The 115343-nt window shown below is 28.1% G+C and carries 115 protein-coding genes, 2 tRNA genes, 1 rRNA gene and 1 other RNA gene (1 of these 119 only partly in view); 29 read left to right on the forward strand and 90 right to left on the reverse strand.

Going from position 1 to position 115343, the window contains the following annotated elements; all coding sequences use genetic code 11:
• The 3 genes from ACTTBE_RS03820 to ACTTBE_RS03830 form a co-directional block, all read right to left on the reverse strand.
• Positions 1 to 806, reverse strand: the 5' portion of a protein-coding gene (locus ACTTBE_RS03820; protein ID WP_075506246.1) for a branched-chain amino acid ABC transporter permease. The gene continues 88 nt to the left of window position 1, outside the view; the window shows 806 of its 894 coding nt (coding positions 1-806); it begins with the start codon at positions 804 to 806; the stop codon falls past the left edge of the window.
• Positions 807 to 869: 63 nt separating this feature from the next.
• Positions 870 to 2108, reverse strand: coding sequence for an amino acid ABC transporter substrate-binding protein (locus ACTTBE_RS03825; protein WP_075506247.1), 1239 nt, complete (start codon positions 2106 to 2108; stop codon positions 870 to 872).
• A gap of 88 nt (positions 2109 to 2196) precedes the next feature.
• Entirely contained in the window at positions 2197 to 2811 is a 615-nt protein-coding gene (locus tag ACTTBE_RS03830) for a LysE family translocator (RefSeq protein ID WP_075506248.1), read from the reverse strand.
• A gap of 122 nt (positions 2812 to 2933) precedes the next feature.
• On the opposite strand from ACTTBE_RS03830, the gene ACTTBE_RS03835 reads away from it, so the two are divergent.
• Complete coding sequence (locus tag ACTTBE_RS03835; protein WP_440651783.1) at positions 2934 to 3230, forward strand: TIGR03643 family protein; 297 nt, start codon at positions 2934 to 2936, stop codon at positions 3228 to 3230.
• A gap of 3 nt (positions 3231 to 3233) precedes the next feature.
• Entirely contained in the window at positions 3234 to 3491 is a 258-nt protein-coding gene (gene grxC / locus ACTTBE_RS03840) for a glutaredoxin 3 (protein WP_075506250.1), read from the forward strand.
• Positions 3492 to 3499: 8 nt separating this feature from the next.
• Here grxC and msrB read toward each other — a convergent pair whose 3' ends face one another.
• The 23 genes from msrB to hflK all read right to left on the reverse strand — a co-directional run bounded on the left by msrB (position 3500) and on the right by hflK (position 28225).
• Entirely contained in the window at positions 3500 to 3874 is a 375-nt protein-coding gene (msrB, locus tag ACTTBE_RS03845; protein WP_440651785.1) for a peptide-methionine (R)-S-oxide reductase MsrB, read from the reverse strand.
• Positions 3875 to 4768 carry a histone deacetylase family protein gene (locus ACTTBE_RS03850; protein ID WP_440677194.1) on the reverse strand — a complete coding sequence of 298 codons (894 nt, stop codon included), beginning with the start codon at positions 4766 to 4768 and terminating at the stop codon, positions 3875 to 3877.
• Between the two features lie 2 nt (positions 4769 to 4770).
• Positions 4771 to 5721, reverse strand: a complete 951-nt coding sequence (locus ACTTBE_RS03855) for a D-2-hydroxyacid dehydrogenase family protein (RefSeq protein WP_440618103.1) — start codon at positions 5719 to 5721, stop codon at positions 4771 to 4773.
• Entirely contained in the window at positions 5714 to 6583 is an 870-nt protein-coding gene (locus ACTTBE_RS03860; protein ID WP_440647431.1) for a DMT family transporter, read from the reverse strand. Before ACTTBE_RS03860 ends, ACTTBE_RS03855 begins: the two co-directional genes overlap by 8 nt.
• 27 nt (positions 6584 to 6610) lie before the next feature.
• A complete protein-coding gene (locus tag ACTTBE_RS03865; protein WP_440677195.1) occupies positions 6611 to 7852 on the reverse strand; it encodes an NAD(P)/FAD-dependent oxidoreductase in 1242 nt (413 codons plus the stop codon).
• Positions 7853 to 7920: 68 nt separating this feature from the next.
• Positions 7921 to 9045 carry a rod shape-determining protein RodA gene (gene rodA, locus ACTTBE_RS03870; protein WP_440677196.1) on the reverse strand — a complete coding sequence of 375 codons (1125 nt, stop codon included), beginning with the start codon at positions 9043 to 9045 and terminating at the stop codon, positions 7921 to 7923.
• A complete protein-coding gene (gene mrdA, locus ACTTBE_RS03875) occupies positions 9045 to 10949 on the reverse strand; it encodes a penicillin-binding protein 2 (RefSeq protein ID WP_440677197.1) in 1905 nt (634 codons plus the stop codon). Before mrdA ends, rodA begins: the two co-directional genes overlap by 1 nt.
• Entirely contained in the window at positions 10942 to 11460 is a 519-nt protein-coding gene (gene mreD / locus ACTTBE_RS03880; protein WP_440677198.1) for a rod shape-determining protein MreD, read from the reverse strand. Before mreD ends, mrdA begins: the two co-directional genes overlap by 8 nt.
• Positions 11460 to 12305, reverse strand: coding sequence for a rod shape-determining protein MreC (mreC, locus tag ACTTBE_RS03885; protein WP_440677199.1), 846 nt, complete (start codon positions 12303 to 12305; stop codon positions 11460 to 11462). Before mreC ends, mreD begins: the two co-directional genes overlap by 1 nt.
• Before the next feature lie 3 nt (positions 12306 to 12308).
• Entirely contained in the window at positions 12309 to 13343 is a 1035-nt protein-coding gene (locus tag ACTTBE_RS03890; RefSeq protein ID WP_262590321.1) for a rod shape-determining protein, read from the reverse strand.
• Positions 13343 to 14914, reverse strand: a complete 1572-nt coding sequence (locus ACTTBE_RS03895) for a 2-isopropylmalate synthase (protein WP_440677200.1) — start codon at positions 14912 to 14914, stop codon at positions 13343 to 13345. The genes ACTTBE_RS03890 and ACTTBE_RS03895 overlap by 1 nt, the downstream gene beginning before the upstream one ends.
• A gap of 103 nt (positions 14915 to 15017) precedes the next feature.
• Positions 15018 to 16697: a dipeptide ABC transporter ATP-binding protein gene (locus ACTTBE_RS03900; RefSeq protein WP_440677201.1), complete on the reverse strand. Its 1680-nt coding sequence runs from the start codon at positions 16695 to 16697 to the stop codon at positions 15018 to 15020.
• Complete coding sequence (locus ACTTBE_RS03905; protein ID WP_440677202.1) at positions 16694 to 17626, reverse strand: ABC transporter permease; 933 nt, start codon at positions 17624 to 17626, stop codon at positions 16694 to 16696. The genes ACTTBE_RS03900 and ACTTBE_RS03905 overlap by 4 nt, the downstream gene beginning before the upstream one ends.
• Positions 17619 to 18602: an ABC transporter permease gene (locus ACTTBE_RS03910; protein ID WP_440677203.1), complete on the reverse strand. Its 984-nt coding sequence runs from the start codon at positions 18600 to 18602 to the stop codon at positions 17619 to 17621. Before ACTTBE_RS03910 ends, ACTTBE_RS03905 begins: the two co-directional genes overlap by 8 nt.
• Positions 18603 to 18664: 62 nt before the next feature.
• Positions 18665 to 20230 (reverse strand): ABC transporter substrate-binding protein, encoded by a 1566-nt coding sequence (locus ACTTBE_RS03915; RefSeq protein WP_440677204.1) that lies wholly within the window; start codon positions 20228 to 20230, stop codon positions 18665 to 18667.
• An 81-nt stretch (positions 20231 to 20311) separates the two neighbouring features.
• Entirely contained in the window at positions 20312 to 21334 is a 1023-nt protein-coding gene (gene ilvC / locus ACTTBE_RS03920) for a ketol-acid reductoisomerase (RefSeq protein ID WP_075506263.1), read from the reverse strand.
• 17 nt (positions 21335 to 21351) lie between these two features.
• The gene (gene ilvN, locus ACTTBE_RS03925) at positions 21352 to 21900 is read right to left on the reverse strand and encodes an acetolactate synthase small subunit (protein WP_440677205.1); all 549 of its coding nucleotides are present in this window, start codon (positions 21898 to 21900) and stop codon (positions 21352 to 21354) included.
• 5 nt (positions 21901 to 21905) lie between these two features.
• Entirely contained in the window at positions 21906 to 23672 is a 1767-nt protein-coding gene (locus ACTTBE_RS03930) for an acetolactate synthase 3 large subunit (protein ID WP_440677206.1), read from the reverse strand.
• 52 nt (positions 23673 to 23724) lie between these two features.
• Complete coding sequence (miaA, locus tag ACTTBE_RS03935) at positions 23725 to 24633, reverse strand: tRNA (adenosine(37)-N6)-dimethylallyltransferase MiaA (RefSeq protein WP_440677207.1); 909 nt, start codon at positions 24631 to 24633, stop codon at positions 23725 to 23727.
• A 2-nt stretch (positions 24634 to 24635) separates the two neighbouring features.
• Positions 24636 to 26051 (reverse strand): Do family serine endopeptidase, encoded by a 1416-nt coding sequence (locus ACTTBE_RS03940; protein ID WP_440677208.1) that lies wholly within the window; start codon positions 26049 to 26051, stop codon positions 24636 to 24638.
• A 1-nt stretch (position 26052) separates the two neighbouring features.
• On the reverse strand, positions 26053 to 26238 hold the full coding sequence (locus ACTTBE_RS03945; protein WP_440677209.1) for a DUF2065 domain-containing protein: 186 nt from the start codon (positions 26236 to 26238) through the stop codon (positions 26053 to 26055).
• A 7-nt stretch (positions 26239 to 26245) separates the two neighbouring features.
• On the reverse strand, positions 26246 to 27118 hold the full coding sequence (gene hflC / locus ACTTBE_RS03950) for a protease modulator HflC (RefSeq protein WP_440614019.1): 873 nt from the start codon (positions 27116 to 27118) through the stop codon (positions 26246 to 26248).
• Positions 27119 to 28225 carry an FtsH protease activity modulator HflK gene (gene hflK, locus ACTTBE_RS03955; RefSeq protein ID WP_262590309.1) on the reverse strand — a complete coding sequence of 369 codons (1107 nt, stop codon included), beginning with the start codon at positions 28223 to 28225 and terminating at the stop codon, positions 27119 to 27121.
• On the opposite strand from hflK, the gene ACTTBE_RS03960 reads away from it, so the two are divergent.
• Positions 28226 to 29101: an Mrp/NBP35 family ATP-binding protein gene (locus tag ACTTBE_RS03960; protein WP_440677210.1), complete on the forward strand. Its 876-nt coding sequence runs from the start codon at positions 28226 to 28228 to the stop codon at positions 29099 to 29101.
• Here the strand turns inward: ACTTBE_RS03960 and thyX are convergent.
• The gene (gene thyX, locus ACTTBE_RS03965) at positions 29082 to 30029 is read right to left on the reverse strand and encodes an FAD-dependent thymidylate synthase (RefSeq protein ID WP_440677211.1); all 948 of its coding nucleotides are present in this window, start codon (positions 30027 to 30029) and stop codon (positions 29082 to 29084) included. The two genes, ACTTBE_RS03960 and thyX, sit on opposite strands and share 20 nt — an antisense overlap.
• Before the next feature lie 4 nt (positions 30030 to 30033).
• Here thyX and ssrA point away from each other — a divergent pair.
• Together ssrA and ACTTBE_RS03975 are read left to right on the forward strand one after the other, a co-directional pair.
• Positions 30034 to 30331: a transfer-messenger RNA gene (gene ssrA, locus ACTTBE_RS03970) on the forward strand.
• Between the two features lie 38 nt (positions 30332 to 30369).
• The gene (locus ACTTBE_RS03975) at positions 30370 to 31782 is read left to right on the forward strand and encodes a PQQ-dependent sugar dehydrogenase (protein ID WP_440677212.1); all 1413 of its coding nucleotides are present in this window, start codon (positions 30370 to 30372) and stop codon (positions 31780 to 31782) included.
• A 23-nt stretch (positions 31783 to 31805) separates the two neighbouring features.
• Here ACTTBE_RS03975 and ppdK read toward each other — a convergent pair whose 3' ends face one another.
• From ppdK to ACTTBE_RS03995, 4 genes are read right to left on the reverse strand one after another with little or no spacing between them, the layout of a single operon-like run.
• The gene (gene ppdK / locus ACTTBE_RS03980) at positions 31806 to 34469 is read right to left on the reverse strand and encodes a pyruvate, phosphate dikinase (protein ID WP_440677213.1); all 2664 of its coding nucleotides are present in this window, start codon (positions 34467 to 34469) and stop codon (positions 31806 to 31808) included.
• Positions 34469 to 36535, reverse strand: coding sequence for a glycine--tRNA ligase subunit beta (gene glyS, locus ACTTBE_RS03985; RefSeq protein WP_440677214.1), 2067 nt, complete (start codon positions 36533 to 36535; stop codon positions 34469 to 34471). Before glyS ends, ppdK begins: the two co-directional genes overlap by 1 nt.
• A complete protein-coding gene (locus ACTTBE_RS03990) occupies positions 36535 to 37431 on the reverse strand; it encodes a glycine--tRNA ligase subunit alpha (RefSeq protein WP_440677215.1) in 897 nt (298 codons plus the stop codon). Before ACTTBE_RS03990 ends, glyS begins: the two co-directional genes overlap by 1 nt.
• Entirely contained in the window at positions 37397 to 38200 is an 804-nt protein-coding gene (locus tag ACTTBE_RS03995; RefSeq protein WP_075506275.1) for a S49 family peptidase, read from the reverse strand. The genes ACTTBE_RS03990 and ACTTBE_RS03995 overlap by 35 nt, the downstream gene beginning before the upstream one ends.
• A gap of 114 nt (positions 38201 to 38314) precedes the next feature.
• Here ACTTBE_RS03995 and ACTTBE_RS04000 point away from each other — a divergent pair, with 114 nt between their 5' ends.
• Positions 38315 to 39328 carry a polyprenyl synthetase family protein gene (locus ACTTBE_RS04000; protein WP_440677216.1) on the forward strand — a complete coding sequence of 338 codons (1014 nt, stop codon included), beginning with the start codon at positions 38315 to 38317 and terminating at the stop codon, positions 39326 to 39328.
• Here ACTTBE_RS04000 and pdxH read toward each other — a convergent pair.
• A complete protein-coding gene (gene pdxH, locus ACTTBE_RS04005; protein WP_440677217.1) occupies positions 39325 to 39951 on the reverse strand; it encodes a pyridoxamine 5'-phosphate oxidase in 627 nt (208 codons plus the stop codon). The two genes, ACTTBE_RS04000 and pdxH, sit on opposite strands and share 4 nt — an antisense overlap.
• Positions 39952 to 39984: 33 nt before the next feature.
• Between pdxH and aroC the strand changes: the two genes are divergently transcribed.
• Entirely contained in the window at positions 39985 to 41067 is a 1083-nt protein-coding gene (aroC, locus tag ACTTBE_RS04010; protein WP_440677218.1) for a chorismate synthase, read from the forward strand.
• Positions 41068 to 41071: 4 nt separating this feature from the next.
• Here aroC and dxs read toward each other — a convergent pair whose 3' ends face one another.
• The 3 genes from dxs to ACTTBE_RS04025 are packed head-to-tail and all read right to left on the reverse strand — an operon-like array spanning position 41072 to position 44090.
• Positions 41072 to 42988, reverse strand: coding sequence for a 1-deoxy-D-xylulose-5-phosphate synthase (dxs, locus tag ACTTBE_RS04015; RefSeq protein ID WP_440677220.1), 1917 nt, complete (start codon positions 42986 to 42988; stop codon positions 41072 to 41074).
• Positions 42985 to 43857, reverse strand: coding sequence for a polyprenyl synthetase family protein (locus ACTTBE_RS04020; protein WP_440677221.1), 873 nt, complete (start codon positions 43855 to 43857; stop codon positions 42985 to 42987). Before ACTTBE_RS04020 ends, dxs begins: the two co-directional genes overlap by 4 nt.
• On the reverse strand, positions 43854 to 44090 hold the full coding sequence (locus ACTTBE_RS04025; protein WP_262590296.1) for an exonuclease VII small subunit: 237 nt from the start codon (positions 44088 to 44090) through the stop codon (positions 43854 to 43856). The genes ACTTBE_RS04020 and ACTTBE_RS04025 overlap by 4 nt, the downstream gene beginning before the upstream one ends.
• A gap of 20 nt (positions 44091 to 44110) precedes the next feature.
• Here ACTTBE_RS04025 and ACTTBE_RS04030 point away from each other — a divergent pair, with 20 nt between their 5' ends.
• Genes ACTTBE_RS04030 through ACTTBE_RS04040 form a run of 3 tightly spaced genes read left to right on the forward strand, consistent with a single transcriptional unit; the run spans position 44111 to position 46559 of the window.
• Positions 44111 to 45046 (forward strand): L-threonylcarbamoyladenylate synthase, encoded by a 936-nt coding sequence (locus ACTTBE_RS04030; protein WP_440677222.1) that lies wholly within the window; start codon positions 44111 to 44113, stop codon positions 45044 to 45046.
• Positions 45043 to 45771: an ABC transporter ATP-binding protein gene (locus ACTTBE_RS04035; RefSeq protein ID WP_440677223.1), complete on the forward strand. Its 729-nt coding sequence runs from the start codon at positions 45043 to 45045 to the stop codon at positions 45769 to 45771. Before ACTTBE_RS04030 ends, ACTTBE_RS04035 begins: the two co-directional genes overlap by 4 nt.
• Positions 45768 to 46559 carry an ABC transporter permease gene (locus ACTTBE_RS04040; RefSeq protein WP_440677224.1) on the forward strand — a complete coding sequence of 264 codons (792 nt, stop codon included), beginning with the start codon at positions 45768 to 45770 and terminating at the stop codon, positions 46557 to 46559. Before ACTTBE_RS04035 ends, ACTTBE_RS04040 begins: the two co-directional genes overlap by 4 nt.
• A gap of 1 nt (position 46560) precedes the next feature.
• On the opposite strand, the gene ACTTBE_RS04045 is transcribed toward ACTTBE_RS04040, so the two are convergent.
• Positions 46561 to 46637, reverse strand: a tRNA-Arg gene (locus ACTTBE_RS04045).
• Positions 46638 to 46660: 23 nt separating this feature from the next.
• Here ACTTBE_RS04045 and ACTTBE_RS04050 point away from each other — a divergent pair.
• Positions 46661 to 47641, forward strand: coding sequence for an RluA family pseudouridine synthase (locus tag ACTTBE_RS04050; protein WP_440647385.1), 981 nt, complete (start codon positions 46661 to 46663; stop codon positions 47639 to 47641).
• A gap of 53 nt (positions 47642 to 47694) precedes the next feature.
• Entirely contained in the window at positions 47695 to 48576 is an 882-nt protein-coding gene (gene rpoH, locus ACTTBE_RS04055; protein WP_262590531.1) for an RNA polymerase sigma factor RpoH, read from the forward strand.
• Here the strand turns inward: rpoH and ACTTBE_RS04060 are convergent.
• The 18 genes from ACTTBE_RS04060 to ACTTBE_RS04145 form a co-directional block, all read right to left on the reverse strand.
• A complete protein-coding gene (locus ACTTBE_RS04060; protein WP_440677225.1) occupies positions 48573 to 49865 on the reverse strand; it encodes an adenylosuccinate synthase in 1293 nt (430 codons plus the stop codon). The genes rpoH and ACTTBE_RS04060 overlap by 4 nt on opposite strands.
• Entirely contained in the window at positions 49865 to 50677 is an 813-nt protein-coding gene (thiD, locus tag ACTTBE_RS04065) for a bifunctional hydroxymethylpyrimidine kinase/phosphomethylpyrimidine kinase (protein ID WP_440677226.1), read from the reverse strand. The genes ACTTBE_RS04060 and thiD overlap by 1 nt, the downstream gene beginning before the upstream one ends.
• 1 nt (position 50678) lies before the next feature.
• Positions 50679 to 52010, reverse strand: a complete 1332-nt coding sequence (gene glmM / locus ACTTBE_RS04070) for a phosphoglucosamine mutase (RefSeq protein ID WP_440677227.1) — start codon at positions 52008 to 52010, stop codon at positions 50679 to 50681.
• On the reverse strand, positions 52010 to 53062 hold the full coding sequence (gene folP / locus ACTTBE_RS04075) for a dihydropteroate synthase (protein ID WP_440677228.1): 1053 nt from the start codon (positions 53060 to 53062) through the stop codon (positions 52010 to 52012). The genes glmM and folP overlap by 1 nt, the downstream gene beginning before the upstream one ends.
• Before the next feature lie 6 nt (positions 53063 to 53068).
• Complete coding sequence (gene ftsH / locus ACTTBE_RS04080; RefSeq protein ID WP_262590286.1) at positions 53069 to 54976, reverse strand: ATP-dependent zinc metalloprotease FtsH; 1908 nt, start codon at positions 54974 to 54976, stop codon at positions 53069 to 53071.
• A gap of 63 nt (positions 54977 to 55039) precedes the next feature.
• Positions 55040 to 56062, reverse strand: coding sequence for a tRNA lysidine(34) synthetase TilS (gene tilS / locus ACTTBE_RS04085; protein ID WP_440677229.1), 1023 nt, complete (start codon positions 56060 to 56062; stop codon positions 55040 to 55042).
• Complete coding sequence (ybgF, locus tag ACTTBE_RS04090; protein WP_440677230.1) at positions 56022 to 57026, reverse strand: tol-pal system protein YbgF; 1005 nt, start codon at positions 57024 to 57026, stop codon at positions 56022 to 56024. Before ybgF ends, tilS begins: the two co-directional genes overlap by 41 nt.
• 78 nt (positions 57027 to 57104) lie before the next feature.
• A complete protein-coding gene (gene pal, locus ACTTBE_RS04095; RefSeq protein ID WP_440677342.1) occupies positions 57105 to 57644 on the reverse strand; it encodes a peptidoglycan-associated lipoprotein Pal in 540 nt (179 codons plus the stop codon).
• A gap of 106 nt (positions 57645 to 57750) precedes the next feature.
• Entirely contained in the window at positions 57751 to 59091 is a 1341-nt protein-coding gene (gene tolB / locus ACTTBE_RS04100) for a Tol-Pal system beta propeller repeat protein TolB (protein ID WP_075506060.1), read from the reverse strand.
• Positions 59092 to 59103: 12 nt separating this feature from the next.
• Complete coding sequence (locus ACTTBE_RS04105; RefSeq protein ID WP_075506059.1) at positions 59104 to 59967, reverse strand: energy transducer TonB; 864 nt, start codon at positions 59965 to 59967, stop codon at positions 59104 to 59106.
• Between the two features lie 5 nt (positions 59968 to 59972).
• The gene (gene tolR, locus ACTTBE_RS04110; protein WP_440634226.1) at positions 59973 to 60389 is read right to left on the reverse strand and encodes a protein TolR; all 417 of its coding nucleotides are present in this window, start codon (positions 60387 to 60389) and stop codon (positions 59973 to 59975) included.
• Positions 60390 to 61064, reverse strand: a complete 675-nt coding sequence (gene tolQ, locus ACTTBE_RS04115; protein WP_440677231.1) for a protein TolQ — start codon at positions 61062 to 61064, stop codon at positions 60390 to 60392.
• Positions 61065 to 61117: 53 nt separating this feature from the next.
• The gene (locus ACTTBE_RS04120) at positions 61118 to 61609 is read right to left on the reverse strand and encodes a crossover junction endodeoxyribonuclease (protein ID WP_440677232.1); all 492 of its coding nucleotides are present in this window, start codon (positions 61607 to 61609) and stop codon (positions 61118 to 61120) included.
• Positions 61609 to 62334 carry a YebC/PmpR family DNA-binding transcriptional regulator gene (locus ACTTBE_RS04125; RefSeq protein WP_440677233.1) on the reverse strand — a complete coding sequence of 242 codons (726 nt, stop codon included), beginning with the start codon at positions 62332 to 62334 and terminating at the stop codon, positions 61609 to 61611. Before ACTTBE_RS04125 ends, ACTTBE_RS04120 begins: the two co-directional genes overlap by 1 nt.
• A gap of 2 nt (positions 62335 to 62336) precedes the next feature.
• Positions 62337 to 63146 carry a TIGR00282 family metallophosphoesterase gene (locus ACTTBE_RS04130; RefSeq protein ID WP_440677234.1) on the reverse strand — a complete coding sequence of 270 codons (810 nt, stop codon included), beginning with the start codon at positions 63144 to 63146 and terminating at the stop codon, positions 62337 to 62339.
• Positions 63143 to 63688, reverse strand: coding sequence for a 5-formyltetrahydrofolate cyclo-ligase (locus ACTTBE_RS04135; protein WP_440677235.1), 546 nt, complete (start codon positions 63686 to 63688; stop codon positions 63143 to 63145). Before ACTTBE_RS04135 ends, ACTTBE_RS04130 begins: the two co-directional genes overlap by 4 nt.
• A 4-nt stretch (positions 63689 to 63692) precedes the next feature.
• Entirely contained in the window at positions 63693 to 64139 is a 447-nt protein-coding gene (locus tag ACTTBE_RS04140) for a cell division protein ZapA (RefSeq protein WP_440613988.1), read from the reverse strand.
• Positions 64127 to 64450 carry a 5-formyltetrahydrofolate cyclo-ligase gene (locus ACTTBE_RS04145; protein WP_440677236.1) on the reverse strand — a complete coding sequence of 108 codons (324 nt, stop codon included), beginning with the start codon at positions 64448 to 64450 and terminating at the stop codon, positions 64127 to 64129. Before ACTTBE_RS04145 ends, ACTTBE_RS04140 begins: the two co-directional genes overlap by 13 nt.
• A 53-nt stretch (positions 64451 to 64503) precedes the next feature.
• On the opposite strand from ACTTBE_RS04145, the gene tkt reads away from it, so the two are divergent.
• The 12 genes from tkt (at position 64504) to ACTTBE_RS04205 (ending at position 73992) form a co-directional block, all read left to right on the forward strand.
• Positions 64504 to 66462, forward strand: coding sequence for a transketolase (gene tkt / locus ACTTBE_RS04150; RefSeq protein ID WP_440677237.1), 1959 nt, complete (start codon positions 64504 to 64506; stop codon positions 66460 to 66462).
• 2 nt (positions 66463 to 66464) lie between these two features.
• Positions 66465 to 67472, forward strand: coding sequence for a type I glyceraldehyde-3-phosphate dehydrogenase (gap, locus tag ACTTBE_RS04155; RefSeq protein ID WP_440677239.1), 1008 nt, complete (start codon positions 66465 to 66467; stop codon positions 67470 to 67472).
• On the forward strand, positions 67472 to 68647 hold the full coding sequence (locus ACTTBE_RS04160) for a phosphoglycerate kinase (protein ID WP_440677241.1): 1176 nt from the start codon (positions 67472 to 67474) through the stop codon (positions 68645 to 68647). Before gap ends, ACTTBE_RS04160 begins: the two co-directional genes overlap by 1 nt.
• 1 nt (position 68648) lies before the next feature.
• Positions 68649 to 69659 carry a class I fructose-bisphosphate aldolase gene (locus tag ACTTBE_RS04165; RefSeq protein WP_440677243.1) on the forward strand — a complete coding sequence of 337 codons (1011 nt, stop codon included), beginning with the start codon at positions 68649 to 68651 and terminating at the stop codon, positions 69657 to 69659.
• On the forward strand, positions 69646 to 70260 hold the full coding sequence (thiE, locus tag ACTTBE_RS04170) for a thiamine phosphate synthase (RefSeq protein WP_440677244.1): 615 nt from the start codon (positions 69646 to 69648) through the stop codon (positions 70258 to 70260). Before ACTTBE_RS04165 ends, thiE begins: the two co-directional genes overlap by 14 nt.
• Positions 70257 to 70817, forward strand: a complete 561-nt coding sequence (efp, locus tag ACTTBE_RS04175; protein ID WP_440677245.1) for an elongation factor P — start codon at positions 70257 to 70259, stop codon at positions 70815 to 70817. Before thiE ends, efp begins: the two co-directional genes overlap by 4 nt.
• 1 nt (position 70818) lies before the next feature.
• Positions 70819 to 71559 carry an inositol monophosphatase family protein gene (locus ACTTBE_RS04180; protein ID WP_440677247.1) on the forward strand — a complete coding sequence of 247 codons (741 nt, stop codon included), beginning with the start codon at positions 70819 to 70821 and terminating at the stop codon, positions 71557 to 71559.
• A gap of 159 nt (positions 71560 to 71718) precedes the next feature.
• Entirely contained in the window at positions 71719 to 72714 is a 996-nt protein-coding gene (locus ACTTBE_RS04185) for a hypothetical protein (RefSeq protein WP_440677249.1), read from the forward strand.
• A gap of 146 nt (positions 72715 to 72860) precedes the next feature.
• Positions 72861 to 73088, forward strand: coding sequence for a 50S ribosomal protein L31 (rpmE, locus tag ACTTBE_RS04190; RefSeq protein ID WP_440677251.1), 228 nt, complete (start codon positions 72861 to 72863; stop codon positions 73086 to 73088).
• Positions 73089 to 73658, forward strand: a complete 570-nt coding sequence (locus tag ACTTBE_RS04195; RefSeq protein WP_440677252.1) for a cell cycle transcriptional regulator TrcR — start codon at positions 73089 to 73091, stop codon at positions 73656 to 73658.
• Positions 73659 to 73714: 56 nt separating this feature from the next.
• A complete protein-coding gene (gene rpsU, locus ACTTBE_RS04200) occupies positions 73715 to 73909 on the forward strand; it encodes a 30S ribosomal protein S21 (RefSeq protein ID WP_075484443.1) in 195 nt (64 codons plus the stop codon).
• 6 nt (positions 73910 to 73915) lie between these two features.
• Positions 73916 to 73992, forward strand: a tRNA-Met gene (locus ACTTBE_RS04205).
• A 30-nt stretch (positions 73993 to 74022) separates the two neighbouring features.
• Here ACTTBE_RS04205 and ACTTBE_RS04210 read toward each other — a convergent pair.
• The 10 genes from ACTTBE_RS04210 to ACTTBE_RS04255 all read right to left on the reverse strand — a co-directional run bounded on the left by ACTTBE_RS04210 (position 74023) and on the right by ACTTBE_RS04255 (position 81218).
• Positions 74023 to 75207 (reverse strand): hypothetical protein, encoded by a 1185-nt coding sequence (locus ACTTBE_RS04210; RefSeq protein WP_440677253.1) that lies wholly within the window; start codon positions 75205 to 75207, stop codon positions 74023 to 74025.
• 16 nt (positions 75208 to 75223) lie between these two features.
• Entirely contained in the window at positions 75224 to 75949 is a 726-nt protein-coding gene (locus ACTTBE_RS04215) for a glycosyltransferase family 2 protein (protein ID WP_440677255.1), read from the reverse strand.
• A 44-nt stretch (positions 75950 to 75993) separates the two neighbouring features.
• Positions 75994 to 76692 (reverse strand): transaldolase family protein, encoded by a 699-nt coding sequence (locus ACTTBE_RS04220; protein ID WP_440677256.1) that lies wholly within the window; start codon positions 76690 to 76692, stop codon positions 75994 to 75996.
• 5 nt (positions 76693 to 76697) lie between these two features.
• Positions 76698 to 78092: an NAD(P)(+) transhydrogenase (Re/Si-specific) subunit beta gene (locus ACTTBE_RS04225; protein ID WP_440677258.1), complete on the reverse strand. Its 1395-nt coding sequence runs from the start codon at positions 78090 to 78092 to the stop codon at positions 76698 to 76700.
• 3 nt (positions 78093 to 78095) lie between these two features.
• Positions 78096 to 78404, reverse strand: a complete 309-nt coding sequence (locus tag ACTTBE_RS04230) for a proton-translocating transhydrogenase family protein (RefSeq protein WP_262590263.1) — start codon at positions 78402 to 78404, stop codon at positions 78096 to 78098.
• Between the two features lie 4 nt (positions 78405 to 78408).
• The gene (locus tag ACTTBE_RS04235) at positions 78409 to 79497 is read right to left on the reverse strand and encodes an NAD(P) transhydrogenase subunit alpha (protein WP_440677259.1); all 1089 of its coding nucleotides are present in this window, start codon (positions 79495 to 79497) and stop codon (positions 78409 to 78411) included.
• 18 nt (positions 79498 to 79515) lie between these two features.
• Complete coding sequence (locus tag ACTTBE_RS04240; protein WP_440677260.1) at positions 79516 to 79626, reverse strand: aa3-type cytochrome c oxidase subunit IV; 111 nt, start codon at positions 79624 to 79626, stop codon at positions 79516 to 79518.
• A 5-nt stretch (positions 79627 to 79631) separates the two neighbouring features.
• The gene (gene ykgO, locus ACTTBE_RS04245; protein ID WP_008545413.1) at positions 79632 to 79757 is read right to left on the reverse strand and encodes a type B 50S ribosomal protein L36; all 126 of its coding nucleotides are present in this window, start codon (positions 79755 to 79757) and stop codon (positions 79632 to 79634) included.
• Between the two features lie 15 nt (positions 79758 to 79772).
• Positions 79773 to 79887: ribosomal RNA gene (gene rrf / locus ACTTBE_RS04250) — 5S ribosomal RNA — on the reverse strand.
• A gap of 65 nt (positions 79888 to 79952) precedes the next feature.
• A complete protein-coding gene (locus ACTTBE_RS04255) occupies positions 79953 to 81218 on the reverse strand; it encodes an O-antigen ligase family protein (protein ID WP_440677262.1) in 1266 nt (421 codons plus the stop codon).
• 154 nt (positions 81219 to 81372) lie between these two features.
• Here ACTTBE_RS04255 and ACTTBE_RS04260 point away from each other — a divergent pair, with 154 nt between their 5' ends.
• Positions 81373 to 82398: a glycosyltransferase family 4 protein gene (locus ACTTBE_RS04260; protein ID WP_440677263.1), complete on the forward strand. Its 1026-nt coding sequence runs from the start codon at positions 81373 to 81375 to the stop codon at positions 82396 to 82398.
• A gap of 13 nt (positions 82399 to 82411) precedes the next feature.
• On the opposite strand, the gene ACTTBE_RS04265 is transcribed toward ACTTBE_RS04260, so the two are convergent.
• Genes ACTTBE_RS04265 through ACTTBE_RS04295 form a run of 7 tightly spaced genes read right to left on the reverse strand, consistent with a single transcriptional unit; the run spans position 82412 to position 90723 of the window.
• Positions 82412 to 83905, reverse strand: coding sequence for a polysaccharide biosynthesis protein (locus tag ACTTBE_RS04265; RefSeq protein WP_440677265.1), 1494 nt, complete (start codon positions 83903 to 83905; stop codon positions 82412 to 82414).
• Between the two features lie 2 nt (positions 83906 to 83907).
• Positions 83908 to 85032 (reverse strand): glycosyltransferase, encoded by a 1125-nt coding sequence (locus ACTTBE_RS04270; RefSeq protein ID WP_440677266.1) that lies wholly within the window; start codon positions 85030 to 85032, stop codon positions 83908 to 83910.
• Positions 85025 to 85978, reverse strand: coding sequence for an NAD-dependent epimerase/dehydratase family protein (locus tag ACTTBE_RS04275; protein WP_440677268.1), 954 nt, complete (start codon positions 85976 to 85978; stop codon positions 85025 to 85027). The genes ACTTBE_RS04270 and ACTTBE_RS04275 overlap by 8 nt, the downstream gene beginning before the upstream one ends.
• Positions 85979 to 85989: 11 nt before the next feature.
• Complete coding sequence (gene tviB, locus ACTTBE_RS04280; RefSeq protein ID WP_440677269.1) at positions 85990 to 87270, reverse strand: Vi polysaccharide biosynthesis UDP-N-acetylglucosamine C-6 dehydrogenase TviB; 1281 nt, start codon at positions 87268 to 87270, stop codon at positions 85990 to 85992.
• Positions 87260 to 88276 carry an NAD-dependent epimerase gene (locus ACTTBE_RS04285; RefSeq protein WP_440677270.1) on the reverse strand — a complete coding sequence of 339 codons (1017 nt, stop codon included), beginning with the start codon at positions 88274 to 88276 and terminating at the stop codon, positions 87260 to 87262. Before ACTTBE_RS04285 ends, tviB begins: the two co-directional genes overlap by 11 nt.
• A 13-nt stretch (positions 88277 to 88289) precedes the next feature.
• Entirely contained in the window at positions 88290 to 89423 is a 1134-nt protein-coding gene (locus ACTTBE_RS04290; protein WP_440677272.1) for a glycosyltransferase, read from the reverse strand.
• 40 nt (positions 89424 to 89463) lie between these two features.
• A complete protein-coding gene (locus ACTTBE_RS04295; RefSeq protein ID WP_440677273.1) occupies positions 89464 to 90723 on the reverse strand; it encodes a hypothetical protein in 1260 nt (419 codons plus the stop codon).
• 202 nt (positions 90724 to 90925) lie between these two features.
• Here ACTTBE_RS04295 and ACTTBE_RS04300 point away from each other — a divergent pair, with 202 nt between their 5' ends.
• From ACTTBE_RS04300 to ACTTBE_RS04315, 4 genes are all read left to right on the forward strand, one after another.
• Positions 90926 to 92155, forward strand: a complete 1230-nt coding sequence (locus tag ACTTBE_RS04300; protein WP_440677274.1) for a hypothetical protein — start codon at positions 90926 to 90928, stop codon at positions 92153 to 92155.
• Positions 92156 to 92236: 81 nt separating this feature from the next.
• Complete coding sequence (locus ACTTBE_RS04305; RefSeq protein ID WP_440677275.1) at positions 92237 to 93127, forward strand: glycosyltransferase family 2 protein; 891 nt, start codon at positions 92237 to 92239, stop codon at positions 93125 to 93127.
• Between the two features lie 500 nt (positions 93128 to 93627).
• Positions 93628 to 94377 carry a class I SAM-dependent methyltransferase gene (locus ACTTBE_RS04310; protein WP_440677276.1) on the forward strand — a complete coding sequence of 250 codons (750 nt, stop codon included), beginning with the start codon at positions 93628 to 93630 and terminating at the stop codon, positions 94375 to 94377.
• A 39-nt stretch (positions 94378 to 94416) separates the two neighbouring features.
• Positions 94417 to 94893, forward strand: coding sequence for an acyltransferase (locus tag ACTTBE_RS04315; RefSeq protein WP_440677278.1), 477 nt, complete (start codon positions 94417 to 94419; stop codon positions 94891 to 94893).
• 8 nt (positions 94894 to 94901) lie between these two features.
• Here ACTTBE_RS04315 and ACTTBE_RS04320 read toward each other — a convergent pair whose 3' ends face one another.
• The 19 genes from ACTTBE_RS04320 to ACTTBE_RS04410 all read right to left on the reverse strand — a co-directional run bounded on the left by ACTTBE_RS04320 (position 94902) and on the right by ACTTBE_RS04410 (position 115299).
• Positions 94902 to 96014, reverse strand: a complete 1113-nt coding sequence (locus tag ACTTBE_RS04320; protein WP_440677279.1) for a glycosyltransferase — start codon at positions 96012 to 96014, stop codon at positions 94902 to 94904.
• A 72-nt stretch (positions 96015 to 96086) separates the two neighbouring features.
• A complete protein-coding gene (asnB, locus tag ACTTBE_RS04325) occupies positions 96087 to 98039 on the reverse strand; it encodes an asparagine synthase (glutamine-hydrolyzing) (RefSeq protein ID WP_440677281.1) in 1953 nt (650 codons plus the stop codon).
• 116 nt (positions 98040 to 98155) lie between these two features.
• A complete protein-coding gene (locus ACTTBE_RS04330; RefSeq protein WP_440677282.1) occupies positions 98156 to 98962 on the reverse strand; it encodes a hypothetical protein in 807 nt (268 codons plus the stop codon).
• Positions 98963 to 98987: 25 nt separating this feature from the next.
• A complete protein-coding gene (locus ACTTBE_RS04335; protein WP_440677284.1) occupies positions 98988 to 99887 on the reverse strand; it encodes a glycosyltransferase family 2 protein in 900 nt (299 codons plus the stop codon).
• Positions 99888 to 99944: 57 nt separating this feature from the next.
• Entirely contained in the window at positions 99945 to 100838 is an 894-nt protein-coding gene (locus tag ACTTBE_RS04340; protein ID WP_440677285.1) for an SDR family oxidoreductase, read from the reverse strand.
• Complete coding sequence (locus tag ACTTBE_RS04345) at positions 100838 to 101536, reverse strand: sugar phosphate nucleotidyltransferase (RefSeq protein ID WP_440677286.1); 699 nt, start codon at positions 101534 to 101536, stop codon at positions 100838 to 100840. The genes ACTTBE_RS04340 and ACTTBE_RS04345 overlap by 1 nt, the downstream gene beginning before the upstream one ends.
• Positions 101537 to 101977 carry a WxcM-like domain-containing protein gene (locus ACTTBE_RS04350; protein WP_440677288.1) on the reverse strand — a complete coding sequence of 147 codons (441 nt, stop codon included), beginning with the start codon at positions 101975 to 101977 and terminating at the stop codon, positions 101537 to 101539.
• Between the two features lie 13 nt (positions 101978 to 101990).
• Positions 101991 to 103145, reverse strand: a complete 1155-nt coding sequence (locus ACTTBE_RS04355; RefSeq protein ID WP_440677289.1) for a DegT/DnrJ/EryC1/StrS family aminotransferase — start codon at positions 103143 to 103145, stop codon at positions 101991 to 101993.
• A gap of 11 nt (positions 103146 to 103156) precedes the next feature.
• The gene (locus tag ACTTBE_RS04360) at positions 103157 to 104290 is read right to left on the reverse strand and encodes a radical SAM protein (RefSeq protein WP_440677291.1); all 1134 of its coding nucleotides are present in this window, start codon (positions 104288 to 104290) and stop codon (positions 103157 to 103159) included.
• A 6-nt stretch (positions 104291 to 104296) separates the two neighbouring features.
• Positions 104297 to 105202 carry a Gfo/Idh/MocA family oxidoreductase gene (locus ACTTBE_RS04365; protein WP_440677293.1) on the reverse strand — a complete coding sequence of 302 codons (906 nt, stop codon included), beginning with the start codon at positions 105200 to 105202 and terminating at the stop codon, positions 104297 to 104299.
• A 33-nt stretch (positions 105203 to 105235) separates the two neighbouring features.
• A complete protein-coding gene (locus ACTTBE_RS04370) occupies positions 105236 to 106504 on the reverse strand; it encodes a methyltransferase domain-containing protein (protein WP_440677295.1) in 1269 nt (422 codons plus the stop codon).
• Entirely contained in the window at positions 106494 to 107567 is a 1074-nt protein-coding gene (rfbG, locus tag ACTTBE_RS04375) for a CDP-glucose 4,6-dehydratase (protein WP_440677296.1), read from the reverse strand. The genes ACTTBE_RS04370 and rfbG overlap by 11 nt, the downstream gene beginning before the upstream one ends.
• Positions 107557 to 108324: a nucleotidyltransferase family protein gene (locus ACTTBE_RS04380; RefSeq protein ID WP_440677298.1), complete on the reverse strand. Its 768-nt coding sequence runs from the start codon at positions 108322 to 108324 to the stop codon at positions 107557 to 107559. Before ACTTBE_RS04380 ends, rfbG begins: the two co-directional genes overlap by 11 nt.
• A gap of 513 nt (positions 108325 to 108837) precedes the next feature.
• Entirely contained in the window at positions 108838 to 109584 is a 747-nt protein-coding gene (locus tag ACTTBE_RS04385) for a methyltransferase domain-containing protein (protein WP_440677299.1), read from the reverse strand.
• Between the two features lie 16 nt (positions 109585 to 109600).
• Positions 109601 to 110626, reverse strand: coding sequence for a glycosyltransferase family 2 protein (locus tag ACTTBE_RS04390; protein ID WP_440677301.1), 1026 nt, complete (start codon positions 110624 to 110626; stop codon positions 109601 to 109603).
• A 20-nt stretch (positions 110627 to 110646) separates the two neighbouring features.
• Positions 110647 to 112365 (reverse strand): hypothetical protein, encoded by a 1719-nt coding sequence (locus tag ACTTBE_RS04395; protein WP_440677303.1) that lies wholly within the window; start codon positions 112363 to 112365, stop codon positions 110647 to 110649.
• On the reverse strand, positions 112365 to 113114 hold the full coding sequence (locus ACTTBE_RS04400) for an NTP transferase domain-containing protein (RefSeq protein WP_440677305.1): 750 nt from the start codon (positions 113112 to 113114) through the stop codon (positions 112365 to 112367). The genes ACTTBE_RS04395 and ACTTBE_RS04400 overlap by 1 nt, the downstream gene beginning before the upstream one ends.
• Positions 113104 to 113721, reverse strand: a complete 618-nt coding sequence (locus ACTTBE_RS04405; RefSeq protein WP_440677306.1) for a gamma-glutamyl-gamma-aminobutyrate hydrolase family protein — start codon at positions 113719 to 113721, stop codon at positions 113104 to 113106. Before ACTTBE_RS04405 ends, ACTTBE_RS04400 begins: the two co-directional genes overlap by 11 nt.
• A gap of 3 nt (positions 113722 to 113724) precedes the next feature.
• A complete protein-coding gene (locus ACTTBE_RS04410) occupies positions 113725 to 115299 on the reverse strand; it encodes a hypothetical protein (protein ID WP_440677307.1) in 1575 nt (524 codons plus the stop codon).
• Positions 115300 to 115343 lie beyond the last annotated feature (44 nt).

Below are 115343 nucleotides of genomic sequence, written 5' to 3' on the forward strand. Positions count from 1 at the left end.
AATTCTGTTCCTAAAATATAATCTGCAAATTCCTCAAAAACTCCTAATCCCATACCTGACATTGCAACACCTGGTAAATTTCCTAAACCAGCAACAATTACAATCATAAAAGATCTAATCGTATAAGGTAATCCCATATAAGGGTGAATAGTGAATGTTATAGAGATTAAAGCTCCAGCTACACCACATAAAGCAGCATTAATTCCAAAAGTTGCTGCATATACTTTTTCAGTATCTACACCTAAAATTTTTGCAGCACGTGCATTTTGAGCAGTTGCTCTAATTGCTCGTCCAAGCTTAGATTTTTTCATATAAATCACTAAGCAAACTGCAAATAAAATACTGATAAATGCTGAAAATATTTTTGAATTAGGAAGAACAACATTATTATCAAACAACATTGTTGTACCATAATGCGAATTTGCAAGCACAACATCTGCACCAAATGCAAAGTTCATTAATTGCATGAATAAAATACTTATTCCAAATGTAGCTAAAATTGAGATAAATAAATCTCTATCGACTACTTTATTTATAACCAGTTTATAAATCGCAATACCTACGAAATACATTATAATTGGAGCAACAATTACTCCCCATGCTGGATGAATACCATAAAGATACATAAAGTACGCAATGTATCCTCCTAAAATAACAAGATCTCCTTGAGCAATATTAATTATATTCATAACACCCCATTGAAGTGCCATTCCATAAGCAATTAATGCGAACAATACTCCTAAAAGAATACCATCCAAGCAAGCTTGAACAGTTATCATTGGGTATTGAAATACAAGAAAATCCATAAAATCTTTTTTGGTTTATATAAAAAAAAGCCCCCTATTACCAGGGGGCTCAATTTTTAATTATTATCTTTCAGACCACTTAGGCATTGGGTGAATTAACTTAGCAGAAGCCCATTTTAATGGAGCAACAACTTTGTTTTCACACTTACCAGCATCATCACACATTACTTGGAAAAGTACCATTGGCTTATCAACGTTCTGACCGCCAGGTGCAAATTTAATATTTCCATAGAATGTTTGCATGTTAGTAGCTGCAAGAGCATCTCTTACTTTCTTTTGATCAAAAGAATTAGCTCTTTCAAATGCATCTTTAAACACCAATAACGCAGCTGAAGACTCAGCAGATTGGTATGGTGGATCATATCCAAACTCTTTCTCAAAGTCTGCAGCATAGGTCATTCCATCTTTAAAGAAATCATCTTTATAAGTCAGAGATTTATGCCATTGAGAAGCACATAGTGCATACTGAGAATTAGCACCATGTTGTTTTGATAATTTCGCTGCATCACAGTGAGTCATAGCCAACATTGGAACATCAACCTTCATTTCAGCAATTTGTCTTACTGCAGTCAATGCACCTTTGGTATGACCTGATACAACTAAAACATCTGGTTTCATTTGTTTAACTTTAACCAAAGTTGCAGCCATATCATTTAACTCTTTAGGCAGTTTGTCATCGATGATGATTTCAGATCCAGTTCTTTCTGCGGCATCTAAAATACCTAATCTAACATCCTGTGAAAAAGCATCTTGTTCAAATGCTTGAGCAATTCTTACTGGTTTTCCACCATTTAGCTCAACTGCTGTTTCAATTGCTACATCAAGATATAAGTTTGCCGGAGCTAATACTGCAAATAGATATTTGTAACCTTTGGTAAACAAAGATCTGGAAGCACCATTCGCCTCTACCATTGGAACACCATATTTTTCAGTTACAGGTGCAATAGCTTTTGTAAGACCTGAACTGTATGGGCCAAGCATAAACTCAACACCATCTTGTGAAATTAATCTTTCTGCAAGCTGTGCAGCTCTCTTAGGGTTTGATTCATCATCGTAATAGATAATGTCAAACTTATAAGTTTTTCCACCAACTTTTACACCACCCATGCTATTAATTCTGTCAACGGCCATGTTATAACCATTTTGAGTATGAACACCATTTGATGAGTACTTACCAGTTAAGGAAATTGCAGCACCTAAAATAATTTTGTCACCAACTACTTTTGCAAAAGATGCAACAGAAGTTGAAAATAAAATTACTAATGCAGAAACAAAACTTAAAATTATTTTATTTAACTTCATTTTATTTCCCCTTTAATTAATTAATTAATGACTAATTAAATAAACAATTTTCAAACAATGCAAGTAGGAATAAAGACTTAGTATGAGTTTAATACTGTTGTGTAATAACAATAATTCCAGCAATAATGACTAAAACACTCGCTGAAATTGTATTAATAGTTTTCGGATTTGCAGTAATCCATTTAATCAATTTTTGTGCAAGTATTGCATAACCAATCAGAGATAAAAAATCTAACACAATGTAAGTTGTAATTAAAATTATAAATTGACTTAAAAGATTAGAACTAAAATCAATAAATTGTGGAAATATAAAAGGAAAAAACATCCAAGCTTTAGGACTGGTTCCTGCAACTAAAAATCCATCTCTAAAAAAAGATAAATTACTTTTTGTGACTTCTTCCTTATCTTTTAAATTTTTTGGACGAGACTTATAAATATCATAAGCAAGATATAAAATGTAAAGAACTCCAATCCATTTAAAAATATTAAGAATTAATGAATTTTCTGAAAAAAAAGAACCTATTACAAAAATTACCAAAGTAGCTTGAATTAAATTTGCAGTAACATCTCCAAGCGCTGACCAAACACATTTCCCTACACCATAATTCATTGAGTAAGAAATTATAACTATTCTAGGAGTGCCGGGAGTAATGAATAAAAAAATGATAATCTGTAAATAAAGTATGAATTCTAAAGGAAGCATATTTTTAGAGAAGATAGTCCTTAAAAACCGGGAGCTAAAGATGGCTAAGAAGGACTATCTAAATCATAATATCAGAGGGTAAAAAAAATGCATTAAATTTTTTTTTCAAATATAAAGGATTTATGAAAAAAAAAGGCTACACCCCAGTAACTAAAGTTAAAAATCCTGAACCCAGCATTGATGACCCGGACTGGATAATTTGGGCAGCTTGGGCAGACCGGATTACTTTTGAAGAAATTGAGAAAAAAACAGGTAAGCGAGAGTCTGATGTAATTAAAATTATGAGAAGATCTCTAAAACCTTCTTCTTTCAGATTATGGAGAAAAAGAGTAAATCAAAAAAGCATTAAGCATAGGAAAAAATTTGAATATTCTAGAAAAGAAATCACTAGTAAAATTAAAAAAGGTGACTATCTATAAGTCATGAAAAAAATTACTATGTATACTGGCCCCCTATGTAACTATTGCGAGGCTGCAAAAAGATTATTAACAAGAAACAATGCTCCATATAATGAAATTGATATTTCAAAAGTTGAAGGTGCAATGGATGAAATGATTAAAAAAGCAAATGGAAAAAGAACAATTCCACAAATTTTTTTTGATGAGCAGCATATAGGTGGTTATGACGAAGTAAGAGCTCTAGAAAAAGAAAATAAACTTCAAGACTTGCTAAAAAATTAAAATTATTTTTAAACTTTCGGTTTAAAAACTAAACAGACACCATTGTTACAATATCTTTTTCCAGTTGGTTCTGGACCATCATCGAATATATGTCCATGGTGACCACCACATTTTTTACAATGATATTCTGTTCTGCCATAACCTAAATGATAATCTGTTTTTGTTTCAAAAACATCTGGTAAAGATTCATAAAAAGATGGCCAACCAGATCCACTTTCATATTTAGTATTTGAGTCAAATAACTTCTCACCACAATTTGCACAATGAAAACTTCCTTCTCTTTTTTCATGATTAAGTTCACTTGATCCAGCAAGTTCTGTGCCTTCCTCAAACAAAATTAATTTTTGTTCTGCTGTCAGGTTTGGATTAATTTTTTTTGTCATCTAAATATATTTAGCACAAGTTTGATGCAACAAAGAGTGCAATTCTACTAATTTTTCAAAATCTTTATTGTATCCTCCTCCTAAAACTCCACAAAAAGGTATTCTTTTTGAATAAAAATTTTCTATTACTAGCTCATCTCTCAATTTTACACCTTGATCGGAAATTTTTAATTTACCTAATCGATCATTAAAATGAATATCTACTCCTGCAATATAAAAAACAAAATCAAAATTTTCTTGATTTAACTCTGTTAAATAGTGCTTTAAAGTTTTGATGTAAGTATCATCCTCTGTGTTGTCTTCTAGCTCTACATCTAAATCACTAATAGATTTTTTTGCAGGATAATTAGTTTTTGAATGCATGCTAAATGTAAAAACATTTCTATTTTCTTTAAAAATATCTGAATTTCCATTTCCTTGATGAACATCAAGATCTACAATTAAAATTTTATTTGCAAGTCCCCTGTTAAGTAAATAATGAGCTGCAACTGCTACATCATTAAATACACAGTAACCGGCACCACCATTGTAATTAGCGTGGTGGCTCCCTCCAGCCGTATTACAAGAAATTCCATAATTTATAGCAAGTTTTGATGCCAACACAGTCCCCCCTGTTGCAACCAAAGATCTCTTAACAACACTGTCTACCAAAGGAAAACCTATTTTTTTAACACCATCTTTGTCTAAAGTTTTATTTGTGATGTCTCTTATATATTTTTCAGAATGAGCAAATTTTAATGTTTCAAATGAGCATGGATAAGGTTTATGAAACTTTTTGACTACATTTTTTTTAATTAAATAATTTGCAAGTTCACTAAATTTATTTATTGGAAATTTATGATCATCTCCAATTTTTGCAAAATAATCTTCGTGATTTACAACTGGTAACTCCATGGTTACTCTAAAACTCTGATTGGCTTTCCATTAACACAAGCCTCTAATCCCTCGATCATTTGATTGTAAAAAATACTGTAATTTTCTGCTGTTACATATCCTATATGCGGAGTTAACAAAGCGTTAGGTAAAAATCTTAATTTATTATTTTCAGGCAGAGGTTCTTTTTCATAAACATCGATTCCAGCTCCAGCAATTACATTAGTTGATAATGCTATAATCAAATCATCTTCATTAACTATTGGACCTCTTGAGGTATTAATTAAAAAAGCTGTCTTCTTCATATTGTCTAACTCTTTTAATGTTATGCAATCTTTGTATCTCTCTCCACCTTGCACATGAATGGATAAAACATCTGAGTTCTTAATTAAATCATCTTTGCTACATGGCAAGACATCGAGCTCTTTGCATTTATCTAAACTTAAATTTTCACTCCAAGCCATAACTTGCATTCCAAAAGCTTTTCCAATTTTTGCAACTTCACTCCCTACTCTTCCCAATCCTATTAATCCTAATATTTTTCCTTTTAGCTCAACACCAATAGTAGTTTGCCAGTATCCTTGATACATATTATCAAACTCTTCTTTAAAATTTCTAGCTAAGCCAAGAATTAATGCCCAAGTTAATTCTGGTGTTGGATTGATATTAATATCTGTTCCACAAACTATAATTTTTCTTTTTTTAGCAGCCTCAAGGTCTATAGATCTATTTCTTAATCCACTTGTGATAACAAATTTTAAATCACTTAAATTATCAATAAGATTTTTTGTAATTGGAGTTCTTTCCCTCATTATCAAAAGAGCCTCAAAATCAGCTAATTGTTCAATAGCGTCCGCTTCGTCTACAAAAGGTTCACTGAAAATTTTAAATTCATATTTTCCAGATAATTTTTCTAAATCAACAAATTGTTGAGCAACATTTTGGTAATCATCTAATATAGCTACTTTAAGCATTTTTAATTTTTTTGTTTGATAAAAATAGACCTAATATAATTAAAATAGACCCAATTAAATGAAAAAATAAAAATTTTTCATTAAAAAGTATAATTGCAAAAATTGTGCTGAATAATGGAATTAATGATAAAAAAATTCCTGCCCGATTAGCTCCAATTATGGCAACGGCACCTGCCCAACAATAGTAAGAGCCAATACTTGGAAACAAAGCAATATAAAATAAAATATAAAAAAAGTTACTATTTATCTCTACAACTTTATCTTGAATTATATCTATAAAAAATAGAGGTAAAAGAAATATTAGGCCAAAGGTGCATATGATTTGCACAAGGGCAAGTAGAGAAACATCAAAATTTCTTTTTCTTAAATATGCTGAATAAACTCCCCATGCAATTATCGCACCTATCATAAATAAATCTCCTTTATTAAAATTTAAAGAAAGCAAAATATTAAGATCTAATCTTGTGATAATAGCTAAAATACCTAATACAGAAATAAACAGGCCTGATAATTGAAAAATATTTGTTTTTTCAATTTTTAACAAAAAACAAACTAAAATTATTGTGACTGGTATTGCAGTATTAAATAGAGATGCATTGATTACTTGGGTATGATTTAAAGCATTATAAGTAAATGAAGTAAATATACAAACACTGGTAAAGCCAAGGATAAAAAATAAAGATAAATTTTCTTTAATTTTATACTTTAATTTAAATATCTCCTGATAGGTAAAGGGAAATAAAATTATCCACACAAGACACCATCTTAAAAATGAAAGAGTATTTGGTGGTATGTTTTGCAAGTATGCAAACTTCGCAATTGTAAAATTGCCTGCCCAAAATAATGTTGCACAAACCAACATTAAATATGCTTTGGCGTTCTGACCCACTTAGCTAAATCTTAACGAACTATAAGGTTTTAAATCTAAGTTTGTATTTTCGTTCGCAATCATTCCTGAAACAATCTTTCCAGAAATTGGGCCTAAAGTCCATCCTAAATGATGATGTCCAAAACAATAATAAACATTTTTATAATTTTTTGATGGCCCCATGACAGGTAAAAAGTCTGGTAAAGTTGGTCTAAATCCTAACCACTCATCCTCATGCTCGGGTAAATCACCAAGCATATATTTTGCATTATTAATTAAATTTTTAACTCTAGATTTTGACAAAGGATTTTCCAATCCACCAAATTCAACTGTACCAACTACTCTTAATCCTTGTTCCATTGGTGTAATACCAAAACCACGGTTTGAAAATATTACTGGTCGGCTTAATAAATGATCACAGTTTTTAAAATGAACATGATATCCTCTTTCAGTATCTAGAGGAATTTGTTCATCTAAATTATCAGTCAATTTTTTAGAAAAAGCGCCACAAGCAATTACTGCTTTATCAAAAACATAACTTTGTGTATCAGTTTTAAAAATAGGTTTTTCATCATCAAATTGTATATCTTTAATATTTACTTTGTTAAACTTTCCACCTTTTTGTAAAAATAGATCAAATAATTTTAAAAGGATTCTTTTTGGATTTCGAGCATGTCTTGCATAAGGATAGTAAACTCCAGCATGATAGAAAGGTTTAATATGGGGTTCTAAATCATGAATTTCAGCTTTATTAACTAGTTGCTGCTTTACTCCCAATTCATCTCTAACTCTAATTTCTAATTCCCTACTTTTTAAATCTTGATCATTCCAGATATAAAGTATTCCTTTGTTTTCCACTAATCCTTCAAGATCTATTTCTTCAAATAATTCATCATACGCCGGTAGAGCTAAATCTAAAATTTGATGCATATTTTTTGCTGTATGCATCATCTTAGTTTTTGTGGTGTTCATGATAAATTTTATGAACCATGGAATCATTTTTGGAACATAATTCCATTTTAAAGCTAGAGGACCTGTTGAACTTAATAACATAGCCGGTACATCCGCTAAGACATCAGTTCTATTTAAAGAAAGTGAAGCATAAGGCGAAAAATGTCCTGCATTTCCATACGATGCTGCTTGGCTTCCAGGATTATCTCTATCAAATATTGTTACATTAAATCCCTTTTTTTGAAGGAACAATGCATTTGAAACACCTTGGATACCTGCACCAACTATTCCAACCTTAATGTTCTTATTCATAAGGACTTTATACAATTAAAAAATTAAAGTTTCATAGTGACAAATTATGCTTAATTAAATTAAATATTTTAAGCAATCATCTGTTTGTGATTTATCTTGGCGCTAAGAACAATACCAAATCCGATCATAGTTGCTAACATAGAGGAACCTCCGTAGGACATTATCGGTAACGGAGAACCAACAATTGGCAATAAACCTAAGACCATTGAAAGATTTACAACAATGTAAATGAATATTGCAAAAGCAAATCCAAAACAGAATAACCTTGAAAAATTACTTCTTGAGATAGCACCTATTCTCAAAATTCTGATAATAATAATTGAATACAAAATTAATAATCCTACTGATCCTATAAATCCAAACTCTTCAGAAAATAAAGTGAATATAAAATCAGTATGTTTTTCAGGTAAAAAATCCAAATAACTTTGCGTGCCTTTTAAAAAACCTTTCCCCTCTAAGCCACCAGAACCTATTGCTATTTTTGACTGAATTATTTGATAACCAGCGCCCAATGGATCTCTATCAGGGTCTAAAAAAGTCAATATTCTCAATTTTTGATAAGGCTTTAAGAAAGAAATTACAAAAGGTAGTGATATTAAAAAAACTATAAAAGAATAAATAAAATATTTTATCTTAACGCCTCCCAGCCATAAAACAATTAGTCCACTTGATGCAATGAGAATCGAAGTTCCTAAATCTGGTTGTGAGAGCACCATAATAATTGGTATTAAAATTATAGTAATAACTGTCATGATACTTGTAACTGAGTTTACATTTTCAATTTTAACCCTGTGATAATATTTTGCTAAGCAAAGTATAATTGCTATTTTCATTAACTCGGATGGCTGTAAATTAAATAAATATAAATCCATCCATCTTCTTGAGCCTGATGATTTTATTCCAAAAAAAGAAACATAAATTAGTAGAAGAATTACAGCTATATAAAACAAGTATGATAAGTTGTGCCACCATCTAATATTAAAAAACGCAATTAAAATCATTAAAGGGAAAAAAACTACTATTTTACTAAAATGACTTTTTGTATGAAATAGAATTTCTCCTCCATCTGTTGAGTACATCACAAATAAACTTAATATTGAAAGTAAAAATATACTTACCAGTAAAATATAATCTAACTCTTTAACCTTTTGCCAGAAAGTAAGTTCGTTATTTAATCTATCGTGTTGAAACATCAAATTTCTATTTCCTCAAAATTTTTTTGTTTATTTCTTAGATCGTTTCTATCAATTATTAATTTGAACAATTCTTTTGCAATTGGTGCTGCAGTTTTACTTCCTGAGCCACCATGCTCAACTATAATACTTAATGCGTATCTTGGATTAATATACGGACCATAAGCAACGAATAATGCGTGATCTCGATCTTTATAAGGGATTTGCTCAATTTTAAGATCAAGTTCTCTTTCTCGCATACTAATTCTCTTAACCTGCGCAGTTCCAGTTTTACCAGCAAATTGATATTTTGGATCGTCTATTCTAGATTTGTATGATGTGCCGTATAATTCATTAGTTGAACTAAACATGGCCTCTTGAACAATTTTTATATTTTTAGGATTCTCAAATAATTTTTTTTCTTCAGAAAATAAAGGCCCTTCTTCAAATTTATTTTTAGCTTCTTCGAAAGAAACAGCATTATTATCAACTATTATTCTTGGTTTTATAGAGTAGCCTCCATTAGCAATCTGAGCTGTCATAAGACATAATTGAAGTGGAGTTGTTTGAGTGTAACCTTGACCTATTCCAGTTATTAATGTTTCACCAAGAACCCAACCTTTTCCAAGATTATTTTTTTTCCATTTAGTGTTTGGAAATAAACCTGATTTTTCAAAATCAAAATAATCTCCTAACACTTTTTTACCAAGGCCAAACTTTTCAGCTGTAACATTTAATCGATCTACTCCTAGTAATCTTGCAACTTCATAAAAATAGGTGTCACATGATTGTTTCATTGCATTTTTTAAACTTACAAATCCATGACCTTTTTCTTTCCAACAGTGAAAGGTCTGTCCATAGAGCTCCATCTTACCAGTGCATTTAACTTTAAAACTTGGACTAACAATTTTATTTTCTAAAGCAGATAAAGCTACAATTGGTTTTATTGTAGATCCTGGAGAATAAAGTCCTGCAAGTGTCTTATTTACTAGTGGTTTTAATGGATTATTTCTAATTAATGACCAATCATCATTAGTTATTCCAAATAAAAATTTGTTTGGGTCGTAAGATGGAGAAGAGTACATTGCTATGATATCACCAGTATAAATATCCATTACACTTATAGATCCAGCACGATCATTTAAAAGTCTTCCACAAGCTTTCTGAACCTCCGTATCAACAGTTAATCTTACTCTTAAACCTTGTTTGCCTTTTTGATGTTCAAGTTGATTAATTCTTTTCCCATAAGCATTTACTTCATACCTTTGGATAGCATTTGTACCAATTAAGTAATTTTCTAAAGTTTTTTCTAGACCTAATTTTCCAATTTTCATACCTGGAACAAATCTTTCTTGAACAGTTTCATTAGCTAAAATCTCTTCTTCATTAGGTTGACTGACATATCCTAGAATATGAGTATAAGTTTCGCTAAAAGGGTAATTTCTTGAAATGGTCATAACTGGTTTAACACCAACTAAGTCATATAAATAATTATTTATTTTTAAAAAATCACTCCAAGATAAATTTTCAGAAACAATAATACTTTCCCAAGGTTTTAATTTATTTTTTGATTTTACAATTTTTTCTATTTTTTTGTCACTCAGGTTAAGTAGAGTTTTTAATCGAGTTAACAAATAATTGAAGTTTTCAACTTGTTCAGGAATTATATGAAGTTGATATACTTTTAAATTTCCGGCTATAACATTGCCAAAATAATCCACTATATCACCTCTTATTGGTGGCAACTTCCACTCTCTAATTCTATTTTTATCTGAAAGAGTAAGATATTTTTTATTTTCGTTAACTTGCAAAGAAAAAAGTCTAGCTATAATTCCTGTAAAAATAATTACTTTTGCAGCACCTATAATAAACATCCGTCTATTAATTACATCTGTTTTTCTAATACCTGAGTTACCGCTAATCATTCTGTTTATTTGAAATTTTGCTATTTAAAATGTTAAATAAAATAAAAAATAATGGGTAAAATAGAAAAGTAAAACCAGAGTTTATTAAATACTCCATATAATCTACCTGATATAAAAATACTAAGTCTAAAATTATTACTTGAATTGAATTGATAAGCAGAACAGCAATAACAAATGAAAGCCAATCATTTATAAATTTTGGACTTAGTGTAATTTGTCTAATATATGAGGTAATGGCACAGATTAGTAAGTAACAAAAACTGCTTATTCCAATTGGAATACCAATTACTACGTCGTTAATAATTCCTGCTAAGAAAATTGAGAAATATCCTAAGTAATCTGGATTTCTTAAAGTCCAAAAAAAGATTAAAATGAAAATAAAGTTGAATGAAAAATAATCTAACTTTAAATAATTAAAGTCAAATTCATTAAACACTGAAAAAAACAAAAGAATAATCGGCAAATATGAGAGGAATGATCTAAAAAATGTACTTTTATTCAATGAAGGCATTATTGACCCTCCCCTATTTTAAATTCTACAATCTTTACAAAACTTAATTGTCCAAAATCAGAAAAAAAACTTAGTTGCTCTGAACTATTTGTTATTTTACCAACGGGAATACCTGGTTTAAAAATACCAGCAAGACCAGAGGTGTATACAACAGCCTCATTGTCGATCTGATTTTCTTTGTACTCATCTTTGGTATATTCAATTATTCCATGATCCTTACCAGTTCCAGAGGCTACAGCTTGTAGAAATGGGGGCTGAATTACTACTGGTATTTTGCTATTTAAATCTGACAGAAGTAGAGCTCTTGAATTTGAATAATTTACCTCAATAATCTGACCGACTAAATAATTTCGATCCATTACTGCCATTCCTATTTTTACATTGTCTTTGGTTCCTCTATTCAAGACTATTGATTTTAAATATGGACTTTCTCTATCAATTAAAACTCTTGCAAATATATCTTCTGAATTTATGCTTTCATCAATCAACTCTCTAAGTCTTTTATTTTCAGCAGTTAAAATAGTATTTAATACTTTAATCTCATCTGTATTCTCTATTTTAATTAATTGGTTTTGATGATTTTTATAAAAATCAATGTGTGATTTAATTTTAAATATTACCTCTTCAATTTTATTTTCTGGTACAGATACAACATAAGAAGATCTATATATTACTTCGTTTATTCCTAATTTAATAAGTTGAATTGGTTTAAAATTAAAATTACTTAAAATTATTATAATAATAGATAAAATAATTAAGCTTATAAGCGAAAACTTTTGTTGATCTTTCTTTTTTAAAAAAACTGATCTTAAGGCAATTACAAAGTCGTCTCTGCCTTTTACCATCTTTTAATATTCAGATAACATAGTAGAAAAAGTTTCTTCCTGATCCAAAGCTTTACCAGTTCCAACTGCAACACAAGACAATGGGTCATCAGCAACATGTACTGGTAAACCTGTTTCTTTTGAGAATCTTTTATCAATATTTTTTAATAAAGCTCCACCACCAGTTAAAGTAAGACCCATATCTACTAAGTCTGCAGATAATTCGGGAGGAGTATTTTCTAAAGCATCTTTTATTGCACTAACCATTTCTTTCAATATATCATTTAGTGCCTCAGCAGTATCTTCCTCGGTAATATTTACTTCTTTAGGAGTACCTGATCTTAAATCTCTACCTTTTACTGGGTAAGTGTTAGTTCCTGTTGGAACAGCTGTACCCATTTCCTTTTTAATTTTTTCAGCAGTAGTATCTCCGATAAGCAAGTTGTATTCTTTTCTCATATAATTAACTATTGCTGTATCCATCGCATCACCCGCAACCCTCAAAGATTTAGAATAAACCAATCCACCTAGTGACATAACTGCTATCTCACTAGTACCACCACCTATGTCAACAATCATTGACCCGGTGGCTTCTGAAATTGGAAGTCCAGCTCCAATAGCTGCAGCAATTGGTTCTTCAATTAATTGAACTCTTCTTGCTCCCGCAGCTAGTGCGCTGTCTTGAATTGCTTTTCTTTCAACTGGTGTTGAACCAGTTGGTACACAAATTAAAATTCTAGGATTGGCAAAAGTACTTCCTTTATGAACTTTTTTTATAAAGTGTTTGATCATCTCTTCTGTAACTATAAAATCTGCTATAACACCATCTCTTAAAGGTCTGATAGCACTAATATTCCCAGGCGTTCTTCCAAGCATTGTTTTGGCTTCATCACCAACAGCTAAAACATTTTTCTTTCCACCTTGATCAACAATTGCAACAACAGATGGCTCATTAAGAACAACACCTTTTCCTTTTAATACCACTAGTGTATTTGCTGTTCCAAGATCAATTGCCATATCTTGGCTCCAAACCTTTTTAACGCTATCGAATAATCCCATTATATTCCCCTTACCTTTTGACTTTCTTGCTCCATTGGAGCTGTTTTATCTCGTTTAATTATCATTTTATTTAATGCATTTATGTATGCATTTGCAGAAGCAACTAAAGTATCAGTATCTGCTGCTTGACCCACAGTTGTTTTTCCGTTCTCCTCAATTTTCACACTTACGGTTGCTTGAGCATCAGTACCTTCGGTTACAGCATGCACTTGATAAAGCTGTAAATTTACATCATGAGGATAAAGAGTTTTTATACATTTAAATATTGCGTCAACTGGTCCATCCCCAGTTTCTGTAGCTTGTTTTACATCTCCATATACATCTAAAGTCATTTCTGCTTTTTGAGGTTCTCCTGTACCAGCAAACACTTTTAATGATTTTAAGTTAATTGCGCTAACTTTATTATCAACAATTAAACTATCATCGACTAATGCAATAATATCTTCATCATAAACATGTTTTTTCTTATCTGCTAAAACCTTAAACTTTGCAAATGCATTCCCTACTACATCGTCTGTTAAATCTGGATAACCCAAACTGTTTAATTTATCTTTAAAAGCATGACGACCAGAATGTTTACCCATTACTAATGAGGTTTGTTTAACTCCAACACTCTCTGGAGTCATAATTTCATAAGTCTGTCTATTTTTTAACATTCCATCTTGATGAATGCCTGCCTCATGTGCAAATGCATTTTTTCCGACAATTGCTTTATTATATTGGACTGGAAATCCAGTTGCATTTGAAACTATCTTTGATGCTTTGCTTAATAAAGTTGTGTTAATTCCAGTTTCGTAAGGCATCAAGTCTGGTCTTGTCTTAATTGCCATAACAACTTCTTCTAATGCAGCATTTCCTGCTCTCTCACCTAAACCATTTATAGTACATTCAATTTGTCTTGCTCCTGCTTGAACACCAGCTAAAGAATTAGCTACTGCTAAACCTAAATCATTGTGGCAATGTGTAGATAAAATTGCTTTATCAATGTTAGGGACTTTGTTTAAAAGTGTTTCAATGATTGTTGTGAATTCAGATGGTATCGTATAACCCACAGTATCAGGGATATTAATTGTTGTTGCTCCATTTTTAATTGCAAGTTCAACTGTTTTACACATATAATCCATATCTGTTCTTGTCCCATCTTCACATGACCACTCAACATCATCAGTAAATTTTCTTGCATAAGAAACGTGTTTACCAATTGACTCATAAACATCTTCAGGTGACATATTTAATTTATGCTTCATATGTAAAGGACTTGTAGAAATAAAAGTATGTATTCTAAATCTAGAAGCATGTTTTAGTGCTTCGTAAGCTCTATCAATATCTTTTACTGAATGTCTAGATAATCCTGCTGGAATAGAATTTTTTAAAATCTTACTAACTTCAGACACAGCCTCAAAATCTCCTGGCGATGCTATAGGAAAACCCGCTTCGATAATATCAATTCCCAGTTCATCAAATACTCGAGCAATCTGAATTTTTTCTTCCAAACTCATTGATGCGCCAGGTGATTGCTCACCATCACGCATAGTTGTATCAAATATAAATACTCTATCCTTATCGCTCATAATAAAAATTTTTGGAAAATCTATAATACAATCTATAAGAGAGATTGCAAAATAATTAGTATAAATAGCTAAATTTTTTAGTCCATTTTAGGTGATACAAATATTAATTATAAATAGACTCAATTTTAGGCATCAAGTGCAAAAGTTCCTTTGTGTATTCATGGCTAGGGTTCAAAAATAAATCCTCAGTATTTGAAACTTCACATAACTTGCCATCTTTTAGAACTCCAATTCTATCACACATTTGTCTTACAACCGGTAAGTCATGGCTAATAAATAAAATAGTTAAATTTAATTGCTCTTGAAGATCTTTTAACAAATTTAATATTTGTGCTTGAATACTAACGTCTAGTGCAGATGTGGGTTCATCACAAACTAAGAGCCTTGGCTGAGTTGCTAAAGCTCTTGCAATCGAAATTCTTTGTCTTTGACCACCAGAAAATTCATGTGGATATCTATCTGCTGATTTTTGAGACATTTCAACAGAGTCTAATAAATCATAGACATAATTATTTAGATCAGAATTAGATATCGAAGGATTGTGAAGTGTAATAGGCTCAGCAACAATATCTTTTACTTTCAATCTACCATTTAGTGATGAGTAAGGATCTTGAAAAATCATTTGTATTTGTTTTCTAAATTTCATTAGTTCTGACCTGTTTTTTATCTTTGTGATACAGGTGTTATCAAAAAATATATCACCTGATGAAGGTTTAAATAAATTTACAATCATTTTTGCAATAGTTGATTTTCCACTACCACTTTCACCTACCAATCCAAATGACTCACCTTCTTTTATTTCAAACGAAACATTATTTACAGCCAACACAGAATTTTTAGAATTTTCTGTAAAAAAATTATCATCAAAACTTTTATTAAGATTTTTAACTTGAACTAAATCTTGGTTGGTAATTTCTTTTTTTGTCCATCTATTCAAAATTTTGATATTATTTTCTTTTTTTTTTTTGTTTTTTTCTACTATTACAAATCTTGAAATTTTCTTGTTGGTAGGTGGAACCGAACTTACAAGACTTTTGGTATAACTTTGTTGGGGAGTTGTTAATATTTTTTTTGTTTCACCAATTTCGACTAAATTTCCACTTTTCATCACAGCTACACGATTGGCAGTCTCAGCAATAACACCCATATCATGAGTAATTAAAATCACAGCTAAGTTTCTTTCTTTTGTGAGTTTTTTAATTAAATCTAAAATCTGTGATTGAATAGAAACATCTAAAGCAGTAGTAGGTTCATCAGCTATTAATAATTCTGGTTCACAGCACAAGGCTAAAGAAATAACCACTCTTTGTCTCATTCCTCCCGAAAACTGATGAGGATAGTCATTAAATCTTTTTTCAGCATCCTTAATTCCAACTTCTTTTAATAAATTTATAGATTTATTTTTTGCTTCTTCTTTGTTTAAATTTAGATGAGTTTGTATAGTTTCAATTAATTGTTCACCAACTGTTAATATTGGATTTAAAGATGTTTGTGGGTCTTGAAATATTAATCCAATTTTATTACCTCGATATTTAATTACACTCACTGAGTTTTCATGAATATTTAAGTCTCCCAAAATTACTGAGCCACTTGAGACTTTTCCTGGCTCATCAATTAAATTAATTATGGCGTTTCCAACAGTGCTTTTTCCAGAACCAGACTCTCCAACTAATCCTAAAATTTCACCTTTATTTACCTCAATATTAACGTTTTTGGCTGCGTAAACAGTCTCTTTACGCATTTTATAATCAACACTCAAATTATTTATTTTTAAAAAACTCATTTTTTTAATTTTGGATTTAAAGTGTCCCTCATCCAGTCTCCTAATAAATTAATTGAAAAAGCTAAAATCACTAAAAAAATTGCAGGGAAAAACGTAATCCACCACTCTCCTGAAAATAAAAAATCATTACCTAATCTTATTAAAGTTCCAAGAGAAGGAGTGGTTGGAGGAACCCCAACACCTAAAAAACTTAGTGTTGATTCAGCTAGGATTGCAAGAGCTAAACCAATTGTGCCGATGACCAAAACAGGTCTCATGATATTTGGTAGAATATGTTTAAACATAATTACTAAGTTTGAAACACCAATTATTGTTGAGGCAGATACATAGTCTTTATTTTTTTCTACCAAAGTTGCTGCTCTTGATACTCTTGCAAACTGTGGCCATTCGGAAATCCCAATAGCAAAAATCAAAACATAGATCGCCATTTCATCGTGCATTTCTCTTGAAATTAATCCTCTTGCTATTCCATCAACCAAGAGTGCCATCAATATACTTGGTACAGTCAACTGAACATCTGTTAGTCTCATTACTACCATTTCATATTTGCCGCCAAAATATCCAGCTGTTAATCCTAAACCAACCCCAAGAACTAGACTAAATATAATTGCAGCAAAACCAACAATAAGAGATATTCTACATCCGTATAATATAGTAGATAACATATCTCTTCCTTGACCATCTGTTCCTAGAATAAATTGTGCTAAACCATCTTCTGTCCAAGATGGAGGTGTAAACGCATCCATCAAAGATAAAGATGATGGATCAAAAGGTGTATATGGTGTTAAAAATTCAATAAAAAAAGAACAGAAAAAAATTATGAATAAAATTGCTGAAGATATAATTGCCGTCGGAGATTTTATGAAGCTATGATATATATCACTGTCTTTAATTCTTTCCCATCTCGATAAATTTAAATTATTATCCACTTGCGGCATCTCCTTTAACTCTAATCCTTGGATCAATAAAATAATACAGAATATCAACTATAAAATTTATCATCACAAAAACAAATGCAATGAAAACTAAATAAGCTGACATAATTGGTATATCTACAAACTGAACAGCTTGGATAAATAAAAAACCCATACCAGGCCATTGAAAAACAGTTTCTGTTATAATTGAAAATGCAATTAAGGTTCCGATGTTAATTCCAGCAATAGTTATTACAGGTATCAAGCCATTTTTTAATGCATGTTTGTATTTAATACTTTTCTCACTAATTCCACGTGCTCGAGCGAATTTTATATAATCAGTTTGTAAAATTTCCATCATCTCAGCTCTTACTAATCTGATAATGTAAGTCATTTGAAAAAGGCTTAACGTGACTGAAGGAAGAATTATTGCTTTAAGACCTGAAACTGTCAAAAAACCTGTTGTCCAAAATCCTAAATCAACCACTTCTCCTCTTCCAAATGAAGGTAACACTCCTAAAATTACAGCAAATAAGTATATAAATAATATTCCTATTACAAATGTGGGGAGTGACACTCCAAGTAAAGATACAGCCAAGATAAAGTCACTCAAGAAACCTTTCCTGTGAATACCCGTATAAACTCCTAAAAGAGTTCCTGTCACTAATGCTATTAAAGCCGAAATTACTACAAGTTCAATTGTAGCAGGCAATCTTTCAGTGATTAGTTCAGATACTGGTCTTCTTAATTGATAAGATATACCAAATTCACCCTTAGATGCATTGACCACAAACCTAGAGAATTGAACATGGATTGGATCCATTAATCCCAGAGTTTCCCTTAATTCAGCTCTTTCTTCATCAGAAGTTTCTTCACCAACCATGTTGTTTATTGGGTCTCCAACAAAATTAAAAAGAGAAAAAGAAACAAAGGCAACTACTAGCATCACCAATGCTGATTGTAATAGTCTTTTAAAGAAATATTGTATCAATTTAAGAAGATTTAAAATTTACAAGCCCTTTAAATATATAAAGGGCTTGTAATGATTTTTAATTATTTTAAACCGTAAACTGCAGTTTTAAATAATGGCTCATTGTTAGGTCTTATAGGAACACTAACATTATTTTTAGAAGCCCAAGAAATTACTTGGTGGTGTAAAGGTAAATAAGAAATATCATCTTTTACAATTTTCCAAGCTTTTGCAATTGCAGCATTTCTTTTTTCTAAATCTACTTCACCTTCCATTACTCTAATTGCAGCATCTACTTCAGCATTACTAAAGTTAACTCTATTCCAACTAGCACCAGTTTCATATAAATAATGAAAAACGTAGTGACTATCTAAAGTTGGAACACCCCAACCTAGCATGTAGAAATCACCTTGATTATCTTTTAGCTCCTTGAAGTGTTTACTTTTTGTTTGAGCAAATAAATTAACTTTAACACCTACTTTACCCAACATTCCAACAACTGCTGTACAAATAGCTTCATCATTTACATACCTGTCGTTAGGACATCTTAACTCAACTTCAAATCCATTAGGATATCCAGCTTCAGCTAATAATTTTTTAGAAGCCTCTGGATCATACGGTAATCTCTTATCAAGTTCAGCTGTATAACCATTTACACCTGGGAAAGTTATTATACCCGCAGGTTCACTTAAACCTCTCATAACTTTCTTCTTAATGGCTTCAATATCAATTGCTTGATAAAGTGCTTGTCTAACTTCTTTTTTCTTGAAAGGATTATCACCTGTATTTCCTGTTCTTAACTTATCTGCAGCTTGATCCATTCCTAAGAAAATTGTTCTCATTTGAGCAGTGCTTTCAACTTTAGTATTTGGAGAAAAACCAATTCTTGCCAAATCTTGCACTGGTGCATCTGTAACTATATCAATTTCACCTGATAATAACGCTGCTACTCTTGTTGCTGCATTTTTAATAGGTAGTAATTCAATTGAAGAAAGTCCTTTATCTTTCATCTCACCCCACCAGTATTTATTTTTCTTAAATACTGTTCTGGTATTAGGTTCTCTTTTAGTTATTCTAAAAGGTCCGGTTCCCATAGCGTTTACAGCTGAAAATGTTTCTTGTCCAGCATCCCAGTTTTGAGGTGATGTTGCAAAATTTTTCTCAGACCAAGCTTTGGACATTATAAAAATGTTTGACAATTGATTTAAAAGGATTGGATTCGGTTTACTTGTTGTTATTTTAACAGCATAGTCTCCAACTGCTTCTACATTGGAAACTGTAGAAATATATTCTTTAAAATCAGATGTTCTTTGTTTTGCTCTTAAGATACTAAAAACAACATCTTGAGATGTCATTCCTGAACCATCAGAAAATCTAGCGTCTTCTCTTAAAGTAAATATCCAAGTGTTTGGATCAGTTGTTTTCCATTTCGTAGCTAAAGCAGGTCCTATTTTCATATCCAAACCTCTTTCAACAAGTGCTTCATAAACTTGTCTAGATACTTGTGTGGTTGGACCCTCATTTTGTGCATGTGGATCTAGTGTTAAACTGTCTCCTTGCATAGACCATTTAATTGTTTGAGCCGATGCAGAAGAAAATCCAAATACTAAAACCAAAGACAATATTTTGATTATATTTTTAATATTCATTTTAACCCTCATGTTTTAAATTTATTTAAAAAGTATAAGTTAAATAATTAGATTATAGTAGTGATAATTTAGCAAAGAAATTTAGCTTTTATCACTATCAACTAATTTTTTCTTACTAATCCAAGGCATCATAGCTCTAAGCTCTGCACCAACCTTTTCAACAGAATGCTCAGCTAATTTTGCTCTAGTTGCTAAGAAGTTTTTTTGACCAGTTTTGCACTCATCCATCCACTCTTTTGTAAATTTACCTGATTGGATATCTGCCAAAACTTCTTTCATTCTTTTCTTTGTCTCTTCCTTATTGATAATTCTTGGACCAGATTGATACTCACCATATTCAGCAGTATTTGAAATTGAATAATTCATGTTTGCAATTCCACCTTCATAAATCAAATCAACAATTAATTTAACTTCATGAACTGTTTCGAAATATGCCATCTCTGGTTCATATCCAGCTTCTACTAAAGTTTCATATCCATTTTTAATTAGTTCAACTAAACCACCACATAAAACAGTTTGTTCACCAAATAAATCTGTTTCAACTTCATCTTTGAAAGTGGTTTCGATAATACCTGATCTTCCTCCACCTACTGCTGATGCGTAGGAAAGAGCTAAATCTCTTGCCTTACCAGATCCATCTTGATGAACTGCAAACAAACATGGAACTCCACCACCTTTTTCATATTCACTTCTTACTAAATGACCAGGTCCTTTTGGGGCAACCATAAATACATCTAAATCTTTTCTTGCTTTGATTAAATCATAATGAACATTTAAACCATGTGCAAAAGCTATACTTGTTCCTTCTCTTACTCTTTGTTCTATGTGATTTTTATAAATTTCTGCTTGTAGTTCGTCTGGAGTTAATATCATTACAACATCTGCCCAAGCAGCTGCATCAGATAAATTCATCACTTTTAAACCTTTTGATTCAGCTTTAGCAACACTTGATGAACCTTCTCTTAACGCAACAACAATTTCTTTAACTCCACTATCCTTTAGATTAAGTGCATGAGCGTGACCTTGGCTCCCATAACCAAAAATTGCAATTTTTTTGTTTTTAATTAAATCTACATCTGCATCTTTTTCATAAAACATTTTCATAATTTATCTCCTATTAATTAGTTAAAAATTTTTGCACCTCTTGTCATTGCAACGGCCCCTGTTCTTGAAGTGCTTATAAGTCCCAAGGGTTTTAATTTTTTACTCATTTTATCAATCTCTCTTCTAAGTGCTGTTATTTGAATAACTGCTGATGATTTTGTTTCATCCAATACTACTGGGTTAAATTTTTTACAAGCATTTAAACATTTTTCAATTTTATTTTTTTTACCTACAATTTTAAATAGTGCCATCTCTTTAAAAATCACGTCTTTATCGTCTCTTTTAAATTCAGCAACTTTGTGTACAGGTACTAATTTGGTTAATTGTAGTCTAATCTGGTCAATTACTTGTGGAGTTCCAGTTGTTACAATTGTTATTCTTGAAATGTTTTTGATAGCATCAACCTCAGCTACCGCCAAAGACTCAATATTATAACCTCTTCCAGAAAACAGACCAACCACTCTTGCAAGAACTCCCGCTTCATTATCTACCCAAACAACAAAAATATAAGTATCTGATTTTTGTTTTATAGATGGAGAGCTATAAGCTGACTTTGATTTTGGCATTTTGATTAAACTAAGGCTTTGCCTTTTCCTTTAATTTTATTCTCTTCTTGATCGTTTGGTCCAAGTATCATTTGATTATGAGGTTTACCTGAAGGTATCATTGGAAAACAGTTTTCATTTGGATCCACATGACAATCAAAAATAACAGGGCCATTGTGGTCGACCATTTCTTGAATTTTTTCATCAAGCTCTGATGGATCATCAGCTTTAATTCCTTTGCAACCATAAGCATCGGCCATTTTCATAAAATCCGGTAATGCTTCTGAATAACTCTCAGAATAATTCTTTTCATGAAGCAGCTCTTGCCATTGTCTTACCATTCCCATGTACTGGTTGTTCAAAATAAATATTTTTATTGGTAAGTTATATTGAACAGCTGTAGACATCTCTTGCATTGTCATTAAAACTGATGCTTCTCCCGCAATATCAATAACTAATTTTTCTGGATGAGCTACTTGAACTCCAACAGCTGCAGGTAATCCATAACCCATAGTTCCTAATCCTCCTGAAGTCATCCATCTATTTGGTTTATTAAATTTATAATGTTGTGCAGCCCACATTTGATGCTGACCCACTTCTGTTGTTACATAAGTATCTTTATTTTTTGTTAGTTCATAAAGTCTTTGAACAGCATGCTGAGGTTTTATGCTATCTTCACTATTAATAAAATTTAAAGAATTTTTATTTCTCCATTTTTGAATTTGTTCCCACCATTTTGCAATATTAGGTTTATTTGATTTACCATTACCATTTTTCTTTTTAACAATTGTTTTATTTACTTTATCAATTACTTTCGTTACATCACCTACAATTGCAAGATCTACTTTAATAATTTTATTAATTGATGATGGATCAATATCAATATGAACTTTTTTTGAATTAGGAGAGAACTCGTCAATTTTTCCAGTTATACGATCATCAAATCTTGCACCAATATTAATTAATAAATCACAGTCATGCATTGCGTTATTTGCTTCATATGTTCCATGCATTCCTAGCATTCCTAAAAACTGATTATCATCTCCAGGATAAGCACCTAGACCTTGCAAAGTTGAAGTAATTGGAAATCCTGTTATTTCAACAAATTTTCTAAGAGCTTCACTTGCTTTTGGTCCTGAATTAATTACACCTCCACCACTATAAATTATTGGCTTCTTTGCTTTATTAATTAAATTGATTAATTGGTCAATTTCATCAGCTGAAAACTTATTGGGAGATTTGCCATTTAAACTTTTTTCTTTTTTTGGTTTTTTATATTTTGCTTTTGCAAATTGAATATCTTTTGGAATATCAATTAATACTGGGCCAGGTCTTCCAGTTGTTGCAACTTTGAATGCTTCATGCATAACATCTGAAAGATCATTAATATCTTTTACCAACCAGTTATGCTTTGTACATGGTCTTGTTATTCCTGTTGTATCACATTCTTGAAATGCATCTGTACCAATCAGGTGTGTTGGCACTTGACCCGAAATACAGACCATTGGAACTGAGTCCATGTATGCATCAGTTAAAGCAGTAACTACATTGGTTGCACCAGGACCTGATGTAACTAAAACAACACCAGGTTTTCCAGATGACCTAGCATAACCTTCTGCTGCATGACCTGCACCTTGCTCATGTCTTACAAGAATATGTTTAATTGATGGATGATTTTTTAATTCATCATATATTGGCAACACAGCGCCACCAGGGTAACCAAAAATATGATTTACCTTTTGGTCCTCAAGACACTTAAATACGATTTCTGCTCCAGTTAATAATTTTGGCATTTCGCAATCTAGCTGAAGTTGTGCTGATTGGTCAAGGTTAAGTATGGAAAATTTAAATTTTTTTTAAAAATTTATTTATCTCAGATGGATTCAGTTTAACCCAGTCACTCATGTGTCCTCGAGCCCATGTGCTTTGTCTTTTGGCGTATTGTCTAGTTTTTATTGATATTTTTTCTTTGATTTCATCAATTTTTTTTTCTTTTGTTAAATATTCCTGAATTTCATTTATTCCAATTGCTTTACATGCAGTCATGTGCTTATTAATTTTTTGCTTTTGAAATCTTTTAACCTCACTCACGGCACCCATTCTAATCATTTTACTAGTTCTTTGATGAATTCTTTTAACTAGCTCTTCACGAGGGTAATCGATGTAAATTTTTAAAAAATCTTCTTCTAAATAATTTGATTTAGTATTTTTAAACCACTCGTGAAGAGATTTCTTTGTAAACTTTTTAACTTCAAATGCTCTTATTGATCTCTGGGTATCAGTTGGATTAATTTTATTTTTTGATAGAGGGTCTAGTTTTAATAATTGCTTATAAAATTTATTTTGACCAATTTTTTTATTTAAATTTCTAATTTGATTTCTAAACTTTATTGGAATATTTGGAATTTGAACCAAACCATCAGTTAATGCTTTAAAATAAAGTCCAGTTCCTCCAACAAGAATTGGAATTTTTTTTCTTTTCTTAACTTCAATTATTTTTTTATTTACAATTTTAAGCCAATCACCAGTAGAAAAACTTTTCTTTGCATCTTGGAAGCCATATAGATGATGTCTTACTGATTGATAATTTTTTGGGTTAGGTCTTGCAGATAAAATTTTGAGTTGCTTATAAACTTGCATACTGTCTGCATTAACAATTTCTCCTCTAATTTTTTTTGCAAGTTTAATTGCAAAACTTGATTTTCCAGATGCTGTAGGTCCTGAAATTAAAATTATCTTGGATTTTAAATCCATTACTAATCTAATTTAACACCAATATATCTTCGTTGATTTTGATTGTTATAAATTGCAATTAAAATAGTTTTTTGATTTGAGTTTATTGCTTTTTGAGTGACGTCTCTTAAATCTTCTGCTGATTTAATTTTTTTCTTTTGAGCTTCAATAATAACACTATTGATCTCAATTGAATTAACTAAAGGACTATTATTAGCTATATTAGTAATTACTAATCCTGTAGTTTGGTTTGGTAATTTACGGTTTTTTATATCTTCTTTAGTTAAAGGTCTTACTGATATTCTTAAACTCTCAATAATTTCATCTAAATTATTTTCATCTTTTTTTGGATTTTCACTTACTTTAAAATCATCAGAGGTTTCTAATCTTCCTAACAAAACCTTTTTAGTTATTTCTTTTTTATTTCTCCAAATTTTTACATCTACATTTTTTCCAACTTCTGTTCTTGCAACAATTGTTGGCAACTCTTTCATTTGTTTAATTTCAACTCCATTAAACTCCAAAATAATATCTCCAGCCTGAATTCCTGCTTTTTCAGAGGGACTATTTTCAGCAACGCTTGCAACTAAAGCACCTCTTGGTTTATCTAGGTCTTCAACTTCAGCAATTTCTTTTGTTACATCTTGAATTCTTACACCTAGCCAACCTCTTTTTGTTTCGCCAAACTCTATAAGTTGTTTAATTACTTGTTGAGCGCTGTTTGATGGAATTGAAAATCCTATACCAATAGAACCATTTCTTCCTAAGATGGCTGTATTAATTCCAATCACATTTCCTTCCATATCGAATAAAGGTCCGCCTGAATTTCCTGAATTTATTGATGCATCTGTTTGAATAAAATCTTCATATCTTGATAATCCAATTGATCTATTTCTTGCTGAAATAATTCCAGCAGTTACTGTTCCTCCAAGACCAAATGGATTTCCAATTGCTAAAACCCAATCACCAATTCTAGCTTTATCTGAGTCTCCAAAGCCGACTGGTTTAAATTTATCTTCTGTATCTAATTGTAATACAGCAATATCCATTAAAGGATCAGCACCAAGCACTTTCGCTTTATATTCTTGGTCTCCGTTAACTCTAACAATAATATCATCAGCATCCTGAATTACGTGATTATTTGTAACCACCACTCCCTTCTCATCAATAATAAATCCAGAACCCAAAGCTGCCGATTTTCTCTCTTGAGGAGTTCCAAATTCTTTAAACATATCTTCAAATGGAGATCCTGGGGGGAATTGAAATGGAAAAGAGTTATTATTTGTAACCACAGTAGTTGATGTAGAAATATTTACCACAGAAGGCATTAATTTTTCTGCAAGATCTGCAAATGATGCTGGAACAGGCCTAGAGTTTGATTGTAATGAAAAACTTAGAGAAAATATAATTGTTAAAATAATAAATTTTATTTTTTTCATATTAACTTTTAATAGAATAAATAATCACAAAACCTATAATTGCAAAAATAAGTCCACCTGATCTTAATTGACTATCTTTAACAAGTTCAAGTTTTTTTAGCATACTTTTCATTTTTGCTGGAAATAAGGCATATAAAATTCCCTCTATAAATAAAAAAAGACCAAAAGCTATGACTAGCTCATTCATCTAAAAACTACTGTTTAATATCAGGATTTATATTTCCAAAAAATTTGAAAAATTCACTATCAGGAGACAAGATCATTGATGTTTCTCCTGCATTAAATGCCTTACCGTAAGCTTGCATAGATCTATAAAAAGCAAAAAATTCAGGATCTTTTCCAAAAGCTTCAGCGAAAATTTTGTTTCTTTCTCCGTCACCTTCTCCCTTCATAATTTCTGATTGTTTTTGAGCATCAGCTAATATTACAGTTACTTCTTTATCAGCAGTCGAAGTAATTGTTACTGCCATCTCAGCACCTTTTGCTCTAAATTCCTTTGCTTCTCTTTCCCTCTCAGTCTGCATTCTTCTGTAAATTGCATCACTGTTTGCTGTAGGAAGATCAGCTCTTTTTATTCTTACATCCACAATATTTATTCCAAAATTTTGCGCTTCGTTATTAACTCCATCTTTAATCAAAGACATTTGTTTTGATCTATCTTGTGATAACAAAGTTTGTAATTCTTCTTGACCCAAAACATTTCTAATTCTTGAGTTTATAATCGTAGATAATCTTGATCTTGCAACTCTTTCGTCTCCTACAGAAATATAAAATTTCAAAGGATCAACTATTTGAAATCTCGCAAAAGCATCAACGATTAATCTTTTTTGGTCAGATGCAATTACTTCCTCTGGCGGGGTATCTAAATTTAAAATCCTTTTATCTAAATAAACAACGTTTTGAATAAATGGAATTTTAAAGTTTAAGCCTGGTTTCATTATGATTCTTTTTGGATCACCAAACTGAAGAATTATCGCTTGATTAACTTCTTTGACTATAATTACTGATAGGAACGCTACAACACCAATTAAAACTAATATTCCAGCTACTATTTTTCCAGCTTTCATTTAATTTGTCTCTTTCTTTTTAAGCTCTGGTAATGGTAGATATGGCACAACACCTGAACCAGACTCTTTATCAATTATAATTTTATTTATATCTGCTAGAACAGTCTCCATTGTCTCTAGAAACATTCTTTCTTGAGTCACTTGTTTTGCTTTAGCATACTCATTGTAAATTGCTAAAAATCTACTAGCTTCACCTTCGGCTTTAGCAACAACTTCTTTTTTATAAGCTTCCGCAGCTTGTAAAATTTTCTGTGCTTCCCCTCTTGCTCTTGGGATCACATCGTTTGCATAAGCTTCAGCTTCGTTTTTAGATCTTTCCATATCTGCTCTTGCAGCTTGAACATCTCTAAATGCATCAATTACTTGATCAGGTGGATCGGCTTTTTGCGTTTGTACCTGAGTAATTTGTACTCCACTTTCATAATCATCTAAAATGCTTTGAATAATTTCTTGAGTTTCAATCTCAATACTTGATCTACCTTCTGTTAATATTGGTTGAATATCACTTTTAGCAATAACTTCTCTCATTGCTGTTTCTGCGGCTGCTTTAACCGTTCCTACAGGATCTTGAATTTTAAACAAAAAATTTCCAGCATCTTTGATAACCCAAAATACCGAAAAATCGATATTTACAATGTTTTCATCACCAGTAAGCATTAAACTTTCTTGAGGAACATCTGCAACCCCTCCTCCTGTAGAAAAACCACTATCTCTTTCAGACCTAAATCCAATATCTATTCTATTTACTTTTGTTACTTTTGGAGTTTGAACAGTCTCAACTGGAAAAGGAATATGATAGTTCAATCCAGGTTGAGTAGTTTTAACAAATTTTCCAAATCTAAGAACAACCCCTTGTTCATCAGGTAATACTCTATAGAGCCCACTTGCAAGCCACACAAAAGCTAAGACTAATAAAATTAATCCAATAGACTTTCCACCTGAAGATTTTCCACCAGGTAAAAACTTTCTTATTTTATCTTGAAACTCTCTTATGATTTCATCTACGTTTGGTGGTGTTGGTCCTCTTCCTGAACCATTGCCTCCGCTACCACCTCCTGGGGGTGTTCCCCATGGACTTCCGCCTCTGCCTCTGAAATCATCTGACATATGCCAAAGTATATAGTGTCTTTATCGCAAAAAACAAGTAAGGATAGTTTGATGTCAGATAAAAATACAGAACTAAGTGACGCAATGAAAAAGAAGGTGGAGCCTAGAGTTTTTACAAAAAATCCAATTTTAGGAACTAAGTTTACTATTGCAATTTCGAGTGCAAAAGGTGGTGTAGGTAAATCTACATTTGCAACGAATCTTGCTTTGGCTTTAAAAAAAGTTGGATGCAAAGTTGGATTGTTAGACGCTGATATTTATGGCCCTTCAATACCAAAAATGTTTGATATTAATGAAAAGCCAAAAAGTGATGGTCAAAAATTAGACCCCATAACAAAATATGACATTCAATGTATGTCAATTGGATTTTTAGCAGATCAGCAAACTCCGATGATTTGGCGTGGTCCAATGGTGACGAGTGCAATTAAAACTTTTACTCAGAAGGTTAATTGGAAAGATTTAGATTTTATAATTGTTGATATGCCTCCAGGAACTGGTGACACTCAATTAACTTTTTCACAAGAAATTAAAATGGATGGTGCAATCATAGTATCAACTCCACAAGAAGTTGCTCTTTTGGATGTAAAAAGAGGGATTAAAATGTTTGATAAGCTTGGAGTTAAAATTTTAGGTTTAGTTGACAATATGAGTTTTTTTGTAGGTGACGACGGAAAAAAATACAAGATATTTGGAGAAGGTGGAGTTAAAAAAACTGCTGAAGAGTTTCAAAAAGATTTTCTAGGAGAAATACCAATCAATCCAGAAGTTGGAAATTCTGGTGATCAAGGAAAGCCAATAGTCGAGTCGAACCCAGACCATGAGATTTCAAAAATATATTTGGATTTTGCTGAAAAGATTAAATCAACTTATCTTTAAGATCAAAAGCAGCCATTAATTCATTCCATTCTCTTTTAGATAGTCCTGAACTTTCAACATCTACATTTTCACCTTTAATGAGTTTTTGAATTATAACTTTTCCCTTAGCAGAAACCTCTGTTCCTCCTACTCTGTAATCCATAAACGCATCATAAGTAATTGGTACCCATTTTTTAACTGTATCTAACATTATATCTGCATAAACTCTAATTTCATACTGAGCGTGACTGTCAGCTCTCAACCTTAAAAAGTTCATCAAATTTAATAAATCAGTTTTCCAATACCACTGGGTATAAGTATTCAATGTTAAGTTCATTCTGGCAAGCTCTCTCGCTAATCCTTTCTTATTATCATCAATTGTTGAACCATCATATCTTTCATTAAGCATTGTTTCATAATTCTCATAAGTTCTCTCTGCATCACTTTTTAAAAGTTCTAAAACTTCTTCTGCTTGTCTTCCCTCAAGGACATCTCCTCTTCCTTGTCGGTTACTAGTCGATTGCGCTGCTAAATTTTCTTTAGATGGTAAATAAAATTCTTTATCTAGAATTGAATATCTTGCAGAATATTCATTTACATTGGCAGTTCTATGTCTAATCCACTGCCTTGCAATAAATATTGGAAGCTTAATATGATATTTAATTTCACACATTTCAAATGGCGTACTATGCCAATGTCTCATTAAATATTTTATTAAACCTTTATCCGTTGAAACTTGTTTTGTACCTTTTCCATAAGATACTCTTGCTGACTGAACTATAGAGGTGTCGTCACCCATATAATCTACAACCCTAACAAAACCATGATCTAGTGCTGGCAAAGCTTCGTAAAGTATTTTTTCAAGCTCTGGAGCAGTAACTCTTTTAGTTTGATTGCTTTGGGATTGTTGGTTTTTTATTTCTTCTGATTGTTCTTTTGTTAATTTCATGATTGTTATTGAATCTGTTGTAATTACTTTTATATTATTACTGTTGGATTTCCAACTACGACGATAAACGAATTTCGTAATAACCATTGCGGACGTGGGGGCAGTACCCACCACCTCCACCATTACAACTTACGGGGGTGAACTAGAATCGACGGGTGACTAAAGGCTATTCTTTCGTTCGGGATTGTTCCACCGTAACGGGCTAATTTATAATTGCTAACGAAAGTTACGCACTTGCTGCATAATTAACTTAGTTAATTAAGCACGGGGTCCGGGGCACCTGGCAACAGAACGCCCCTATTTAATTTTATTCATTTATGTAATAAACAAAATAACCCAAATGATAAAATTAATTAAAAAAAAATTTACTTATATCTTAATAGTCATATTAACAATCCTGCTCGTAACAGGTTACTTTGTAAATAAAGAGAATTCTTTTTCAAAAAAAAATGAAATTGCGAACTTTGCTAAGCAGTTAAATATTAGGAATGAGCAAATTGTAAAAATACAAAAAAATTTATTTAAGGATGGAAAAAATATTAATAATTTGATTAATGAAAAACAAATTACTTTTAACAAAATATTTGAGAATAAAAAATTATATGAAGTTATTGGTGATCATTTTTCAAAAGATTATAAAAATAATAAAAACTTAAACCAATATCTGGTCTCAAAATATAAAACTAATGAAATGTTGTTTACTGGAAATATTGGAGCAACTGCTACTGGTTACCTAGATTTTTTTAACAAGGATCAAAACTTGCTTATGACAACATATGATGGAATTTTTGCATACTCGGATATAAAAAATATTAAAAATTTTAAAAAGATTAAATCTAACTTAAGAGATTTCATAAATTATGATAAATTTCATTTTCATCTTCAATATGGAATTAAAGATATATTTGTAAATAAAAATATAGTTTATTTGTCTTATATTGATGAAGATGCAAAAGATTGTTTTGATCTTAAAATTATTTCTGCAGATATTAACGTTGATTTTTTGAACTTTGAAAATTTTTTCAAAACATCTGATTGTGTTAAAGTAAATAATGGTCATGGTTTTTGGCCACACCAAGGCGCAGGCGGTAGAATTTTTCTTGTAGATGAAGATCATATTTTATTCACTACAGGTGATTTTAGAAATAGACCTTTGGCTCAAGATCTTCAAAGTGATTTTGGTAAAATAATTAAAATAAATCTTAAATCAAAAAAGGGTAAAATTGTTTCAATAGGACATAGAAATCCCCAAGGTTTATTCTATAGCAAAAAATTTGATTTTATCTTATCAACGGAGCATGGTCCCAAAGGAGGTGATGAAATAAATTTAAATCATAAACCACTTGATCAAATAAAAAATTTTGGTTGGCCAATAGCATCTTATGGAGATCATTATCACAAAAATTATTCTGAAAAGATAATCGAGGAAGCTCCTTTAAATAAAAATCACAAAAAATTTGGATTTATAGAACCATTAAAATATTTTAACCCTTCTATTGGTATAAGTGAAGTTAAATCAATTAATGATGAAGATAATATTTTTTTTATAGGGGCTATGGGTAATGAAATAAAAGATATGGATTTAGGTTTACATTTAATTGAACTAGATAAAAACTATAAGAAAATTATTAAACATGTATATGTTCCAATAAATGAGAGGATTAGGGACATAATTGTATCTAAACAAAAAGATATTGTAATATTGTTTCTTGAAACCTCTTCGTCCCTATTAATTTTTAAAAAACAATCCTAATCAAGCTTTATAATTTTTTAATCTTATGATTTTTTCATAATTTCAGCTTGAGCTGCTGCTAACCTTGCTACTGGAACTCTATAAGGAGAACAAGAAACGTAATTCAAACCTGCTTTCGAACAAAATAAAATACTTTTAGGATCACCACCGTGTTCGCCACAAATTCCAAGTTTTATATTTTTGTTTTGTCTCTTTCCATTTTCAACAGCTATTTTTATTAAATCTCCAACTCCATCATCTATCGAAATAAAGGGATCAATTGAAAAAATTTTATTATCTAAATAATCATTTAAAAATTTTCCACTATCATCTCTGCTTATTCCAAATGTAGTTTGAGTTAAATCATTAGTTCCAAAACTAAAAAATTCAGCATGTTTAGCAATATCTTTAGCCTTTATAGCTGCTCTGGGAAGTTCAATCATCGTACCCACCATAAACTCAATTTTTAATTTGTGCTCCTTTTGGACTTCACTTGCAATTCTTATTACTAAATCTTTCATTATTTTTATTTCTGCCTCAGTGGACACCAAAGGAATCATAATTTCTGGAAAAGCAGATTTAATTTTTTCTTTTTTGAGCTCAGCTAAAGCTTCAAATATTGCTCTACATTGCATTTCATATATTTCAGGGAAAGATATTCCAAGCCTACATCCCCTATGACCTAACATAGGATTTTGTTCATGCAATTCATCAATTCTAGATTCTACTTCTTTTGCTGAAAGATTGACAATATTTGCAACTTCATTAATCTCTTTATCTGTTCGAGGCAAAAACTCATGAAGAGGTGGATCTAACAATCTTACTGTAACGGGCAATCCACTCATAATTTTAAATATTTCAATAAAATCCTTTTTTTGATGAGGTAAAAGTTTTTTTAATGCAATTGATCTATCTTCTTTAGTTTTCGATAAAATCATTTCTCTTACTGATAAAATTCTTTCTTCATCAAAAAACATATGTTCAGTTCTGCAAAGACCAATTCCTTCAGCTCCAAAATCTTTTGCAGTTTTAGTATCCTCAGGTGTTTCAGAATTTGTTCTAATATTTAATTTTCTAAAACTATCTGCCCAAGTCATTATTTTGGAAAAATCTCCAGATATCTCTGGTTTAACTGTTTCCACACTACCAGATATAATTCTACCAGTTGACCCATCTATTGTAATAACGTCACCTTCTTTAATTTCCATTGAGGATGTTTTAAATGTCTTCATCTCATAATTAATATCAATTTCACTTGAGCCAGATACGCATGGTCTTCCCATGCCCCTAGCAACTACAGCAGCATGACTTGTCATTCCTCCCCTAGCAGTCAAAATTCCTTTTGCTGCATGCATTCCTTGTATATCTTCAGGTGACGTTTCTACTCTTACTAAGATTGTGTCTTGCATCATAGAAGTTAATCTTTCAGCCTCTTCTGAGGTAAATACAACCTTTCCACTTGCCGCTCCTGGAGAAGCAGGCAAACCATTAGCTATTACATTGATTGTACTCTTTTCATCAAGTGTAGGATGCAAAAGTGTGTCTAAAGAATTTGGATCAATTCTTAATACTGCTTCTTTTTTTGATATTAATTTTTCCTTAACCATATCAACTGCAATTTTTACTGCAGATTTCGCAGTTCTTTTTCCTGATCTAGTTTGAAGCATCCACAGTTTATTATTCTCAACCGTAAATTCTACATCTTGCATATCTTTGTAATGCTTTTCCAATTTTTTTAAAATTTTTTTTAATTCTTTGAAAACTTTTGGCAAAGATTCCTCCATTGAAGGTTCTTCAATTTTAGCATTTTTTCTTGCCTTCTTGGTTATATATTGTGGTGTTCTTGTACCAGCAACAACGTCCTCACCTTGTGCATTAATTAAGTACTCACCATATATTTCATTTGATCCATCTGATGGATTTCTTGTAAATACAACTCCAGTAGCACAATCATCACCCATATTACCAAAAACCATTGATTGAACGTTGACTGCTGTCCCCCATTCTGCTGGTATTTGATTTAATTTTCTATAGACTTTTGCTCTATTACTTTCCCATGATAAAAATACAGCACTAATTGCTCCAAATAATTGTTGAAATACATCTTGAGGAAATTCTTTTTTCGTTTTTTCTTTTACTGTTCTTTTAAAATCTTCAATTAAACCATCCCAATCATTTTCATCTAAGTCAGTGTCTAACAAAACACCTTTTGTTAGTTTATAATTTTCAATTAATTCTTCAAAATGATAACTCTCTACACCCATCACAACGTTTCCATACATTTGAATAAATCTTCTGTAACTGTCTTTGGCAAATCGCCCATTGGAGGTTTTCAAAGCTAACGCCTTTACTGTTTTATCATTTAAACCTAAATTGAGAATTGTATCCATCATTCCTGGCATAGATATTCTAGCACCCGATCTAACAGATAATAACAAAGGATTTTTTAGGTCTCCAAATTTTTTAGAAACATCTTTTTCAATAATTTTTAATTCTTTTTTAATTTGAGAAATTAAATTGTTATTTAATTTTTTCTTATCTTTATAAAAAATCTCACAGACTTTAGTGGATATTGTAAAACCAGGAGGAACTGGCAACCCCATCCTTCCCATTTCAGAAAGGTTAGCACCTTTTCCACCTAAAAAATTTTTTGGATTTTTAATACTTTTAGATTGTTTCGAATTAAAGTTTAATATGAGTTTCGTCATTAGTTAGACTCGATTAAAGAAAAATTAACATAATTGTCGAATGTTTTACACATCATTTGAATTAGTTCTAGCCTATTTTTCTTAATTACCAAATCATCCTCATTTACAATTACATTATCAAAAAAATCAAATACCTCTCTTTTAATACTTGCTAAATTTCCCAATGTTTGAACAAAATTTTCATCATTATTAAGACTTGAAAAATATTTCCTCAATTCATTAATTTTTTTAAATAGATTTTTTTCAAGTTCAGTTTTAAAAATACCAGGGTCAGTTGTATTAGATAATTCAATTTTATCTTTTTTTAATTCACTTTCTAGAATATTTGATGCTCTTTTATAGCTTAAAATAATATCTATTCCGTTTTGTTTATTTATTATTTTATTTAAATTTTTTGCTTTATTAAAAATAATTACAGATTGATCTAAGTTAGAAGAACTTATTGAAGCTTGTATTATATCGTTTCGGATATTTTCCTCCTTCATATAATATTTTAATCTCTCTAATAGAAAATCTAGTAATTCTTTTTGTAAAGATTTATTCTCAAATTCAAATCCTTGATCCTGATACAAACTTGAAGAATAATTTATTAAATCTCTAATTTTAAAATCTTTTTTATTTTCAATGATAATTCTAACAATCCCTAGTGCTAATCTTCTTAAAGCAAAAGGATCCTTGGAACTTGTTGGTTTTTGGTTTACACCAAAAAATCCAACTAAAGTATCAATCTTATCCGCTAAGGATAAAGCAATGCTATAAGGTTTTTTTGGAATTTTTGTTCCAGATCCTGCGGGTAAATATTGCTCACTAACTGCAAGTGATATTTCTTTATCAAAACCTTGCACATTTGCAAAATAACCTCCCATAATTCCCTGAAGTTCTGGAAATTCGCCAACCATTTCAGATAACAAGTCTACTTTGCTTATCGATGCTGATAATTCTACTTTTTCTTTACTAATTAATAACTGATCAGAAATAATAGCACCAAGCTTTCTCATTCTTTGAGCTTTATCAAAATAATTTCCAAGACCTTTGAAATAATTCATTAATTTTAAATCAGAAATTTTTTTGACCATGTTTTGAGCTTTATCTTTCTGCCAGAAAAATTCTGCATCGCTTAATCTTGCTTCAACTACTCTTTCATTTCCTAGTTTAATTAATCCTTTTTTATCTTTATTGTTTGCTACTACCAAAAATTGATTTGTAATATTTCCTTTTTTATCAAAAGTAGGAAAATACTTTTGGTGATATTGCATGGTTAGTATTAAAATCTCTTTGGGTATATTTAAAAATTTTTTATCAAATTCACAAACAATTACGTTAGGTTGGTCAGTTAAATCGACTACTTCCTGAAGAAGCTTAGGATTGCTATCAATATTTATATTTCTTTTTTTTAAAATAATATCGAATTTTTTTTCTATTAGATCTTTTCTCTCAACGTGATCGATAAGTATATCCATTTTTTTAAAAAAATTTTTATATGTTTTAAAGTCTGAAAATAGTTTTTTCTTTTCTTCAAATTCTTTATCTATAAATGTCGAGTTAGATGAAATTAAATGATGAAATTTAAAATTTAGTTTTTTTTTATCAAAGATGGATAAAATAGATTTTAATGGCCTACCCCATAATAGTTCATAATTTGACCATTTCATTGACTTTTTCCATTGAATTTTATTCAGTATTTGAGGTATGGCTCCTTCTAATAATGTATGAGTATCTAATTTTTTTGATATAGTTTTATAAAAATAGAACTCACCTTTATCTGTTTTTTTTACAAACAACTCTTTTTTTGAAACGCCATTTGATCTAGCAAATCCCTCCAACGCAGCATCTGGAGACTTTGTACTCGGACCTTTTATTTCCTCAGATTTTAAAACTATCCTCTTTTCAACTCCCTCAAACAAAATTAATAACCTATTGGGTGTCGAGTAAGATGAACTTTTTTTAAATTTAATAGATTTTTCTAAAAAAAATTCATTAAAACTTTTTAGTAGATTTTCTCTTAAATTTTTTTGTAAATTTGAAGGTATTTCCTCACTAAACAATTCTAAGAAAAATTCAGACATTATTTTTGACCATCTAACCAAACACTAGCAGCTGATTTTGTAATATCTCTTATTCTTGCAATATATCCTGCTCTTTGAGCAACGCTAATTGCTCCGCGTGCATCTAATATATTAAATACATGACTTGCTTTTAAACATTGATCATAAGCTGGTAGTGAAATTTTTTTTTCAACTAATGACTTTGCTTCCAACTCGTGCATATCAAACATTTTAAAAAGTGACTCTACATTTGCATGTTCAAAATTATATGCCGAAAATTCTCTCTCAGCTTGATGAAATACTTCTTTATATTTTACACCATCATCATTCCATAACAGATCGTAGACATTTTTTTGCTGCTGAATAAACATACATATTCTTTCTAATCCATATGTAATTTCTACAGAAACTGGTTTGCATTCAAATCCTGCCATCTGTTGAAAATAAGTAAATTGAGTAATTTCCATGCCATCACACCATACCTCCCAACCAAGACCAGCAGCTCCCAATGTTGGACTTTCCCAGTCGTCTTCTACAAATCTAATGTCATGATCTGAATGATCAATTCCTATAGATGATAAACTATTGAGGTAAAGTTTTTTAATATTTTCAGGCGAAGGTTTTATAAGAACTTGAAATTGATAATAATGTTGAAGTCTATTTGGATTGTCTCCATACCTTCCATCTGTGGGTCTTCTTGATGGCTGCACATATGCTGTCTTCCAAGGTTTAGCCCCTAATGACCTCAATGTAGTTGCTGGATGAAATGTGCCTGCTCCTACTTCCATGTCATAAGGTTGGAGAACTACACATCCCTTTTTGCTCCAAAACTTTTGAAGATTTAAAATTGTATCTTGAAATGTAAGAATTTTCTCTTTTAATTTAGAAACCATATCTTTGCCAGATTGATCTTTCATCCAAAATATTTGCAAATTGGTCAATATGATTTGAAGATGAAAGTTTTTGACTTAACCACCCTTTTGTTTTTTCAAATTTTTTAATTACAACATCTTCACCAAACTTTTCTTTTAAGATTTCATGTGCATCTCCTATGTCATCTATTAATCCTAATTTTTTAGCTCTTGAACCTGACCAAAATTCACCAGAAAATAATTCTACTTCTGTTTTATTTAATTTTGCTCCACGACTTTTTTCAACAACATTTATGAAATCTTGATGTAAATCTAATTGGATATTTTTAAGTCTTTGAATATCTTCTTCCTTTTCTTCCATAAAAGGATCAAGTGTGCTCTTATTCTTTCCAGCTGTGTGAACTCTTCTCTCAACACCTATTTTCTTGATTAATTCAGTAAAACCAAATGATGAATATATAACCCCTATAGACCCAATAATTGAACTTGAATTTGCATAAATTTCATCTCCAGCACATGAGATGAGATATCCCCCAGATGCAGCAACATCCTCTGCAAAAAAAATAACTTTCTTATTACTTTTTTTAGCTTGCTGACGAATAAAACTATAAATTAAATGTGACTGTACAGGTGAGCCTCCTGGAGAATTGATTGATATTGCTACTGCAGCAGCTTTTTTCAGTGAAAAAGCTTTTTTAATAATTTCTTCCTGTCCTGCAAAATCAATACCTTGCTTAAACTTACCAGCATTACCAATGACGCCATTTAATTTAATATGTGAAACAATTTTTTTCTTTTTTAAAAAGGAGAACATATTTATCTCTTACAGAATATTTAGTTGATTATAAAGACTACTTATAATTGAAGAAATAGGTGCGTCAAATGATAAGTAATAAATATAGCTTATTTATATTAATTTAAAATTAATATGGGAACTGTAGTACAACTTAAAAACCAGATAAATAATTCATATTTCCAATTGAGGGACTCTGTTGAAGAAAAACTAGCTTTGACTGAAGAAAGAATAAAATCCAAATTAACTAGTGATGTTCAATTAGTTCAAAAAATGACTAATTATCATATAGAAACTGGTGGCAAAAGACTTAGGGCTTTATTGACATTAGGAAGTGCTAAGTTATGTGGTTACTCAAAAGGTTCAAGAGACGTAAATTTAGCAGCTTGTGTAGAACTTATTCACAGTGCAACTTTGATGCATGATGATGTTATCGATGAAGGTGAGATTAGAAGAGGTAAAGAAACTTTAAATAAAATTTGGAATAATCATTCCTCGGTTTTAATTGGAGATTATCTCTTAAGCAGATGTTTTGAGATGATGGTGGAAGATGGAAACTTAGAGGTATTAAAATTATTATCATCAACTTCATCTAAAATTGCCCAAGGAGAAGTATTACAACTACAACATAATAATGAAGTTGATATGCTTGAAGAAACATATCTAAAAATTATCTCTGCCAAAACTGCAGAACTATTTGCTGCTTCAACAAAAGTAGGCGCAATTTTAGCTGATGTAGAAAATAAAGAAAAAGATGCACTAGAATTTTATGGAAGGAACTTAGGGTTAACTTTTCAAATTGCAGATGACACGTTAGATTATAATTCTGAATTAAAGTTATTTGGAAAAAAAATAGGAAAAGATTTTTTTGAAGGAAAGGTGACTTTACCAATAATCTTGCTTTACCAAAAATTAGAAAACAATGAAAAAAATAAGCTAAAAGAAGTATTTAATAAAAATGAGAGAACAAAAGAAGATTTTGATAATATTGTATCTTTAATTAATAAATATAAGATTATAAATGAATGCTACCAAAAAGCTCAGCACTATATTAATTTAGCATCAAATTCTTTAAGCGTCTTCAAGGATACTAAAGAAAAAGAAATTCTTAAAAAACTCACATCTTTTAGTTTAGCAAGAAATTTTTAAGGACTTAATAAAGACTTATTCCATAATCCATTCTGGCTTTTTTTATAGAGTAATCTTTCATGAATTCTATTTTCTCCATCTAACCAAAACTCTATATTTTGTGGATTTAAATTCCATCCAGACCAGTGTTTTGGTCTAGGAACTTTTGTTTCATCAGAATATTTATTTTTATATACCTTAATTGAATTTATTAATTCATCTCTATTTTTTAATTCTTGGCTCTGATTTGATGCCCATGCACCAATTCTACTTTCATATGCTCTGGAAGAATAATATTCATCTGCAACATCATCAGAAACTAATGATACAGTCCCAGCAATTCTCACTTGTCTTAAAAGACTTTTCCAATGAAAACACATCGAAGCATTAGGATTTTCCTTTAGTTCATTACCTTTTCGACTATTTAAATTAGTATAGAAAACAAATCCATCTTTATTAAAACCCTTAAGGAGCACCATTCTGACGGATGGAACATTATTTTTACTTGAAGTTGCTAGCGCAACTGCATTTGGATCATTTGGTTCAGTCTGTTTAGCTTTTTCCATCCATATTTCAAATAACTTAATTGGGTCATCTAAATTTAAAAAGCAGCTGTTGATACCAAGTTGGTTTTTTTCATTCATAATTTAAACAAAATAATCTATATAATATAAATAATGTCATTTAACACTTTTGGAAAGCTATTTCGTTTCACAACTTGGGGTGAATCTCACGGTCCTGCTATTGGCTGTATAGTTGACGGTTGTCCTCCAAATATAAATCTAGATGAAAAAGATATTCAATTAGAATTAGACAAAAGAAAACCTGGACAATCAAAATTTACTACACAAAGAAAAGAAGACGATAAGGTCCAAATACTTTCAGGTGTATTTGAAGGAAAAACTACTGGCACACCAATTTCTCTAATTATTTATAATAAAGACATGAGATCTAAAGATTACGGAAATATTAAAGATAAATTTAGACCAGGTCATGCAGACTTTACCTATTTCAAAAAATATGGAATTAGAGATTATAGAGGCGGAGGAAGATCTTCAGCTAGAGAAACAGCTTCAAGAGTTGCTGCTGGTGCTATAGCTAAGCTAGTACTTCAAAAAAAATTAGGAAAAAAATTTAAAGTTATAGGTGCTGTAACTCAATTAGGAATCTTAGGATGCGATACGTCACAATGGAATGATAAAATTATTTCAAAAAATCCATTCTTTTGTCCAGATAAGTCCATGATTAAATTATGGGAAAAATATTTACTTGGTGTAAGAAAATCAGGGTCATCCTGTGGAGCTGTAATAGAGGTTAGGGCAAGAGGTATTCCTGCAGGTCTTGGTGCGCCTATTTATTCAAAATTAGATTCTGACATTGCATCAGCTTTTATGAGTATTAATGCAGTTAAAGGGGTAAATGTAGGTGCTGGAATGAATTCAGCACAACTAAGTGGTGAGCAAAACTCTGATGAAATATCATCAAAAAATAATAAATTAAAATTTAACTCTAATAATGCAGGCGGTATCTTGGGTGGAATTTCTTCTGGACAAGAAATAATAGCATCATTTGCAGTTAAACCTACATCTTCAATTTTAACTACAAGAAAAACAATTAATAAATTCGGAAAAAATACCACAATATCTGTTAAAGGAAGACATGACCCTTGCGTAGGAATAAGAGCTGTTCCAGTTGGAGAAGCTATGATGAATTGTGTTTTATTAGACCACTACCTAATGAATCAGGCTCAGTGCGGATAAATAATTAGTTTTTTACTACTCTAATTGAATCCTTATTAAATAAAACTTCTAAAACTTTTTTTGTAATTTGTGGACTATTAAGTCCAGCAATATCATACATTTTTTTTGGATTATCTTGCTCTATGAATTCATCTGGAAGAGTCATAGATCTAAATTTTAAACCTTTATCAAATATTCCTTTTTCAGCTAATAAATTTTTAACATGGGATCCAAAACCTCCTATAGAGCCTTCTTCAATTGTAACCATTAATTCATGTTCTCTTGCAGATTTTAAAATTAAATCTTCATCTAAAGGTTTAGCAAATCTGGCATCTATAATTGTTGTTGAAATACCCTTTGCTTTCAATTCTTCTGCAGCTACTTTACACTCCTCAAGTCTAGTTCCTAAACTCAACAAACAAACTTGAGTTCCTTGCTGAATAATTTTTCCTTTACCTATCTCTATTTTTTCCTCTATTGACGGAAGTTCAACTCCAATACCTGTTCCTCTTGGATATCTTATTGCACAGGGTTTATCATTAATATCAACCGAAGTATTAATCATTTTTACTAACTCAGCTTCATCACTAGCTGCCATCACGATAAAATTTGGTAAAGTTGACAAATAAGTGATATCAAAAGACCCTGCGTGCGTTGATCCATCTGCGCCAACTAATCCAGCTCTATCAATTGCAAATCTTACAGGTAGACTCTGTATTGCTACATCATGCACTACTTGGTCATAAGCTCTTTGAAGAAAGGTAGAATAGATGGCGGCATAGGGTTTATACCCTTCTGTTGCAAGACCTGCAGCAAAAGTAACTGCATGCTGTTCAGCTATACCAACGTCAAACATTCTTTTTGGAAATTCCTTACCAAAAGTATCCATACCGGTTCCACCTGGCATTGCTGCAGTTATTCCAACAATCTTACTGTCTTTTTTTGCATGCTTAACAAGTGTATTTGCAAAAACTTTTGTATATGCAGGTAAATTAGAACCACTTTTTTGTTGCTCTCCAGTTTCAACATTAAATTTTGATACTCCATGATAGTGATCGCTAGCTTTCTCAGCATAAGAATATCCTTTTCCTTTTTGAGTTTTAATATGTATCATAATTGGACCCTCATGCTTTGAGTCTCTAGCATTTCTTAAAATAGGGACAAGTGTGGAAAGATCATGTCCATCTATTGGTCCTGCATAATAAAAACCAAGTGAGCTAAATAGTGTTCCACCGGTGACAGCAGAACGAAAAAAATCTTCTGCCTTACCAGCTTTAGCACTAAATCTTTTTGAAAAAGCTGAGGTGATTAATTTTAAAGTTTCTCTTAAGCTAAAATAGATTTTTCCAGTAAATAACTTTGCTAAATAAGTTCTCATTGCACCTACTGGTTTTGCTATAGACATATCATTATCATTTAATATAACGATCATTTTAGTTTTTGATGCGCCAGCGTTATTCATAGCTTCATATGCCATACCAGCACTAATTGCGCCATCTCCAATAACAGCTATTACATTTGAAGATTTATTTTCTAATTTATTTGCTTCAGCCATGCCAAGTGCAGATGATATAGATGTGGAACTATGAGCTGCACCAAATGGGTCATACTCACTCTCAGATCTTTTAGTAAAACCTGATAAACCGTTGCCTTGTCTTAAGGTTGTAATTTTTTGTTTTCTTCCCGTTAAAATTTTATGTGGGTATGCTTGGTGTCCTACATCCCAAATTAATCTATCATTAGGTGTGTCAAAAACATAGTGCAGAGCAACAGTCAGCTCAACAACCCCTAGACCTGCACCTAAATGTCCACCAGTTTTAGATACTGCACTGATCATCTCTTCTCTAACTTCATCAGCTACTTGTTGTAAATCATTTTCAGAAACTTTTCTTAAATCGGATGGAAAGTTAATATTATCTAAAAACTTGTAATTATTTTTCATTTATTTCTATTCAATATAAATTCTAATGTATCGTTTAAATTTTCTGATTTTGAACCATAAATTTTTAAATTTCTATTAATATCTGAAATAATCTTACCACAATACTTGATTGAAGCATCATAACCTAGCAAACTTATAAGCGTAGCTTTGCCTTTTTTTTGATCTTTTTTAGTTCTTTTCCCAGCAATTTTAGAATTACCTTTAAAATCTATTAAATCATCTGCTATTTGAAAAAGAAGACCAATATCAGAACCAAGACTCTCAAAAAATTTTATTTCCTTTAGACTTTTCTCCTTAATGATTGCTGGTACTGCACAACAAAAACTAAAAAGTTTTCCTGTTTTTTTAATTTCCATTTCTATAATTTGTTTTTTTGAAACTTTCTTTTTTTCAAAATCTAAATCTAAATATTGACCACCCGCTATACCCAAATGTCCTGAACACATAGAAAGTTTATCTACTAATTTAACTTTAATTTTGTCACTCAACTTTATCTTAGAACTAGTTAAAATTTCAAAAGCCATTGTTAATAATGAATTTCCAGCGAGGACAGCTGTCGACTCACCAAATTTAATATGAGCTGATGGCTTACCTCTTCTCATATTATCGTTATCCATGCATGGTAAATCATCATGAATAAGAGAATAAGCATGAATACATTCTACAGCAGCACCTATAGCAATTAATGTGTGATAGTTAATTGAGAATAACGATCCAATATCAATTAATATTTTAGATCTAATTTTTTTTCCTCCAGGAAATAATCCGTACCTCATTGCATAAACTAATTTAGAATTTTCTTGTTCCTGAATGTATTTTTTCAAGAATAAATTGGTATCTTTTGCAATTTTATTAAGTTGATTTTTCACTTTCTCTTAATGATATCCTTAATTTTTTTATTTGTATTTTCACTAATAGATCTCAAATTTTTTTGAAATTTTTTTTCAATTAAATTATTTAATTTTAGTAACTCTTGATAGCTTTCTACAGAATTGTCTAGGTCATCTTTTTCTTCTAAAGACTTTATCATTTGATTTGCTTCATCTGTTAACTCTTCAAGCGTTCTATTATCATAATCGAGTGGTAAATTTTTATCTTTCATATATTAATCATTACTATTACATGAAAAATATTCAATCAAACATCAAAAAAGCGAAAAATTACTTAGATAAAAGTCATTGTGTAGCTGTTCCAACAGAAACTGTTTACGGACTAGCAGGTAACGCATACTCGGACACTGCTGTTAAAAAAATTTTTAACCTAAAAAGAAGACCTGCTAACAATCCACTAATTGTTCACTACTATAATTTAAAAAAAATTTCAGAAGACTGTGAAATAAATGATAATTTTATTAAACTTTATAAAAAATTTTCTCCAGGACCAATAACATATATATTGAAGCTCAAAAAAAATTCTAAAATATCGAAGTTTGTAACTAATAATAAAAAAACAGTTGCTATACGATTTCCAAAACATCCTCTATTTAGAAAATTACTCAAAAATTTAAAATATCCAGTTGCAGCACCAAGTGCTAATATTTCTTCAAGATTAAGTGCTGTAAAAGCAGCAGACGTCAAAGATGAATTTGGCAACAAAATAAAATTTATTTTGAATGGTGGTGTTTGTAAAATTGGTGTCGAGTCTACAATATTAAATATAACAAATAAACCTAGATTACTAAGATATGGAGGATTGAGTGTTTCAAAGATTAAAAAAACTTTGAATCAAAAAATAATAATTAATATAAATTCAAAAGATAAAATTTCTCCTGGTCTTTTTCCTTTGCACTATTCTCCAGGACTACCTTTAAGAATGAATGCAAAAAAAAACAAAAAAAATGAAGCTTTTGTACTCTTAAAAAAAAGAGAAAATATATCTAAAGATATTTATTATTTAAGCAAAACAAGAAACTTAAATGAAGCTGCCAGAAACCTGTATAGTGTTTTGAGGAAAATAAAAAAAGATAAATATAAATCAATAGCTGTAGAAAAAATACCAAATGAAGGAATTGGAAAAACAATAAATGACAGACTCAAGAGAGCATCAAACTTCAAATGAAAAACTCAATAGAAGTCATAAATCTATCAAAATCATATAAGACTAAAAATGCAGTTAATAATATAAATTTTAAAATTAATGAAAATGAAATAGTAGGACTGTTAGGTCCAAATGGTTGTGGAAAAACAACAACAATCGGAATGATACTAGGATTATTAAAACCAACAAGTGGCCAAGTCTTAATTAACGGTAAAAATATTGAAAATAATAAAATTTCAATTCTACACAAAATGAATTTTATTTCTCCCTATATTGAATTGCCTAAAAAATTAACAGTAAACCAAAATTTAATTGTGTATGGGAAACTATATAATATTCAAAATTTGAATGACAGAATTAATTTTCTCTCAGAAAAATTAAGATTGGGAGATCTTTTAGATAAAATTACAGGAGAGCTGTCATCAGGACAAAAAAATAGGGTCAGTCTTGCGAAAGCATTAATTAATGATCCTACTGTGCTCTTGTTAGATGAGCCAACTGCTGCTCTAGACCCCGAAACAGCAGATTTTATTAGAACCTTTTTAGAAAAGTATAAAGAGGAAAAAAAAATATCTGTTTTGCTGGCTTCTCATAACATGGATGAAGTAAAAAGATTATGTAATTCTGTTATGATGATGAAAGATGGTACTATCGTAGACAGTGGCACTCCAGAAGATTTGATAAAAAAATATGGACAAAAAAACCTGGAAGAAGTTTTTTTAGAAATTGTTAGGAAAGATAAATGAATATTACAAGAATATATGGATTATTTTTAAGGCATTTTTATTTAATTACTAGATCGTTCCCAAGAATACTTGATTTAATATATTGGCCCTCCATCCAGATAACTCTTTGGGGTTTCATTTCGAATTTTTTTGCAGAACACAGTTCATACTATAGTGGAGCTGTTGGAGTTATATTGTCTTGTGCAATTCTTTATGATTTTCTTTTTAGAACAAGCATTGGTTTTAATATGTTATTTTTAGAAGAAATTTGGAGTAGGAATTTTACTAATTTGTTTATTGCTCCAATGAAAATTAGTGAAATAATTACTGCACTTGTAATCACCGCTTTAATAAGAGCTTTAATCGGATTAATTCCAGCGATACTTTTAACCTCACCATTATTTGGCATATCTATATTAAACTTGGGATTACCATTAGCTTTTCTTTTTTTAAGTTTGTACATTTTTGGAATTACTTTGGGGCTTTTTGTATCAGCTGGGTTGCTAAGATTTGGGCCATCTTTTGAGAATATTGCATGGTCTACAATGTTTTTATTGGCACCTTTTGGCTGTATCTATTATCCAGTTGAAATTTTACCTGAAATATTTCAATCAATAGCTTTCGCATTGCCATTAGTTTATATATTTGAAGAAACCAGAAATATCTTGGTCAATGGAATTGTTAGCTATGAAAATATTCGTATCGCACTTTCATTAAATGCATTTTATTTCACAGTTGCTATAGCAACTTTTTATTTTTCGTTTGATAAAGCTAGAGAAAAAGGGACATTAATTAATATTGGAGAGTAAATGGTGCGCCTGCAAGGAGTCGAACCCTGAACCTCCAGAGCCGAAATCTGGCGCTCTATCCAGTTGAGCTACAAGCGCATTTAGTATTAATATTATATTTTATGGAAAAAAGCATTAATTTTATAGTTGAAGAAGAAGAAAAGAATTTAAGAGTAGATGTATTAATTAACAAAAGAGACGAAATTATTAGTAGAACCAGAGTTAAAAATTTAATTTTAAAAGAAAAATTAAAACTAAATAATGAAATAATTAAAAGTCCATCTAAAAAAGTTTCGATTGGTGATGTTGTAAATCTTACGATTCCAGAACCAGAGATTGCATCTCTAAAGCCTTATGATTTTAAATTAAATATTGTTTATGAAGATTCTGATTTATTAGTCATCGATAAACCTTCAGGAATTATAATGCATCCTGGAGCAGGCAATTATGACAAAACAATTGTAAATGCATTGATGCATTACGATAAAGAATCTTTATCAACTATTGGGGATGAATTAAGACCTGGAATTGTCCATAGAATTGATAAAAATACTTCAGGTTTAGTTGTTGTGGCAAAAAATAATGAGACCCATGAAAATTTATCAAAACAATTCAGTAAGCACACAATTATTAGAGAATACCAACTTTTAATATGGGGAAAGCTAAGACCATCTTTTGGTAGGATAGAAACATTTATTACTCGTAGTTCAAAAAACAGACAACTTATGGAAGTGAGCAGTTCAAAGGGTAAGAAAGCTGTAACAAACTATAAAACAATTGAAATTTTCGAAAATAAAAAAATACCTACATTAAGTTTAGTCGAATGCAAATTAGAAACTGGCAGAACTCATCAAATCAGAGTGCACATGAATTATAAAGGAAATAGTTTAGTTGGTGATGACAAATATAAAAAAAAATATAAAAAATTAAAAAACGTTGATTTTGACATTCAAAATTCAATTACAAATTTAGACAGACAATTTCTACACGCAAAGACTTTAGGCTTTGTTCATCCTAGAACTCAGAAAGAGCTGATTTTTACCTCAATTTTGCCTCAAGAACTAAATAATATTTTAAAAATGCTTAGAAACACTGAAGAATAAATTATTGAAAATTAAGTATAATTAACTAAATAAACTCTGCTATGAACACAACTATGAGCAACAATCTTCCCACACTATCTAATGAGGGTGGTCTTTCTGCATATTTAGAACAGATTAAAAAATTCCCAATGTTGGCTGCAGAAGAAGAATATATGTTAGCTAAAAATTGGAAAACAACTGGAAATATTAAAGCTGCTGAAAAATTAGTAACTAGTCACTTAAGATTAGTTGCAAAAATTGCTATGGGATACAAAGGCTATGGTCTGCCAATTAATGAAATGATTTCAGAAGGAAATGTTGGTTTGATGCAGGCTGTTAAAAAATTTGAACCTGAAAAAGGTTTTAGATTAGCAACTTATGCTATGTGGTGGATTAAAGCATCCATCCAAGAATATATTTTAAGATCTTGGAGTCTTGTAAAAATTGGAACAACAACTGCTCAAAAAAAATTATTTTTTAATTTAAAAAAAATTAAAAACCAAATATCCCCTGAAACTGAAGGTGATTTAAGGGACGAACACGTAAATCATATTGCCAACAAACTTGATGTGAGTAAAGAAGAAGTTGTTTCAATGAACAGAAGACTTTCTGGAAAAGAGTTTTCATTGAATGCTCAAGTTGGAGAGGATGGTGATGAATGGCAAGACTGGTTAGTAGATAAAGAGCTTGATCATGATTTAAAATTTGCTCAACATGAGGAAATGGAGCAAAGAAAAGACTTATTAAAAGATTCTATTACAGTACTTAATGATAGAGAAAGAGAGATATTGTATTCAAGAAGACTTAATGATGATCCAACTACCCTGGAAGATTTAAGTAAAAAATATAAAATTAGTAGAGAAAGAGTTAGACAAATAGAAAATAAAGCATTTGAAAAACTTCAAAAACAAATGCTACTTCTTGCTAAATCTAAAAATTTATTACCTGCAAATTAAGCTTCAAAAGGATTTTCAATTAAAATAGTATCTTCTCTTTCAGGACTAGTAGAGACGCTTGATATTTTTGCACCTATAAAATCTTCTACTGCAAAAATATATTTTTTTGCATTATCAGGTAATGAGTCCATATTTTTAATTCCACTAGTAGATACTTTCCAGCCTGGAAAAGATTTGTAAATTGGTTTTATTTTAATTTGATCCTCTACAGCAGCAGGCAAATAATCTAATTTTTCTCCATCTAGTTCATAAGCAATGCACATTTTAATTTCATCTAATTCATCAAGAACGTCCAATTTTGTTAAAGCTATACCATCTATACCTGAAACTTTAATTGTTTGTCTTACTAGAACACCATCAAACCACCCACATCTCCTTTTTCTACTTGTAACAGTTCCAAATTCTTTTCCACGTGTGCCCAAAAGTTCACCTACTTCGTCAGTTAGTTCTGTTGGAAAAGGCCCTTCCCCTACTCTTGTTGTATAAGCTTTTGTAATTCCTAAAACATAGTTTATTGAATTAGGACCACAGCCTGTTCCAGTAGCTGCGCTCGAAGCAACTGTATTAGATGAAGTTACAAAAGGATAAGTTCCATGATCTACATCAAGTAAAATACCTTGGGCACCTTCAAATAAAATTTTCTTTTTTTGCTTTTTAAATTGATCAATTTTAAGCCATACAGGCTGTGAAAATTTTAATATTTTAGGAGCAATTTTGAGTAAATCAAATTTAAGTTGATCTTTTTCAAAAATTTTTTTTCCAAGTCCTTTTCTGATTGCATTATGATGTATCAATACAGAATCTAATCTTTGATCTAAATTTTTTTCTGATCTTAAATCCATAACCCTTATTGATCTTCTTCCTACTTTATCCTCATAAGCAGGACCAATTCCTCTTCTGGTAGTTCCTATTTTACTTTTTCCTGCCGTATCTTCTCTAATTTCATCCATTTCTCTATGGAATGGCAAAATCAGATTTGCAGATTCTGATATTATGAAGTTATCTACATCTACTTCTACACCTTTAGATTTGATCTCTTCAATTTCTTCCAACAAGGCCCAAGGATCTACAACAACACCATTACCAATTATTGATATTTTACCTTTTCTAACAATGCCAGATGGAAGTAATCTTAGCTTATAAGTAACGCCATCAATAACAAGAGTGTGGCCCGCATTATGACCACCTTGAAATCTAATAACTACATCTGCCTGTTCAGATAACCAATCAACAATCTTACCTTTTCCTTCATCACCCCATTGAGATCCAACAACAACTATGTTTTTCATTAATTAAATTTTTTATTTACTTTTATAGAAGTGAGATGGTTAATTGGACCATGACCTCTTCCATAATTTGGGTTTGTTTTAATAGCTGAATTTACATAGTTAATTCCAAGCTCACAAGATTTCTTTGCTGGTTTTCCACACGATACAAATGTAGTGACTGCACTTGATAAAGTACAACCTGTACCATGAGTATTATTTGTTTTATAACGCGTACTATTAAAAATCTTAATATCATTTTTATTAACAAAAACATCCTTAACTATTTTATTTTTTGAATGTCCACCTTTAATAAGAACATTTTTAGCTCCAAATTCCATAAGCTTATTTGCAGCGTAAATCATATCTTCAACAGATATGATTTTTGTTTCAGTCAAAATTTCAGCTTCAGGAATATTAGGAGTAACTAGTGAAACTTTTTTTATTAATTCCGATTTTAATAACTTAATTGCTTTATTATCTATTAATTTGGCGCCACCTTTTGCAACCATGACAGGGTCTAAAATAATACTTTTAACTTTAATTAAATTTAAAGCTTTAATTACCATCTTGATAACATTAGATGAGTGTAACATTCCTATTTTGATTGCATCAGGCTTAATATCTTTGGAAGTAAAAACTATTTGATTAAAAATTTCTTTTGGATTGATGCCTACTATTGATTTCACACCTGTAGTATTTTGAATTGTAACTGCAGTTATAGCTGTCATCGCATAAGAACCTAGAGCTGTAACAGTTTTAATATCAGCTTGTATACCAGCCCCACCAGATGAATCTGAACCCGCAATAATTAAAATTTTCGAATTTGGTTTCAATTTATTTTATTTTTTTGGATATCATGTTTACACATCTGGATAAAAGTATTTTATTATCGCTTTCTGCCATCACTCTAATTTTAGATTCTGTTCCTGATTTTCTAACTAAAACTCTTCCCTTACCATGAATTAATTTTTCTGCGAGTTTTATAACTTTTTTTATTTCAGGTTTATTAATAATATTTTTATCTTTAACAGTTATATTTTCTAATAATTGAGGAGTTTTTTTAAAACTCTGAAAAAATTCACTCGTTTTTTTACCTTTTCTCAGAGCAAAAAGAACTTCTAAAGCTACAAGCAACCCGTCTCCTGTTGTTGCAAATTTACCTAAAATAATATGTCCTGATTGTTCACCACCTAAATTAAATTTATATTTTTGCATTTTTTCTTTAACATATCTATCGCCTACATTAGCTCTTAAAAATTTTATTCTTTTGGATTTTAAATATTTTTCCAATCCATAATTCGACATTAGAGTTCCAACAACACCACCTTTTAGCATTTTTTTATTTTTCCATCTTGCAGCTAAAGCAGCTATTATTTGATCACCATCTACAATGTTACCTTTTTCATCGCACATTATAATTCTATCAGCATCTCCATCTAAAGAAATGCCAATATGAGCTTTATATTTTTTTACAGCTGTTCTAATTTTTCTTGGAAAAGTTGAGCCACAATCTTTATTAATGTTTAGACCATTTGGGTTTACACCTATTGCTATAACCTTAGCACCTAATGATTTTAATAACTCAGGCCCTGCTTTATAACCAGCACCATTGGCACAATCTATAACAATTCTTAATCCTCTTAAATTGAACTCTTTTATGAAATTTTTTTTTAATATTTTAATATATTGTTTAGTCCCTGTTTCTAATCTTTTAACTCTTCCTAACTTTTCAGGACTGGAAAGGTTATTTGATATTTTTTTATCTATAAGAGCTTCTATTTTTTTTTCTATTTTATCTGATAATTTCATTCCATCAGGACCAAATAATTTTAATCCATTGTCATAATGAGGATTATGAGAAGCTGTAATCATAATACCCATATTAGCCTTCATTTCTTTTGTAAGCATAGCTAATCCATTGGTTGGTAAAGGACCCAATGTGTAAACATGCATGCCAGCAGAAGCCAAACCAGAAACAAGCGCAGGTTCAAGTGTATATCCTGACAATCTTGTATCTTTGGCTATTATCGCTGTTTGTTTTTTTTTCTTTTGGGATTTAAAATATGTACCACTAGCTAGTCCAAACTTAAAAAACATATCTCCATTAATATTTTTGCTATTAATAGCTCCTCTTATTCCATCTGTTCCAAAATATTTTTTTGCCATTATTTATTTGTTATCTCTTTAAAAACTTTAATTGCTTGCATAACTTCATTAACATCATGAATTCTTAAAATCTGAACTCCTTGTGTCATCAAATATAATGATGACGATATTGTTCCTCCAATTCTAGTAAAGCTATCATTTTTTTTGGAAATATCTCTAATAAATCTTTTTCTAGAATTTCCTACAAGTATAGGAAATCCTAATGAATGAAAAATAGAAACACTTCTGATTAAATTCATATTATGTTTCAGTTTTTTTCCAAAACCGATTCCAGGGTCTAAAATTATATTGTTATGTTTAATACCTTTAGACCTTAGAAGTTTTATTTTTTCCTCAAAAAAATCATAAATATCTAGTAATTCATTATTATATTTTGGATTTTTTTGCATATTTTCTGGTGTTCCAAGCGTGTGCTGAATGACAAAAGGAACTTTATTTTTTTTTAATACGTTTATTGTTTCTGTATCAAAACTTAAGCCTGAAACATCATTAATTAGTTTTACACCTAATTTAATTCCATTTTTCATTATATCAGATTTTCTAGTATCCAAAGAAATCGGAATTTTTTTTACAATAGATTTTAAGATTTCATTAATTCTTTTCCACTCATCTTCTTTATTTACTGTTTTTGAACCTGGTCTCGTTGACTCTCCTCCAACATCGATTAAATCAGCACCATCGTTATATAGTTTAAAAGCATGACTTATTCCTCTTTGTTTTGTATTAAATTTTCCTCCATCAGAAAAACTATCTGGGGTAACATTTAAGACACCTAGTATATTTGGAACTTTTTTAAATTCTAAGTTAGAAAAATTTTTTTTTTTAGTTTTAATTTTTTTTAAATCTAAATTAACTTTTTTCTTTAAATCATTTGGTAAATATTTTATTTGATTAATTGAAATTTTTTTCTTTGATTTTCTAGTTATTATTTCAATATGATCAAACGATATTTCCTTGATTTGATGTAATGGTATGGCTTTTTTTTTACTTACTAAAATTTTTGACTGATTACCATAATAGAAATTACACGCTCTTGTGTAATATCTTTGCATTATAAATTAATGAACAATTTTTGGTTTTAGACCCATGGCTCCTAAAGCCGAGTCATGATCATCTTTTGAGTCTTGATTTTCTAAAATTTTATCTTTTGGATATAAGTTTTTGTTAATTATGTTCTCAATCTCTTCACCTGTTAAGGTTTCATAAGTAATTAATGCTTTAGCAATTTTATGTAGATCGTCAATTTTCTCAGTCAAAATTTTCTTTGCTTGATTATATCCTTCATCGACTAGTTTCCTAATCTCCTTATCAATTTTTTGAGCAACTTCTTCAGAAACTGATTGTGTTTGAGTAACAGATCTACCTAAGAAAACTTCCTCTTGATTTTCTCCATACTCAACTGGACCCATTTCCTCACTCATACCATATTTAGTTACCATCGCTCTTGCAAGTTGAGTAGCTTGATTAATATCTGAACCACTTCCTCCACCAGCTCCTGTAGAAATGTTATCTTTTCCAAAAATTAATTCTTCTGCAACTCTTCCTCCAAAACAAACTGCTAGTCTAGCTTTTAAATATTTGATTGAATATCCATGTTTATCTCTTTCTGGTAAATTCATAACCATTCCCAAAGCTCTTCCTCTTGGAATGATAGTGGCTTTGTGAATTGGATCATAACTAGGCATATTAAACGAGACTAAAGCATGACCACCTTCGTGATATGCGGTAAGTTTTTTTTCATCCTCAGTCATTACCATTGATCTTCTTTCAGCACCCATTAATACTTTATCTTTTGCCTCTTCAAATTCTAACAAAGTTACAATTCTTTTATTTTTTCTAGCTGCTAATAAAGCAGCTTCATTAACTAAGTTAGCTAAATCTGCTCCTGAAAAACCGGGGGTCCCTCTTGCAATAGTTCTTAAATTTACATCGGGTGCCATCTTAATTTTTTTCACATGGACTTTTAATATTTTTTCTCTTCCAATAATATCTGGGTTTGAAACAACTACTTGTCTGTCAAATCTTCCAGGTCTTAATAGTGCTGGATCAAGAACATCAGGTCTATTTGTTGCTGCAATTATGATAACTCCCTCATTAGTATCAAACCCATCCATCTCTACTAATAACTGGTTTAAAGTTTGCTCTCTTTCATCATTACCTCCACCTAAACCTGCACCTCTACTTCTTCCAACTGCATCTATTTCATCAATGAATATTATGCACGGAGAATTTTTTTTACCTTGTTCAAACATATCTCTTACTCTTGATGCTCCAACACCAACAAACATTTCAACAAAATCTGAACCAGAGATAGTAAAGAAAGGAACTCCTGCTTCACCTGCAATAGCTCTTGCTAACAAAGTTTTTCCCGTTCCTGGAGGTCCAACCAATAAAGCACCTCTAGGTATCTTTCCACCAAGTCTACTAAATTTTTTAGGGTCTTTTAAAAATTCTACAATTTCTTCTACTTCTTCTTTTGCCTCTTCTACTCCAGCAACATCATTAAATGTTACTTTGCCTTTAAGTTCATTCATCATCTTAGCTTTTGACTTGCCAAATCCCATTGCTCCACCTTTTCCACCTTGCATCTGTCGCATAAAAAATATCCAAACAGCAATTAATAAAAGCATTGGGAACCAAGAAAGTAGTACGCCAAATAAAGATGGCATTTTTTCTTCTAACGGAGCTGCTGAAATACTTACTCCTTTGTCTGATAATTTTTCAATTAAATTTGGATCGTTTGGAGCATAAGTTGAAAATGAATTTCCATTTGAGTAAACACCCTTGATGTTGTTTCCCTGTATCTCAACTTTTAAAACTTCTCCATTTTCAACTGAAGTTAAAAAATCTGAAAAAATTATTTGATTTCCTCCTCTAATATTTGATTGAGGATTTTTAAACATGTTATAAAGACCAATAGTTAAAAAAACTATTATTCCCCACATAGCCAGATTTTTAAAATTCATGGTGTAAAGATAAGAATTATTGCAAATTAAACAAGTGACAAAATAACTATAAATTTAGTGATATTAACGCTCTTTATATACAATTACAGTTTTATTGATTTTTTTTATTACACAATTCCCAAGTGTAGACTTAAAAGTAATTTTACTCTGTAGATTTTCTAAAATATTGGTAATTTTTTTACCTCTGGGCGGAAAATACTTTTTCCCAACTAACTGTAAGATCTTTGAAAATGACCTGAACAAAACTTCTTGAGGAAAGTTAAAAAATTCTTCTTTTAATACAACTTTATTTTGAGAAATAATCGAATTTTCTTTTAAATTTTTTTCACAAAAAAACTGGATTGATTGGTCGACACTTTTTAAATTACTAATTGATAATTTAAATTTACTTTTATCCAAACCTTCACTTTCAAGATTTTTAATTAAATTTCTTACTCTCACTCTTGTAAAAATTTCATCTTCATTTGAAGGGTCTTCTACATATTTATTAAACACCTTTTTTGAGATGTAGATTAAATCTTTTTTTTCAACGTTTATTAAAGGTCTTAAGATATTTGCATTATTAATTAAAGTCGTTTTGTCTAAAGATACGATACCCTTTAAACCACTACCTCTTAAAAGCCTAATTAAAAAATTTTCATAAACATCATCTTCATGATGACCAAATAAAATATGATTAATTTTAAATTTTTTTGATTGGTTAATTAAGAGATTATATCTTTTTTTTCTTGCAAGAGATTGGATATTATTTTTGGGTTTTTTCCCATTCCATTTTAAAATATCTAAATCTATAGAAAAATCCTTCAAAAGATTTTTTACAAATAAAGCTTCTACAGATGAATTATTTCTCAATTTATGGTCAACTAGAAAGTATTTAATTTTTAAAGATTTTTTAATTGAATAAATTTTTGAAAAAAAAGCTAAAGCAAGACTATCAGGGCCACCTGACACAGCAACTGTAAAATCGTTATTTAAATTTAAATTATTTTCAAATTTATTATAGATTTTATAAATTCTTTTATCTCTTAGCTTATTAAGAAGTTGTTTATGAATCTTGCTTGAGGCATTCAAATTTTTTAGACTCATATTTTGCTTTTTGTATTACAGACTGATTTGCGTTTGGATATTGCAACTCTACACCATTAATCATCTTACAGCCTTGATCTTTTTCACCAATTTGAACCATTGAAACTCCAAGTTTTAATAAATTTATTGGAGCTTTCTTTCCTTTTGGATATTTTTGATATCCTTCGAGATAAGCTGAAGCAGCATCAGTATAAAGTTGTCTTATTCTGAAAGTTTCTGCATACCAATATTGAGCACTACCTGCTAATTCATCTTCAGGATTTGATAACACAAATTCTCTAAAAGCTCTTTCTGCTGTACTGTAATCTCCAACTTTTAAGAAACTTGTTGCAAATTCATATTGTTCTTTAGGAGTTAAATCTATTGGTAAAATTTTATCTTCAGCTTGAAAAGTTTCTTCTACAATAGAAGCTGTGGTATCAACCGATTGAATCTGTTGATTCTCCTCTGAAGTTTCCATATCTTTATAAGAAATTGTACCTAAGTCCTGAGGCTGCGAGCTTCCAGGAAGAATTTGCTTCTCAATTTTAGGCGCAGAACTGAGTTGTTGACTGCTATCAATTACATTAACAGAACTTAAATCATTTTCTATATCTTGAAACCTTATCTGATTATCAGACTGTAGCTTGGATACTCTGTTCGAAAGTTTATCAAGCTTAAAATTAATTTCCTCAAATTTATTAGTAAGTTCTCTAAACTGCTCCTCGACCTCTGATAACTTTAACAAATGTCTAGTTAAGACATCCTCAGAATTATTATCAAGACTTGATACTGATTGATTATTTGTTGTACTTTCTATTTCTATTGATCCTGAATAAACGGCTCTTTCAAGAGTTTTTAAATCTTTTTTAATTAAATCTAAAATTTCATAAATATTATGGTTATCTGAGTAAGCAATTCCCGAAAAAAAGAAATTTAATATTATTATTAAATTAAATAATGTTGATCTAAAAAGTGATCTCATTAAATTTTTATATGATTATAAAAAGGCAAAAAAAAGACCCTAAAAGTTTTTAATTTTAGGGTCTTTTTTAAAAATTCTTTAGTTTGCTTTAACAGTAACTGATCTTCTGTTTTTAGACCATGCTAAAGGATTTGATCCTGAGTCAACAGGTCTTTCTTTACCATAACTTATTACAGTAATTCTGTCTGATGAAACACCATAAGTCATTAGATAATCTTTTGCAGCGTTAGCTCTTCTTTCTCCAAGTGCTAAGTTATATTCTCTTGTTCCTCTTTCATCTGCATGACCTTCTAAAACTACAGTGATGTTAGAATTTTCTCTTAACCAAGCAGCTTGAGCTCTTAAAGTTTCTCTTGAAGCTGTAGTTAATATAGATTCGTTAGTTGCAAAGAACACTCTATCAGCAACACCATCTGCTAAATATTTTACGCTATCTGTTCCAACGTAAACGTCTCCTTGCATTTGACCTGCAATTTTTTCAATTTTAGTTACTTCTTCTTTTTTAGTTTCTTCTTTTGGCGCCTCTACAGCTACCTCTTTTTTTGTTGCACACGCTGTTAAGATTATTCCAGCTGAAATAACTAATAACATGTTTTTGAAAATTTTGTTTAATCTCATTAATTTGCTCCTTGCTGCTTTTTCAAATACTATTTTTTTCACAACTAATTAGATGTTTCAACCCAAAAAATCAAGAAATTTCATCGTATTTAAAGATAAAATGATATTAATTACTTAATAAAGACGACCAAGATGGGTCAGATGCGTCCGTCTCAGTTGTTATCAATCTTTCATTATAACCAGTTAAATCAATAGACCATAATTTAGCAGAAAAACCTTCGCCTTTAGAATTAGTTTTTGTTTCTCTATAAAATATCAAAACTCTTCCATTGGGTGACCAAGATGGGGCCTCTTGATAATAGTTTTCTGTTAACAATCTTTCACCAGTTCCATCCGTTCTCATCACTCCAATATAAAATTTTCCTTTATGTAATTTTGTAAATGCAATTAAATCACCTCTAGGAGACCAAACTGGTGTTCCGTACAAACCATTACCAAAAGAAATTCTTTTCACGTCACTTCCATCATTTTTCATGACATAAATTTGTTGGTAACCACTTCTGTCAGAGTTAAAAGTTATATATTTTCCATCTGGAGAATAAGAAGGTGATGTATCAATTGAAGGATGATTTGTTATTCTCTCTACTAATCGAGTTTCTAAATTCATTGTATAAATATCTGATTTTCCATCTTTTGCGAAACTCATGATTATTTTTTTACCATCAGGTGAAAATCTAGGAGCAAATGTCATTCCAGGAAAATCTCCAACTACTTCCTGTGTTCCGGTTTCAATATCTAAAAGATAAACACGTGGCATATTTTTAAAATAAGATAGATAAGTAACCATTTGGCTAGCAGGGTTAAATCGTGGAGTAAGTACAAGCTCATTTCCTAAAGTTAGAAATTTGTTATTTGCACCATCTTGATCCATGATAGCTAATTTTTTTATTCTTTGTGTTTTTGGTCCTTCTTCAGCTACATAAATTATTCTTGTATCAAAATACCCTTTTTCTCCTGTTAACCTCTCATATACTTTATCTGATATGATATGCCCAACTCTTCTCCAATTTGTTGGTACAGTTGTAAATGCTAAAGCCATCATCTCTTTTGCAGCAAGCACATCCCAAAGTCTAAACTCAACTCTTAATTTATCATTAATAAAATTTACTTTACCAGTGATAAGTGCTTGAGCTTTAATTAAATTCCAATCCTCAAATCTTGGTTTTAAATTTGCTATATCTGGAGCTTGTAAAAATGCTTTTTTATCCAAAGGATTAAATAAACCTGAAGTTCTTAAATTATTTTCAACAATTAATGATATTTCAGATCCAATGTTCTCTTTATCTAAAATTTGCTCAAAATTTTTTCTAGACGTTTCATCTATTGATAATGGTGAGACTGCAAGTGGAAGAGGGTTTAAATTTCCCCTTGTAATATCAACTTCAATTAACGCTAAAGCTTTTAATGGAAAAAAAACAAAAATGAAAATTATAAATTTTTTAATCATAAATTCTTTATACTAACCTCCTAACATCTCTCTTGCATCAAAATTTAATTGTAATTCTTTCCATCTCTCGTAACCAGAAGCTGGAACTCTCAAAGGTTGACATAATCTTACTGCTCTTAAGGCACTTTCTGCTAAGACTTTATAAAAACCTTGTCCAGGTTTATTCATTCTAGCATGATCTAAAATCTCAGTTTTGGTGACTGAACCATCTGGTTTAAGCTTTAACTTTATTCTAACTAGTAAATTTTCATCATAAGGCAAACCTAAAGGTATGCTCCAACAACCAAATATTTGGGCCTTTAAAGCATCTTCCTCACTTAAAGTTAGTTTAGAGTTTTCAATGTTTCTCACTTGATCTTGAGTAACATCATTATTGGTTTTCACTTTTTCTGCTGTTTCTTCTTTTGATTTATCTATTAATGCTGCAATATTGTTTGGATCAAATAAATCTTTTTTTTCAAACTCAGATACTTGCTTTACTTCATTATCCACTTTTTCTGGATTTTGTTTTTTTTCCTCTTTGGTCTTTAATTTTTTTACCTCTTTATCTGGCAAAGGGACAGCTTCAGGATTTTGTTTTTCTATCGTTTTGTTTTTTTTCTCTGAGACAACAGTCTTAGTTTTGGTTTTTTTTACTTTTTTCGGTGGAGCTTGTTCTGAAACCAGTTTTTTTTCTTTTTCTTTTACTTTTTCAATAATTTTTTTTGCTTTAGGCGCAAAAGGAATATTTGTTTCTTCTGTTATTTGAATTAATTCAACAGAGACTATGGGTGGAATATCAATGGGTTTTTTTGAGAGAAAAGGCAAACTTAAAGCTGTAAGAACAACTAATGATATATGTAAAGCTGAGGATATAGCGATACTACTACTCTTCACTGTAACTACCTTTGTTTAAGGGGCTCAGAGATTAGCGCAACCTTTGTAAAACCAGATCCAGACAATAAACCCATTATCTCTAAAACTCTTCCATAGTTTATTGTTTTATCACCTCTTACATAAATTCTTGTGTCAGTTCTATTTTTTGAAACAGCTAAAACTTTAGCAATTATATTGTCATACTCTACTTTTGATTCTTGAATAAAAATTTCACCTTTCGCATTGATAGAAAGTGTCAAAGGTTCTGTTTCCTCAGGCAAAGAATCTGCTGAACTCTCAGGTAGATCAACTTGAACACCAACTGTTAAAAGTGGTGCTGTGACCATGAATATAATTAATAAAACTAACATTACATCAACAAAGGGCGTGACGTTAATTTCACTCATTGGTTCCTTTGATGAGCGATTTAATCTGAAAGCCATTTAAATTATTGTTAAAAATCTTTTTGAAAAATTCTCTAATTTCTCTGAGTATTTTTTTGCGTCTGTATTAAATTTATTATAAGCAACTACAGCAGGTATCGCTGCTAACAATCCTAATGCAGTAGCAAACAATGCTTCAGCTATACCAGGTGCAACTATTGCAAGACTAGTATTTCTTGAAATAGCAATTGACTGAAAAGAATTCATAATTCCCCAAACTGTTCCAAACAATCCAATAAATGGTGCAGTTGAGCCAACAGTTGCTAAAAAAGTAAATCCTTTTTCAATCTTTGACATTTCTTTTTCTATTCCTCCTTCAAGGAAGGCAGTCATTCTTTCACTCAAGTTTGTTTTGGATTTTTTCTTTAGCAAGTTTTCCATGGCATTTTGAAAAACCAAAGACATTGGGTCATCTAAATTATTTGGTAAACTATTATAAAAATTTTCAGCAGATTTAGAGTTCCAAAATTTTTCTTCAAATTCCTCAGAAGATTTATTTATTTTTTTAAAAAGTCTGTATTTTTCTATAATCACGGCCCATGAGTATACAGAGCAAAGTATAAGGCTAATCATTACTGCTTTAACAATTATATCTGCTTTTAAAAATAAGCTAAAAAGTGAAAAATCTGTATTTGTGCCTAGGTCTATTGCTTTTGCGGCTATGTCTGCTTCCATAATCACTCATCACACTTAATTGTGTCATGAATTTGACTATATAAATTTAAAGATTATTCATTTTTGTATGTTTCATGAAAATAACTGGCTATCAGAATTGCATCAGCTTTATTAGAGTCTTTTTTTTTAGATAAATTTGATGAAAAATAAGGAAATATTTCAATAGCTCTTGTCCTGCTAGCATCCTTTTCTGAATTAATTAAATTAAAATATTTTTTCCATTTTGCTGGTCTTACAAAATAAATTGGCAACTGCATTGCGCTACAAATCCCTTTTAAAATTCCAAAAGATTGGCCAAAATTAAACATACTGGTAACCCCTTGGCCTGGCATAGCTGAGACTTGTTCTATAACTACTTTAATATTTTTTTTTTCATATGTTTTTATTCTTAAAGAAATTTCATTATATATTTGAGATCCATTAACTTGTTTTTTATTTTTTTTTCCTTCTGTCATTGTTGGCATCTCAAGGACATCATTGATTATTCCATCTTCTAAAAAACATATGGATCCAGAAATACCTGGGTCAATTCCAATTATTAACATTAAATATTTCCCAAATTAACGTTTGAAAAAACGTTCTGAACGTCATCATCATCTTCTAAATTTTCTAAAAATTCAATAACACTCTCTTTTTCATCATTTGTAATATCAACACTGTTTATAGGTACCCATTCAATCTCTGTGGAAATAAAGTTTGCAATTTTATTTTCTAAATTTTTTTTAACATTATATATTTCATTTGAAACACACTGAACTTCATGAAATTCTTCGTGGGATATACATTCCTCTGCACCAGCTTCTATTGCTAACTCAAAAATTTTATCATCTGATATTTCATTTTTATCAATCTTTATTATTCCAAGTTGTTTAAAGTTATGAGATGCCGATCCTTGCGTACCTAGACTTCCACCAGATTTCTGAAAAATGGTTCTCACATTGGAAGCTGTTCTATTTTTATTATCAGTTAAAGTTTCTACAATTACAGCAATTTTCTTTGGACCAAATCCCTCATATCTCAAATTTTCAAAATTTGCACCAGATGCAGCAGAAGATTTATCTATAGCTCTTTCAATATTATCTTTTGGCATATTTGCTGATCTAGCAGCCTGTACTGCTGATCTTAATCTTGGATTCATTGCAGGATCTTTATCTCCTAACTTTGCAGCTACTGTAATTTCTTTCGATAACTTCGAGAAAATTTTTGAACGTTGCTTATCAGCTTTTCCTTTTTTATGCTTAATACCTGCCCAATGTGAATGACCTGCCATATCTAAATTAAAAAATTTTTTAATTTTTCCCCAAATATATAACTATTAATGTTTTTAGCTAAGCCTGTATTTATATCACAATCTACAATAACACCAGACAAAGTCCCTTCTCCAACTGCAGGAAAATGTTTAACCGAGTCTTTTTTTAAAAATCTGTTTAATGAATTCTCTTTATCCATCCCAATTACTGAGTCGTAATCACCACACATGCCTGCATCAGTTTGATATCCAGTACCATTGTTTAGTATTCTAGCATCATTCGTTGGTACATGTGTGTGTGTCCCAACAACTAAAGTTGCATGACCATCAAAAAAATGACCTATAGCATTTTTTTCACTAGTAATTTCACCATGAAAATCAACCACTAATAAATCGTAGTCATCTTTTAATTTATATTCACTTAAAAATTTTTTTGAAGTTTCAAAAACATCTTCACACTTTTTCATAAAAACATTGCCCATAAGGTTAAGTACACCAACTCTTACATTTTTATCAGTTTTGAAAATTTGAAAACCTCGGCCTGGTGCAGGTTCAAAAAGGTTTTTAGGACGTAACAATCTCTCTTCTTTTTCTATGTACTTCATGATTTCTTTTTGATCCCATACATGATTACCAGTTGTTATTACGTTAACACCACAGTTATAGAAATCTTTGCAAATTTCCTCTGTCAAACCAACACCTTGGGCTGCAGCATTTTCACCATTAGCAATAACAAAATCAATTTTTTTTGATTTAATTTCACTAAGCAAGCTACTCGTAAGTTTAGAACACCCCGAAATACCAACAACATCGCCTAAAAATAAAATTCTCAAAATATTAAACCTCTTTCAGTAATTATTAAATCAAGCTTCTTATCATAATTATTAATTGGTACCTCTTTTAATTCTTGGAAAGAAAAAGCAAATCCAACTTTAAAGACCTTTTTTTTAATTTCAATTTTTTCAATATAACGATCATAAAAACCACCACCATAACCTAAACGGTTAAATTGCTTATCAAAAGCTAATAGTGGAACTAATAATATATCTGGATAAACTTTCTTTTGAGATAATGGTTCAATAATCCCATATTTGTTTATCTTTAATGGATTATCTTTGGACCATTCATAAAAGTCCATTTGGTTATTTTTCTTGATGATTGGTAATGAGGTAATTTTTTTATTTTTACTAAATAAATTTAAAACTTCTAAGTCATCTATTTCATGATTGCATGGATAATATCCTCCAACAATTCTTGTTTTAAGCTTATTATCACTTAGGAATTTAATTAATTTTAAAGAATTGATTTTCAAATTTTCTTGAAAATTTTTTTTTCTAAGTGATGTTATCTTTCTTCTTAATTTAGATTTATTCACAAATTTATTGAGGTAAATTTTCTTGTTTTGCTTTTTCCACAAAACTTGAAATTTTCTCTGCAGCAGTATCAATTAAATCTTCATATTTTTTTTGATTAGTTTCAATCTCGATTTTTAATTTATCATGATTTAAATTTAACTCTTTTATTTCTTCTTCTTTTTTATCTTTATATTCATAAATTAGAGTTTTTAATTCCTTAAATTTATTTGATAAATCTTTTAATTCTTGTTTCTTCTGTTCAACTTTCTTTTTTGTTTCGTAGTATTCATCCATTATTTTAACTGCCGTAATTAATAAGAGTTTATTCTCTCCTAAATTGCCAAGATCATTTTTTAGATGATTAAATTTTTGGTTTATTTGTATTAACAATTCTTCTAAATGTTCCTCTTGCCCATCATCACAAGATAGTAAAAACTCTTTATTATTAAATTTAATACTTACATTTGCCATTTATCAATCTCTTCCAACAAAGTATCTGTTTCTTGATTTAATTCATCAATTTTCTCAGAAAACTCTATTTGTTTTCTTTCTTCAGCCTTTTCTTTACTTCTAAACTCATCTAATCTTTTTGATAAAATTTCGTTCTGATCTGATAGCTCTTTATATTTTTTTTCTAGCTCATTTTTTTCAATCTCTAATTGATTTTTTTGCAAATTAAGATTTTGAATATTATTTTTCAAATCTGGATTAGTTAGATCTAAATTTTTTAATTCTTCTAAAGCTCGATTAAGTTTTTTTTCTTTTTCGTTTATAGAATTCATATATATATACTTATAATATTAAATAGAATCTTCTTAGTCTAGTCAGGATAATTTTGAGTAAAATACATAACGATTTAGCAAATTGTATTAGATTTTTATCTATTGATGCAGTTCAAAAAGCTAATTCTGGCCACCCAGGAATGCCCATGGGTATGGCGGACGTTGCGACAGTACTTTTTAGGTATTTTTTAAAATTCAATCCACAAAATCCAAATTGGATAAATAGAGATAGATTTGTTTTATCAGCTGGGCATGGCTCAATGCTTCTTTATTCTTTATTGTACTTAACTGGTTATAAAAGTATCTCGTTAAATTCGATTAAAAAGTTTAGACAACTAAACTCTATTTGTGCAGGTCACCCAGAGTATCATCCAAAAACTGGAATTGAAACAACCACTGGTCCACTTGGACAGGGAATAGCAAATGCAGTTGGATTTGCAATAGCTGAAGAAGTACTCAAAAAAAAATTAGGTAAAAATTTAATTAATCACAAAACTTATGTTCTAGCTGGTGACGGTTGCTTGATGGAAGGTATTAGTCACGAAGCAATGAGTTTAGCTGGCCACTTAAAATTAAAAAATTTGGTGATGCTTTTCGATAATAATAATATTTCAATAGATGGTCCAACAAGTCTAGCTGTATCAGACAATTTCAAAAAAAGATTTGAAAGCTATGGATGGGATTACATATTAATTGATGGTCACAATGAAAATCAAATTTATAGAGCTTTAAAAAGAGTTCAAAATGCAAAAAAACCAACAGTAATTTCTTGTAAAACAAAAATTGGATATGGTTCTCCAAATAAGTCTGGCAAGTCGTCTTCACATGGTAGTCCTTTGGGATTAGATGAAATTAAATTAGTAAGGAAAGTACTTAAATGGAAATATAAACCTTTTGAAATTCCAAATAAGTTATTGAACGAATGGAGAGCTATAGGATTCAAGGGTCAGTTAAATGAAAAAAAATGGAACAAATTAATTAAAAAACAAAGTAAAAAATTAAATCTAATCAAAAATAATAACTTTAAAAATATTTTAAATTCAGAAAAGAAACTTGCAATTAAAGAGTCTAAAAGCTTAGCAACAAGAAAATGTTCTGAGTTAACTTTAAGTGCATTAACCAATTCAAATAATAATCTTATTGGTGGTTCTGCAGATTTGGCAGGATCCAACAATACAAAAACAAAAAAACATAAAATTATTACACCAGGAAATTTTGAGGGAAATTATATTCACTATGGTGTCAGGGAACATGCAATGAGTGGCGTAATGAATGGAATTGCACTCCATAGTAATTTTATTCCTTATGGTGGAACTTTTTTAATATTTTCTGATTACTGTAAACCATCGATAAGATTATCAGCTCTAATGCAACAAAGAGTTATTTATGTGATGACACATGACTCAATTGGCTTAGGTGAAGATGGGCCAACACATCAACCAATTGAACAATTATCTGGTTTAAGATCAATTCCAAATCTAAATGTGTTTAGACCTGCAGACAGAATTGAAACAATTGAGTGCTGGGAGCATGCTTTAAAAACTACAAAGACTCCGAGTGTATTGTCTCTAACAAGACAAAATTTAGATCCAATCAGAAAAAAATATTCCTCAAATAATAAATGCTCACTTGGTGCTTATGAAGTGCTTAGAACAAATAAGAAAATTAAATTAACAATTTTGGCAAGTGGTTCAGAGGTAAATCTTGCAGTCGAAACAAGTCAAAAACTTGCCAAAGATAAAATTTATTCTAAAGTTATTTCAGTACCCTGTATGGAGCTTTTTGATAAACAAAGTAAAACTTATAAAAATAAAATACTAAATGAAACCAAAAATAAAATATCCATAGAAGCTGGTTCAAGTGATTGTTGGAAAAAGTATGTTGGAGAAAATGGAAAAAATTTTGGAATTAATGAATTTGGCAGAAGTGCACCATTTAAAGAAATATATAAATTTTTTGGTCTCACAAAAGAAAATATAACCAAAAAATCAAAAAGTTTAATTAATAATTAATAATGACAATTAAAGTTGGAATTAATGGAATGGGTAGAATTGGTCGAATGGTAGTTCGATCAATTATAGAAAGCCAAAATAAAAGAATAAAAATACAACACATCAATAACAGATCAAATTCTGAGGCTACCTGCACATTGATAAAATATGATTCAATACATGGTAAATTTAATGCTGATTTAGATTTTGATGAAAATCATTTGATAATAAATAATGATAAAATTACATTTTCACAGGAGTCTAGTATTGAAAATATAGACTGGAAAAAATTTGATGTTGATTATGTTTTTGAGTGTACAGGAAAATTTAATTCTAAGGAAAAACTTTTAGCTCATATAAAAAATGGAGCAAAAAAAGTAATAGTATCTGCGCCGTGTAAAAATGCAGATAAAACAATAGTATTTGGTGTAAATGAAAAAGATATAACCAGTAAGGACCAAATAATCTCAGCCGCGTCATGCACCACAAACTGTTTGGCTCCAGTTGTACATACACTTAATGAAAATTTTGAAATTGAAAAAGGGTTTATGACCACTATTCATGCATTTACAAGTGATCAAAGAATTCTGGATAATTCACATAAAGACCCAAGAAGAGCAAGATCAGCAAGTCAATCAATAGTTCCAACATCTACTGGTGCATCAAAAGCAATTGGTGAAATAATTCCTAGCTTAAATGGAAAGTTAGAGGGGGTCGCAATGAGAGTACCTACCCCAAATGTTTCACTTGTAGAATTAGTTTTCTGCACGAAAAAAAATATCAATAAAGAAAATATAAATAAATCATTTGAATTAGCATCAAAAAATAAACTAAAAAATGTATTAGAAATCACTTATGAAAAGTTAGTATCAATTGATTTTAATCATAACCCTGCATCTGCGATTGTTGATGGATCTCTTACCAATGTTGTTGGAGACAATATGGGTAAAATTTCAGCATGGTATGATAATGAATGGGGTTTTTCAAATCGTATGTGTGATATTGCAGAATTTATATATCAAAATTCTTAATGCAAAGTGTTTCCAAACTAACCAACCTACAAGGTAAAAAAGTTATTTTAAGATTGGATTTAAATGTCCCTCTTAACAATGGTGAGATAACTGATACAACGAGAATTGACAAAATTCTCCCCACAATTGAGTTTTTATTAAAGCAAAATTCAAAAATAATTATTTTATCTCATGTTGGTCGACCAAAAGGAAAAGTAATAAAAGATCTTTCGTTAAAACCAATACAAGAGAATATAGAAAAAAAATTGAATGAGAAAATAAACCTTATTGAAAAAAATGTGCATGAGATAAAAAAAGACTTACTTGATAATTTTAATGAAAAAATTTTATTAATTGAAAATATTAGATTTTACCCAGAAGAAGAAAAAAACGATACTAATTTTGCAAAACATTTGGCAAGTTTAGGTGATATTTATGTAAATGATGCTTTTTCATGCTCGCATAGATCCCACACATCTGTTTGTGAAATTTCAAAATTTTTACCTTCTTTTTCTGGATTGCAACTAGATCTAGAGATTGGTGCATTAAAAAAAATTACATCTAATATAATTAAACCTGTTACTTGTATAATTGGAGGATCTAAAATTTCTACTAAAATTAATATTATTAAAAATTTAATTCCAAGATTTGATAACATAGTAATTGTGGGTGCAATGGCGAATAACTTAATTGAGCACAATGGATATAATATTGGAAAATCTATTAAGGAAGAAAATGTTAACTCTATAGTTAATGAAATACTTTCATATTCAAAAGAAAAAAGTTGCAATATAGTTTTTCCAGAAGATGTGGTAGTGGCCAATGATTTAAATGGTAACCCTAAAATTAAAGAATTAAATCAGATTGAATTAGATGAAATGATCTTGGATATAGGTCCAAAAACTGTTGAAAGTATATGTAACATTATAGATAATACAAAAACTATATTATGGAACGGTCCTGCTGGATATTTTGAAAATCCCAATTTTGCTAATGGAAGCGCTGAAATTGCAAAAAAAATAGTTGAAAAAAATAAAGAAAATAAAATTTACTCCGTTGTGGGTGGTGGAGATACCGTTTCATTAATTAATTCTTTAAATGCTGTTAAAGACTTTAATTTTGTTTCAACTGCAGGTGGAGCATTTTTGGAATATATTGAAGGAAAGGAACTTCCTGGTATAAGCGCTTTAAATTAGTATGTCTGAATTAAATAAAATAGCTCTTAAAATACTTTCAAATGGCAAAGGGATACTTGCGGCAGATGAAAGTAACGGAACTATGACAAAAAGACTTGAGGCTGTTAATGTTGAATCTACACCAGAAAACAGACTCGCTTTTAGAGAAACTCTTTTTAGTTCAGAAAGTATGAAAGATTGTATCGGTGGTGTGATCTTATACGATGAAACAATAAACCAAATTTCAAATTTAGGTAAATCAATTCCTGAATTAATCTCTGCCAGTGGAGCAGTACCCGGAATTAAAGTAGATACTGGTGCAAAAAATTTAGCAAACTCTCCAGAAGAAAAAATTACTGAAGGACTAGACGGACTAAGAGAAAGATTAAAAAAATACTATAAGCTTGGTGCAAGATTTACAAAATGGAGAGGTATTTACTCGATAAGTAATAACTGTCCAAGCAAGCTTGCAATTCACTCAAATGCACACGCTCTTGCAAGATACGCGGCATTAGTTCAAGAATGTGAAATGGTTCCTATAATAGAACCTGAAGTTTTAATGGATGGTAAGCATTCAGCAGATGAGTGTTTGGAAAAAACTTCAGAAGTTATAGAAAAGTGTTTTGAAGAATTAATTTTACATAAAATTGATTTATCAGGGATCATATTAAAACCAAATATGATTTTAGCTGGAAGTAATTCAAAAAATAAGATCTCTAATGAAGAAGTTTCAGACAAAACACTTGAATGTCTTAAAAAATCAGTACCAACACAAGTACCTGGAATTGCTTTCTTGTCAGGGGGTCAATCTGAATTACAGGCAACAGAAAATTTAAATTTAATAAGCAAACATAATAGTACAAATTTTATAATAACCTATTCATATGGTAGAGCTTTACAACAAAGTGCTCTTAAATTTTGGTCTAAAGATACAACTAAAATTACTGAAACACAGAATGTATTTAACCATAGAGCAAGAATGTGTACTTTAGCTGCTCAAGGCAAATGGGCAAACGATCTTGAGAGTAAATAAAAAAAAATTTATCTATCTTATCTCTCCAAATAAAATTAAGAAGGATTTTTACCAAAATCTAAACGAGGTATTAAAATCAAATAAAATTAGTTTTTTTCAAATGAGATTTAAAAAATACTCTTTTAAGAAAAAAATTTTGATAGGAAAAAAAATTAGACAATTATGTAAAAATAATAGAGTAAAATTTATTGTTAATGATGACCCAATTCTTGCAAAAAAATTAAACGCTGACGGATGTCATTTGGGTCAAAAAGATACAGATATCAAAGAGGCCAAAAAAATACTTGGAAATAAAATTATTGGAATAACATGTCACAACTCTATTAAACTTGCAAAAGAGGCAATTAAAAACAAGGCTAATTACATTGCATTTGGTGCTTTTTTTGAAACAAAAACAAAGAAAGTTAAATACAGGGCTAATATAAAAATTTTGAATAAGGTAAAGAAATTAGCAAATATTCCCATAGTTGCTATTGGTGGAGTAACAAACGTGAACTATAAAAAACTTTTATTGAACAATGCAAATTTTTTAGCTATCTCAGGCTACATTTGGAATAATAAAAAATACAAACCTACAGAAGCTATAGAAAGTTTAATATGAAAATAAATGCAAGTGAAATTAGAGTTGGGATGCTTTTAGAATATAAAAATGATCTTTGGCAGGTTCTAAAAACACAACATGTAAAACCTGGAAAAGGTGGTGCATTTGCACAAGTAGAGATGAAAAGTGTTGCTAAAAATACTAAACTAAATGAAAGATTTAGGTCTAGTGAGAATGTAGAAAAAGCATCATTAGATGAAAGTAAATATAATTATATTTATGAAGATGATACTAATTATTTTTTTATGGAACCAAAAACTTTTGAACAAATTGAAATTAAGAAAGAAATTATTGGAGAACAAGGTAAATTATTAAGTGAAAATCTAGAAGTGTCTGTAAGTTTTTATAATGAAAATCCAATTTCAGTTGAATTACCAAATCAAGTACAATGTAGAATAGAAACTACTGATGTAGCATTAAAGGGTCAAACTGTATCTTCGTCTTATAAACCAGCAACATTAGATAATGGTTTAAGTATTCAAGTTCCTCCGTTCATAGAAGCGGGTGATGAGGTTATTGTTGATACTCGAAATTTAGAGTATGTAAAAAAGATTTAAAATGATTTCAATATCATCAAATCTTAACTTAATGATTAAAGCTGCTGAAAAAGCTTCAAAAACTGTGATTCGTGATTTTGGAGAAGTTGAAAAATTACAAGTATCAAAAAAAGGTCCTAGAGACTTTGTTACAAAGACCGATAAACTTGTTGAGAAAATTATAATTGACGAGCTTAGTAAAAATAAAAAAAATTATTCTTTTCTTTCTGAAGAAATTGGATCAATTAAAAATAAAGATAAGGAAAATATATGGATAATAGATCCTATAGATGGAACGACAAATTTTCTTCATGGCATTCCTCATTTTGCTATAAGTATTGCTTTAGAGTCTAATAAACAAATAATAAGCGGACTAATTTATGATCCGATAAAAGATGAAATGTTTTTTGCCGAGAAAAACAAAGGTGCATATTTAAATAATCATAGATTAAGAGTATCAAATAAAAATTCAATTGAAGATTGCTTATTTTCTAGTAATCATGAAGGGGTTAAGTTTAGCGATTTAAACATGAGGTATGGTGGATGTGCTGCTTTAGACTTGGCATATGTAGCATGTGGAAGATTAGATGGTTTTTTTCACAATAAAATTAACATATGGGACGTAGCAGCAGGAACGTTGCTCATTGAAGAGGCAGGTGGAATTGTAAACAACATAAAAGAATATAAAAGCAACAATATAGATATCAAGGCAGCTAGCAGTATTATTTACGACGAGATGCTTAATAATTTAAAAAACTTTTAAAAATAAAATATTTTATATGTATTAATGCTGTAAAAAATTTTACTTTGAATTTCTTAAAATAATTAAGATTTTTTTATTAAGAAATAATATTTTTAAAATATTCATTTATCTTTTAATATTGCTTAATTTATCTAACTATATACACTAGTGATCAAAGACATGAAAAAAGTAGAAAATAAAGAAATAGATTTAATAGATATTTATTTGATAATACGAAAAAATTTGTTGACAGTTGTTTCAATAACAATTGCTCCTATGATTTTATCACTAATTTATTTTTTTAATCAAGTTCCGAGTGAAATAAAATTTATTGCAAAAACTGAAATCAAACCAGTATCAATTTTTAGTGTATCAAAATATAGTGCTTACAATAATTATTTAAAAAACTATATCTTAGAAAATAAGATAAAAACAATTAATAAAGAAAATTTAATTAATAACTCTAAAAAAAATTTTGAAAATATAGAAATAATTGGATTTGATGAACTATATCTTATTATCAACGAAAAAACTCTTTTAAATTTATTTATAGATAAAATTAAAGAAAAAGTTATTCTTATAGAAGCAATAAAAAAATTAAATTTAGTCAATAAAGATAATTATGTATCTCTAAAAGACTATGAAAATGCAGTTAAATTATTTACAAATAATATTATTTTAAATAAATCTACTCAGAATAATGGAAATGACACATGGATTATTCAGATTGAATTGACTAATATAAAAATATTAAATTCATTTTTATTATTTATTGAGGAAAAAACAAACGAAGCAGTACGAAAATATATAATTGAAACTTTTGATAATTTAATTCAAAACGAAAAAAGATTAAATAAATACAATATTGAAGATATTGAAATTGAAATCTTAAATTCTGAAGATAATTTAGAATTACAAAGAGAGTTATTGAAAAAAAAAGAGATGATTATTCAAGATAAACACACCGAAAGACTCGAAAATCTTTTTGAAACTACACCAATCGTAGATTCCAACAAATTTGTTGCCGCAAATATTTTAACTCACTCTTCTAAAATAACAAATATTACAAATAGAGGCAACAACACAAAAATTGTTGTAATTATAACCTTCATTAGTTTTATTTTAGGAATATTTTTTGTAATTTTAAAAGAGGCTATTAGAAACCGTAAATTTTAATAATTACTTGATAAAACCAACTTTCTGAGGTTACGTAATCAAGAATACATACATATAATCTGTTAATCCAATAGTTTTTTTGATATTAATCTAATCTAATTAAACTTTTAATTGTTTTAAAAAATTCTTTTGCTATAAGTCTCGCTATGAAAAAAAATATTCATCCTAAATACCACAAAATTACTGTTGAAATGACTGACGGTACTCAATTTGAAACAAAATCCACCTGGGGAAGTGAAGGTGAAGTTTTAAAACTTGAGATAGATCCCAAATCTCATGCTGCTTGGACTGGTGGTAAACAAAAATTAATGGATAAGGGTAGAATAAGCAAATTTAATAAAAAATTCCAAAATTTTAAATCTAGTAAAAATTAAATGTCTAATGCACCTTTAATGCCAATGGCAACTGCTGTTTGGCTTGTTGAAAATACAACTTTAACTTTTAGACAAATTGCAAATTTCTGCAAACTACATGAAGTTGAAATACAAGGAATTGCTGATGGTGAAGTAGCCAAAGGCATAAAAGGTTACAACCCAATTATTGCTGGACAATTAACAAGAGAAGAAATTGACCTTTGCTCAAATGATGAAAATAGACCTTTAGAGATAAAAAATAATGATATTGAAATATCTAGTTCAGATAAGAAAATAAAAAAATATATTCCAATATCAAAAAGACAAGATAAACCTGATTCAGCATTATGGCTAATTAAACAACACAATATTTTAAAAGACTCTCAAATAGCAAAGCTAGTCGGAATTACTAAAAATTCTGTTACTTCAATCAGGAATAAAAATTATTGGAATTATAATAACTTAAACCCAAAAGACCCAGTTGCGTTGAATTTGTTTACACAAAAGGAATTAGTCGATGCACTAGAAAAAGCTGAAAGAAGAATTAAAAGAGAAAAAAAAGTAAAAGAAAAAAATATACAAGTTGTTTAAATTTAATAGACATAAAAATATAAAGATGATAAGAACACGTTTTTTTGGAGGTGGTTATTAAAATAGAAGTTAAAGATAATAATGTAGAACAAGCTCTTAGGGTGTTAAAAAGAAAACTCCAAAGAGATGGTTTTTTTAAAGTAATAAAATTAAAAAATACTTATGAAAAACCCTCAGAGAAAAAAAAGAGAATTCTGCAGGAAAACATTAAAAGAGTTAAAAAGTTAAATAAACTTAAGAATAGAATTTAGTTTTACCGCGGGGTGGAGCAGTCTGGTAGCTCGTCAGGCTCATAACCTGAAGGTCGGCGGTTCAAATCCGTCCCCCGCAACCAAATTTATTACTAATTTTTTTTGATTAACACCTAATATTTAAGCTCTGATTTATTTAAACGAAAATTAATTTTTTTTAAAATCATCTCTAAAGAGATTGGAATAAACATTATCAAAGGTAAAATTATGGGAAATCTGTACCTCCAGTCATAGTCAATTAATATAAATGAGTGAAACGATGCAACTGATAAAGACAACAAAATAATAAATAAGTATAATTTATCTTTGATTTCAATAGACGAAACAAAAAATAACCATATAGTTAATGATATCACTATTAATATAGTTTGAATAAAATTTAACAATATATGCAATATGGAAAAAGTAGATGCATATGGATTAAAAAAATTTACCATTCTTAAAGCATATATAATTACTAAATCAAAAAAATTATTAGGGCTACTAACCCAAGTATCTGATCTGTCATGAATAATCATGCCTTCATTAACCATATTGATTAAAAATTCTATTTTTGGCTTATCACTCATGTTGTGTTCTAAAAATAAGTAAAAAAACCCAAATATAAAAGGTGTGGAAATAATCATGACAAGTAAGATTAATAAAATATATTTTTTTTTTACTAAAATTTTAAATTTTAGAAATAGCATAAATAAAAAAATTGAAAAAATTACTGGAATTGAAGATGGTCTTGAACTTAACAGTAATAATATAATTAAACCTAACTTGATATAATCTATTTTATTATTAATAATAATATTTAAAACAATATAAACACTTGAAATTACAAGAAATATGTAAATTACATCTGATAATATAAATCTTGGCCAAGTTAACATGTCAACAGATAGAACAATGAGGGGCAATGTAAATGATATCAATATAGGTCTAACTTTAACTCTTAAAAGAATATTTATAAAAATTGTTAATGAAAAAAAAACAAGTATTAAATTTAATAACAAAAAAGCATACTGCCAATCACTTGTAAAAAAAACTTTACATAATCCTATTAGTATCACTGGTAAGGAGAAAAAAAATAGATTAGGTCGATGATTAACTTTATCAATTGAATAAAATTCAAATAAATTAAAATTAAATTTTATTAAATCATCTGCCCATCTAGAAAATCTCTGAGAGTCTGTCGACATTGAATAGCCAGCATTTAAAGTGTAAAATGCAATTATAGCGTAACATACTAACAATGAGACATACAAGATAGTTTTGTTATGCTCATAATTGTCAGAAAGAATATTTTTCATATTATTAAACATAAGCTTAGGCAATAAAGTACTCTTTAAATTTATTTAAATACCTATACTTTAAAATGGTAACTACTGCTCTTATCGCATCAGAAAATTTTATTTTTTTTCCCTCTTTAATAGTTCTACCTTTGTATGAAATAGGAAGCTCCTTAATTTTTTCATTCATTAAAGATATTTTAGTATTAACTTCGGGACAAAAAGCAAAATCATTCTCTTTCAAATTTAAGTTCAAAAAAATATCTTTTCTAAATATTTTATAACAAGTATGTGCATCAGTTAAATTTTGATTATTAACAAAATTTGAAATTAAAGTTAAGACATGATTGCCAAAAACCCTATAATTAGAAAGAAATGATTTGTTATTATATCTTTTCTTTTTTAAAACTCTTGATCCATAAATTACTCCATTATCATATAATATCATTGTTTTTATCAATTTATTTAAATCCTTAGGATCATATTCTAGATCAGCGTCTTGAATGGCAACGATATTACCAGCTATATAAGGCGTAGCAGATTTTATTGCTGCTCCTTTGCCCATATTTTTTTTGTGTAAAATTACTTTACTAATATTTTTATTTTTTTTTATTATACTTCTTGTTCCATCACTGGAACAATCATCTACAACTATTATTTGTTTTTTAAATTTAATATTAGTATTTAGTTTGTGTATTATTTTATTAATATAATTTTTTTCATTAAATACTGGAATTATTATAGTTATTATATTTTTATCCATGTAATTGGCAATTATAATATTTAAGAATTATTATTTAAATATCTTTAAATTTTAAACTTTGATTTTTTACTATCACCCAGGAATGACTTCACTGTTTCAACAGTAAGCTGATTAAAAGATTTTCCAAATTTTTCAATTTTTTCAATTAAATTTGGTGGAATAGTAATTATATGACACCCCAATTGCTTAGCTTGCAAGTAATTGTATGGCTCTCTGACACTGGCCCATAAGATTTCTACATTTTTATAATTCTTTGCTAACTTTATACTTTTGATAAATTCAGGAATTGGATCTTTTCCAGTATCTCCTGCTCTTCCTGCAAAAATAGATATTATTACTTTTGTTTTTTTATTTATTACTTTAAGTATTTTTGCAGTTTGATTAGCTGTGTATACCGCAGTTATATTTAACTTAATATTTTTACTGTTTAGCTCTTTTATCACGTTTCCAGAAAACTTATTTTTTGAGTTTACCACTGGAACTTTAACGTATACGTTTTTACCCCAAGTATTTATTTTTTCTCCTTGCTTAATCATAGATCTTTGATTATCAGCAAATACTTCAAATGAAATTGGCTTCTTATTACAAACTTCAAGTATTTTTTTAGAATACAATTTATAATCTTTTGCTCCAGCTTTTCTCATTAAGCTTGGATTTGTCGTAAATCCTTTTACAACTTTTTTTTTATTAAATTTTTTTATTAAAGATATGTCTGCAATATCACAAAAAACCTTAGTATTCATAAGATCTACAAATTCTTCGTAATATCCTCAGTCATTTTTTTTGCATCTGCAAATAACATTAAAGTATTTTCTTTATAAAAAAGGTCGTTATCTATTCCAGCATAGCCTGGGGATAAACTTCTTTTAACAAATAGCACTGATTTACATTTCTCAACATCCAAAACTGGCATTCCATAAATCGGACTTTGTGGATCAGTTTTTGCAACAGGATTTGTAACATCGTTTGCACCAATTACAAAAGCAACATCTGCATTTGCAAAATCGTTGTTAATCTCCTCTAATTCGAATACTTCGTCGTATGGTACATTTGCCTCTGCTAACAATACATTCATGTGACCGGGCATTCTTCCTGCAACGGGATGTATGGCGTAAGATACCTTGATATCATTTTTCTTTAAAGTATCTACCATCTCTCTTAAGGCATGCTGAGCTTGAGCTACTGCCATCCCATACCCTGGGACAATTATTACTGAAGAAGCATTTTTCATTAAAAAAGCTGCATCATCTGCATTGCCACTTTTTACTGGTCTCTGCTCTTTAGTTTGGCCTCCGGTTGTTTGGTCTGTAGCACCAAAACCACCTAGTATTACATTAAAGAATGATCTGTTCATTCCTTTACACATTATATATGAAAGGATTGCACCAGATGATCCAACTAATGCGCCTGTGATGATCAATGCTGTGTTTTCTAAAGTAAATCCAATTCCAGCTGCTGCCCAACCTGAATAAGAATTCAACATTGAAATTACTACAGGCATATCTGCGCCACCAATAGGAATGATAATTAAAAACCCAATTAAAAAAGAAACTGCAATTAATAACCAAAATAAATTAGATGATTGAGTTGAACAAAGATAAATTGTTAAAATTACAATAAATATTAATAACAAAGCGTTTAATAAGTGCTGACCTTTAAAAGTTATTGGTGCACCTGACATAATTCCTTGTAATTTTAAAAAAGCTATAACTGAACCAGAAAAAGTAATTGCACCAACAGCTGCTCCTATTGCCATTTCAATTAAGCTTGCAAGCTTAATATTTCCAGGCGTTCCAAGATTAAAGGCTGTAGGATTTATGAATGCTGAGATTGCAACAAATACCGCTGCTAGACCAACTAAGCTATGAAAACCAGCCACTAATTCTGGCATTGCTGTCATTGGAATACGATATGCAATAAATGCTCCAATACTTCCGCCAATGGCTAAAAATATAAGAACATAAATGAAACCTGATGAAAAGTTTCCAACAGACAAAAATGTAACAGTTACAGCTATTAACATTCCAATAATTCCAAATAAATTTCCTTGTCTTGAGGTTTCAGGAGATGACAAGCCTCGTAAAGCTAAGATAAATAACACCCCAGATACTAAATATAAGATTGCAGATAGATTTGCAGACATGAATTATTTATCCTTTTTCTTCTTTTTATACATTGCAAGCATTCTTTGAGTAACTAAAAATCCACCAAAGATATTAACCGCTGCTAAAATAATCGCTAAAAATCCATAAATACTAGATGAAGAAAACACTACTCCATCACTCCCCGATAAAGCTGCAATGATTGCACCAACGATGATTACTGAGGAGATTGCATTAGTTACTGACATCAATGGTGTATGTAACGAGGGGGTTACACTCCACACCACATAATAACCAACAAATATTGACAATATAAATATACTTAATCTGAATATAAAAGGATCTATTTCCATAATACTATTTAATAAGTGTTTTCTCTATTATCTCATCTTCTAAATTTATATTTAATTTCTTATTTTCTTTATCGTATAAATTAGAGATAAAATTAAATACATTTTTAGCATACAAATTAGAAGCTGATACAGGTAATTTATTTAAAATATTTGCCTCTCCTAGAATTTTAACACCATCTTTTTCAACAGTTTTATCAACTTCAGTAAAAGTAGTGTTTCCTCCTTGAACGGCTGCTAAATCATAAATTACTGAACCTGGTTGTAAATTTTTAAACATTTCTTCTTTAATAATTTTTGGAGCTTCTTTACCAGGAATTAACGCAGTACAAATTATTATATCAATTTTTTTTAATGTCTCTGTTAATAATTCTTCCTGTTTTTTTTTAAATTCATCTGAAGCTTCCTTTGCATAACCACCTTCAGTTTCTAAATTTTCAGACCCTTCTACAGTTAAAAATTTTCCACCTAAACTTTCAACTTGTTCTTTAGATGCCATTCTGACATCAGTTGCAAATACTACAGCACCCATTCTTTTAGCGGTAGCAATAGCTTGTAATCCTGCAACTCCTGCTCCAACCACTAATATTTTTGCTGCAGGAATAGTTCCAGCTGCTGTCATCATCATTGGTATTGCTTTTTCATAAACTTGGAAAGCCTCAACTACAGCTTTGTATCCAGCAAGGTTAGCTTGTGATGATAGAATATCCATTGATTGAGCTCTTGTTATTCTTGGCAGCAACTCTAATGAAAAACAATTTATTTTTTTAGACTTTAAATTATCTAATTTTTCTTTATTTAAAAAAGCATTTAATGAACCAATTAAAGTTTGGTTTTTTTTAAATAATGACAACTTCTTATCTTCTGGCAATCCTAATTGAATAAGTATCTCAGAATTTTTAATTATTTCATATTCATTATCTAAAAAATTAACTTTTAAATTTTTATATTCCTCATCACTAAAACCTAAGTGAGCTCCATAATTATTTGATAATGTTAAATTAAATCCCAAATCGATATATTTTTTTGCAATTTCTGGGGTAATTGCTATTCTTTTCTCAATATTATGGTTTTCTGAAATTGATGCTAAATTCATAAAAAATAAATTTTGATACTATAAAAGAAATATTGCCATTAAAACTAAAACCATAATAACAGCAACTGTTCCCCATAAAACAAATTTTGTAAAATTATTCCAGGTATTTTTATGGTTTTCATTATCCATAAAAATTATTTTTGTCTTGCTTTAAATTTTGGATTAGTTTTATTAATCACGTAAACTCTACCTCTTCTTCGAACAAGTTTAGAGTTTAAATCTCTTTTTTTGATTGATTTTAATGAGCTTTTTATTTTCATATTTATTATAAATTAGCCTGGCAATGACCTACTCTTCCATGTCTTAAGACAAAGTACCATCGGCGCTGAAAGGCTTGACTTCCGAGTTCGGTATGGGATCGGGTATAACACTTTCGCAATAATTACCAGGCGGCTTCTTTTACTTAAAAAAAACTATTTAGTAAAGAATAAAAAAAATTATTTATTATTAAGATATTAAGAATTAGCTAACTTTTTAGCCCAAAAAAGAAAAGGTAAATTTAAGATCAAAGCAATATTAAGCCAGTTATTAAATATATTCCCAGTAGGAATAAAGGGCCACAAGTATATTGCAATAACAGACAATAAGCATATTTCAAAATCAGAGAAGTAACTTTTACCTTTAAATCTTAATATCAAATGCTTTAAAATATTAAAACAAAAGTAGAATAATATTGATATTAAAAATATAAAACCAGTTATTCCAATTTCACTTAAAACCTGGACATAGGTATTGTGTGGATGAGAAGCGCATGATAACTCACTTACGCTATATTTTTCATTTTTGCAAAATTTTCTAAAGTTTTTAACTCCAACACCAAAAATTTTATTATCTAAATACATTCTATAAGCTGTGATGTAATGATGAGTGTGTTCTTTTGAAAATATATAAATATTCTTGTAATCATCTTGGTTACTGTTTTGCAAATTCATTTGCTTTATTGTTTGATCAAAAACTCTTTCTTTTGCGGTTGGGTTAATAAAACTTATGATTAAAAGCAAAACAATACTTGAGCACAAAGTAATTAACCTTAATTTAAATAATTTTTGTGACAATAAAATAACAAAAATTGCTGAAAGATTTATGTTAAAAAAAGCAGATCTATCTCCGCTCAAAAAAATTAATGCTTCAGAAAAAATAAATACCAAAATAAACAAAAAGAATAGTTTGTCTTTTTTCTTTAAATAAAAAATTGATAATCCAAAAAAAATTGGCCACAATCTACTTAAATAACTTCCCAAAATTTTTTCCTCACCAAAAAAACTCGAGACTCTGACAGAACTTTTCCAACCTAAAATATTTTCTCCAAAAAAATATTGATAAAAACCATCAAAAATTAAAACTACAAAACAAATAAAAATACAATAAAAAAAATATTTAACAAAGCCATCATTGAAACCCAATAGTGTAATTATTGCAATTACAAAAACACCATATCTAAAATAAAAAATAGAGATTTTTAGACTGTCAAAATTTAAATTATTAAATAAGCTATTAAATACTAAATAAATCCAAAAAATTAAAAAAATATAAAAATATCTATTTTTAAAGTATGAATAATCATTTCTTTTGTAACAATAAGCCAAGAATATTAATGCTACTAAAGAAATTGCAAGATCGCTAAGAAAAGGACCTGTAATTAAAAAAAAGGGAATTAAAGAAAATAAATAAACTGGAAAAGTATAAAAAAAAATTTTTTCATTAACAGAATTAAAGATCATTAAAAAAAACCCTATAAATTAAGACAATTTATATAATATTAAAATTTTATTTGAACCAAAATTTAAATTTTAAATTATATTTAACATTTTAAATATTATTTTTTATCTATATATTTTTATATACATTTAAAGAATAAAACCTCTAATTAAAAATATGATAAGCACTATAACAATATTTCTTTTGGTAAATATTATAATTTTATTTTTATCTGGTAAAATTTCTTACAAATTAAAATTAGTTGATTTACCAAATAAAAGAAAAATTCATTCTAAAGCTACAGCTTATACAGGTGGAATAACTCTAAGTATTATTTTTTTATTTTCAATATTTTTGTTCGACAGTTTTAACCCAAATTTAAGCCTTATATTGTCTATAGGCTTTTTGATCTCGGTTGTGGGATTAATTGACGATAAATATAATTTAAATACTGGTGGAAAATTAAGTTTACAAATTATTCCAATTTTCTATTTGATTTTTTTCGAAAACTTTTCTCTTGCAGAAATTGGAAATTATGGATTATTTATTTTAGATCTAGGAGTTTTTTCAATACCATTTACTTTTTTATCTGTACTATTTTTAATAAATGCTTTTAATTATTTTGATGGCATTGATGGCATATTAAGTTTTACCACAATCTCAACATTATCTATACTTTACTTTTTAGTTGTCCAAGAAAATCACTATCTAGTTCGAGATCAGAGTACTGAATTTTTTTTAGCCATTATAACTTTATCAATAATAATTTTTTTATTATTTAATTTTTCTATCTTAAAACTTCCAAAAATTTTTTTAGGAGATAGCGGTAGTTTGCTGTTAGGTTTCGTAATATCTTTTATTTTAATTTTTTTTGCCAATGAAAACTTAATTCATCCTATTTTATTAGCTTGGTCAGTTGCTATTTTTGTCTATGAATTCCTATCTATAAACATTATTAGAATAAAAAATAATCAAAAGCTTTTTAAACCTGGACAAGATCACTTACATCATATTCTATTTAGAAAAACAAAATCAACTTTGGCAACAAATTTCTTAATCACTTTATTAAACATTACCTTTTTCGCTTTTGGATATATGAGCTATATTTTTTTTAATGAACTAATATCTTTGTTGCTGTTTATAATATTATTTCTAATTTTTTTACTTTTTAGAAATATTTATTCCAGAAAAACATTTAATTAATCATATATTAAATCTATTTTTTACGTTTTATTTTCTCAATATATATATGGTCTACCATTTTTGAATTTGATTTATAAGATTTAATTATTTTGTTTAATAAATTTTTAACTTTATCTGCCTTATTCTTTTTTATTAATTTTTCTAATTCTTTCAATTTCGTTTCTAATTTATTGAAAGGAATAAAAGGATCGTTAATTTTTTTAATTTTAGAATGATTTGTTTTTTCTGGACTATCGCCTATTAACAACTCTTCATATAATTTTTCACCAGGCCTTAATCCTATAATTTTAATTTCAATATCTCCTTTTGGATTTTTAGTATTTTTAACAGTAAATCCTAATAGAATTATCATTTTTTCAATAAGATCTAAAATTTTAATTCTTTCTCCCATATCAAGTACAAATACTTCTGCATTTTTACCCATTGCACCTGCTTGTATCACCAACTGAGCTGCCTCAGTAATAGTCATAAAATATCTAGTAACATGTTTATGTGTTAGAGTGACAGGTCCTCCCTGAATTATTTGCTGTTTAAATTTTGGAATTACCGAACCTGAAGATTCTAATACATTCCCAAATCTAACTATTGAAAAATTAGTCTTGATATTTTTAAGATTATTATAAATTCCTTGCACGCACAGTTCAGCAAGCCTCTTAGAAGCGCCCATTACATTTGTTGGTCTTACTGCTTTATCACTTGATATTAGCACGCAATTTGAGACTTTTTTATTTACTGTAGCTTTTGCCATAGCTAAGGTGCTAAAGACATTATTTTTAACTCCTGCACAAATATTTTCTTCTACTAGCGGCACATGCTTGTAAGCAGCAGCATGATATACCGTATTAACTTTAAATGTCTCAAAAATTATTTCCAATTTAGATTGATCTTTAGCATCAACTAACAAAGGGATAATTTTTTGCTTTTTATTGTAATTTTTTAATTCTTCATAAATTTTATAGAGAGCGAACTCATTTAATTCTAACAATAATATTTTTTTTGGTTTTAATTTTATGATTTGACGACATAGCTCAGAGCCTATTGATCCTCCAGCACCTGTTATAAGTATTATTTTTTTGTCTATATCTTTATTTAACAATCTAATATCTGGTTCAACTTCTTCTCGATTTAATAAATCATCTATATTTACATCCTGTATATCTGAAACGGTTACTCTGCCATCAATAATTTCTGATATACTGGGTAAAGTTTTAACAACCAATTTGAATTTATTTAATTTATTAATTATTTTATTTCTTTTACTTCTTCCAACTGATGGCATTGCCATAAAAACCAAACTTACATCATTTTTCCTAATTAATTTTTTTAAATTTGATGAAGGGTAAATTTTTTTATTCAAAAAAAATTTTTTATTTAATTTTTTATTATCATCAATTAAGCCAACTACTTCAAATTCAGTATTATTTTCTAAAGAATAGACCAGTTGTCTTCCAGCTTCACCAGCGCCATAAACTAATACATTTTTTTTTATGGTAAATTTAGACTTCATTTTCAAACAGTATAAGAATTTATAAATTGTAATAAATTTCTAGTTAATATACTTTGTTCAAAATCTTTTAAGACTCTTTTTTTTGCAAATAAACCATACCTTTTTGTCAATTTCTTATTTTTTAAGATATATAACATTTTTCTTTGTATATCGTTTGAGTTTCCAGCTTTATGAAAAAAACCAGTTTTTTTCTTATCAATAGCATCTTGTAGACCATATATGTTTGAGCAAAGAGAAGGGATACCGCAAGCAGCTGCCTCAATAATAACATTACCAAATCCTTCTCTATAGCTAGGTAAGCACAAAATATCTGCCAATGAAAACCAATATTCAGGTTTTGAAGTATAATCAAAATATAAAATTTTTTTTTGATACTTGATTTCATTTAATAATTTATCATCTTCTGATGAACCAACCATTATTAAAATTGTGTCATGGCCACAACTAATTTTTTCAAAAGCTTTTAGAAGATCTTTAATACCTTTGTCTTTGTTAATTCTTCCTAAATACAAAAAAACAAAAGTATTTTGAGAAATTAAATATTTTTTTCTCAAAAAGTTTCTTTTTTTTTTATTAAATTTAAATTTATTAATATTAACACCACCTACAGATCCTTTATGAAAAACAATGGATTTTTTTTTTGAAATAACTTTTTCTTTAATTAAAAACTTTCTTTGAGAAATGCTATCAATTAAAACATTATGTGAAATTAAAAAAATAATTTTATCTATTGTTTTTAAAAATTTTCTTAATACTCCTTTTTTATTTGCCCAAATTTGTCCTGTAAACCAATGAATACGAATTGGAGTTTTTGTAATAAAAGAAGCGAATGCAACAATCAAACCTACTTTAGGTGTAAATGAAATTGATAAATTTGGCCTTTCTTTAATAAAAAAAAATAAAGTTAAAAAAAATGAAATTACATCGTCAAAAAAACTAATATTTCTTTTAAAATTTAAATTAATTAAAGATACATTTTCTGGAATAATTTTCTTTAAATTATAGGGATCATTACAACATACAAAAAGTTTATATTTTTTGCTTAATGCCTCAATATGTTTAAGAGTAAACGAATTAAAAAAAGTTGATGTATTTGAAATTAAAGCTACTTTAAATTTTTTATTCATTTAAAAGTTTTATTTTTTTTCTTAATGAAAATTTTGGTTTAAAATTAATCTCATTTTTTATTTTTTTATTACTGTAAGAAACTCTATTCGAAATCAAAAATAATAAATTACGTAATTTTTTTGGAATAGGAAAATAATTAATAAAAAATCTAATTACATTTATTGACAATTGAGTTTGAATTATTTTTTTATTAAAAAAATTTTGGTACTTTTGATAAATTTGATTTTGTTTGCAATCATCTGAAACAATATATATCTTATTCCTTGAAACTTTTAAGTTAAATATAGTTAACAAGACAGCTTGAGATACATCTTTCACATTTATAAAATTAAAAAAAACATTTTCAAAACTCCTTATCCAAATACCATAATGTAATGAAAATAATAGGTATTTATATAAATTTGATTTTTTTGTATTACCAAACACATTGGTAATTCTTAAAATTGTGTACGAAAATTTTTTATCTAAATTTTTTTTAACAGCATTTTGTATTATCAGATCTCCTTTAAATTTTGAATTTGAGTATAAATCATTGGGAATTACTTTGCTATTTTCAGATATAATTTTGCTTCTCCCAAAATAGTTTTCTTCACCTCCATAAACAGCAACACTTCCTAAATGAATTAATCTAACCTTTAATTTATTAACAGATATATATTTAAGCAATTTTTGAATGAAAATAAAATTAGTATTTTCCAGATCTTTTAAACTGTTATTCATTTTGCCAACACAATTAATGATAACGTCTGCTTTTTTTAAAAATAATAAATCTAAGCTTTTAAATGAATTAAAATCCCAGTTATGATACTTAATATTAGGATTTAAATAAGGTTTATTTTTAGTTTTTCTTCCAACACATATAATTTTAAAAGAGCTGCTTTTAATTAAGTCATCTAAAATACTACCACCAATTGATCCTGTATATCCTAGAACAACAATTACCATTTTTATTAATATTATAATCTTAAAGAAATTCTTTTTTTAGAAAATAAATATTTTAAATCATAAATCACATGATTTTTTTTACATAAATTTATAATTTTGGCTTCTCCAATTTTTAAAAATTTTTTATGCGCAACAGCTAACAAGATCCCATCATACTTGTTATTATTTAAAATTGAAATAGGACGACGGCCATATATTTTTTTTATTTCATCTTCATTTGCCCAGGGATCATATAGATCTAAACTGCAATTATATTTTTTTAATCTATCAACAACTGATTTAACTCCAGAATTTCGGACATCTGAACAATTTTCTTTAAAAGTTAAGCCCATTATTAGAATTTTTGACCCTTTTATTTTAATTTTTTTTTTCTTAAATTCTCTAATTAAATTCAAAGCTACATGATTTCCCATATTGTCATTAATTTTTCTACCAGACAAAATAATCTCTGGATGATAACCAATTTTTTTTGCTTTATAAGTAAGATAATAAGGGTCAACTCCTATACAATGTCCTCCTACTAACCCTGGTTTGAAAGATAAAAAATTCCATTTACTTTCTGCAGCTTTTAAAACATCTTCTGTATCAATTTTAAGTTTACTAAAAATAATAGATAGCTCATTTACTAAAGCAATATTTAAGTCACGCTGGGTATTTTCAATCACTTTTGCTGCTTCAGCAACTTTGATACTTGGTGCTTTATGAGTTCCTGCTGTTATAATTTCATTATATAAATCATCTACTAATTTAGAAACTTGTGGTGTAGATCCTGAGGTAATTTTTTTAATTTTTGAAATAGTATGTTTTTTATCTCCTGGATTGATCCTTTCTGGGCTATAGCCACAAAAAAAATCTTGATTAAATTTTAGACCAGAAATTTTTTCTAATATTGGCACACATTCTTCTTCAATGCAGCCCGGATAAACTGTAGACTCATAGATAATTAAATCTTCTTTTTTTAAAGCTTTGCCAATCATCTCAGTAGCATTCAATAATGGCATCAAATTTGGTTTTTTCAATTCATCGACTGGAGTTGGCACAGTTATGATGAAACAATTTACAGATTTTAAATTCTTTATACTATTAGTAAATTTTAGCCGTTTATATTTATTTAATTCATCTTTATTAAATTCTAAATTTTTATCTATTCCTGATTTTAATTCTTTGATTCTGGTTTTGTTAATATCAAAACCAATTACATTTTTTTTTTTAGAAAACTCTAACGCAAGTGGTAATCCAACGTATCCTAATCCAATTATTGCTAATTTTAAATCTTCATTGCTATTTTTCATCTTGATAATAATCTTTATACCATTTCACAAAATTATAAACACCGTCTACTACTGATGTTGAGGGCTTGTAATCAAATTCATCATTTAAGTTTTTCACACTCGCAAATGTATCGGGCACATCACCTGGTTGTAATGGTAAAAAATTTAGTTTAGCTTTTTTACCTAAAGCTTTTTCAAGAGCATCAATATAATCCATTAGTTTTACAGGTTTGTTATTACCTATGTTGTATATTCGCCATGGTGCTTTACTTGTTGCAGGATCTGGTTTGAAACTATTCCAATTTGAATTACTTTTTGGAGGATAGTCTAAGGTTTTAATTAAACCCTCAACAATATCATCAATATAAGTAAAATCTCTAGTATGGTTTCCGTTATTAAAAACATCAATTGATTTTTCGTTTAGTATAGATTTGGTAAATTTAAATAATGCCATATCAGGACGACCCCAAGGTCCATAAACTGTAAAAAACCTAAGCCCAGTAGTTGGTAGTTTAAAAAGATGACTATATGCATGTGCCATAAGTTCATTGGATTTTTTTGAAGCTGCATAAACAGAAAGTGGGTGATTTGCACTATCGTGCTCTGAAAAAGGCATCTGAGTATTAGCTCCATATACACTTGATGTGCTAGCGTAAACCAAATGCTCTATTTTATATTTACGACAGTTTTCTAAAATATTTGCAAATCCAACTATGTTGCTATTTATATAAGCCAGAGGTTTTTCAATAGAGTAACGTACACCCGCTTGTGCAGCTAAATTTACTACAACTTGGATCTTATAATTTTTAAATATTTCTTCTAAATTTTTTTGATCACTTAAATCAATTCTAAAGTGTTCGTAATTTGAAAATTTCTTTAGCCTTTCATATCTTGCTTCTTTAATCTTTGGATCATAATAATCATTGTGATTATCAATACCTATTACTCTCTCCCCTTTTTCAAGAATTTTAATACAAACTGAAGATCCAATAAATCCAGCTGAGCCAGTTACAATTGTGGTCCTCATATATTTTTTTAATTTAGTAAATATTTTTTTTATAAGAATTTATCCAAATCTTATTATACGATTTTATCATATTACCTATACTAAAATTTTTTTTTATTCTTAATCTCGCACTTTTACACCTTTTGCTCCATTTAATAGTAGTTTTTTCTTTTAATGCATTCTCAATTGATTTTGCTAACTTAAATGAACTCCTGGGAGGAACAATCCATCCTGTCTTACCAATTATTAAATTTGAGTCTCCAACGTCAGTTGCTACACAAGGTGTTCCACATGCCATCGACTCTGCAATAACATTAGGAAAACCTTCGCCATACCTACTGCTTAATACGTGCAAATCTAAACCATTCATTACTTCTGAAATATTTTTGTTTTGACCCAATAATTTAACATTTTTAGAAAGTTTTAATCTTTTAATTTCAGAATTTAGCATAATATTTTTTTTATCAATGTTAAAACCAATAAGAACACAATAAAAATTGATATTTTTAGATTTAATTAAATAAAGAGCGTTCAGTAAATTCAAGTGATCTTTTTGTGGATCATAACGAGCAACCTTACCAATAAGCGGTGTTTCTTTTTTTATTTTAATTTTTTTTCTAAATTTTATTCTTTGATTTTTGTTAATCTTCAAAATCGACAAATCATATCCATTAGGAATAAATCTAATTATCTTGCTATTATATCCAATTTTTTTATAAATTCTTTTAGCATTTTTTGAAACAGTTATAATAGTCTTTGGAATAATATATGAAAGCAAAGATAAAGCTCTTATTGTTAAAATAGTAGTAAATTTAGCTTTTCCTATTTCTATATTTGAATACCGAATATTCCACAGTATATTTTTTATACCAGACAATCGAGCAGCTATACCTCCTAGAAAATCAGCATGCACTAACCAAGTTTGAACTATATCAGGTTTTATTGAACGGATAAGTTTAATTAATATTATAAATTTGAAAAATGAAAAAAAAGTAAAATTTAAAAAATAAACTTCGATACCTATTTTTTTTAATGATAAATAATATTTCCCAGGACCTTTTAATGAAACAACTACATGTTTATTCGACGTATCGTATTTACAAATTTTAAATAATGCATGTTCAGCACCTCCATCACCTAGTCCAGTAATTATATGTAAAACTTTCATAAAATTTTTAATAAATTTACAATTTATTAGATAAATTTCCTTAATTTTTTTTTAAAAAAGTTAGTCTAGGCAAAAGTGGGCCTGCAAGTATTATCATCTCAACAACAAATTTTGATCTATGTCTGGTTCCAGAACCAAAATTACTAACTCCTACCGAAAATATAAATACATATGCAAATAAAATAATTAAAATTAATCTTAAGGCTGGGTCGTTCCAAATATTTTTTCTATTTTGAAAAATTAAATAAGCTAAAATTACATATAAAAAACTATCAAATACTCCAATCCAATGGATAGGTTTATTGACATGCCAAGGCAAAGGAGAAAATAGAAAATATGCCATTCTTGCAGGTACCTTATATATAATTTCAAATTCTGAATTTAATTTAGTCCATTCAGGATAAGATGCATGTCCTTTCATTCTCACATTTATGGCATTTTGTAATTTTGATAAATTTAAAGTTTCATTAAATCCCCCTATATATTGAACTTTTAATTTACTAGAAAAGAAGGCTAACAAAATTAATGAACATAAAGAAATAATCATTAAGTTTTTTTTACCTACACGTCCATTTATTATTGACTTAAAAAAAAATTTAAAATTATTTAAACCGAGAAAAAACAAGAAAATTATACCTCCAACTATTAAAATTGCATGAAAAAGACTTGCTCCAATGAAACCAACAGATGTTAAAATTAATGATTTTGTGCTACTAGATTTACTCCAACTTACAATACCTGTGATGGCGACTATTAAAAAAAAACTACTATAAATCTCTCTAAGTGGAACAACAGAATAAAGTATTAATGATGGAAATAACGCCAAAATCCATCCAACTTTGTTTGCAGTTTTATCGTCCCATATTTTTTTTGAAACCAACCATCCAAAAAAAACAACACCCAAACCAAATAGTAAACCTATTGATTGCATCATAAGAATACTTCTCCCAAATAAAGAATAAGGTATAGAAATAAACCAGCTATAAAAAAAACTGTTAATACCAGGAAAATTTTTAATTGTTTGAAAAAAACCGTCTTGAGCTCTGTTCCAAGCTCCCCATTCAAATCCCTGAGCATCGTTAGTAGTATCAGGCAAATTGACAACGTAATGACCAATTAACATTAATATAACTCTCACAATTAATGCAACAAAAATAATTTTTGAAATACTTGGCCATCTTAAAGCAACTATTGATGTTATTAAAAATAACAAAGCAATCGAAGCAAAACCAATCATATCTGAGGTAAAGCTTGGTATAAATATTTCTAAACCATATTTATTTACTTGCTCTTTATACATTTTGAAATTTTATATTTAACATAAAAGTTTGATTTATACACTTGCAGAACTATACCAATAAATTTTATCAATTAATTTATTTTGATAATACTATTAATCTTTCTTTTACTAATTTTAATTTTAGTTTATATTTTTACTTTCTATTACATAATTAAATTTAACTAAAATAAAATATTGTTACTTAATAAGAAAATTCAAATAAATGACAAAAATTAAAAAAAACTTAGTAGAAATTTTTGTATTAATTGGGATAATATTTTTGTTCTTTTTTTCTACTGACCCAATCATTTATCCTGACTCAAATCGTTATTTGTTAGGTAGTATACATGATCCTCCACTTTATTCGACTTTTATAAAAGTGATAAATCTATTATTTGGAAATTTAAATTATGTAATTATATTTCAAACAATATTAATAGGTATTGGTATTGTTTGTTTAACAAAAACTTTAGCAATATACTTAGATTTAGATATTAAAATAAAAACAATTATATCTATATTTTTATTTTTACCTATAATTCAATTTTATAATAACTTATTAACAGAACCCTTGGGTTACGCCTTATCTCTTTTTTTTATAAATTTTGCCATAAGACTTATTTATAATTTCAATTACAAAAATCTTATATTGGTTTCAATTTTTGCTATCGCAATGCTCTTAACAAGACATCAATTCATGTTTTTATATCCTGTTATACTAATACTTTATCTTGGAATTTTTATAATAAAAAATTTTCAAACAAAAAGTCTAATTCTCAGCTTTTTCATTATTATTTTTCTTCATAATACTTTGATAAATATAAATTCTAAAATTAGAAAAGATGATTATAAAAAATATAATTTAAAAAATGATTATACTGGAATATTTTTTTTCACATATATAGATGCGATTTATATTTCAAGTAATAAAGATATTAAATTATTTAATGACAAAAAATTACAAAGTGCTCTTAAATTAATATTTTTAGAAATGGATAAAAGAAAATCTTTAATTAAATACTATGACGGTAGAGGTCATTTTGGATCAAGTTTCAAAGATATAAGAAATTACTCCAAGTCTGTTTTTGATGATATTTATACAAATAAAAAAGATTTAGTTATTATGAAAAGAGATGTTTCTATTAAATTAATAAAAAAAAATTTTGTGAAATATATAAGACATATATTTAAAAAATCTTATGACTCTGCATGGATATTTATATTTGTTCCTTTATGCATATTAATTCCTGCTTTATTTGTTTTTGTAAAAAATAAATCTTATTTTTCATTACTTTCAATATTCCTTACAACATTTGTGCTAATTAATCATACTACAATTTATCTATTTGGAAGAGTACAACCAAGATATTTTATATATACAGATTTTGTATTGTTAATATTTATATTTATTATATTTTTTCAATCTTTGAAAAAAAAAATTATATTTAAATAAATCTTTTTTACTCAAATATTTTTATAAAAACCATGAGAAATGAATATAGATTTATAGCATTTCAGCTGTTATAGGTTTCTTGTGAATTTCAAAATTAGTTTAATAATCCCTGTATTTAATGAAGCTAAAGAAATAGAAAATTTTTTTAATGAACTAAAAAAATTGAATTTTGATTTAATAAATGAAATAATTTTTATAGACGATTGCTCTACTGATAATTCTTACGATTTGCTCAAACAGCAAATTAAAAATTTTAAAATTGAAAAAACTAATGTCAATTTTAATCTTTTAGATAATTTAAAAAATAGAGGCTATGGTTTTTCAATAAAAAAAGGCGTGGAAAATTCCACAAATCAAGTTATCGGAATAATTGATTTAGATAGAACTTATAAAATTGAGGATTTAAATGAAATTTCAGAGCAATTCGTCAATATTTACAAATTAAAATATGATTTAATTATAGGTCAAAGAACAATAGATATCTCAAATACTTCCAAGCTTAAGATTGTAGGTAAGAAAATAATCAATGCGATAACAAACTTTTGTTTTAATGAAAAAATTATTGATTACAATTCTGGATTAAGAATATTTGATAAAAATAAATTTATCAAACATGAGCATATGATGTCTAATAGATTTTCGTTAACCACATCAATGACTATTACTTTTTTGAATGAAAATTATGATATTAAATTTCATAAAATAAGTTACAATCATAGGTCGGGGCAATCTAAATTAAAGTATTATGATTTTTTCAAATTTTTATACACAATATTTTCTTTATTATTTTACTACAGACCGTTTAAAACATTAATTCCTATAATTTTACCATTATTTTTAATATTTATTTTCTTTTTAATTAAAGATATTAGATTGGGTAATATAACTGATAAAACCGTATTACTTTTTAATTCAAATTTTTTGTTAATTATTTTATTTTTTATTATCGATAGAATTAATAAATTTAAATAAATACTAATTTTAATTAAGTTTAACTTTGAACATTTAATGATTATTCGTGAGAATTTAAAAAAATTTATTAATCTTTCGTTGATATCGTTTATTATATCATTTGTTTTATTAAACTCACTTACACATTTTTTCTCGATAAATATATCATTAAAAATAGTTTTATGTTTTTTATTTTGTTTTAATTTTTATAGGTTAAAGAAAATATATAGTGTGAAAAATACTTTCAGGTTTTTCATATTTTTTTTCTTATTAATATTTATATCTAGGTTTCTAGAATATCAAATTTTTATATATTTATTTTCAATTTTAAAAGAAAAAAATATCAGTTGGTTAATAACAATTTTAGTTAGTTCTATATTTAAATTTATATATTTGGAGTTTTTAAATTTTTTTAAAGTCTAAAAGTTTTTTTTTATAATTAAGAATAAATTACAAAAAATCTCTAGAACGCTATAACTATTTACTATTTACTTAATTATTTTAATTCATATAAATTATTTATGAATAAATCTATAATAGATCAAAAAAAAAGATATGACACTGAGGCTACAAAACATGCAGAACATTATAATGATAAATATACTCAGATGTATAGGGATGAATTTATAAGATCCAAATTGTTTAAAGAAAATTTAAAAGGCATGTATATTTTAGACGCAATGTGTGCCTCAGGTATTGAAACTGGTTATCTATTAAAAAAAGGAGCTAATGTTGTTGGGATAGATATTTCGAAAAAAAATGTTGAAGAATATGTAAAAAGATGGGGTAACAAATGTTTTTTAGGCAGTATCCATAAAACAAACTTTTCAAACAATAAATTTGATGCAATCTATATATGTGGTGGATTGCACCATGTTCTTCCATTATTAAATGAAACAATATCAGAAATTCATCGTATATTAAAACCAGGTGGGCTTTTTTATTTTGTAGAACCTAATAAAGATACTTGGGTTAATAAAATTCGAAAATTATGGTATAGTATAGATAGTAAGTTTATGGATGATGAGGAAGCAATTAGTTATCATAAAACTTTAAAACCATTTCTCAGTAAAGGATTTAATGAAAAATCATTAAATTTTGGAGGAAATTTTGCATATATCATTGTAGCTCAATCTTTAACATTGAGAATCCCTAAAAAATATAAAAAATACCTCAAACCTACCGCATTTTTTCTTGAAAGAATTTTTTCTAAATTACCTTTTGTTCCAAAACTTTTTTTTACAGCTGTTTGGAAAAAAAATATTGAGTAAGAATTTAATTTTAAATAGTTTAATATATTAATATAAATAATGCATTTTTTTAAAAGAGTATTTTGTTTCATTGGAAATTATTTGCCTCCAAAATTAAATAGTTTTTTTTACAAAATAGCAGGGGTTAGATTTAATTTTAAAAAAGTATGGATTGGAAACAAATGCTATTTAGATAAAAATTATCCAGAAAATATTATTATTAAGGATAATGTTTGTATTAGCTCACAGGTTACTATTTTTACACATTTTGATCCGTCTAGAATTAAGGAAAATTATCCAATTAAAAAATACAAAAAAGAAGTTGTAATTGAGGAAGACGTATTTGTTGGTCCTAGATCAGTTATAATGCCAGGTGTTATAATCAGAAAAAATACATTTATAAGAGCAGGCTCTGTAATCACAAAATCAACTAATCCAAATACTATAGTTTGCGGAAATCCACAGACTGAAGAAGGTTATTTAAGTGGTAAATTGGTTAAAAAGATAAATAGTATAAACAAAAAATATTTTTTTTAAATTTAATCTTATTTAAAACTTAGAATCAAATCTTCATACTGTTGAAAAACTGTTTGGATATGATTTTTTTTTATAGAATTTGCTAGATCATTATAATTAAATTTATCATACGGAAAATTTAACATTTTTTTTCTTAAGTCATCTATATCTTGATTTTTTACTAAATATCCATTTCGTCCATCTATTATAATTTCATTTGGTCCACTAGGACAATCAAATGCTATTACAGGCGTATTCATTGAAATAGATTCAATTAATACATTTGGATACCCCTCGTAGAGAGAAGGAAGAATAGTAACTCTTGCATATAAATAATAAGGAATAATATCTTTTTTAAAACCCTCAAAATCAACTTTGTCAGCAATAGAGTATTTAATTGCTATTTTCTTCAATCTTTTTTCTTCACTTCCCTTTCCAACAATCTTTAAACGTAAATATGGGTATTTTTCCACTATTCCACTAAAAGCTTTTATTGCATGATGAAACCCTTTGATTTTTTCTAAACGTCCAATACATAATAAATAATTTTCTTTCTTTACATTAGACAATTTATTTGTTTTTGCGTACTCAACTAATTGTTCAGGGATTGGATTAAATATTACTTTTGTAAAAGATTTAAGTTGTGGATATATCGAAACTAAATCATCACGCATACCATTACTTTGATTTATCACATAATCAACTCTGTGATAAAAAAATTTAATCATTGGCGCAACAATAAACCTATCCCACAGACTTAATTGGTAAAATTGAATCATTTTTGCAGAAAAAGTACTTATATTTCTTGAAATAATTTTTACTCGAAGTCTAAATATTATTCTTAATATAGTAAGTATTACACTTAATTCATAATTAAAAACTAAAACTTTACTAGTTTTATTCTTATAAATATATTTAAGAATAGACAAACCAGAGTATCGTGCACGCTTTACATTTAATACAACTAGTTTCACTTTACTTGACAAACGATTTAGATAGGCTTCATTATTTAAATTTAATACCACTAAATCTACATTCCAGCCATTAGCTGCAAAAATATTAGCAATTCCAACACAAACACTCTCAGCTCCACCACCACTCAAAGTACTAATTAAAAAAGTAATTTTTTTTTCTTTATGCACAATAATTAAATTAAATTTTGATTTACAAAATTAAAGTATAATTTTACATCAATATAAAAAATAGTTAATCTATTAATTATTAGCATCTAACCATGCTTGAAACATCAAAATATTCCATAAATCGTATTCCCAATTATTTTTATTTGTAAGATGTTCTCTCCATTTGTTTCTTATTAATTTTGGATTAAAATAACCTTCTTGTAACAATCTTTTTTCATCTAACAAATTTTCAGCCCAATCTTTGAGGGGACCGCGTAACCAAGTATCAAGTGGAATTCCAAAACCCTTTTTCGGTCTATTTGTCAAATTTTTTGGAACATATTTATTTAAAATTTGTTTTAATATCCATTTTCCCTCACTATTTTTGAATTTAAGTTCTTGGGGAATTTTCCATACATACTCGATTAATTCATGATCTAAAAATGGTACTCTTGTTTCAAGTGATGAGGACATAGATGCTCTGTCAATCTTTACCAAAATATTATTAGGCAAATAAGTTGTTTGGTCAATTAACATCATTTTTTCAAAATCATTAAGTTTTGATAATTCTATTTTTGATTTTGAAAAAAAATTTTCTGGTTCATCATTATTTATCAAAACTTCATTTAGATTTTGCCATTGTGAAAACAATAAATAATATAATTCTGAAATGTTATTAGCTTCTAATGCATTTGCACTTTTGAGTATCTTGCGTCTAAAATTAGTATTTTTGTTTACACCCGGTATCAACTTAATTAATTTATCGGTGTCTTTAGGTAATTTTTTTGCAGTAAAAGCCAAGGCTTTCTTTAGAGACAAAGGAATATAATCTAGATATTTTGACAAATTATATGTTGAAATGTATCTATTATATCCACAAAACAATTCATCTCCACCATCTCCAGATAATGCAACTTTTACATTCTTCTTTGCAAATTGAGAAAGTATAAATGAGGGAATTTGAGAATTATCAGAAAATGGTTCGTCATAAATAATTGGTATTTTTGGGATTACTTCAATAGCTGTGTCGGAAGAAAAATATAATTCCGTATGATCTGTACCAAGATGCTTTGCAATTTTTTTTGCATACTTTGCTTCATTAAAATCATCTTCTTTAAATCCTATTGTAAAGGTCTTGACGGGACGATTTGATTGCGACTGCATCAAAGCAACAATAGTTGTTGAGTCTATTCCACCAGAAAGAAAAGCCCCTAAAGGCACATCAGATATCATTTTTTGTTTTACAGATAATTTTAGCTTATTCTCCAAATCACTTTTGATTTTATCCTCACTTGATTTTAGCTTATTATTACTTCCATCAATTGCTTTTTTAATTGAAGACCAATAAATTTTAGGATTTGGTAATCTATTTTTTATTAAATCATTTTCTGTTAACTTTAAATAATGTCCTGGTAGTAATTTATAAATGTCCTTATATATTGAATATGGATCAGGAATATAGTTATGTTGTAATTGAAGGGCAATTGCTCTCCGATTAATTTGTTTGCTGAACTCAGGATGATTTTTCAATGCTTTAAGTTCAGATCCAAAAATAAAACTCTTATTTATTCCATTACCCTGCCAACCAAAATATAAAGGTTTTTCACCTATTCGGTCTCTCGCCAAATACAAAGTTCTATTTTTTTTATCCCAAATACTAAAAGCAAACATCCCAGCAATTTTTTCTAAAGTTTTCTCTACACCCCAAAATTCAGAAGCTTCGAGTAGAGTTTCTGTATCAGAATTACTATTCCAAGTAATATTGGAATTTATTTTTTTTAATTCTTTTCTTATTTCTATATGATTATAGATTTCACCATTATATGTTATTATAAACCTTCCAGAATTTGACTTCATTGGTTGACTTCCGGCTACCGACAGATCTAGTATAGATAACCTTTGATGACCAAAAGCTATTCCAGAATTTTCATCTTTCCAAAAATTAATATCATCTGGACCACGATGATAGATGGCTGATGTCATTTCAAATATAATTTTATCAAAAGATGATAAATTTTTTGAGTAAAACCCGGCTATTCCACACATATTTTTTAAAAATAGATTATTTTATTAATAAAAGTGTATTGTTTAAATTTATAAATGTAAATCTAACTTATGTTTTTTAATGAATAAAAACTTTGACTATTTCTAAATATCTACTTTTATGAAAGCATAATATCTTTAATTTCAGATCCTCCATTGATATCTTCTAATAACTCGAACTTTCCCTTTTTTTTAATAAAAAAGCTTCCAATGTTTTTATTTTTATCAGTGGTTCTATTTACTAAAATAATGCATTTTTCTTTAGATATCTTTTTTAAATTTGATATTGCTAATTTTAAAGAATGCTCAGAAAAATATGAATAATTTAAAAGATTTGATACTCTAATAACATCAAAAAAATTATAATATTTTTTTTCTATATCGAATATATTCTGTTCAAAAAATTTAATTTTTTCAATTTTATCTAAATTTGGCATCAACATGTTTGATTTTGTATAACCTATTTTTAAAAATTTAAAAAAATATATTATTAGTTTTGCCACTTTTTTTAATACATAAAAATACCTATACCTCACACAGTGTTTGTCATACTCAACCATCAAAAGCTCATTTTTTGAACTGTATAAAAAAACAAATTTTTTAAATTGATAAATTTTAATATTAAGATTTTTATCAAAACCATAAATTTCTTTAATGTTTACATTTTTAAGATCATTATAAAGTTCTAAAGTTGTCTGCCCAGAGGAAATACCTACATCACATAATATTATTTTTTTAAATAAAAATTTTTTGATATATTTTTTCATTATTTTATTGAGATCATTCATCCTATTGAATGAGGTAGTTTTGAATGTGTTATCAACTCTGAGTAAAGAATAAATTCTTTCAATTGCAGATCTACTTAAATTTTTTTTTAATACAAAAAAAGAATATACATCGGTGTAAAAATTTTTAATTTTTTTCATATATTTTAACCTAATTAGATTTATCTTACTTAAAACTAATAATTAAATACTTTAAGAAAGCTCTGATTTTAAAATTGATATCTCCATTTTTAAGTACAAACATCAAATCATTTTTAGCTTTTTCAAAATTATCTTTTAAGTTGTTATAATTTGCAGACATATATTTCATCTTAACTTCAAAATTTAATTTTTGCTTATCATTAAATAGCTCCATAAATTCAAGAACAGCTTGTCTGTGAGGTACAGACAAATCTCTTTTTTGAGCACTAAAATCGTGAATTAGATAATAACCTAATTTTTTTTCTACATATTTAAAATTATCTGTAATCTTAGCTATTCTTAACCATGTGTTGTAATCCTCAGAGGCTACTAGATTTATATTTTCACTTATATTTCCAACTCTATTAAGTATATTTTTACGAACAATTACAGATGAATTTCCTATGGCGTTCCCTTTAAAAATTCCACCCACTAGTAAATCCATCAATATAGGCTTTTTTAATCGACGTCCTTTAAATTCTCTAATTTTATTATTTAGTTTAGGTTTATCATATTTAACTTCTAAATCATGATATATAAAATCAACATCGTCATTAATATTATTTAGACAAACCTCTAATTTGTCAATTGTCCACCAATCATCTGTATCAAGAAATGCAATCCATTCTCCTTTAGCTAAATTAATTCCAAAATTTCTTGATTTTGCAATAATCCCATCGTTGTGAATTTTAAAAAACTTTATTCTTTTATCTTTAAACTTACTAACTATTTTTTCAGTACTATCACACGAATAATTATCAATTATTATTGCCTCCCAATTTTCATAGGTTTGACTTAGAACAGAACTTAAAGCTTTATCAATGTATTTTGAATGATTGTATGATGGTATAATTATTGAGACTAATGGAAGTAAATTAGTAATCAAATTTTTATTCTCCTAAATATATTTTTAAAATTCTATCAAAAATTAAAATACTACAACTTAAACCTTAGATTTTTTTTTAATTAAATTTAAGATTTGATCAATTTCATCATATATTTTTTTTTTTGTAGGATAAAATTTAAAAATTTTATCGGTATATATTTTAAATTTTTTTTTAGTTGATTGTTTCTCAATAAGAATGTCAATATCTAGATTGAAAATTAATTTATATCTATTTTTAATTATTTTAGCAACTTCACTGAGACTCAGATTTTGATAAAAAACATTTATAATTGAATTTTTATAGTAATTTTTTTTAATTAAAAAATTTATTAAGTTAACAAATACACTAGATGGTACAAATGTTCTAGTTACCGATCCTTCATTTATTAAAATTTTTTTTTTCTTTTTTGCCATATTGCAAAAACTATGTACTAAATTACTTTCAATATCTCTTTTATCATTAAATCTTTTTAATCCAAATACATTACCCAATCTTAAAATTGTAAACCTATTCTTTTTAGTTGAAAACTTTCTTAAAATTATATTTTCTGAGTCATAATGAGATCTTGAATAAGGACTCTTTAAATTAATTTTTGAATTCATTGTAATATTATTTTTCCCATAATCTTTATAAATTTGCATTGAAGATATGTATATTAATTTTATGTCATTTGCTAAACACAGATCACAAATTCTAGAAGTTATAATATTTTTTCTTTTTATTAAGTTTTTATTTTGTTTTAGTTGGTTTTGATTTGCCCCTAAAAGATGAATTGCAACATCATAATTTTTAAACTTATTAAAATTATTTCTTAATAATAAATTATTTATATTATTTTTTGTATTTTTTTTTCTAGAAAAAAAAATATATTTATAATTATTTTTATTTTTTTGACTCTTGATCAAAGATGCAAGATAACCTGTACCTCCAAAAACTGCTATTTTATTCATTATTTGAGCCAAGGAGATTTTTTGAATTTTATTAGATCATCCAATACCTTTTTATCTCTTAATGTATCCATACAAAACCAAAAACCTGGATGTTTATATGCAGCTAAATTTTTTGTTAAAACTGCTTTTTTTAAAGGTGATCTTTCTAACATTACATTTTTGTTTCCAATTAATTTTAAAAACTCTGGTTCGACTACAAAGAAACCTCCATTAATCCAACCTTTTTGTAATTGAGGTTTTTCCTCAAATTTAGAAACAGTATTTTTTTTTATTGATAATTCCCCAAATCTTGCTGGAGGATGAACAGCTGTTAGTGTTATTTTTTTTTTATTATTTTTATGAAATTTTAATAATTTTCTTAAATTTATATTTGATAAACCATCGCCATATGTAAGCATAAATGTTTCTTTCAATTCGTTTGATAATTTTTTCAATCTTGAACCTGTTAATGTTTCTAAACCAGTATTCACTACATTTATTTTTTTAGATAAGAATTTCTTTTTTTTAAAATAATTTTCAATTACTTTATATTTATAACCTCCTGCAATTATAAAATCATTAAATCCAAATTTAAAATAGTAATTTATTATGTGCTCAATGATTGGTTTTGAACCGATTTTAATCATTGGTTTTGGTAAAACTTTTGTAAATTCAGATATTCTAGTTCCTTTTCCTCCAGCCAAAATTACAACCTTCATTTATTTATCCCAAATGTATTTAAAATAACTATCGAATGGTTCTTTTCTAACCATTTCATTTTCATCATGAGGTTGGTTTAAACAATTAGCTATGATTGACTCTTCTTTGTATAAACCCTTAAAACCATTCCAAATATAAGGTGGTATCGTGACTAAAAAATAATCATCTGGGGAGAGGAATATTTTTTGATATACTCCCTTAGTTTCACTATTTTTTCTATCATCATATAGAGCTAATTCAACTTTTCCTTTAATACATACATAATTCAATGTTGCTTCTTTATGTAAGTGCCATGCTTTAATAACCTTTGGATTTACAGTTGAAAAATAAATTTCACCAAAAGCTTGAAATACGGATGAATCACTTCTAAGCATATGCATTATTTTACCTCTATTATCCTTTATTTGTTTTAGTGGTGTAATTTTAATTCCTGAAATCATAAAAACCTTTTATTTATTCTTTTGCATCAAATTCTTTTAAAGACTTTATAACAAAATTAATTTCTTTTGATTTGATATCTGAAAATAACGGAAGCGTAACCAATTCTTTCCATACTTTTGCTGTAACCGGTACATTTGCATTATATTTTTTATATAAAGGATGCATTGGGACAGGTATCCAATAAACGCTAGTTGCTATACCTTTCTGTTTTAAAAAACTTATAAGTTTATCTCTTTTTTTAGATCTGACTGCAAACATCCAATAAGCAATACCATTAGAAAAATTTTTAAAAAAAGGTTTTATATTTTTACAATTTTTTATTCCTTTTAAATATTTACAAACCCCGTTATTTCTTTTTTCATTAAATGAGTTAAGTTTTTTCAATTGCACTTGACCTATTGCCGCCATAAGATCATTCATGTTATATTTGAATCCAAGATCTTTTATTTGATAATACCAATGTTTTTCATTTAAATTTCTTGTACTTAAACTTTTGTTATGTCTTGACCATGGATCCCTATTCCATCCATGAAAACTCAAATTTCTAAACTTTTTTGCCAAATTTTTGCTATTGGTACATATCATTCCACCATCCCCTGTGGTAAGCATTTTTTTTTCTTCAAAACTAAAACAACTTATGTCTCCCCATGTACCTAGCATTTTACCTTTATAAATACCACCTGCGGTATGTGCACAATCTTCTATAACTAATAATTTTTTTTTTTTAGCCCAAGGTACAATCTTTTCCATTTCACATGGATGTCCACCTACATGAACTGGAATAACTGCTACACAGTCTTTAGTGTATTTTTTTTTAAGATCTTCAAAATTGATATTTAAATCATATTCATTTATATCAACAAAAACAGGTTCTAAATCACAGTATAAAGCTGCTGCCGCAGTAGCTGTAAATGTCATAGCGGGCACTAGTACTTTTTTTCTTTTTTTAAAATTTTTTGAAGCTAATGCAATGTGTAGCGCTGCAGAACAAGAAGTAACACCAACAGAATAATTTATACCTATATAATTACTCCATGACTCTTCAAATTTTTTAACTTCTGGTCCAAAACCTATCCATGATTTTTTAAATAGCTTTCGTATAGCAATAATTTCCTCATTACCAAAGGATGGCTTAAACAACCTTATAAATTTTTTTTTATTTTGCATTTAATATGATTTTAAAAAACTTTACTATCAATAACAAATTGATTTACAATATGTTCTTTCCTGTCACATCTACATCCTGAGTCGCTAATTTTTTTACTACAAACTTTTATATAATTATCAAGATTTTCATTATCATAATTATAAAACAATTTCCAAAAATCATTTTTAGTTAAATCTCCTAATGCCGTAGATCTAAAATTTGGTGCACTAGATTGTGAACAATTATATAGCCAGCCATCAAAACCAACTGTTGGGAATAAATATCTTGCATAACATGGAATTGTTCTAGGTTTATTATAAATATCATGATCACTATCAGGATTAGTAATTATTATTAAACAGTTATCTTTTTCATATTTTTTTTTTAATTTGTTCAAATCTGAAAGATATAAATTTATTTCTTCTGGAGTTGGCACAACACCCTTGGCTGTAGTAGTATCTTTTGGAGGTTGTGGAAAAGAAAATCTAAGAACATTGCAACCTGCAGAAATAAAATCGTTAATAAAGTTTTCATAGTCATTTAAATTCGCACTGTTTGCATTTACTAAATATGCAGCGCTTAAATCAAAATAATTTTTTTTTTTTAAATCACCAAGTCTTCTTGCATTATTTAAAACCTGATCATAAATTTTTGCTTTTTTTGCTTTAACATCGTGAATTAAATTATATGTTTCATTTGAGCCAGAATCTACGCTTAAACTAATATAACTACCATCTGAGATTTTATTTTTCTCAAGTGCATTAAAAAAAGTTTCTGAAATTTTTAAAGCTTTGGTGTTAAATCCAAAAATAGCTTTTTTAGAAATAGTTAAATCTAAAAGCTCTCCTATATAGGAGCAATTTAAAGGATCAGTGGCATATCCTGCAAATATTATTTTTTTTACACCTCCATCTAATATTTGTCTCAAAATTTCTAAACCTCTTTCCTTACTCAGACGTTCGCCATTATTATCAGCAGATAATCCATAACAATAAGGACATTCTAGCCAACATATTTTTTTTCCTCTTGGTGGTGCCTGAAATTCTACTTGATACGGAATTATTTTTTTTTGAATTATTTCATTCCTAAAATTTCCAATATGTTTAATGTAATTACTTTTGAAATTATATTTTTTCTCTAATTCTTTTTTTTTATTAAGTTCCATAAAATTTTAATTATTTAGAAGTTTTACCATAATTTCTGTAGATTTAATTGTAATATCATTATTTTTTTTCAACATCTTATTTTTATTCAAGTTTTTAAATATTAGGCTTAAGTACTCACTCATAGGATTTTTTACGTTTATTAATGTTTTTTGATTCTTTAAAATTTTATTTACATAAATATTATTTTTAAGATAACTTTTTCTTAAATAAATATCATCATTGATTTGGAAGCTTAAATTGCTTTCTTTTGCCTTAGAGTTTTGTTTGAACGAAAATTGACATAAACAATTATTAATAATGGCTTTACAATTCCAAGAGTATTTTTTTTTATTTACTTTTATAATTTTTAATGAATTTTTTTGTTTATAATTTAATGAAAGTAAGAATGATAGTGCGTGGGGTAATAAATCTATTGGGATATTATTAAATTTATTTTTACCTTTTGTAAAATAATTAAAATTAAATATTTTAATATCTTTAAATTTTTCTTTTTTTTTGAGTTGATGAGCTAAACTAATCATTGGCAGATTAACAAAAATTTTAATTGATTTTAAATTTAAAATACTTTTTACAATTTTGTAATTGAGTTCATTTTTACTTTTTATCCAAAATATAGGTTTTTCAATAATTAAATATTTAGATAATTTTTTAGTTTTTATAATATGATCATAATGACATTCTGTAGGTGAGCATATATTTATTACTTCAGGTTTTATTTTTTTTATTTCTTTTATTTCTTTTAAATTATGAAAATAAATTTTTTTATAATTTTTTTTTAATAAATTTAATCGATTTTTTTTAAATTTTTTTCCTATAATACCTATGTTGTTAAATCCATATCTAATTAACTCCCTTATATGAATATTTCCAATTCCAGAAGGTCCAATTACAACACCATTTAATTTCTTCATTGTTTTTTTAGATAATTAGATTAATTCTTTTCATTATGTAAAAGAATATAAAGTAAAATTTTCCTTTAAGTATCTTTTATAATTTTCTTTGTCTACTACATGGAATACTGGCAATGGAAATATTAGTTTTCCTCCATCTTCAATAAATTTTTTTTCTTGTTTAATTACCTCTGTTCTAAAAGACCATATTAAAACAATTAAATATTTAGGTTTTATTTTTCGCATTTTATCTTTTGAGATAATTTTAATATGGCTACCAGGTGTAAACTTTCCTTCCTTAGATGGATTTGCATCACAGATATAAGAAATACTTTTATTACTGAGATTACAATAATTTAGAATAACGTTGCCTTTTGTAGATGCACCATACCCTATTATGTCTCTCTTGTTTTGGTTTTTTAAAAAAAGTTGAAGATTTTTTTTGCTGTTTTCCATCCTTAAATTAAACTTAATAAAATCTCGATTAGATATTTTTTTTTCTTCATTCAAAATATTTTCAATCTTATTTAGATTTGATTTAAATCTACTTTTTTTCTTTGCACAAATTACTTCAATACTTCCACCATTTATTTCATTAAAATGAAAATCAATTATTTTAAGATTATTTCTTGAAATTATTTTTTGAAATGTTGAGAGTGAATAATAAATGCAATGTTCGTGGCATATTTGATCATAAGTTAAATTTTTTAATAAAAGAGGAAAATAAGAAAACTCAGATATCCATATGCCATTCTTATCTAAAATTTTCTCAATACCATCACAAAACTCATTTGGCTCCTCTACATCATAAAAAACAGCATACGAAGTAATTAATGAAAATTTAATTTTATGTTTAATAAAATGCTGTTCAACATTTTTTTTATTAAAAAAATCTATAACTAAATTAATATTTTTATCATAATTTTGAGTGAATGCTGATGCTGAAGGATCAATACCATACAAATCATAATTTTTTTTGGATTTTGAAAAAAAATTAAGAAATGTTCCATCATTTGATCCAATATCTAATATTTTTGATTTTTTATTTAAAATTCCAAATTTATTTAGTTTAGAAATTTTTTTTTTCAAATGGCCAACCATTAATTGGCTAACAGATGTCTTATAACCATAGTCAGGACCATACATATCTTTTAAATTTGGTATTTTTGACAATTGTACCAATGAACAATTTTGGCATTTATAGAGATCTAAAGAATAATCTCTAATTTTTATTTTTTTTTTTAAAAATAAACTACTAATTGGTTGATTTCCAATTTTAGAAATTTTTTTAAATTTACTTTGTTTGCAATTCCTACAGATCATTTTTGATTTTTAAAAATTGATTAATTTGTTCTACTGAAAAATTATACATATTTTTTTTTTTAATATTTGCTAAATACCATTCAGCCGTAAGCTTTAAGGTATCATTAATACTAAGAAATGATTTCCAACCAAGATCTTTAATGGCTTTTTTACTATCTAAATCTAAGTTTTTTTTCTCTTTTTTATCTGTTTTTTTACTAACTAATAATTTAGATTTCGAATTCATTTTTGATTTTAAAATTTTTGCAAAAGATAATACGCTTATATTGATTTTTCTTGATGGTCCAAAATTCCATGAAGTGCAGTATCTCTTATTCTTGTTAGTATATATTTTTTGAGCAAGAATAATATATCCATACAATGGTTCTAAAACATGCTGCCATGGTCTTACTGTTTTGGGATTTCTTATTTTAAGATCCTTATCTTTTGCAAATGCCTCTACTGCATCTGTCAAAATTCTATATTTTGTCCAATCACCACCTCCAACACAATTGCCAGCTCTAGCAGTTGCTATTCCACATTTAGAACTTTGAAAAAAAGATTTAAAGTAACTATTTGAAATAATATCAGAGCAAGCTTTACTTGCACTATAAATATCATCACCACCTAAATGATCTTTTTCGGTAAATTTTACTTTTCTTTCATCATTTTGATAAACTTTATCCGTAGTAATTATAACTATAGATTTAATAAATTTATAATTTCTTGATATTTCAAGTAAATTTGAAGTTCCAATAACATTTGTCGCTACTGTATCCAGTGGATTGTCATAACTTACTAAAACTTGTGGTTGGGCAGCTAAATGAAATATAATTTCAGGTTTTGTTTCTTTAATACATGCTTCTAAATCTTTATAATCTTGAATATTACTTCTATAATCTTTATGAAATATTTGTTTAATTTTGGTGATGTCAAAAAAATTTTTTTTAGTAATAGGATTTATTGAATATCCTGAAATTTTCGCTCCAAGAATATTCATCCACACTGACAACCATCCACCTTTAAAACCGGTGTGACCAGTAATTAATACCCTTTTGTTTTTCCAAAATTTTTTATTTATCATTAATTTTTTGTTTAAATTTATATATATCTAAATAGTTTTTTTTAATAATATCTTTTTTATTTAATGTATCTAAGTGCTTAATATTGTCTACTGCATACCAAAAACCTTTAAGTGTATGGAAATCTATTTCATATTTTTTAATTAATTTCGGATAGAATTCTTTTTCAAAATTAAAGCAATTTTTAAAATTCTCCATAAGAATTCTTTTATTAAATATACACATCCCTGAATACACATAACCTTTGAAATTTTTCATTTTAATATTTACTGAATTAAAATTCAAATTTCTCTCAAAATTAACCACTTTATTATTTATAACACCCACAGTACCAAAATCAGCTTCAGAATCGCAACATATTAAGCTCATATCTTTTTTTTTAATTTCATGCTTTTTAAAAATTCTGTTTAAGTTGGTATCAAAAATTGCATCTCCATTTAAAATTAAGAAATTTTCAGATTTTATTAGTCTTTTTATTTTATAAATTCTTTGTGCGATTGTTGTGTTTACACCAGTATTCACAACTTCTATTTTTAAATTTTTAAATTTTGAAGATTTTATAAATTCTTTTATTTGTTTTCCCCTATATCCAGTAGGAAGTATTATATGATTAAATTTATTTTTTTTTAAAGAATTTAAAATATAATATAGTATAGATTTTCCTTGAACTTTGATTAAAGTTTTTGGAAACTTTTTGCCTATTTGACCTAATCTTGTTCCTTTACCGCCGCAAAGAACAATCGCTGTTCTATATTTCATAGGGGTTATATAAGCTAATTTTAGTTTATTTAGAAGTATATTTTCATTTATAATCTTCTTTCATTCTATTTATTTATACTATTTTATTAATTACTTTAACAAGTTATGTGTGCTAGTCAGAAAGTATTTTTTAGTATTTTATAAAATAAACTAAAAATAATTACTGCGTTTCTAATTGAAACTAAATTTCTGCCTTACCAAATAATTACAATACATTAATATGTGTGTATTTGACCACGAAAATTTTTTGTTATTCTATATAAATAAAGTTTTATATTTAGATATAATAATAAATTAATAGAAAGAATTTAAGAGTTGCTGATCAAGCACAAAGTGGATGAGTGCTTTAATGAAACAAATATAAAGAGTATAAATTTTTAATATAACCTTAATATAAAAAATTACTAAATTTCTTAAAAAAAATTTTAGTATTGGTTTAATAGAAATTAAATGGAAAAAAATTACCTCCAAAAAATATCTTATAATAATTTTTTTTAAAACTTTAATAATTATTTAAATTTTTGTACCAAAAAAAATTTGCTTAATTCTATTATCTTCTAAAAAATAAAACTTGGTAGAAATATCGAAATTACTAAACAATTCTTTATAATATTTTTCGGTTCTAACATTCCATCCATTTTCAATTTCCTTTTCTGCAATTTCTTCCACAACTAAAATTTTACCATTTGATTTAATTTTTTTTTCCAGCATACTAAAAATATTTAGCAGCTTACTTTTTTTAAATCCACCAAAGACAGCAAACACAAAAAGTAAATCAAAATAATTGTCAAGTTCTTTTTTTTCTTTCAAATTATTATAACTAAAATATTTCTCCTTTTTGGTATTGCTAAATTTTTTTAAAAAAAAATTAGTGCTCTCTACACCAACATAATTACAATGTAATTCTTTTACAAAAAGATCTGAAAACCTGCCATAACCACAGCCAAAATCAAGAATATTGCAATCTTTTTGTAATTCTCCATCCAAACATTTTAAAATAATTTTCTTATGTAAATTGGTTATTTTTTTTTGCTCTTCGGTATTAATTTGGTTTCCAAAAACAGAGGAATTGCCCATTTTTTCTGTTCTTTGTTCCCAATTCATTTCATAATTATTTTTTTTAAATATCAAAAGAACTCTTGAAAATATTTTTATAGGATTTTTTAAATATTCTAAAATTTTTTGTAAATTTTTTTTTTTATCATTAACAACTTTATCTGATAAGGAGGTTTTAAAATCTTCTAAAAGTATTTTATTCATAAATATTAATGATGTTTCAAAATTTAAAAATTCTTTTCACTCTCATAAACAAATAATGGAAGGGAGATAAATATACATTTACAAAAATTAAATTTTTTAAAATATGTTTCCATATACTTAAATAGCTCCATGATCTTCTATCTTTAGACAAGTAAATACTTACAATACCTCTAAAAAATTCTTTTAACGCAAAATTTTTACATAAATAATATCTTTTAAAAGGCAAACCTCTTGATCTATAATAATCTAACATTTCAGGTATTCTTACATTCAATATAAACATATAAAGTATTTTCCATTCTCTAACATCCTGTAGATTTATAGTCAGTGGTTCTGCTTGAATATAAGCTTTTGAGTTTTTAAATGCGTTTGCAAAAATAATTACATTAAAATAAGTATTATCTGGTGTTGAATACCATCTTTTATCTCGTGCATTTTTCATATTAACAAATTTGACATTTTCACTCCATAATTTTCTTCTAAATAAATTTAAAAACGTAGCTAAAAGAAAATCAAAACTAATTTCTGGATCTATCATTTCCCAAAAATTTAAAGTTTTACTTTTTTTTACTTGAGAAAATTTTTCCATTTTATTAGGCAAATTATAAGTGGAAAAAGGATGTTTATATTCTTTTAAAAAAGATAATTTGAGATTATATGAATTAATAAAAAAATAATCTACTTTTTTATATTTATTTAATAGTTTAGAAATTTTATTTAGTGAATGAGGTAATACTAAATCATCATTACCAAGTGTCCATACGAATTCACCCTCAGCCATTTCTACAACTTTTAAAAAATTTGTTGTGATTCCTAAATTTCTTTTAAATTTATGAAATTTTATATTTAATTTATTTGAATATTTTTTAATAATTTTACTTATATTGTGCTTTGATCCATTGTCAGAAATACAGACCTCAAATTTAAAATTTTTACAATTTTTTTTACTTATATGAATTGCCTCTAAACAATTCTCAAGATGCGTTGGTCTATTATAAGTTGGTATACAAATTGAAAGTTCAATCTTTTTTGTAATTTTCATAATCAGTTTTTATATTTAAATTACAGTATTTGAGATAATTTATTAATAAAATTATATTCAAATGGGTCTTTTGAATATTTGGATTTAAAAAAATTAACTGTAGATCTGACTTTTTTGCTTTGCCACCATTCATCAATATTGTTCCAATTATTGTTAATATGTTCAGCAGCATCAGCGGGTAATTTAAAAATTAATTTAGCATCCAACAATCTCTTATAATCAGACACAACCTTTGGATGCAAATGTCCAAATAAGTCTGGCCAACACGCTATTGTGGGAATGTTTAGATTTAAGTTTTCCAAAAATCCAGTACTATCGTAGTTAAAAAAAGCAACTCTAGTTTTTTTCATTAAATCAATAAAATTAATATTGTTGTTTACTTGAATTTTTTGTTTTTTAAAATACAAAGAGTTTTTTGTATTATTTCGTCCAAAAACACTTGGTTTAATAAATGTCTTTTCTTTTATAGAACGTGGCAGATGATGGATTAAATTTTTTACAATTTGCATGTCATTTTCTGTTTCTATAGGTCTTAACGCAGGCTCCCAACCATTCCGTTCACCTCTACACATGATACTTAAAAGTTTTTTGTCTCTATTAATTGGTTTTGCTACTCTAAAATTACATGTTGGAATTGTTTTTTTAAAATTATTTTTACCCCAAGAAATAAAATAATCACAAGTTCTATACTCTACTGAATACATACAATCTATTTTTGTAAAATAATTATTTCCATGTTGCCCAATATAATATTTAGATAAATTGTTATTAACACAATTTGCTACGTGCATTTTAAACACTTCGTCATTATAAAAATTTTGAGCAGTATAAATTTTTTTTGGTGTTTTTGGAAAATTCATCAAATTAGTAGTTTTTTGAATTTCACAAAAAGCTTCAACACAAGAAATGGGTAAAGAATTTTCCAAAGAAGTTCTGGCAATCTTTTCAACTAAACTTACATTTTTCTTTTGAAAATCTAATTTTGTTCTTTTTAAAATAGACAATTTTGAAGGATAATTGATTTCTTTAGGTAGCCAAAACTGTGGAAATTGTTTTTTGTTAAAATAAAAAAATAAATCTTGAATAGACTTTAGGTAAGAGCCTACAAATAAAATATCGTTATTTCTTTTAAATAGTGAACATAATCGATTTAATAAAAAAAAATAAACTTTTTTATGTTTAGACATTCTATAAAATTTACTTTTTTCATAAAAAGTTAATATTTGTAGATTTGGTTTAATTTTTTTTTTAGAAAAATTAACTTTCAAAATATTTTTATATTCATTTGCTATTCTACTAAAAATAATGCTTTGCCAGGATGAATCTTTACAAGCTTGATAAATACCACCTGTTTCTTTTGTTGCTAATGGATAGTTAGCATTATTTGAAACAATTATTTTTTTTATTTTTTTATTTTTTAATATTGTTTCAATTAAAAAAACTTTATTATAACATATATAAATATATTTTCTCAGCCAATGTCCCATGTAAATCTCCCAGGATCTTCTTGACCAATTTATTTTATGAAAATTATTTAGTTTCTCACAAATATCATCAAGTATAGAAAAATATATTTTTTGACAGTCTTTATATATTTGTATCTTTTTTTTTTTTGAAATATTTTTTAAAAAATAACTATTAGACGTTAATGCATTTTTTGAAAAATTCTTATAAGGATAAAAAAAATTTTTATTTTTTTTATATTCTTGACTTGTTGTTAAAATTAAAATTTTTTTCATCAAATTAAATTATTTTTAATTTGAAAATCTTTTTTAAAGTCTATTTCCATAAAGTTACCCTTATATTTAAGCACTTTTATAGATTTAGGATTTTTTCTTAAATATTTACTTAATAATTCTGTAAAAGAAATTTTATTAACATTTATGGAGGTTTCCTTTTTAATAAAAAATTTAATTTTTTTCCAACTAGTTGGTGAAATTCCAATTAATCCCATATATTGACCTTTTATTTCGCTCATTTTTTTTGGTTTATTACCAATCTCAGTTAAAAATAAGTGTTTATCATAATTGAACGTTTCAGCATCTATTAAAGGATTTTTAAAACGTTTTTTCCAAATTTTTTTCCAATTAACAAATGATGTAATTGAAATATCATATTTGTTTTTTAATAAAAGAGCTACAGCCGATTTGCTATAAAAAATATCTGAGTAAGATATGATTGTATAATTTTTTGATAAAATCTTATCTGCTGTCAGTAAAGAAGCTACCATGTTCGATTTCATCCACTTTGGATTATTGAAATACTTAATATTCTTTTTTTTTAAATGTATTTTAATCTTATTTTTTTTATAGCCAGTAATTACATTTATGTTGGTAATATTATTTTTTTCAAAAACATTTATAATGTTATCAATTAATGTTTTTTTATTATTAATTTTAATTAATGATTTAGGATAATCAATTCCTTTCAACCTCCTGCCACGGCCTGCTGCTAAGATCAATCCATTTAAATTGTTACTATTTTTCACTAATTTGAAATAATTTTTTTATATTTAATATATCATTTTTACTTATTTTTTTGTTTCTTTCTGGATGCCACATAATAGCTAGAGTTTTATATTTTTCTGACTCTATACCTTCTATTGAATTATCAGCTGCTATTGCACTAATTTCAAAATTCTTAGGACATTTGATTAATTTGTATTCATGGTAAGAATTGACTATTTTGTCAAATTTAAATTTTTTACTCTTGTTAATTATTAAATGATTTCTCTTCACATGGTTTTTTACTTTTCTAAGCTTAACTTTATTAAATTTTGCAATCATTTGCATTCCCCTACAGATTCCTAATATCGGTATAGAATTTTTTACAGCCCAATTTAATAGATTTAATTCTGTCTGGTCTCTATTTTTATATTTACCAATATTATCTCCTCCAGTTAAAATTAGACCTTTTATCTTTATTTTATTTAATATGTTGTTTAGTAATTTTTTTTTAGTATAAAAAATATTTGGTATCAGTATAGGTTTTAAATTAATATCAATTAACAGTTTTATAAGCCTTTGATCTAAGCTATCTCTATATTCATTAACTTTCTTTAATTTTGTAATCCTCTGAGATACTGCAATAAACATAATTTAATAAATATGATCTGCACCAATTATTCCGTGATTACCAAAATTTACATAATAACCATTAACGAATGGATTATCTGTTTCAATCGTAATCCAACCAACTTTTTTCATTAAAAATTTTTTTAATTTTTTATCCTCAAATGGATTGATTTTAAAAAAACCGTTATCCGAAATTTTAATTTTTTTTGAAAATGATTCTCTAGATTGATTCCAAAATGTTAATTTTGCATTTGCTTCTTTAAAGCCATCTTTTAAATAACTAAAATTTGAAATTAACAGTTCAAAATTCTTTTCATAGAAAATACAAGACCACTTAAAAGCTTTATTTTTATTCAAAATATCAATTACTGGTACATTGGCATTAAAGCAAATATTAGAGGATAAATTATACATTTTATTATATTGGCCAATATTTAAACCAAATTTTAATCTTGTTGGCGTTATACCTCCTCCAAATGTAGAAACTCTTGCATAACAATTCTCGTTAATACGTTTTAATGACTTTTTTGAAAAAATATCTGTAAGATTTAAGTAAATTGGCTTACTTAATTTTTTATCTAAAATATGGGTAAAGCTTAATTTTAAATTTTTTCCCTCACTAGAAAATAAATCAAATTTCAAAGAAAATTTTTTTTTAATAAAATTTGGATAAATTGCAAATTCAGTAAACTTTTTATTTTTGAAATAAACAGGAACAGATGTTGATGAGTCAAAAAAGATTTTCTTATCAGGATTTTTCCATAAATCAATTTTTTTGTTTTTACTATCTGATAAATCGTAATAACTATGAGTTAATGTTGAAAATTTATTATTAACATCTAATGCACCACACATAAATCTTGGAAAAAAATCTTTAAAATGATGATAAATCTTAACAGTGCCCTTTTCTTTTTTGAAAAATTTTTTTTCATTATTTTTTAAAAAAAAAATTATTTTAGTAGAATATGGTTTAATTGTGTCTAAAGTTATTATCTTTTCTTTTTGTTGTCCTTTATAATTTATTAGTTTTAATTTAAGTTTTTGATTTTTTAGGGTATTTGGACCATTCACAAATGAAAAAAAAGGTTTCACATAACTATAAGGTAATACATCAAAACCTGATTCTCCGACTTGTATATCAGTATTATTTTTTTTATCATCTAAGTTGTTAAAAATTCTGCCGCATGAATGCACATATGCATTTGAATTATTTCCTTTATAAGAAACCGTAATTGCTGGAAAAGGAAATACCATATCTTGGGTAGAATTTACCTCAATTTCAATAGATCCACATAACAAATTTTTAATTTTTTTTTTTTTTAAAATTTCTCTAACAGAGTATTCATGGCTGTTAGTTTCATTAATTATTTTGCTAAAAAAAAATAACTCACTACCTTTTTCGTCTCTTAATGTTGCTGAAATTGAAACCTCAGAAATATTTCTTTTTAAAAACCAATAACTTAAAAAAGTTATTCTAGTATCTAAGTTTTGATTTAAAATAAAAGGAAAAATAGCTGAAGATCTCAATACTGGTTTTTTAAATTCTTTTACAATATCTTTTTTTACTAAATTTGAAAAATGATTTTGAAAACTTCGCATAATTTATTAAATAATATTTATATTAATCATTTTTTTTAAATCTA

Origin of the sequence: Candidatus Pelagibacter sp. HIMB1587, from assembly GCF_052047775.1 — a bacterium.
Taxonomy (GTDB): Bacteria; Pseudomonadota; Alphaproteobacteria; order Pelagibacterales; family Pelagibacteraceae; genus Pelagibacter.

What these genes read in the sequence shown, in the direction of transcription:
- ACTTBE_RS03825 (WP_075506247.1), bottom strand. Translation starts at nt 2,108, where the DNA reads ATGAAGTTAAATAAAATAATTTTAAGTTTTGTTTCTGCATTAGTAATT.
- ACTTBE_RS03830 (WP_075506248.1), bottom strand. Translation starts at nt 2,811, where the DNA reads ATGCTTCCTTTAGAATTCATACTTTATTTACAGATTATCATTTTTTTA.
- ACTTBE_RS03835 (WP_440651783.1), top strand. Translation starts at nt 2,934, where the DNA reads ATGAAAAAAAAAGGCTACACCCCAGTAACTAAAGTTAAAAATCCTGAA.
- grxC (WP_075506250.1), top strand. Translation starts at nt 3,234, where the DNA reads ATGAAAAAAATTACTATGTATACTGGCCCCCTATGTAACTATTGCGAG.
- msrB (WP_440651785.1), bottom strand. Translation starts at nt 3,874, where the DNA reads ATGACAAAAAAAATTAATCCAAACCTGACAGCAGAACAAAAATTAATT.
- ACTTBE_RS03850 (WP_440677194.1), bottom strand. Translation starts at nt 4,768, where the DNA reads ATGGAGTTACCAGTTGTAAATCACGAAGATTATTTTGCAAAAATTGGA.
- ACTTBE_RS03855 (WP_440618103.1), bottom strand. Translation starts at nt 5,721, where the DNA reads ATGCTTAAAGTAGCTATATTAGATGATTACCAAAATGTTGCTCAACAA.
- ACTTBE_RS03860 (WP_440647431.1), bottom strand. Translation starts at nt 6,583, where the DNA reads ATGTTGGTTTGTGCAACATTATTTTGGGCAGGCAATTTTACAATTGCG.
- ACTTBE_RS03865 (WP_440677195.1), bottom strand. Translation starts at nt 7,852, where the DNA reads ATGAATAAGAACATTAAGGTTGGAATAGTTGGTGCAGGTATCCAAGGT.
- rodA (WP_440677196.1), bottom strand. Translation starts at nt 9,045, where the DNA reads ATGTTTCAACACGATAGATTAAATAACGAACTTACTTTCTGGCAAAAG.
- mrdA (WP_440677197.1), bottom strand. Translation starts at nt 10,949, where the DNA reads ATGATTAGCGGTAACTCAGGTATTAGAAAAACAGATGTAATTAATAGA.
- mreD (WP_440677198.1), bottom strand. Translation starts at nt 11,460, where the DNA reads ATGCCTTCATTGAATAAAAGTACATTTTTTAGATCATTCCTCTCATAT.
- mreC (WP_440677199.1), bottom strand. Translation starts at nt 12,305, where the DNA reads ATGGTAAAAGGCAGAGACGACTTTGTAATTGCCTTAAGATCAGTTTTT.
- ACTTBE_RS03890 (WP_262590321.1), bottom strand. Translation starts at nt 13,343, where the DNA reads ATGGGATTATTCGATAGCGTTAAAAAGGTTTGGAGCCAAGATATGGCA.
- ACTTBE_RS03895 (WP_440677200.1), bottom strand. Translation starts at nt 14,914, where the DNA reads ATGAGCGATAAGGATAGAGTATTTATATTTGATACAACTATGCGTGAT.
- ACTTBE_RS03900 (WP_440677201.1), bottom strand. Translation starts at nt 16,697, where the DNA reads ATGAGTTTTTTAAAAATAAATAATTTGAGTGTTGATTATAAAATGCGT.
- ACTTBE_RS03915 (WP_440677204.1), bottom strand. Translation starts at nt 20,230, where the DNA reads ATGAATATTAAAAATATAATCAAAATATTGTCTTTGGTTTTAGTATTT.
- ilvC (WP_075506263.1), bottom strand. Translation starts at nt 21,334, where the DNA reads ATGAAAATGTTTTATGAAAAAGATGCAGATGTAGATTTAATTAAAAAC.
- ilvN (WP_440677205.1), bottom strand. Translation starts at nt 21,900, where the DNA reads ATGCCAAAATCAAAGTCAGCTTATAGCTCTCCATCTATAAAACAAAAA.
- ACTTBE_RS03930 (WP_440677206.1), bottom strand. Translation starts at nt 23,672, where the DNA reads ATGCCAAAATTATTAACTGGAGCAGAAATCGTATTTAAGTGTCTTGAG.
- miaA (WP_440677207.1), bottom strand. Translation starts at nt 24,633, where the DNA reads ATGGATTTAAAATCCAAGATAATTTTAATTTCAGGACCTACAGCATCT.
- ACTTBE_RS03940 (WP_440677208.1), bottom strand. Translation starts at nt 26,051, where the DNA reads ATGAAAAAAATAAAATTTATTATTTTAACAATTATATTTTCTCTAAGT.
- ACTTBE_RS03945 (WP_440677209.1), bottom strand. Translation starts at nt 26,238, where the DNA reads ATGAATGAGCTAGTCATAGCTTTTGGTCTTTTTTTATTTATAGAGGGA.
- hflC (WP_440614019.1), bottom strand. Translation starts at nt 27,118, where the DNA reads ATGAAAGCTGGAAAAATAGTAGCTGGAATATTAGTTTTAATTGGTGTT.
- hflK (WP_262590309.1), bottom strand. Translation starts at nt 28,225, where the DNA reads ATGTCAGATGATTTCAGAGGCAGAGGCGGAAGTCCATGGGGAACACCC.
- ACTTBE_RS03960 (WP_440677210.1), top strand. Translation starts at nt 28,226, where the DNA reads ATGCCAAAGTATATAGTGTCTTTATCGCAAAAAACAAGTAAGGATAGT.
- thyX (WP_440677211.1), bottom strand. Translation starts at nt 30,029, where the DNA reads ATGAAATTAACAAAAGAACAATCAGAAGAAATAAAAAACCAACAATCC.
- ACTTBE_RS03975 (WP_440677212.1), top strand. Translation starts at nt 30,370, where the DNA reads ATGATAAAATTAATTAAAAAAAAATTTACTTATATCTTAATAGTCATA.
- ppdK (WP_440677213.1), bottom strand. Translation starts at nt 34,469, where the DNA reads ATGACGAAACTCATATTAAACTTTAATTCGAAACAATCTAAAAGTATT.
- glyS (WP_440677214.1), bottom strand. Translation starts at nt 36,535, where the DNA reads ATGTCTGAATTTTTCTTAGAATTGTTTAGTGAGGAAATACCTTCAAAT.
- ACTTBE_RS03990 (WP_440677215.1), bottom strand. Translation starts at nt 37,431, where the DNA reads ATGAAAGATCAATCTGGCAAAGATATGGTTTCTAAATTAAAAGAGAAA.
- ACTTBE_RS03995 (WP_075506275.1), bottom strand. Translation starts at nt 38,200, where the DNA reads ATGTTCTCCTTTTTAAAAAAGAAAAAAATTGTTTCACATATTAAATTA.
- ACTTBE_RS04000 (WP_440677216.1), top strand. Translation starts at nt 38,315, where the DNA reads ATGGGAACTGTAGTACAACTTAAAAACCAGATAAATAATTCATATTTC.
- pdxH (WP_440677217.1), bottom strand. Translation starts at nt 39,951, where the DNA reads ATGAATGAAAAAAACCAACTTGGTATCAACAGCTGCTTTTTAAATTTA.
- aroC (WP_440677218.1), top strand. Translation starts at nt 39,985, where the DNA reads ATGTCATTTAACACTTTTGGAAAGCTATTTCGTTTCACAACTTGGGGT.
- dxs (WP_440677220.1), bottom strand. Translation starts at nt 42,988, where the DNA reads ATGAAAAATAATTACAAGTTTTTAGATAATATTAACTTTCCATCCGAT.
- ACTTBE_RS04025 (WP_262590296.1), bottom strand. Translation starts at nt 44,090, where the DNA reads ATGAAAGATAAAAATTTACCACTCGATTATGATAATAGAACGCTTGAA.
- ACTTBE_RS04030 (WP_440677222.1), top strand. Translation starts at nt 44,111, where the DNA reads ATGAAAAATATTCAATCAAACATCAAAAAAGCGAAAAATTACTTAGAT.
- ACTTBE_RS04035 (WP_440677223.1), top strand. Translation starts at nt 45,043, where the DNA reads ATGAAAAACTCAATAGAAGTCATAAATCTATCAAAATCATATAAGACT.
- ACTTBE_RS04040 (WP_440677224.1), top strand. Translation starts at nt 45,768, where the DNA reads ATGAATATTACAAGAATATATGGATTATTTTTAAGGCATTTTTATTTA.
- ACTTBE_RS04050 (WP_440647385.1), top strand. Translation starts at nt 46,661, where the DNA reads ATGGAAAAAAGCATTAATTTTATAGTTGAAGAAGAAGAAAAGAATTTA.
- rpoH (WP_262590531.1), top strand. Translation starts at nt 47,695, where the DNA reads ATGAGCAACAATCTTCCCACACTATCTAATGAGGGTGGTCTTTCTGCA.
- ACTTBE_RS04060 (WP_440677225.1), bottom strand. Translation starts at nt 49,865, where the DNA reads ATGAAAAACATAGTTGTTGTTGGATCTCAATGGGGTGATGAAGGAAAA.
- glmM (WP_440677227.1), bottom strand. Translation starts at nt 52,010, where the DNA reads ATGGCAAAAAAATATTTTGGAACAGATGGAATAAGAGGAGCTATTAAT.
- folP (WP_440677228.1), bottom strand. Translation starts at nt 53,062, where the DNA reads ATGCAAAGATATTACACAAGAGCGTGTAATTTCTATTATGGTAATCAG.
- ftsH (WP_262590286.1), bottom strand. Translation starts at nt 54,976, where the DNA reads ATGAATTTTAAAAATCTGGCTATGTGGGGAATAATAGTTTTTTTAACT.
- tilS (WP_440677229.1), bottom strand. Translation starts at nt 56,062, where the DNA reads ATGAGTCTAAAAAATTTGAATGCCTCAAGCAAGATTCATAAACAACTT.
- ybgF (WP_440677230.1), bottom strand. Translation starts at nt 57,026, where the DNA reads ATGAGATCACTTTTTAGATCAACATTATTTAATTTAATAATAATATTA.
- pal (WP_440677342.1), bottom strand. Translation starts at nt 57,644, where the DNA reads ATGAGATTAAACAAAATTTTCAAAAACATGTTATTAGTTATTTCAGCT.
- tolB (WP_075506060.1), bottom strand. Translation starts at nt 59,091, where the DNA reads ATGATTAAAAAATTTATAATTTTCATTTTTGTTTTTTTTCCATTAAAA.
- tolR (WP_440634226.1), bottom strand. Translation starts at nt 60,389, where the DNA reads ATGGCTTTCAGATTAAATCGCTCATCAAAGGAACCAATGAGTGAAATT.
- tolQ (WP_440677231.1), bottom strand. Translation starts at nt 61,064, where the DNA reads ATGGAAGCAGACATAGCCGCAAAAGCAATAGACCTAGGCACAAATACA.
- ACTTBE_RS04120 (WP_440677232.1), bottom strand. Translation starts at nt 61,609, where the DNA reads ATGTTAATAATTGGAATTGACCCAGGTATTTCTGGATCCATATGTTTT.
- ACTTBE_RS04125 (WP_440677233.1), bottom strand. Translation starts at nt 62,334, where the DNA reads ATGGCAGGTCATTCACATTGGGCAGGTATTAAGCATAAAAAAGGAAAA.
- ACTTBE_RS04140 (WP_440613988.1), bottom strand. Translation starts at nt 64,139, where the DNA reads ATGGCAAATGTAAGTATTAAATTTAATAATAAAGAGTTTTTACTATCT.
- ACTTBE_RS04145 (WP_440677236.1), bottom strand. Translation starts at nt 64,450, where the DNA reads ATGAATTCTATAAACGAAAAAGAAAAAAAACTTAATCGAGCTTTAGAA.
- gap (WP_440677239.1), top strand. Translation starts at nt 66,465, where the DNA reads ATGACAATTAAAGTTGGAATTAATGGAATGGGTAGAATTGGTCGAATG.
- ACTTBE_RS04160 (WP_440677241.1), top strand. Translation starts at nt 67,472, where the DNA reads ATGCAAAGTGTTTCCAAACTAACCAACCTACAAGGTAAAAAAGTTATT.
- ACTTBE_RS04165 (WP_440677243.1), top strand. Translation starts at nt 68,649, where the DNA reads ATGTCTGAATTAAATAAAATAGCTCTTAAAATACTTTCAAATGGCAAA.
- efp (WP_440677245.1), top strand. Translation starts at nt 70,257, where the DNA reads ATGAAAATAAATGCAAGTGAAATTAGAGTTGGGATGCTTTTAGAATAT.
- ACTTBE_RS04180 (WP_440677247.1), top strand. Translation starts at nt 70,819, where the DNA reads ATGATTTCAATATCATCAAATCTTAACTTAATGATTAAAGCTGCTGAA.
- ACTTBE_RS04185 (WP_440677249.1), top strand. Translation starts at nt 71,719, where the DNA reads ATGAAAAAAGTAGAAAATAAAGAAATAGATTTAATAGATATTTATTTG.
- rpmE (WP_440677251.1), top strand. Translation starts at nt 72,861, where the DNA reads ATGAAAAAAAATATTCATCCTAAATACCACAAAATTACTGTTGAAATG.
- ACTTBE_RS04195 (WP_440677252.1), top strand. Translation starts at nt 73,089, where the DNA reads ATGTCTAATGCACCTTTAATGCCAATGGCAACTGCTGTTTGGCTTGTT.
- ACTTBE_RS04210 (WP_440677253.1), bottom strand. Translation starts at nt 75,207, where the DNA reads ATGAAAAATATTCTTTCTGACAATTATGAGCATAACAAAACTATCTTG.
- ACTTBE_RS04215 (WP_440677255.1), bottom strand. Translation starts at nt 75,949, where the DNA reads ATGGATAAAAATATAATAACTATAATAATTCCAGTATTTAATGAAAAA.
- ACTTBE_RS04220 (WP_440677256.1), bottom strand. Translation starts at nt 76,692, where the DNA reads ATGAATACTAAGGTTTTTTGTGATATTGCAGACATATCTTTAATAAAA.
- ACTTBE_RS04225 (WP_440677258.1), bottom strand. Translation starts at nt 78,092, where the DNA reads ATGTCTGCAAATCTATCTGCAATCTTATATTTAGTATCTGGGGTGTTA.
- ACTTBE_RS04230 (WP_262590263.1), bottom strand. Translation starts at nt 78,404, where the DNA reads ATGGAAATAGATCCTTTTATATTCAGATTAAGTATATTTATATTGTCA.
- ACTTBE_RS04235 (WP_440677259.1), bottom strand. Translation starts at nt 79,497, where the DNA reads ATGAATTTAGCATCAATTTCAGAAAACCATAATATTGAGAAAAGAATA.
- ACTTBE_RS04240 (WP_440677260.1), bottom strand. Translation starts at nt 79,626, where the DNA reads ATGGATAATGAAAACCATAAAAATACCTGGAATAATTTTACAAAATTT.
- ykgO (WP_008545413.1), bottom strand. Translation starts at nt 79,757, where the DNA reads ATGAAAATAAAAAGCTCATTAAAATCAATCAAAAAAAGAGATTTAAAC.
- ACTTBE_RS04255 (WP_440677262.1), bottom strand. Translation starts at nt 81,218, where the DNA reads ATGATCTTTAATTCTGTTAATGAAAAAATTTTTTTTTATACTTTTCCA.
- ACTTBE_RS04260 (WP_440677263.1), top strand. Translation starts at nt 81,373, where the DNA reads ATGATAAGCACTATAACAATATTTCTTTTGGTAAATATTATAATTTTA.
- ACTTBE_RS04265 (WP_440677265.1), bottom strand. Translation starts at nt 83,905, where the DNA reads ATGAAGTCTAAATTTACCATAAAAAAAAATGTATTAGTTTATGGCGCT.
- ACTTBE_RS04270 (WP_440677266.1), bottom strand. Translation starts at nt 85,032, where the DNA reads ATGAATAAAAAATTTAAAGTAGCTTTAATTTCAAATACATCAACTTTT.
- ACTTBE_RS04275 (WP_440677268.1), bottom strand. Translation starts at nt 85,978, where the DNA reads ATGGTAATTGTTGTTCTAGGATATACAGGATCAATTGGTGGTAGTATT.
- tviB (WP_440677269.1), bottom strand. Translation starts at nt 87,270, where the DNA reads ATGAAAAATAGCAATGAAGATTTAAAATTAGCAATAATTGGATTAGGA.
- ACTTBE_RS04285 (WP_440677270.1), bottom strand. Translation starts at nt 88,276, where the DNA reads ATGAGGACCACAATTGTAACTGGCTCAGCTGGATTTATTGGATCTTCA.
- ACTTBE_RS04290 (WP_440677272.1), bottom strand. Translation starts at nt 89,423, where the DNA reads ATGAAAGTTTTACATATAATTACTGGACTAGGTGATGGAGGTGCTGAA.
- ACTTBE_RS04295 (WP_440677273.1), bottom strand. Translation starts at nt 90,723, where the DNA reads ATGTATAAAGAGCAAGTAAATAAATATGGTTTAGAAATATTTATACCA.
- ACTTBE_RS04300 (WP_440677274.1), top strand. Translation starts at nt 90,926, where the DNA reads ATGACAAAAATTAAAAAAAACTTAGTAGAAATTTTTGTATTAATTGGG.
- ACTTBE_RS04310 (WP_440677276.1), top strand. Translation starts at nt 93,628, where the DNA reads ATGAATAAATCTATAATAGATCAAAAAAAAAGATATGACACTGAGGCT.
- ACTTBE_RS04315 (WP_440677278.1), top strand. Translation starts at nt 94,417, where the DNA reads ATGCATTTTTTTAAAAGAGTATTTTGTTTCATTGGAAATTATTTGCCT.
- asnB (WP_440677281.1), bottom strand. Translation starts at nt 98,039, where the DNA reads ATGTGTGGAATAGCCGGGTTTTACTCAAAAAATTTATCATCTTTTGAT.
- ACTTBE_RS04330 (WP_440677282.1), bottom strand. Translation starts at nt 98,962, where the DNA reads ATGAAAAAAATTAAAAATTTTTACACCGATGTATATTCTTTTTTTGTA.
- ACTTBE_RS04340 (WP_440677285.1), bottom strand. Translation starts at nt 100,838, where the DNA reads ATGAATAAAATAGCAGTTTTTGGAGGTACAGGTTATCTTGCATCTTTG.
- ACTTBE_RS04345 (WP_440677286.1), bottom strand. Translation starts at nt 101,536, where the DNA reads ATGAAGGTTGTAATTTTGGCTGGAGGAAAAGGAACTAGAATATCTGAA.
- ACTTBE_RS04350 (WP_440677288.1), bottom strand. Translation starts at nt 101,977, where the DNA reads ATGATTTCAGGAATTAAAATTACACCACTAAAACAAATAAAGGATAAT.
- ACTTBE_RS04355 (WP_440677289.1), bottom strand. Translation starts at nt 103,145, where the DNA reads ATGCAAAATAAAAAAAAATTTATAAGGTTGTTTAAGCCATCCTTTGGT.
- ACTTBE_RS04360 (WP_440677291.1), bottom strand. Translation starts at nt 104,290, where the DNA reads ATGGAACTTAATAAAAAAAAAGAATTAGAGAAAAAATATAATTTCAAA.
- ACTTBE_RS04365 (WP_440677293.1), bottom strand. Translation starts at nt 105,202, where the DNA reads ATGAAGAAATTAAATGGTGTTGTAATTGGACCTTCTGGAATTGGAAAT.
- ACTTBE_RS04370 (WP_440677295.1), bottom strand. Translation starts at nt 106,504, where the DNA reads ATGATCTGTAGGAATTGCAAACAAAGTAAATTTAAAAAAATTTCTAAA.
- rfbG (WP_440677296.1), bottom strand. Translation starts at nt 107,567, where the DNA reads ATGATAAATAAAAAATTTTGGAAAAACAAAAGGGTATTAATTACTGGT.
- ACTTBE_RS04380 (WP_440677298.1), bottom strand. Translation starts at nt 108,324, where the DNA reads ATGAAATATAGAACAGCGATTGTTCTTTGCGGCGGTAAAGGAACAAGA.
- ACTTBE_RS04385 (WP_440677299.1), bottom strand. Translation starts at nt 109,584, where the DNA reads ATGAATAAAATACTTTTAGAAGATTTTAAAACCTCCTTATCAGATAAA.
- ACTTBE_RS04390 (WP_440677301.1), bottom strand. Translation starts at nt 110,626, where the DNA reads ATGAAAATTACAAAAAAGATTGAACTTTCAATTTGTATACCAACTTAT.
- ACTTBE_RS04395 (WP_440677303.1), bottom strand. Translation starts at nt 112,365, where the DNA reads ATGAAAAAAATTTTAATTTTAACAACAAGTCAAGAATATAAAAAAAAT.
- ACTTBE_RS04405 (WP_440677306.1), bottom strand. Translation starts at nt 113,721, where the DNA reads ATGTTTATTGCAGTATCTCAGAGGATTACAAAATTAAAGAAAGTTAAT.
- ACTTBE_RS04410 (WP_440677307.1), bottom strand. Translation starts at nt 115,299, where the DNA reads ATGCGAAGTTTTCAAAATCATTTTTCAAATTTAGTAAAAAAAGATATT.